This window comes from Chitinophaga varians, assembly GCF_014529945.1.
GTDB lineage: Bacteria > Bacteroidota > Bacteroidia > Chitinophagales > Chitinophagaceae > Chitinophaga > Chitinophaga varians.
In genome coordinates this window covers 1,614,804-1,730,146 of the sequence record NZ_JACVFB010000001.1, presented here as the reverse complement: position 1 = coordinate 1,730,146, position 115,343 = coordinate 1,614,804, and the positions used below count along the sequence as shown (strand labels likewise).

Sequence of the window (115,343 nt, the reverse complement as noted above, 5' to 3'; positions counted from 1 at the left end):
TGACCTATTGCATCAAATGGGTGATGCGACCAAAGGGCGACATTTGTCATAGCAAGACAACAGAAATGGCATTTAACATTCGCCGCCGGCAGGCATTTTTCAGCCGCCAGGCGATACCTGTTTGTCAGTCATTCATTACTCGTGGACCCTGAGTACCTGTCCGGTTACGACTCCTTCGATACTCCTCAGATAGGCATTCACCAGCCTACGCATAGGCATCGGGTTAAACCCTGGAAATAGATGGCCAATGGCCCCCGCCGAGTCTTCTGCAAGTCCGGGACTGACGGCGTTGATACGAATACCCCGCTGCAACTCCGTGGCCGCTGCCATGACAAAACTGTTTACCGCGCCACTGACAATAGCCCCTGCTACTGTATCCCGTGCTGCCTCGTCAGCCAATATCCCGGAGGTCAGGGTAAACGACCCGTTGTCGTTCAGATAGTGCTGCCCCTTCAGGACCACGTTCACCTGCCCCATTAACTTGGAATGAATAGCCTCCATCACATCCGCCGCCTGGAGCCGCTGGAAACTTTCCATGCCGGAGGAACCGGCTGTCACCACCACCGCATCAATATTGCCTACGGTATGATATAGCTGGTCGATGGAGGCCTCATCGGTGATGTCTACACGAACATCACCGCTATTGCGGCCGGCCGTAATGACTTCATGTCTTTCCAACAGGGCTTGCATTACTTTGGCGCCAATGGCTCCGGTAGTGCCAATCATCAGGATCTTCATACATTAAAATATTTTACATTTGATTACTAAGAGAGATGATAAACAACTATTCAAACAGCTCTTCCACATTGGCCAGTATCTCACAATCGCAATGACCTCCGTGTTCCGCCAACCAGGCCATCACTACTTCCGATTGCTCAACGCGCTCCGCAGCCAGATAACGAAGCGTCCATCCGGGAGTATGATCACAACCATGAGCGCCCAGCGCCTCATCGAGGTGGTCGAAGAGTTGATGAAATTGCTCACGGGACATGGGCAGTCCCTTTTCAAATGCTGCAGCTGCTTCCTGCTGCAAGGGCGCCAGGAGTTGTTTCCGCCTTTCTTTCCCGGCTTTTGATGGCATCTTGATAAGTACTTTAGGTTTCCGGCTGTAAAGTACAAAATATCAACTTCCCCGTGCCCTGGCAGTGCTATTCCTTTACTTTCGCCCGCTGGCCATCTATCAGCTTATAGGCTAGCTCCCGCGCGGTATCTTTCCCGCTTAATGCATCGTCGATCGTATAATTGTCCGGGTAGTCTGGCAGGGTACCCCGCCCGATAAGCCGTGGTGTACCTACCGCGTTTTTATAATAGACCAGCGGGATGGTCACCTGCATGCGGGTATGCGGAAGTAACAGCCCCACAAACTCGGCGCCATTGCCTCCGGTGTAATTACCCGCCGTTTCCTCTCCAATGAAGCGTCCTGCCTGGAGGTATTGCGCCACCGCCGTAAATTCTGCTGCCGTTGATCCCGTTCCACCATTCACCAGAAAATAGACCTGCCCTTTAAAAGGGTGAGCTGCCGGACGGACACTGTCCAGTGTTTTATTCAGCGAAAGCGGTATCCGGTAAGTGCCATCCGGCTGTTTCCGCAGACTGTCTTTTATGACCGCCAGATCTTCCTGAGATAAGGAAGAATGCGCCAGCAAGGGCGAACTATTTGTGATAGTATGCATACTGCTGTAATACAACACCGGCTCATGGATAAAGTAAGAAAGCAATACCTGCCCCTGACTGTCATAGCCTCCGGGATTATACCGCATGTCTACGATGACATCAGTGATACCGCTACGCCGGATCTTCCCGAGACAATCATCCATGAAATGCGTTAACCCCTTGCGGGCCACTTCTCCATTTTCACCGCCAAAGAACTGCCGCAGGAAGATGATGGCTACTCCTTTTTGCTTATCCAGTAATAATTCGTGGGTATAGGGTCTTTCATGCGCTACAGCCTTCAGGAACACCTGGTTGACCGGATTGGCTACCGTGTTCTCCTGCATCTCCTTCATGCCCAAAGCGGGAACAGTGGCCGTTTTAATTTCCCTGCGGGCGTTCTCATATTCAATATGAAAGGAATCGGTTCGTTCGATGAAGCAGTTGTAGTAGTAGGAAAACAGGTAGTCGTGGGTTTGTCGGTACTTCAGGGACTCATTAAACCCATCTGAGAATAGATGCCGGAAAATCTCCTGCCGGATGTCTTCCATAGTACGACCATTGATGGTCAGTAACTTATCTCCCGGATGTATATCCTGATTCGTGGACCGGTTAAACGTGAGGTAAGGACTCCCTTGTACAAAGAACACCTGAAAGGGAAAATAGAAATGGGCATTGTTCAGCGTATCAGCCCAATTGGTTTTTGGAACAATGACCGTATGCCCGCAGCGAATAGCTGACACCAGCCGGGAGAACACTGCATAGACCTCGCGCAGCGGCATATTTTCTTTTACCGCCATCCGCGCAGCCATTACAGTGCTGTCAAACTGTTCAGGGGATTGATACCGGTACAACCCCGGATGGAGTTCCCGGAGTGCTGCTGTCAACGAATCGAGGTCCTGCAAAAGGACTGTTTTGGAAAACACCGCCTCCTGGGCGGCGGCACGGCCGGTCAGTAACAACAGCCAAACGAGAAAAAAACGGCGCATTTTTTTTACTCAAAAGTCCGGATGATTTCCCATAACAATGCCCGCCCATACTGCTCAAATCCGGATTTGAGCAGTGTTTTCCGCCTACTCCGCCTTCAGCGCGTCCACCGGATTGCGTAGGGAAGCGTGAACGGTTTGTACCCCGATGGTCAGGAAGGTCACCACAAAAGTGACTGCTCCGGCCAGCATCAAAATCTCCCAGCCGAAAGGCGACCGGTAGGCAAAATGGTCAAGCCAGCGGTGCATAATATACCAGGCGAGCGGTAGCCCAATTGCAATGGCAAGACTTACGGCCCGCAACAAATCCTTTGACAACAACAAGGCAAGTTGAGCCGTCTTTGCCCCCAGTACCTTGCGGATACCTATTTCGCGGCGACGGGTTTCGGCGGTAAACGCGGCCAAACCAAAGATGCCCAGGCAGGATATCACGATAGCCAATACGGCGGCATAACCTGCCAGTTTTCCAACCCGTTTCTCTGCGGTATACAGCGCCTGATAATCTTCATCCAGGAAATGACTTTCCAGCACATACCCGGGGTTATACCTACGATAAAAATCGTCCAGGCGCTTCAGCACATCTTGTTCCATTCCCGCGCTTACTTTCAGCATAACAGTACCGCCTCTCGGTTCTATGATGCAAAAGAGCGGCTGCACACGGCTGTGCAGCGACTGAAAATTGAAGTCTTTCACCACCCCAACAATCTCCCGCATATTGCCGCCGAACCGGATGGTTTTACCAACAGGGTGCTCCAGTCCCATCGCAGCAATAGCTGCTTCATTGAAAATAATGCGGGAAGTGTCTGCTGCATAGTTACCGGAAAAGCCGGCCCCTTCTTTCAGCTGGACCCCAAGGGTTTCCAGCATGCCTTCTCCCATCTGAAATGGACGGAAGAGAATATTTTCTGTACGGCCCTGTCTTTCCCAGGCTATCGGCTGACTGCTTTCACCGAAAACATGGCCTACCATACTGGAAGCCTTCACCACGCCCGGTATTTCCCTGACAGTCGACAGGAAAGCGTCCATATGCTCCGGCACTTTTCCTGCTGCATTAAAATATACGACGTGGTCTTTCTGGTAGCCCAGGTGACGGTCCCGGATATACGATAACTGCCGTTCTACCACCATCACGGCCACTATCAGCACAACGGAAAGGCTGAACTGAAATACCACCAGTCCTTTCCTGGCCCACAGTGCACTGACGCTGTTGACCATCTTCCCCTTCAATACCAGCACCGGCTTAAACGCTGACAGGATAAAAGCCGGGTAACTACCCGCCAGTAGTCCGGTAAACAACGTGATGCCGATAAACAGTGCCGCCAGCTGCCCACTGAACTGCAACCGCAGCTGTTTCCCCGTGATCATATTAAAAGGGCCCAGCAACAGCCATACCATCACAAGCGCCAGCAGCAGCGATAACATTGACAACAACAACGATTCACCCAGAAATTGTTTCATGAGCGCCCAACGACTGGCGCCCAATGTCTTACGGACGCCGACTTCCTTCATCCGGACACTCGCGCGGGCAGTGGCCAGGTTCATAAAATTGACTGCCGCAATAAAAACAATGAACAATCCGATGAGGCCAAAGAGTTGTACATAAGCAATCCTGCCACCCGCCTGATGACCATTTTCGTAGGTGCCATACAGATAGTTGTCGGCATAAGGCACTACAAAGGAAGTCCGCGCCTTGTTACCGGTGCGGTCCTGCATGAACCCTGTCAGCTTACCATTGAAGGCAGCTATGTTTGTTCCCTTCTTCAGCAACAGCCAGGTGACAAAAGGACCACCCGGCTCCAGATTATCACCGATGCGCATCAACGATTTGAACGCGTCGAAGGGAAGAATAAAATCAAATTGTAAAGAAGATATACCCGGAACATCTTTAAAGACACCAGCCACCACCGCGGGTCTTTTGAATACGTCGATCTGCCAGTCGAGCTGCCGTCCAACGACATTATTAACGGTACCGAATAAACGCAGGGCCATTCTCTCCGAAATCACCACGCCACTATTGTCTGTCAATACCTGTTTTTTATCTCCCGCCACCAGTGGATAACTGAAGATGTTAAAGAAGTCCCTGCCCGCAAAGAGGCCTTCGCCTGTCAGATGTTTTCCGGCTGTGGTCACCGTAAAACCCGGGAACCAGCCCCTCGGCGTGCTCACCACAGCAGCTTCCACTTCCGGCATTTCCTGCTTCAACACATCTGCCAGTTGGGCGGGAGATTCCGCCGTCGTCAACAATCCCTTCGCATGCGGCTTGCTTTCCATCACCGTATACAGCCGGGAGCCGTTTTCATGGAAGCGGTCCATGCGCCATTCGTCTGTTATCCAGAGACAAATCAATAACGTACAGGCGAGGCCGGTAGACAAACCGGTTAAATTGAGCAAGGTAAACAGCCGGTGTTTCAAGAGGTTACGCCAGCCTATTATAAGATAATTGACAAACATGGCAACGTGGTTACGAATAGCGAAAAGATAAAATAAAAACGGCACCAAGGAAGGTGCCGCTTTCTATATTATTTCGTTACAAACGATAAAACATATCACATTATCTTAAAGTGTCCGCTTTAGGAAGAAGTGCGTCCGTATACGGACGTTGCGCACCTTCCGCCACATATACTTCTATCATGGCGTTCGTAGGACGTCGTGGCGCCAGGAAAGAATCTACCAGCTGATAATGCTGTTGCAGCTCGCTCCTAACGGCAAACGGGAAAAAGTTGTTTAACGTTGGCGCATACTCGTAGAGGACAATATCATAATGATGACGTTGTATTTTCCCTTTGAAGGCAGCCAGCTGGCGGTTGAACATCCCCACGCCCAGATGGTACCACAGCGGATAGTCCTGGCCGGTTTCCAGTTTGAACGGCATCGCCTCTGCCAGCGGCGTCAGCTCTGTCATATTCAGTACCCGGATACTGTCCCTTTTCTGATGCACTACCGGTAACGCCAGTACGCGATCTATACCATCCACTGTCTGTTGCGGCATATAGATCTTATGGAATACCGGTAACTTAGAGAACGTCCACTTCGATACAGGTACATCTGTGGTGTCGGTATCGATCATAAAGTTTCGGCGCGATACCACATTCTCATGCGTAGTATCATTCGGCGCATAGGCGACTTCTTTTACGGGAAACAGTCTGTCGGTATACCGGCCAATGTATTTCCACCAGGTACCGGACCACCAGAACAAAATCAGTGCAGTAGCCATGATCAGCGACTTGCCTGTGTTGAGCGGTATTGACAGCAACCGGCATAACCAGCTGGCAATGAATGCAAAAGCAAAACTGTGGAAGAAAATATTATTGTCCGGAGGTGTATAACTGGTGACCTGGAAGATAGCCGCTTCGCCTAAAATACCGAGTGTCAGCAACGCAAACAACACCTCCCGACGTTCATGTATCCAGCTGCCCCATTGTTTTACACCAGCAGCCAGACAAAGCGCCACCAGCAAGACGTATATCTTGATCCAATTGGAAGCGCCCATAATTTCATCGGTAAAATCGTTTAGGGCTAACCGTGAGCTATGAGGCGCCTGTCCATGATTAAACCAATAGGCAAAGCCCGGCATTAGCGGAACGATGAAAGCCACTGCGATCACCACAAAAAAACCGATAAATACCGGCAGGTCCAACCAGCGGCGGGTTTCCAGTGAATTGTAGGCCAACAATGCCAGGCACAACATCAGCGCCATACCACCGCCATCCTGTTTGGTAAAGAGCGATAAAAAAACGAACAGCGCTGCCAGCGCCATCAGCAGGTATCTGCGGCCGTTACCTTCTGCAAAGAAGGAACGCATCAGGAAGCTGAGTCCCACCAGTTCATATACAATGACGGTATGGTTATACCATGGCCAGAAGTTAAAGAACGAATAAGACATCACGAATACCAGCACAGATAACAGTCGCACCCCCGGCGTCACGTTCAGGCTCTTCAGGATAGACCGGAATGAGAGCCCGGCAATGATATTAATGAATACCTGCGCCTTTACCAGTGTGATCAGCTGCGGTCCGAATATTTTGAAAAACAGCGCCGGAATAATCCAGAAGCCATAACCCAGCGGGCTACCGTAGTCTTTGAAAGGCACCTGTCCGGAAGACAGCCTATAGGCCCCTTCCCACGACAGGAAGATATTCACGCGATAGGGAAAGGTGGTAAACAATGGCACCAGTGCGAGCAGCACGATGATCATAATTTCTAAAAACGCCCATCTGCGGGCATTGGGAAACGAATGAGACATACTGTATCTATTCTTTATTATCTGAATGGTTTGTATATGGGGTGTTGTGCCAGCGCCAGCATGGGCCGGTCACCGTTAGTATCGCCGTAGGCGTAAATATCCGTATAGTCATGAAGGTTAAACTGCTCCCGGATGCGGACTACTTTCTCCTGGCCATTACAATTCACGCCGGAAAGCCGGCCGGTGATCAGACCGTGCTGTACCTCCAGACCGCTGGCGATGCAGTTGATACCCAGCGTTTCGCACCAGGGCGCTACCCAGTCGCGGGCCGAAGCCGTAACCACCACCACCTGACGCCCTTCCTGCTGATGCTTACGGATAGCAGCAACCGCCTGTTCCCGTATCAGTAACGGTAACCGCTCCCGACAAAAGCGCTGGCAGTTTTCGGTGAACTGTTCTGCCGGCATCCCACCAAAAAAATGGCGCAGCACCTGCTCCTTGCTTTCCTGCGCTGTTTGTCGGCCCAGTTTAAAGCTGGCCAGTCCGGGCGCCAGCCGCAGCAACCCGGTATACAACGCAGCGCTCCCCTTCTGGAAACGGATAATCTCCCACATGGTGTCTTTGCGGGTGATGGTGCCGTCGAAATCGAAGAAAGCAATGCCGGTCACAGTTTTAATTTTTTAAAGATGGACTCAGGTATCGACTTAATAATCAACATAATATATTTCCATGGCCATTTTACGAACAATACATTTTTCTTCCGCTGCACCGCTTTGAACACAGCATTGGCCACCTGTTCCGGCTGCGCGGTCAGCAGTGGCGGCAGGGTCAGATGCTGGGTCATCCGGGTATTCACGAATCCCGGCTGCACGCTCATCACGTGCACGCCACTACGAAAAAGACGGTTGCGCAATCCACTAAGGTAGGCAGTGAAGCCAGCCTTGGCGCTACCATATATATAGTTGCTTTGGCGGCCTCTTTCACCAGCCACTGAACTGATGCCGACAATCATACCGGCTTTCTTTGCCTCATAGGCATTGGCTACCACATTTAATATAGACACGGCGCCGGTGAAATTTGAATGCAGGATACGGGAAGCCTCCTGCCAGTCGTGCTGCGCCAGCTCCTGATCTCCCAGGTATCCGAAAGCGCACACGGTGATATCCGGTTGCGCAGGCAGGGATGTATAAAAAGAGGTATGAGTATCGTAAGCGGTGGCATCGAAATGGTGTACCGTGGCACTAATGCCGTACCGTATCTGGAGGTCCTGCTGCAAAGGCTGCAGGGCAGCGGCGTGACGGCCAGCCAGTTGTACATTATATTGAGCGGCAGCAAACCGGCGCGCTATGGCAACAGCCATATCCGAGCCTGCGCCTAAAAGAAGCACTGTCATTTAGATATTTGGGTATTTAGATATTTAGGTATTTAGGTGTATTGCGTATCCGGTCATTTAGATGTTTCTGCTATTAAATAGTAAAATATCTAAATATCTAAATGGACAGTCTTTCGGATTGCAGTGATTCAAACCGTTTGCCTGGATTGTACGTCTTCACGATCTCCGCAAAACGTTCCGCGTTGGGGTAACTTTTCCAGAAGACTTCCTGTTTCATCCGGGCGTCTTTAGACAGATACAAGCGGCCGCCATACTGCAACACGATCTCATCCAGCTCATCGAGGAAGGCGAAAAGTCCTTTCCGCACCGGGAAATCCAGCGCCAGGGTGTAACCTTCCATGGGAAAAGAGATCAGTGAATCCTGCTGACCAAACACTTTCAGCACAGCGAGGAAAGATCCCCATCCTTTTTCGCTAATACGCCGGAGGATGGCGATCAACCCTTCTTTCTGGTCGAGCGATAGCACAAACTGATATTGTATGAAGCCCGCCTTACCATAACCGCGGTTCCAATGCAGGATAGCATCCAGCGGATAAAAGAACGGTTCATAGGGCACTACGTTGTTGATCTCTTTTTTAAAGTTCTTTCCGTAGTACAACCAGTTGAAAGCCTTTACCGTAAAGGTGTTCAGGATAAAAGAAGGCAGGTTGAATGGTACAGTTAATCGTGGCTTGGATGGCAGTTGCAGCGGGGCTTGTCCTTGTTTGGCATTCAGCTCTGCTTTGGTAGCATGTTCTCCCACGATCAGGATGCTGCGGCCAAAGGAGTCTCCTTTTTGCAGGCAGTCGATCCATGCCATGGAATAGGTGTAGTGTTTATACTCGTCAAACAGCCGTATTACCTCTTCGAGGTTACGGGCTTTGATCTGCTTTTGTTTGATGTAGGCCGTCTCTATTTTTTTCAACCCGAACTTTACGCGGGTGATCACCCCGGTGAGCCCCATCCCTCCACAGGTGGCCCAGTACAGATCGGTATGTTGGGCAGGAGAACAGGTGACGGTAGTGCCGTCGCCGATGATCACGTCCATTTCGGTAATATGCCCGGAGAATGCACCTTCCCTGTGATGGTTTTTCCCATGCACATCGGAGGCTACCGCGCCGCCTACCGTAATGAACTTGGTCCCCGGCGTTACCGGCAGGAACCATCCTTTGGGAACGATGATGTCCAGTATCTGGTCGAGTGTAACACCGGCCTGGGTTTCCAATACGCCTGCGGCGGTGTCGAAAGAGAGGATCTTGTCGTATTTAAGCATCGACAGACTGTGCTTTCCGAGGGAAGCATCTCCATAACAACGGCCATTGCCGCGGGCAATAAACCCATGATTAGCCGCTACGAACGACCGTAGTTGCGCTTCCTGCGTATACGCACTTTCTTCAGATGTAATAGCGGGGTAATTACCCCAGTTAGCTAACCGCTTTTGCATTATTCAAAAAAAACTTTATTAGTGGGCCAATAAATCAGCACATAAAAACTCAGCACCCACAGGAGTATGGTTAATTGAATAAAACGGTCTTTATATAGGATCTTGGTGGGAGAACCAGTGTTGTTCTCCACGTAGGTTATTTGCAAATATCGTAATAATCCGCCAATTACAAAAAGCGTTGTATAATAAAGGCGATAAGTATGGAACCGCACCTGTGTTTCAGGCGCCATGGTATACATCAGGTAACAGACGATGATCACTGCGGAAACCAGCGACAGCATTACATTGAGGAAGTCGGGATTATAGCCCTTGGCGGCCTTGCGCATTTCCTGTCCCGAGTGGAGCCGGATCAGTACATCATCGCGGCGTTTGGCGATCGCCATGAACAGTGCCAACAGGAAAATCATCACCATCAGCCATTCAGAGATGGCAATACCACCGGCGATACCACCGGCTTTCACCCTCAACACAAAACCGATGGCCAGAATGATGATGTCCAGAATGGAGATATGTTTCAGTCCAAAACTGTAAAACAGGTTCATCACAAAATAAATACCCACTACAAAGGCGAACTTGGGGCTGACCAGCCAGGCCAAACCACCACCAATAGCGATACACAGCAGAAACAAGGCCAGTCCCACAGGCCTGGATATCTCTCCGGAAGCCAGCGGCCGCTTACATTTCACAGGATGTTTCCGGTCAGCTTCAATATCCTGATAGTCATTGATGATGTAAATACTGCTGGCCGTGATACTAAAAGCGATAAAAGCCAGCAAGAGGTCCAGTACTTTGGCGACATTAAAGATTTCTCCGGCGAAAAACAGCGGGATAAACAAGAAGGCATTCTTTGCCCAGTGAGCAGGCCGGAGTAATTTGATGTACTTCATGATGGGGATCAGGGTAAAGTTGACGCGCCAAATTACAATTTTATTCCTTTTCCCGTCCTTCCCTGAGGGATAAAAAAAAATGTCCCACCATGACGGTGAGACATTTTTCTATTGTAACAGATTGATTGTACGGTGTTGATTAGGCCGCTTTTTTCATACGGGCCTGCGTTACCATGGCAGGTTTCAGTTTAATGATACCTATTACGTTCAGCACTTTCATCACCTGATAGCTGGGATCCAGCTCATACCATTTTTTGGCGAAGTTAGGGCTGTCTTTGAATTTGTGGTGATTGTTCTGGAACAGTTCGCCCAGCAGGATGATACCCCAGGGAGAAGTGTTTTTGGATTTGTCACCATTGTCAAAGTTGCTGTAACCATACTTATGACCACACCAGTTAACGATAGCACCTTGTACAGGGCCCATCAGGAAGTGGATCGGCAGCAACAGGTACAGATACCACATGCCAGCCGGAACAAACGCTACGTAGAAAGCTACGTAGATAGCCATCCAGGCGAAGCGGGTGATGTTGCTGTCACCAAATTTATCCATTGCTTCCCATTCCGGAAGTGGTTCTTCTAAAAATTTAGAGTCCACGGTGCTGGTGCGGGTCACAAAGCCATTGTAGATCTTACGGGTCTGCACCATCATCGTCCACACGTCCTTAAAGAAATGCGGAGAATGCGGATCGTGTTCAGTATCGCTGAATTCGTGGTGCATCCGGTGCATCACCCCATAAGCGCGCGGGATGAGGTAGGAAGACCCCTGGAAAAACCAGGTACAGAAATAAAAGAAACGTTCCCAGAATTTATTGGTGGTATACATCTGATGAGATGCATAACGGTGCAGATAAAACGTGTGGAAGAACAGTGACAAGAACCAGTGCACACAGAAGAATATCAGGATCGCCGTCATTAGAATACTTTAAAATTTGACAAATAATCACCAAAGGTATGCTTAAATACCGGGCTTTCACGCGATTTTACAAATTCCGATAGCTAATGAAATGTTAAAAAACTATTTCTTGCGAACGAACCTGAGTTCCAACAGGTTCATTCCATTATTATATAAACCGGACACATGGGGCTGCACCAGCCGCACCACCTGATCGTAAAAGAGCGGCACCACCGGCGCATCAGCAATGATCTGGCGGTCCATTTGCTGATAGAGCGCGTAACGGAGGCTGTCGTTGTTTTCCTCCAATGCCTGTTCATATAATTTGTCGAAGGCCGCGTTCGCATAACGCGTATAATTGGGTGGCGCAGGGTTACGGCTGTAGAACATGGCCAGATAACTCTCTGCATCCGGGTAGTCTGCAATCCAGCTGCCGCGGAAAAAGAGGGCCTGTGATTTGGCGGTCTGCTCCAGCAGCAGGCTTTTCTGTATCACTTCTACCTGTATCCTGATGCCGATTTCCTGCAACTGGTTGGCTACATAGTCAGCCATGTCTGCATAGATGGGAATAGACAGCAGCTTAATAACAGGCAACCCCTTCCCTCCGGGAAACCCGGCTTCAGCGAGCAACTGCCGGGCCTTGCCCGGGTCATAGCTGTATCCCTTCACTTTAGCCGTATCAAAAGACGGAAGCCCGGCCGGCACAAATCCGGATGATGCAGGTGTTCCCTTTCCGTTGCGCAGGTAGGTGATCATTTTCGTACGGTCAAAACCGTAGTTGATCGCTTGTCGTATTTTCCTGATCCGGGTAGGTGCATTTTTCACCAGCGCATTGTTGCTGTCTACCAGAAAACCCAGGTACTCTGTATTGAGGAAAGGCTTTTTATCGAGCACCATTTTATCTCTCCACTCCTCCTTCAGCTTCCCTTGTTTGCTGAGAATCTCATCTTTAAAGGAAGCATCGATATCATTAATAAAGTCCAGCTGTCCCTGGCGAAACAACAGAAACTCAGATGCTTTGCTATCAAGGAAACTGATTTGGACTGCATCGAGGTAAGGCAATGGCTTCCCATGAGCATCGCGCTCAAAGTAGTTCGGGTTGCGGTGAAAGACCAGCCCCTGTCCTTCGTCCCAGAAGAAAAATTTAAACGGACCTGTTCCGCAGGGATGGCTCCGGAAGTCTTTGCCGTATTTCTCCACCGCTTCATGTGGTACTATTGAGCAATACTGCATGCTCAGAATACCCAGAATGGGATGGAAAGGTCTTACCAACGTCAGCTGAAAGGTGGAGTCATTGAGTGCTTTAAAACCGCTGTCGGCTACCACGCGGCCGTTGAATATCCAGGCTCCCGGAGAGGCGGTGGCCGGGTCTACAATACGCTGCAGGCTGTAGACCACGTCCTGCGCGGTCATACGCCGTCCTTTTCCACCGGGGAAAATATCATTGTCATGAAAATATACATCCGTGCGCAGGTCGAAGGTATAGGTGCGGTGGTCGTTGGACACCTGCCACTGTTTGGCCAGGGAGGGGCCAATGGTCAGATTGGTGTCCGGCGCCACCAGTGTGTTATACAACTGGCTTACCGCCCAGATGACCGCCTGGCTTTTGGCAAAGGCCGGGTCCAGGCTGCTGATCCCTTCTGTCTGATTATACCGGAATACCTGCTGATCGTGGTTCTCCGTACCGCCACAGGAACTCAGCAACAAACTGCACAATCCCCCCAGGCAAAGAACGGATATAACCACCTGACAATAACTACTTTTCATTTGCCGGTAAATTAATATCTTTCCGTATAAAATATATCATTAATTATGCGTGGCATCACCATGTTTTGTATGGCCCTGCTGACAGCCGGTACGGTCAGCGCCCAGCAACACTTCACCAAAGCAGATACGCTACGGGGTTCCATTACCAGGGAAAGGTCCTGGTGGGACGTTACCTCCTATGACCTCCATGTACAGGTACACCTGGAAGACAGCACCTTCAGCGGATTTAACACCATCACCTATAAAGTATTGAAACCCGACTCCGTAATGCAGATAGATCTGCAGGAGCCTATGGTCATCGACAGCATATTACAGGATAAACAATCGCTGTCTTTTACCCGCGATGGCAATGCGTGGTTTGTAAAAATAAAAGCTCCTCAGGCAAAAGATAAAACCAAACGCATCACCGTATTTTATAACGGCAAGCCTCACAAAGCAAAAAACGCCCCCTGGGACGGCGGCGTGGTATGGGCCCGTGATGAACAGCAACGTCCATGGGTAGCTACTGCCGTACAAGGCTTTGGCGCCAGCGCATGGTGGCCCAACAAAGATCATCAAAGCGATGAACCGGAAAACATGACGATTAACGTAACCGTGCCTGCTGAAATGACCGATGTGTCCAACGGACGGTTAAAGAAAAAGACAGACAACCCTGACGGCACCGCTACCTATACCTGGTATGTCAGCAATCCGATCAACAACTATGATGTGGCCATTAATGTGGGCCACTATGCCGAAATAAAAGACAGCTATTCCGGAGAAGGTGGTAAGCTGGACTTAAGTTATTGGGTGCTGGATTATAATGTTGACAAGGCCACCGAACATTTCAAAGTAGTAAAGCCTATGCTCAAATGTTTTGAGTACTGGTTTGGCAAATATCCGTTCTATAAAGATTCCTACAAACTGGTGGAATCTCCCTACCTTGGAATGGAACACCAGAGCGCCGTGGCATACGGTAATAAATTCCAGATGGGTTATAAGGGCCGGGACCTTTCCGGTACCGGCTGGGGCCTCAAGTGGGACTTCCTCGTTATCCATGAAAGTGGCCACGAATGGTTTGGTAACAGCATCACCAGCAAAGACATTGCTGACATGTGGATCCATGAATCATTCACCAATTATTCTGAGACACTGTTCACCCAATGCCAGTACGGACTGAAGGCTGGGGAAGAGTATGTGGCAGGCATCCGTCATAATATCAAAAATGATGTTCCCATCATCGGGCCTTATGGCGTAAATACAGAAGGCAGCGGCGATATGTACTACAAGGGCGCCAACATGATCAACAATATCCGGCTGATCATGAACAACGATGAGGCTTTCCGCCAGATGCTGAGAGGCATGAACAAAACCTTCTATCATCAGACGGTGACTACACAGGACATAGAACGGTATATGAGCAATGCTGCCGGGATAGACCTTAGCCGTGTGTTCGACCAGTATCTGCGGGACACTATTATTCCGACGCTGGAGTATCGTATCATTGGCCAGCAGGTACAATACCGCTGGACCAACTGCATAAAAGATTTTAATATGCCCGTGCGCGTGAAGCTGAATGAAAACGGGTTTAAACTGATCTATCCTGCTACCACCTGGCGTACCGCCAGTATCAGTCTCCCTGACCCGAATAAGTTTGAGGTCGACAAAGGCTTTTACATCAACATTAAAAGAAAAGACGCTACTGATAACAAGTAAAACAGATGGTCTTCATCAACATAAAAAGCGGGTAGCATACTGTGCTACCCGCTTTTATTTTATAGTTTGATGTACACATTATTTCTTCAGCAACTTAAATGCATGCCCGCTGCTGTTATTCAGATAACCATAGGCAGTCCACAAAACGGCCAGTGGTTCTATGCTGCGGCTCATTTCTATGCTGCCCATATCCGCAACATCGTTCCAGCCGAACTCATTGAGCAGGTCAACGACTGTTTGTTTGGCTTCGGGGTTATTGCCGGCGATAAACATGGTGGGGGAACCTTCCTCAAAATTCGGGGAGAGCATATGTTTGTATCCAATGCAACTGAGGGCTTTGACGACTTTGGCATCGGGGGGTAGCCAGGCCTGGATCTGTTCACCGGCGGAGTTGGTGTGTCCGATAAGCAGGTTAAGTCGTCCTTTTTCATCTGGTCCTTTATCATCAACGGGGTTAGTGACATCCACCACTGTTTTCCCTTTGAAGTTCCAGATACCGGCGGCTTCTATGGCTTTTTTAGTACCTACCCAGCTGGTGCAGATGATGATCAGCTCTCCGAACTCGGATGCCTGGCGGAAGGTGCCGGCGGCAGCTTGTTGCCCTTGTTGTTTAATCCATTGCTGCAACCCCTCCCTGGCCGGGTTACGGGTACCAATCGTAATATGGTGGCCAGTTTGAATAAGGCCTTTGCCAAGCGTCAGTCCAACAGGACCACTACCGAGGATACCGATTCTCATGACCGCGGGAGCATTTGTTGAACTATGAATTTAGCTATTTTTTTATTTAGCTATTTGATTATTTAAAATGCAGCGAAGGTACTGTGTGCGCTTCGCTGCATTTTAAATAACCAAATAAAAAAATAACTAAATGCCTAAATCTCTGATGTAGGTCAGGAATTTCTGCATCCCCTGGCGCTTGGCCGGGGTGATGGGATAACTCAGGTTGTGCACATAGTAGGTAGTAAGGTCGTACAGATCGTACGGATTTTCCGCTACCACGGCCGGTATATTTTTAATCCCGATGCTGGTGGCATCGTTGAACTGACGGATAAATGCTTCAGGCAGTTGTTTGTTGCTGATCCAGGCCGCGAAGAGGAAAGGCAGGCTGGTAAAGCGCATCCAGTGTTCCGCGAGGTCAAAAATGAAGGGGGACACTTTTCGTTGTGCCAGGGCACGGTCGCCAATTACCAGACCCGCATCGGTCCCTTTGATTTTATCTTCATAGTCACCAGTGGTAGGTACCAGCTCCACATCCAGCTTCCAGTGTTCTTTTACCAGTATTTTAAGCAGGGCCACGGAGGTACGGCTCTGGTAGTCCAGATAGATCCGCTTCATCTCGTTCAGGGGGACATCACTGTACAGGCATACAGAGGCCACCGGGCCTTCTGCACCAATACCGTAGTCCGCTATAATATGATGTTCTTTCAGTTTTGGGATAATAGCCACCGGCACCAGGGCCACATCTACCTCTCCATCTATCAGCTGCTGGGCGATTTTAGCAGGATAATCCACTGACAATTCCATCTGTTCCATTACCGGATGATTCCTGAATCCGTATAACAAAGGCTTCGTATTCAAATAACTTACAGCCGCAACTTTTACTTTCCGTTCCAATTTCAGTAATTTTGAAGCTGCAAAAGTAACTAAATCCCGGATACCAAGTTCCAAATCCTGAATTCCCCCTGAAAACAGGAGGTAAAAAAGAACTTGTTTTTCCGGCAGGCTTTTTTGTAAAAACTGGAATACATATATATTATGCAACTACAACCATTAACTGCCATTTCCCCGCTGGATGGGCGCTATCGCAGGCAATTAGACGAGCTTGCGGGCTATTTTTCCGAATTTGCGTTGATCCGTTACCGTGTGATGGTAGAGGTGGAATATTTTATTGCGCTGGCTGAACAGAAGCTGTTTACCCTGCCTAAGGCCAAGGTCCCTGCCTTGCGCAAAATCTACCAGGAGTTCACTATCGAGAACGCACAGCTGATCAAAGACACCGAAAAAATCACCAACCACGACGTGAAAGCAGTGGAGTACTTCCTGAAGAATGAGCTGAAAAACCTCGGTCTGGAAGACAAACTGGAATGGGTACACTTTGGCCTGACCTCTCAGGACGTGAATAATACCGCTACGCCCCTGTTGTGGAAAGATGCGGTAGAACATGTGTACATGCCTACCCTGGCCAATATGATCCTGGCCCTCAGAAAGCTGGGTGAATCCTGGATGAAAGTGCCGATGCTGGCCCGTACGCACGGTCAACCGGCCTCTCCGACCATCCTCGGCAAGGAAATACTGGTGTTTGTAGAACGCCTCGAAGGACAGATCAAACTGCTGGGTGAAATTCCGTTCGCCGCCAAGTTTGGTGGCGCTACCGGTAACTTCAACGCCCACAACGTAGCTTTCCCTAAAATCAACTGGGAGAAATTCGGGGAGAAATTTGTGAACAATACCCTCGGCCTGCAAAGGATGAAGTATACCACCCAGATTGAACACTATGATAATATCGCCGCTCAGTTTGATGCCCTCAAACGAGTGAACAATATCCTGATCGACTTCTGCCGTGACGTATGGACGTACATCTCCATGGACTACTTCAAACAAAAAATCAAAAAGAATGAAGTAGGTTCTTCCGCGATGCCGCATAAAGTAAACCCGATCGACTTTGAAAATGCAGAAGGTAACCTGGGTATTGCTAACGCCATATTTGAGCACCTGAGCGCCAAACTGCCTATTTCCCGCTTACAGCGCGACCTGACCGACTCTACTGTGCTCCGTAATGTAGGCGTGCCTTTCGGTCACACCCTGCTGGCCACTAAGTCTATTCAGAAAGGTCTGGATAAACTGATCCTCAACGAGGCTAAGCTGAAAGAAGATCTGGAAAACAACTGGGCAGTAGTAGCAGAAGCTATTCAGACGGTGTTACGCCGTGAAAACTATCCGCAACCCTATGAGGCGCTGAAAGAGCTGACCCGTGGCGGAGAGCATATCACCCAGAAGAGCATGCATAAATTCATTGATGGTCTGAAAATCAGTGCCACACTGAAAAAGGAACTGAAAGCCATTACGCCGCATAACTATACCGGCCTGTGGTAAAAATGATTTAGGGATTTTCTGATTTACGATTTTTTGATTGCGGGGTAATCAAACTCCCAAAATTCAAAAATCGTAAATCAAAAAATCCCTAAATACAATATGACTCTCGAAAGCATGAAGACAGCTTTACTGTCTTATTTCGATATTTTTCTCTGCGACCCTTCCGGCCACGGTTACACGGGCAATATATTCTCCGGCTGATAATCCGGTCAAACATACCAGTTGCCCCGCTGATATGCTGTTTGGCGCAATAGGAATCATGCGCACAGGTGAGTGATGATTGTCTAATATCGTTAATACAGGGCTCTCCTCCGCCCCCACTATTTCCATCTGCACAAAGAGGCGGCCACTATACTGTTGCTCCTGAATGATCCTGCATGGTAAACTGTTGCTGTTGATCGCTACCGCTCCCATTGTCTGTTGAATAAATACCATCAAGCTCCATAAGTTCATAATAATAGATTTATATGATGAACAATACCATTCAAGGTGTTGTACGGAGTTTTTCCAGGGAGATGATTATGATAGCTAACCCGGTTTTAAACGGGTTTGTGATAACTCACAGGGGTCATTTTTTTTGCACGGCAAAGATATAAAATATCTTTTATTAAACATAGATTATAAGTGTTTATTTTGTTAAGTATTGGTTAACGCAATACGTTGCTAAAACAAGTCCAATAAGCATACCACCCTATATCCTGCTTATAGTGAACACCTTATTTTTATGCAATCGATATAAGCCCCGGCGTGCCACTGCAGCCTCATGACATCAGAACACATCCCGCAGATGCAGCAGCTCGTGACTTTCAGCGATAAACGTAATAGCAATGATATCAAACCGGACAGCTTCCGGACAGAGATGGAAACACTCCAGGTAAGCGGCTGCCGCTACCTGTATATGTTCCTGCTTCTTATGATCGACAGCTTCCTCAGGCCAGCCAAAGCGGCTACCATTGCGGGCTTTGACTTCGATAAAATAAATCGTGCCTTCATTTTCGGCCACGATATCAATTTCCTTTCTGCCGTATTTCCAATTGGTATGGCGAATCACACAAAAGCGACGTACATATTCCTGCGCGATCCTTTCGCCCTCACGGCCCGTATCCTGTCGGTTCATCCGGGAAATAGTTTAACAAACAATGGTCGCTAAGATACGTTTTTCCGGCTTCAGCCGCTTGCTTTTCAACTATTTAGCAACGGGAGGCTTAAAAATCTGAATAATTTGACAGTAATTTGCAGTGAGTTATCACTGCACGCTGATCCGGCATTGCCGCGACAGAGCGGCCTGAGAACAAACCATAAAACCATAAACCCGTAAATCGTTTTTATGAAATTATTCAGACTGGATGGAAAGATTCAGCATTATGCCTGGGGCGGATCTACGTACATCCCCTCTTTGCTGGGAATAGCCCCATCAGAAAAACCCAGTGCAGAATACTGGATGGGCGCGCATCCAAGCGCTCCGTCCACCATTACCACCAGCAATGGTCCGGTACCTATGAATGAACTGATACAGCAAGACCCGGCAGATATCGTAGGACCACAGGTATGGCAACAGTTTCAGGAACTGCCTTATCTCTTTAAAATACTGGATGTAAAAGACATGCTGTCTATACAGGTGCATCCTACCAAGGAAGAAGCAGAAAAAGGATTTGCCCGTGAAAACGCCGCCGGCATACCACTCAGCGCACCTAACCGTAACTATAAAGACGCCAACCATAAACCGGAAATCATGGTGGCCCTCAGCGAATTCTGGCTGCTGCACGGCTTCCTTCCGGAAGACAAACTGCGCCAAATCCTGCGGGACACCGCTGAGTTTACCTCACTGGTAAGCATATACGAAAATGAAGGTTATTTCGGTCTGTATAAAAGCGTGATGGAAATGCCACAGGCACTGGTCAACATTATCCTGCGCCCGCTGACCGATCGCCTCATACCCGACTACAAAGCCGGTAACCTGTCTAAATCAGACCCTGCATTCTGGGCGGCACGCGCGGTGCTCAATGATCCGAATGGCGCCGACAATCTCGACAGAGGTATCTTCTCTATCTACTTCTTCAACATTGTACACGTAACACCCGGACAAGCCGTATTTCAGGACGCGGGCATCCCACACGCTTACCTGGAAGGCCAGAACGTAGAGCTGATGGCCAATTCAGATAATGTGCTGCGCGGTGGCCTCACGCCTAAACACATCGATGTACCGGAACTGCTGAAGCACACCCGCTTTGAAGCGGTACATCCGAACGTGCTTTCCGGCGACAGTATCTCAGGCGGACTGGAAAAAATTTATCCGACGCCTGCACCTGATTTTGTGGTAAGCAAAATCAATCTCGGCGCCGGACAGGTATATACCTATACCGCGAAAGCCGCCGAAATCATGATCGTCATGAATGGTACCGCCACTATTAAAGGTTCCGATACCCTGGCCCTTCATAAAGGTCAATGCGTAATGGCGGCCTACGGCGAAACCTATGAAATCACCACTGCCGACAACGTGGAGATATTCAAGGCTACCGTACCCGTAAAATAAATACCACCTTCTTTGTAAAAGAAAAAGCAGTGTAGGATGCTACACTGCTTTTCTTTTTATGGTAACCAGTCAGAAATTACATGATAATCACGGTCTTACCTATGGCTCTCCCCTCACGGCTGGCAGCGATAGCGGCCGGCACATCTTCAAGTCTGATCTTGTTTTCCACCGGTACTTTGATCTGTCCCTGATCTATCAGGCGGGAGAGCTGGTCCAACGCTGCCGGACCTCCTTCTGTTTCAAAGTTGCCACCATGCAGTTTCTTCGCTTTCAGTACTTCTTCATCGGCTACGAACTGTGTGGTAAGGGCGCCTCCGCCTTCTTTTACCAGGTCAAGGTTCTCTTCAAATTTTTCTTTATTGCCCACCAGATCGAGTAAGCCATCGATACCCTGCGGGAACTTTGATTTCACCTGATCTGTCAGGGGCGCTTTTTTATAGTTGAGGGTCACTGCCGCCCCCAGCTGATGCATGCGTTTAGCTTCTTCATCATTACCCACCGTGGCGATTACCTTCAGACCTTTGGCTGCGGCAATCTGTGTGGCAAAGGACCCTACGCCACCGGTAGCGCCATTGATCAGTATCACATCTCCTTTCTGCAACCTGAGTTTATCTACCATCTGCAGGGCTGTCATGCCTGAAGTAGGCACTGCGGCTGCTTCTTCCGGTTGTATCCTCATAGGCGCCATGGTGAGCCCTGATTTCTCGGGAACAATGGCATATTCAGCATAAGAGCCTTCACCGATGGGCATATGAATGAACTGTCCATATACCAGGTCTCCTTTTTTAAAGCGTGTCACCCCTTCTCCTACCTCGGCTATCACGCCGGCGCCGTCTACTCCCATGATCAGCGGGAACTGATGCGGTGTTTTTCCATTATTCATAATCCCGTCTGTCATTTTCCAGTCGAACGGGTTCATACCGGCAGCCTGTACTTTAATGAGTACAGTACCGGGCCTGACGGAGGGTATGGGCAAATCCATCAAAGTCGGGATACCTTTAAATTCAGATACGGCTATGGCTTTCATATGCTTCTTTGTTTAATGTAATAGTAACACATTACAACCGGGGGTCTACCGGTTCGCTTTCGAGCGCTAAGATACCGAAAACGCACTGATGCACCATTTGCAGTGGCTCTTTACCGACAAATCTTTCCAGTCCTTCCAGTCCCAGCGCAAACTCCCGCAAAGCCAGTGAGCGTTTGGCTCCCAGCCCTCTGGAACGCAGTCGCGCCAGGTTCTCCGGCGCATCATATTCCGGCCCATAAATAATACGAAGATAATTTTTGCCCCGTACTTTAACTGCCGGCTGTATGATTCCCCTCGTGTCTGTGGTCAGGAAAGTATATGGTTTCATCACCATCCCTTCGCCTCCCGCAGCGGTGAGCTTTTCCCACCATTGTACAGCTGCCTGTTCACTCTCCGGATCTCCGATGTTCACTATCTGATACGCAGTGGCCATCAGCAGCTCCGTGTCCGCCTCACAGATTTTGCGGATGTTGGTCATATGCCATTCATGGTCTTTGTCGAAATACGTTTTGCCTTCGGTGGCCATGATATGAAAAGGCGCCAGTTTATAATCTTCCAGTTTATAGACCGGCCAGCAATACTGACGATATGCAGCCACATAATCCGTTACCTGTTGCTGACGGCGCTGGTACTTCTCCAATAACAGCTGAGCGGGTACATTGTTGCGGACCGCCTGTTCCAGTGCGGCTGTCACCGCCGGCAGCGCCTGACTGGCAGCAGTGCCTACTGCGGCATACTGTTGCTGCAGCAATGCCTGCGCTTTGGCGCTCCAGGGCATCAGCTCACTGTCCAGGCATACCCAGTCTGTCTGGAAATCGTTATAGAAACCGGACGTTTCCAGCGCCGCATTGATACGGGCAAGAAACGCCTGCTCCAGCGCTTTGTCTGCAAAGAAGCTACGGCCGGTACGGGTATATACCACGCCGATACCTTCTCCGTCTACCCCAAAACGATCGCGGGCTACTGCTTCATTACGGCACACCACGACCACTGCGCGGGAGCCCATGTGTTTTTCTTCACATACCACTTTCCCGATACCCATCTCCCGGAAATATTGCAACCCTCCTTCCGGGTGCTCCAGCAGGCCGGGCAAGGTAGATGTTTCTACCGGCGACATGGTCGGCGGCAGGTAGATCATCCATTTAGGATTGATAGCAAAACGGCTCATCACCTCCAGGGCTGCGATGCTGTTTTCTTCCCGGATAGTGATATTGCGGCTATAACGCGTGTCTACAATTTTTTTGCCAATGAAGTCCGCAATGTCCAGCACGCCATCATATTGTTGTTGCACGCTCAAACTGCTGTCGGCGTTGTAACCAATAGGCCGCGCAGGCACAGCGTACTGCTGCAATGCCGGAACGGACACCAGTTCCTTTTCAGGATAACGCAATGCGGTAAGGCTGCCACCGAAAACGCAGCCGGTATCGATATCTATTGTACGGTTCAGCCATTGTGCCTGTGGCACCGGCGTATGCCCGTACACCACCATGGCCTTGCCTTTGTATTCCAACGCCCAGTTGTAGCGGACCGGCAAACCGAATTCGTCGATTTCTCCGGTCGTTTCGCCATACATACAGAATTCCCTCACTGCACCGGAACCACGGCCCTGCATGCTTTCCTTCAAACCGGCATGGGCCACCACCAGCTTGCCATCGTCCAGTACATAGTGACTGATTAGTCCGTCGAGGAATGTTTTCACCGATTCCAGGAACTCCGGTGTCTCATGGCCGAGCTGTTCCACCGTCTTTTCCAGACCGTGTTTCAGCTGCACCTGTTTGCCATTGAGCCATTTGAGCAGCTTGGCATCGTGGTTGCCCGGCACACACAATGCGGAGCCGTTGTTGACCATATTCATCACCAGGCGCAATACCTGTGGAGACGCGGGCCCTCTGTCTACCAGGTCTCCCACAAATACGGGCTTACGCATACGCGTATAGCCATCTTCGTTAGTAGTCTGCGGGGCACTGACCAACTCCGCATGGTCACGGTCTATGCCGTAGCCCAGCTGTTCCAGCAGTGTACACAGTTCATCATAACAACCGTGTACGTCACCGATAATATCAAAAGGTCCGTGTTCGTCTTTCTTATTGTTATACAACGGCGCACGGGTAATAGTCTCCAGCATGGCCACATCTTCTTCGGAGCGTAATTCATATATCTGCCGGAAGCCTTCCTCCTTCAGATGACGCAGGTTGCGTTTCAACTGGCTGATCTGTTGCGGGATGACGTGCCCCCCGAAATTACGGTCCGGGCGGGACTGGTTTCGCTTACGGCATACGTCTTCCGGCAGGTTCAGTACCATCGCTACCGGCAAGGCGTGATACTCCCTGGCCAGCTTTATCCAGTCTTTACGGCTCTCGGATTGTACGTTGGTGGCGTCTATCACTGTCAGCAGTCCATGTTTGAGGCGTTTGGCCGCCATAAAACGGGCCAGCTCAAAAGCATCGGAGGATACCGCCTGATTGTTTTCATCATCACTGATCAACCCACGGCACACGTCCGAAGAGATGATCTCGGTGGATTTAAAATATTTCCGGGCAAAGGTAGACTTGCCGGCGCCTGACGGCCCTACCAGCAGTACCAATGACAATTCCGGAATGGATATATGGGACAGGTTATTTCTTCTTGCCATAAAATTCTTCTCTGATCTTAATTAACAGTTGCTGCGTCAGGGCCGGATCGGGGCGTTCCGGCAGGTTCGACTGCGCATACAACTCCTGTATATTGGTTAATTTTTCCGCTGCCATCTGCAGCAGTGCCTCATAGGTGAATTCTCCATGGCGGATACGCAACAGAAAATCACGATCTTCCCGAAACACCCTCACCTCCCGGTACAACGCTATCTCTTCCGCCATGCTCAGCAGCCGGAAGGTATGCATCATGTGTTTGCTGTCGTAGTCCGCTCCTAACTGCTGGTTATGCTGATACCTCGCTTCGTTGCGATGCTCCACCCATTCCCAGTAGGAGGCAAACTCCTTACAATACACCGTATAGCCGTCCTTGTTAAAATGCATCACCGCCACGGGCTCTACACCTTTGGGAATGGCGCTTAACTGCACATCGTTGGCCTGCGGACCGGAGAACAGCCCCTTCAGGCTTACCGGGCGGGGAAACTGATACCGGTGAAACAAAGCATACGCATCCCGGAAATGATCAATCCTGGAAATGCCACAGTCTTCCTGTTGCAGCTGACGCTCTTCCAGCCACCGTCTCAGCGGTACGCTCTGGCTACCTTGCACCACGTAACAAAATTCGAGGATGTCTTTTCTTGTTTCCGGGAATGACTGGTTAATCTTTTTATTGAGGCCACGCGCCTTTTTGATCTGGGCCTGAGCATATCCGGCAAAAGTGTCCATGCAGAGGCGTGAGAGAAAATCTTCCGGTTTGATCAGGTCCATCAAAGGATGACGGAACAAACAGTTCTCTTCCCGCGTATTCAGCAGCTCGAGAATATTAGGGTTGTTTTTCTCCAGCAGCTCGAGGAAACGTTTTATCTCAAAATATACTTCGTCATTGCTATCATTCGCCACCTGATCGGTAAAGCCCATCCCATACAGCTCCGACTGCGGCACTATAAAAATGCCTTTCAGGTCGGTGTCCGACGTTGGTACGTGCAGGTTATAGGCCTTACTGCCGCTGATACATTCCAGCAGCAGATATTCTCTTTGTTGTTTTAATGTATCGTAGGTCATCATGTGTCAGCAATTGTAAACAGCGCCAGTTGACTGGGAGCGCCTACGGCGTCGTCCCATTCACCCAAAGGCTTAAAGGTAACGGTATAACCGAAGCGCGCGGCCACTTCAGCGGCCCACGCTTCAAATTCCGGCCGGGTCCATTCAAAGCGATGGTCGTTGTGTCGGAAAGTACCGGCAGTAAGGGATTCATATTTAATGTTATACTCCGCGTTGACCGTTGTGATAATCACCAGGCCCGGGCGGGCGTATTCAAATACTACTTTCTCTAACGCTGCAAGCCTTGGCGGGTCCAGGTGCTCAATCACTTCCACCAGTGTGGCAGCGTCAAAACCGGACAGCCGTTTATCTTTATACAGCAGGGAGCCTTGTATCAACTCCAGTCGCTTCCGTTGTTTCTCGGGCATACGGTCCAGTTTGAGTTTTTCCCCGGCTATTTCCAGTGAGCGGTAACTCACGTCCATGCCCAGTATGCGGGTAAAGGCAGATTTCTCTGCCAGCAGCTTCAGTAGCTTTCCTTCGCCACAGCCCAGGTCCGCTACAGACGTTACCTGCTGCTCGAGCAACAGGTCGCGGACCGTTTGCAGTCGCAGATCGTGCAGGCGTATCTTTTCAACCGGTACCGGCGTATCTTCCGTCTCTTCCGGCATTGCCTCATCTTTCATGATCAGGTCCAGCGCCTGGCGGGTGAGCGGACCGAGATGTTTCATATAACGGCGTACAATCAGCTCCTTTGCCGGATGGCTTTCCAGCCAGTCGCGCCCTTTTTCCATCAGTTTTTCGATCTCATGGTTACCGATGAAATAGTGCTTATCGTTGTCACACACCGGTATCAGCACATACAACTGGGATAACAGCATCCATAGCGGGATGTTGTTTTTCAGGGTTACTTCGTAGTAACGGCTTTGTCCCCATTCGGCATATTGGGTATCTAACGGGAAAGACTGTACGTTGACTTCATAGCCGAGTGGCTCAAACAAGCTGCGTAACAGCGGCTCTCCGCCATTCACGGGCAGCACCGATAACGTCACCTCCAGCGGGAAGGCCACATCCACCAGTTCGGGCTTGTCTTTGCACCGGCCATTCATAGCCGACGAATAAGCCTGTGAAATGGCGGCGCTCATAAAGGAAGATGCCACATAGGGCCGGTCGTTGACATACAGCTCCAGCGCAAAGTCATTGCCACCGGGAGATTTACGGGTAAGTCGCACGGGATCGAGGTCCAGCAGCAAAGCCGCTGTACATTTCTCTTCGGTCGCTTCAGGATAAAAAACGTGTACATCACCGGCAGTCAGCGGAAACGTCTGTACCTTAGCCGGATGTTTGTGCAACAGATAACCAAGGTCTGTAGCGGGGTAACGGGTAGTTGTAATCGTTAATAACATAGGTTCACTAAAAACAATCTTCAAAGATCATCCGAAGATAACTGTTTATTTAATATCCACGGATTCATTTGGAAATCTAAATTAGTCTACTATATTTGTGGACTAATTTATTTGTCTACCTTTATATAAAACACCCAAGTTATGTCCAGGAAGTTACACTTTGAGACCCTGCAGGTACATGCCGGGTATAGCCCCGACCCCACCACCAAATCAGCAGCGGTGCCTATTTATCAGACCACCTCTTATACCTTTGACAGCGCGGAGCATGCGGCGGACCTGTTTGAGCTGAAGCAATTCGGTAACATCTACACCCGCATCATGAACCCCACTACCGACGTATTTGAAAAGAGAGTGGCGGCACTGGAAGGCGGCGTGGGCGCACTTGCCGTAGCATCCGGACAGGCGGCCCAGTTCATTGCACTGCACAACATCCTGCTACCGGGTGATAACTTCGTGACGTCTTCTTATCTCTATGGCGGCACCTACAACCAGTTTAAGGTAAGCTTCAAAAGAATAGGCGTGGAAGCCCGTTTCGCAGACCTCGACAATCCGGAGAGCTTCGAAAAACAGATCGATGAAAATACCAAAGCTATTTATGTGGAGACCATCGGTAACCCGGGCTTTGCTATTCCTGACTTTGAAAAGCTGGGCGCCATTGCCCGCAAACACGATCTGCCGCTGATTGTAGACAACACCTTCGGCGCCGGCGGTTACCTGTGCCGTCCGCTGGAACATGGCGCCAACGTAGTCGTGGAAGCGGCTACCAAATGGATTGGTGGCCATGGCACCAGCATTGGCGGTATCATTGTGGATGGCGGCAACTACAACTGGGGTAACGGTAAATTCAAACAATTCAGCGAGCCTGACGACGCTTACCATGGCATGAAGTTCTGGGAGGTATTCGGCTCCCACAGCCCGTTTGGTAATATTGCCTATATCATCCGTGCCCGTGTAACCGGTTTACGTAGCTGGGGACCAGCTCTGGCGCCGCAGAACGCATTTCTGTTCCTGCAGGGCCTGGAAAGCCTGTCACTGCGCGTGCAACGCACGGTCGACAATGCCCTTCAACTGGCACAATGGTTAGCGCAGCAGCCGCAGGTGGAGTATGTCAACTACCCCGGACTGCCTGGCAACAAATATCACGGGTTGGCACAGAAGTACCTGCAAAACGGCTTCGGTGGCGTGCTGAGCTTCAAGATAAAAGGTGGTAAAGAGGCCGCTGATAAATTCGTACAGTCGTTACAGTTAATATACCATCTGGCCAATGTTGGCGACAGTAAAACGCTGATCATTCATCCGGCTACGACCACCCACTCCCAACTCAGCGAAACGGAACAACGGGCTGCCGGCGTGGAGCCGGGCCTGCTGCGTATATCCCTGGGCGTAGAACATATTGACGATATCAAAGAAGATATCAGACTGGCATTTGGCGCTTAATCGCCTTTGCCCAGTTTGATCTTTACTTTCCCATCACTTCCTGAAACGGCGTGGAGATGCAGGATAATCCCTTTTCTGCTTCTGCGCCGTTTCTCGGCTTTATCTGTAATGGCCGAGTCTTTAGCCGGATTACGCAGCGGCACGTCCAGATTGATATTGGTGCCACCGGCAAGGCCATACACGCCGTTGACGTCTATGTTCACCGCGCTCGAAGCTATGCGCATAGGCGGTATCAGGATCTTATTACCCTGTATCTGAAAAGTGCTGCTGAGGTTTTCAAACGTGATGCTGTCCAGTCTCCGGCGCCGGAACAGAAAAGTACCGATGTCTTCCAGCGGCCCGAAATTCAACAATGCCCCATTCCGCAGGCTAAAGTTCACCGTACCGTACAGCGAGTTCTTCGCCAGCGTACCATTATCCAATACGTTCCCTTTTATATCGGCCTTAGCGGACACGATTCCCTGCAGGTTCTTCGATTGCAGGCCATCCAGCCCAAAGTTGTTGAATGCGTAAAACAGTTGCCCTATATGCACATTCGTGATATTGGCGTTCACTTTAAAAACATTGGAGACGCCCTGCTGATGCACCGTGCCAGACGCCTGTGCCGTGCCTCCTGCATGCTGGAACGCGATCTTGTTGAGCAACAGGTCTGATTCCGTCATGGCGATGAGTGCTTTCACATTCTGTGCCGTGAAATGTTCAAACACCACCTTGTCGAGTGCCACGTCCATTTTCACATTGCTGGAAGCCAGTACCTTGTCCAGCTGTTGGCCTACCCTTCCTGCTGTTTTGGCTTTTGTCTTGTGGCTGGCTTTCTTGCCTTTACGGGTGGTCAGGAAGCTTCTGAACTCATTGAGGTCCACCAATGCGCTTCTGATCTTCCAGTCCAGCTCTATCTTCTCTGGTGCTGTGAAATACAGGTTCATCATATTGCGGATGGTGCCTTCCATCTGAAGTGCGCTTTTCCGGGATTGTATGCGCACATTGCGCACGAGCAGGTCCTGCCCGGTGAATTGCAGCGTGGCGCTGCAATCATGGAAGGTCAGGTCACGCGGCAGATAGGTGAAGCCTCCCCGTTGTATCTGCACGGTCCCTTCCAATGCAGAAGGCGTATTATCAGTTTTCAACACCGGTCCGGTATAATACAGGTCCGCCGCAGCGGTACCTTCACTGAAAAGTAACGGCACGTCACTGGCGGCAGTATTGAGGTTTGCCAGGGGAAACTGCGATCGGAAATGCCCGCGCAGCAGGGGCTGTTTAAGGTTCACCACGCGGATCGTATCTGCCTCCAGCGGCACTTCGCCGAGGGAAGCTTTCAGGGCGAAAATATTCACGGCAGAATTTTCGTCGTTATGGCCGGCGCCCGGTACCACTTCATTATTGAACCGGCCGGAGAAACTACAATTGCTCCATTCGCCGGCGGCGGTCACCAGGGTGTTTTTCGTGGTTTTCCAGGTAACGACCACACGGGGCGTGTCCCGGAATTTCATATGTCCCTGTAAGTTAGCCTCGGCATCCAGCGGCGCGGTGAGGTGGATCGTTGATAGTTTAGAGGATATATTGGGCGACAGCCACGAAGCCGCTTCCTGTAACAGTACCTGATCGGCGTTGATCTTCAGCCTGAATGGTGGTGGTTTCTCAGAAAAATCGAATACACCGGCAATCCGCACCGGCGTCTTGTCGATCTTTATCTGCTGCTCCGGTATGATCAGTTGTCTGGTCTTCTTATTAAAAAACAGCGACAGGTCGAGCCCCAGGGTTTTGCCTTTAAGATAGCTGCCTTTGTTGGTGTTGAATGAAAAATTCCGGGCCAGTATTTTAGCGCGCATATCGAGGTGCATCCCGGAATCGGTACTTTTTAGTTTGCCATCCATCTCCTGAATATCCAGCTCAAAAAGTTTGAATTTCTGTTGGTTGTCGATGGTAAACGTAATCTGTGAAAACACAATGCTGCGGATATCGGCATCCTTAGACGGACCGTTTTTCTTTGCAGACCTGCCGGTAGAGAGCGCTGAAGTATTCGTATAACCGCTGCTGTCGGTATACAGGTAGATATTACCTTTTTCAAGGGAGATTTCTTTCACATCTACGTGCTTGCGTAACAGTGATAACGTGTTCACCCGTACGAAAATATAGTCCAGGTCCAGTAATGCATGATGGTGTTGCTGCCACAGACTGTCCTGCAGCTGCACTTTTTTCAGGGCAATGGACACATTGGGGAAACTCCTGAAGAGGGATGGTTCCATATCTTCCACAGATAACTTTCCGTTGATATTGTCATTGAGCTGGTCCGTAATCTGTTTCAGGAAAGCGGCTTTATTGCCTTTAATGTACAGGGCCAGTCCAACGGACAACAGGATAATCAGGGCGATGAGGCTACCTCCGGCAATCAACACAACTTTGAGCCATTTACGCATGTAATGGATGTTTTAAAGGGTATAACATTCGAACACGTAAACAGTTTACGAAAATTTTCGCTTTTATGGAAAATTATAACGGCGAAGATTCCGTAGAACCTTCGCCGTTATCATCTAAAAATTTATAAATTTTAAAAATTACAAATTTAGTCATCCAGCTTAAGTACGGCCAGGAAGGCTTCCTGTGGCACTTCCACGTTACCGATCTGGCGCATACGTTTTTTACCTTCTTTCTGTTTCTCCAGCAGTTTACGTTTACGGGAGATATCACCGCCATAACATTTTGCGGTAACGTCCTTACGCATGGCGCTGATGTTTTCACGGGCCAGGATTTTGGCGCCCACTGCAGCCTGAATGGCAATGAGGAACTGCTGGCGTGGCAGCAGGTCTTTTAGTTTCTCACAGAGCTTACGACCGAAGTCCTGTGCTCTGCTACGGTGGATCAATGCACTGAGGGCATCCACTTTATCGCCGTTGAGCAGGATATCCATTTTTACGATATCGCTGTCACGGAAGCCTATCGGCGTATAGTCGAAAGAGGCATACCCGCGGGTCTGGCTCTTCAGTTTATCGTAGAAGTCAAATACGATCTCCGTAAGCGGTAATTCGAACATCAGCTCCACGCGGGTAGTGGTGAGATAGCTCTGGTTGAGCAGGATACCACGTTTGCCGAGGCAGAGGGTCATGATGTTACCGATGTATTCCGGTTTGGTGATGATCTGTGCACGGATAAAAGGCTCTTCTATCCGCTCCAGTTTTGTAGGGTCCGGCATTTCGCTTGGGTTATTCACGATCACCACACCGTCTCTGGTGGTATGGGCAATGAATCCTACGTTCGGTACGGTGGTGATCACTGTTTGGTTGAACTCTCTTTCGAGACGTTCCTGAATGATCTCCATGTGAAGCATGCCCAGGAAGCCGCAACGGAAGCCGAAGCCCAACGCCTGGGATGTTTCCAGTTCGTAAGTCAGGGAGGCGTCGTTGAGCTGGAGTTTGTCCATACATTCACGCAGCTCTTCGAAGTCTTCGGTCACCACCGGGAAAATACCGGCAAATACCATGGGTTTAACCTCCTGGAAGCCTTTGATCCCTTCTTCACAGGGTCTGCTGGCCAGGGTGATGGTATCGCCCACTTTCACTTCTTTTGCGCTTTTGATACCGGTGATGATATAGCCTACGTCGCCGGCGAATACCTCTTTACGGGGCTCCAGGCCCAGTTTGAGGATACCCACTTCATCGGCTTCATATTCTTCTCCGGTATTGACAAATTTGATTTTATCTCCTTTTTTGATGGAACCGTTGTACACGCGGAAGTACGCGATGATACCGCGGAAAGAGTTGAACACGCTGTCGAAGATCAGGGCCTGTGTAGGTGTGTCCAGGCTGCCTGTTGGCCCCGGGATACGGGTTACGATAGCCTCGAGGATTTCTTCGATGCCGATACCGGTTTTACCGGATGCCAGCAGGATGTCTTCATCTTTTACGCCGATCAGTTCAATGATCTGGTCTTTCACCTCTTCGATCATCGCGCCCGGCATATCAATTTTGTTGATCACGGGGATGATTTCGAGGTCGTTTTCCAGGGCCAGATACAGGTTGGAGATCGTTTGTGCCTGGATACCCTGGGCAGCATCTACCAGCAGCAGGGCGCCTTCACAGGCAGCCAGTGCGCGGGACACTTCGTAAGAAAAGTCTACGTGGCCAGGGGTATCGATCAGGTTAAACGTATATTTTTCGCCGTTTTTGGCGGTGTAGTTCATTTGGATGGCGTGGCTCTTGATGGTGATACCTTTCTCACGTTCCAGGTCCATGTCGTCCAGCACCTGCGCCTGCATGTCTCGGTCAGAGATCGTTTTGGTAAATTCCAATAATCGGTCAGCCAGGGTACTCTTACCGTGGTCAATATGGGCAATGATACAAAAATTGCGAATATTCTTCATATGTTGATTTACTGGCCTGTGGCGGCTAAAGTGCCGCGTTAAGCCTTTTCAGGCCGCAAAGGTATTAAAATTAGTTCATTAGTCAGCGGTTTCGGGCGATTATGTTTTGATAAACATGCTATATGCGGATTGTCAATTTTTCATATATTAGATATAAATCCCCCTCCGGGGTATTATTTGATCTAAAACCTGATGATATGGACCTGACCGCACAATTTGAGCAAGCTGCTGCTGAAAGCAAAACGCTCTCTGAGAAACCATCCAATGAGATATTATTGCAATTATACAGCCTCTACAAACAAGGTTCCACCGGCGATGTGGACACCGACCCTCCGGCTAATCCCTTCGACTTTGTCGCTAAAGCCAAACACGAAGCCTGGGCTGCGCTGAAAGGTAAATCCAAAGAGGCTGCCATGCAGGAATACATCGATCTGGTGCACCGCCTGAAAGGCTGATCATATTTTGTCCCCAGGGCTCACGCCCTGGGGAACGTTGTTGTTCAGGTTATTTAGTAGGTACATCTCCCCGCTATTGGGGGGTAAGCTACTAAAGCATCACTTAAAGAGCAATCCAAAAAAGAATTTGAACAACATCGTAGCCCAGGGCGTGAGCCCTGGGTTTTCCGGATTTTTTACGGCTCCCTTATCCCCGTCCCTCTCTGCAGCAACGCGATCTTAAAACACCTTCACATTATCCGATGGATTGACATCCGCCACCCAGGTGCTGCCCAATATCACTTTACTGATTTTTTTGGAAGACGTAAAACTCAGTGTCACGGCTTTATTACCTTTTTCCCAGCATTCGATGCTTTTGTGCAGTTGCTGTGTGGTCTGATCGTCGAACAGCACCGTCACGTCTACGGGTACGGGCTTGGTGCCTTTTGACACGACCGTCACCTCGTAACGTTGTCCGTTATGGATTACCTTTTCGATGGCCAGGTCCGGATAACCATCGTCGAAGAACCAGCTTTTCCAGAACCAGTTCAGGTTTTTACCGGAACCGGTGTTCATGCAGTTGAAGAAGTCATAGGGCTGCGGATGTTTTCCGTTCCATGTACGGATATAATGATGCAGCGCTTTCAGAAAGAGGCTGTCGCCCAGCATATCTTTTACATAGAGGTAGCCCAGTGCCGGTTTCGGATAAGAGTTGGTCATATAGGCGTCTGTCAGCTGATTGGACGGCGTCATGACAGGCAGGTCCTGTGCCTTGCCGGCAATAGCGTTGTAATTAGGCATCCCGTAACTATCCACGATGGAGGAGTCGATCATGGGAGAAATCAGCCACTCCCCTATGGTAGCCCAACCTTCGTCCATCCAGGCGTAGATGGTTTCGTTGGTGCCCATATAAAACGGGAACATGGTATGGAAGATCTCATGGTCTGTCAGTTCTATCGCCCCTGCTTTGCTGGACACCGGGTTATCATTCACCATCATGGGATACTCCATCTGGTCCAGTCCGTCGAATATGGTGATATGAGGGTAAGGGAACGGCCATTTGGGGAAATGGTGGCTCATTTTATCGACGGTGGCCCGTGCGTAGTCAATCACTTCAAAGTAATCCAGGTGCGTGGGATTGAAAGCGACATCCACCCGGGTGCGACGTTTGGTGACGGGGTCCACTTCCACGCTGGCAGCTTTCCAGTAGTAGTGGTTGCTGGTGGCAAAAGCGAAATCCACCACGTTGGACGCTTCAAACCGCCAGGTATTGGTGGCATTCCGGGGAGAGATATTTCCCTTCCTGATATCTGCGCTGTCAATGATGTCGATGACCTCATGGCTCTTCTCTGCCCGGGCGATCCTTTGCAGGTAAGTATCTGTATACACCTCCTGGCTGTTTTTCAGGTCGCCGGTGGCCCATACCTGGTAATTGCCCGGTACGGTGATCGCTACGCGAAAATCGCTGAAGTCGTTATAGAATTCGGTTACACCGTTGTAAGGCACCATGTCCCATCCATTGACATCATCATATACTGCTACTCTGGGGAAGAAGTACGCAATGAAGTAAGCGCCGGTATCTACCGAGCCGGTGCGGATATGGGTATTTTCATTCAGCACGTAGGAGAAGTCGAGTGAGATTTGTGCTTTCTGGCCTGGTGCCAGATCGTCCACGTTGACCGGCATGTTCGTTCCGGTGACGGCTGAAAGATTTCTGGACACACCGTTGATCTTAAAGTTTTTGATGGCCACCCCTTTATGCAGGTCTTCTGCCGTTACCACCATATTGCGGATAGCGCCATGCTGGAACAGGTTGGCAAACAACTTGAAGTTCAGGAAACGCAGGGTATCAGGGCTGTTGTTGGTGTACACGATCGTTTCCGAGCCAGATACCAGATTAGTGGCAGGTTCAAATTTTACCTGAATATCGTAGTTGGCTTTGTTCTGCCAATAACGGGCGCCGGGGGCGCCACTTTCATTCCTTGTTTGTTTCTCATAAGCCTGACGGATGTTCCGCGGCATAAACAGGGATTGTGCTGTAACCTGTTGCCAGCCTGCCAGCAACAGTAAAAAAAGGAAACGCTTTGTCATCATACATCATTCATCATTCGTAAAGGGCCGCTGAAAACAGAAGGGCCTGTTTTTCAAAAATAGGGATTTTTCCCCCAGAGCTGAAGACCCGGGCCATGGTGTTGTTCAAATTCTTTCAGGGGTCTTCCTTTTAAGTGATGGTGGCGACTTAAACATGACCTCAAAATAACCGGAACAACAACGTAACCCTGGGCGCGAGCCGGAGTTACCCGTGTGGAATGCTGTCTGGTTGTGTACGCACACTATCTGCCGGATGTGGCAGGGAGGCTCCCGTGCTGTCTGTTGTATGCGCGGTAGAGTCTGTGGCGGTCGATTCACCGCCGCCTGATTTTTTTACCGGGGCGGTGGGAGCGGTATTTCTTCTTTTGCTGGTGTAGTCCGAGACGACGCCCTGTCGTTCCAGGTCTTTCATCGTCTTTTTATCGAAAAGATATTTGGGATGTTTTTCGGGGCGCAGCCCTTTATCAAACTGAGCTTCCGCGCCTATGGCAGGGGCGGTATAAATTTTCTGGGAGGAGTTACAAGCCCATAGCAGCGCTGAAAGCAGCCAGGCCAATCGCATGGATCGCATGAAAACCAGATAAGAAGTGAATACAGGCAGGGATAAGGGGGACAACTATTATTAAAAACGGGAATCCTGCCCTTTTAGTATCAGTGGTATTTTGTAATTCAGAGAAGCTGTATTAAATTTAACTTACATTCAGCGATTGTCATCCCCTTGTTTACTAATATTTTATATATTTAAGCCCTGTTTAGTATCATGATGAAACCCTCATCCCGGCTAAATTGAGAAAACAACCGTTATTATCAATACAACACTATGAAAGTAACTACAACCAGTTTTCCCAGCGTTTTTGAGACTGCCTTTGGGAATACCGAAAACTCGAGCAAAGATCTGCTCAACGGCTTGAAGATCAAAAAAGATGAAACCTGGTATCTGGTAGGCAATCTGGCCAAACGAGGAGGCATCAATCCCGGAAGGATTACCAATGCAGCTCCTACTGAAGAAGACTATGAAATCCTGTTCAAAGCGGCACTGCTCAATACGGCCGACAAAGTACAGCAGCCCATTGCACTGACCATGGGTTTCCCTTTTTCTACTTACAACGTCTACAAAACCGCAGCAGAACAGTTTCTGAGCAAGCGGCATTTCCTGATCGACTATGATACGCAAACGTACAACACCAAAGGGTCTTTCAAAAAAGCGATGTTCGACATCGAAAAGTATGAAGTCATCCCTGAGATCGTGGGCGGTATCATTGGCCTCAAAAAGACGATCAACGAACCGCAGTTGGACAACTTCATCGCTATCAGCTTTGGTTTTGGCACCATAGAAGGCGGCATGGCCACCGGCGACGGCCTGGTACACCGTACCTGCTTTAGCTCTCACGGTATCCGTTACGCTATCAACAACCTGACCCGTGAACTGAACCAGAAACACTATCTGGAGATGAAAAACGAGCACCAGGTAGACGACGCCTTTATGAAAGGCTCTATCTTCACCAACCGCAAACGCATTGACCTGCGCGAGATGCGCAAAGGTGTGCTGACGCAGTATTACAAAGAGGTGGTATCTCCGCTGATGCGTAGCTACTTCACCGATCTGGACTTTGAAAGCTGCGAAAAAATATACCTGATGGGTGGCGGTGCCCACTATAAAGAATTAACCGATGCTTTCCAGGAAGAGTTCCGTGATTTTATTCCGGTGGAAGTAGCGCCCGAACCTGAAAAACTCATGAGTATTGGTTATCTTTATAACAGTCTTCGGATATCAGACAATAAACCTCAACGGAGCGTTGGCCTCGACCTCGGCAACTCCAGTTCTATTATCTCTACGTTCGATGACGAGCATCAACCAGTCGTAAATAATCCCATAACCCTCTAATTTCTTTGTGTGATAAGTGTGAGACATTTTTTCCGAAACATCATTGTACCGGGAGCATTTCGTATCCCAAAAGAAGTATCCGTAAACGGCAGCATCGATGCTACCATTTCTGGGCGGATTGACGGAAACGTAAAGGGTAACGTAAAAACGACCGGCAAACTGGTAGTAAGTGAAACCGCCAGCATAAAAGGGCATATTTACGCAGCCGACCTCGTTGTACACGGAAAAGTGTATGGAGACGTGTATATCAGCAACAAAGCGCATATCAGCAATAAAGCCTTCGTTAAGGGAGACGTGAATGCCATCGTGCTGGAATTGGAAGAGGGCGCTGTGGTGGAAGGGGCCATCCGGAAAAATGTGCTTCCCACCCCTAAACCGGAAACACCTCCTGCTGTAGAACAACATCATCCTCCGGTGACAGGAGAAACCCTTCCTGTTACTGCCGCCGCTACTCCTGCTGCGTCGGCCGCCAACGAAGAAGAAGAACAAACCACCAGTTGGTTTTAACCATGTCCTGACTAAACAACGTATATACTTAAACGTTATTTGGAGAGGCTGCCCGGAAACGAGGCAGCCTCTTTATTTTCAGATATGGCTATTCATCGCTGTTTTTTCAGGGGTGTCAGCAGATGTGTGAGGCCATTCATTTTGATGACCAGCATTGTTTCCAGCATCATGCCCAGTTTACCTTTAGGGAAACCGTTACGCTGAAACCATTCCAGATAACTTACCGGCAAATCACACAGTACCACGTCCTTATATTTCCCGAAGGGCATTTTCATGGTTACCAGCTGTTGCAATATCTCCGGGTTCGGTTGTGTCATCTCCATAAAAATCAATTAAAAACAAGCAAGTTAGGCTTTTATCATACTTCTTCGTAATTTGATTTTTCTCAGCATCAAATTACCCTGCTATGAAAATGTACTGTACCATTTTATCTCTTTTTCTGGTAACAGCCTGCGTGCAGCCAGGTGGAAAAATCAGCCTGTCAAACCCTCATGTTCAGGTGGTAAAGGAAATGTTCACTGCTTTTAACGAGCATGACTGGGAGAAGATGGCAGCCTGCTACGCTGATTCAGCACAATTCCTGGACCCCGAATATGGTCCGGAAATGGTAACGCTCAGCCCTTCCTCGCTGACTAAAAAATACCAGGAACTGCATCGGTTGTTCCCCGATGTACACGATGAAATAAGGGACATCTATGGCGACAAACATCACATTATCGTTGAATTTGTCTCCAGCGCCACGGGCCAGGACGGCAAAAAATGGCACCTCCCCATCTGTGTGGTTTTTACCGTTGAAAACGGTAAGATTATTCAGGATCGGACCTATTACAACAAGCCGTCCAACTAACGGTTTATCTTTTCAAAAGTCCGTTGTTCTGCAGCGCTTCTGTTACCTTCTTAGCGTAAGCAGTGGCAAAAGACTCCAGGCTGTTAGGGTTATAGGTCTCTGACTGACCGGACCAAACCAGTTTCCCGTCTTTAGTCAGGTCGTACAGGTTGCTTTCCAGGAAATACACCTTGTCGGTGGTATAATATCCCGGTGAGTATACCGAGTTGTACATATACCCGTAATAGCCCCAGAACCGGCCATACCAGCCATAAGCGGGATAAGGCGCATACATCATGGTACCCGGAACATACCGGGTTTCAGACTCCTTGTTGATAAGGGTTACGGTGAGTACAGCCTTATAACCTGCCGCCTCGATTTTACCGGAAGCGGATTTTACTGATTCCTCCTTTTTAGGATCGAAGTTAGGCGGAAACAGATCGATGCTTTTTCCGGCCACCACGCCGTGTTGTTGTAACTGTGCAGCCAGTTTATTCTCAACTGTCCCGCGTGCTGTCTGGTTGGAGCTCAGGCCCGCCACCAGAATATTGTGATAACCACCCGGCTCGGCAGCCGGGTCTTTCCAGGTGCCGGTCATATGGACGGAAGTGCCGCAGGCGGCTATAAAAAGCGCTATCGCCAATAGGGCAATATATCCCCGGTAGCGGCGGCTGAAAGATACAAATGGAGTACACATAAGATTTTTTTTAACAAACCCCGGAAAAGAGGTCTGTGATCTATATGGATAACATCCACAAAGTCAAAATGTTCAGGCCGCAAACACTACATATAGGCGTGAGCGTGAATGAATTATATAGGATCTTGAGCATCTTTTATTAATAGAATAAACCGTACATTTATAACCTGGAGACCGCTATATGCAATACAAGGATTATGGGGAGTTAAAAACCCTGTTATTGGTGGACGATGACACAGATGACCAGGAGCTTTTTAAACTGGCGCTGGCCGAACTGAATCATCCCGTACAATGCCTCACGGCCGGTAACGGTCAGGAGGCGCTGGATAATCTTTGTACCCATACTTACCTGCCTGATCTTATTTTTCTGGACCTGAATATGCCGTTGATGAATGGGATCGTGTTTCTGGAGCGTATCAAGGACATTGAGTACCTGAAAAATATTCCGGTGATCATTTATAGTACCAGTGACGAACCCAGGGAGATTTCCGCCGCCCGTTCCATGGGTGCGGTAGATTATATCACCAAGCCGGCAAGGTTTGATGATCTGTGTAAATTATTGCAGCTTGTATTGGCCAGAGGCACTACTTCCTTACATTAACCCTGGTCTTCCGTCCGGCGGGCGAACGCTACCCGGTAAAACTCATACCCTTCTTCTTTTTCCCTTCCATTCAGATAGAGCGCCCTGTATTCATCCGCTCCGAGGTCTTTGGTGAGCATAAACCCGAAACGCTGCAGGTAGGCTGCCAAGGCAGCGGGCAGGAAACCGAAAGTCCATTTCTCTTCCAGATTAGCCACATCTTTCAGGAGTTTTTCTGCGCCGGTAAAGGCAGCAGGATTGTCCAGCACTTCCTGATGCACATAGGTGAAGATAACATGGGAACCGGCAGGGAAACGTTGCAGAAAAGCAAAGGTGCTGTCGATCGCTTCGGCGGTAAGATAGTTGGTCACCCCTTCCCAGATAATGGCGGTGGGTACCGTAAAATCGAACTGATGCTGCGCGCCCAGCTGATCGAGGCTCTGCTTGTTGAAGTCGATCTGATAATAACGGATATGCCGGGGAATATGCTGTCGGCTGAGCCTTGACAACTTGTATTTGGCTGTATTGGGATGATCTATTTCAATGACCGGCATACCATGCAGAAAAGGCAGGCGAAGACCACGGGTATCGAAGCCGGCCCCAAGGATCATTACCTGCCGGGCGCCTTTACGGACCGCTTCTTCCAGCAACTCATCTATCAACCGGGTGCGGGCAATGCCGGAAGTGTAGGCGCCCGGAATTCTTTTATGGATAATATTTTCAGCTACCTTCCGAAACGCGCGCAGATGGCTCAGCCATGCCGCTACCCTTAAACCAGGTGGCAAAAAGAGGTGAGCATATTTGTCTTTGAATACTCTTTTGTTTTCTGAACGGGTGGTTTCCATAGCACGGAACAGTGCCATATACTGCGCGGTTTTACTCGAGGCAGATTCCTTCATGGTATGTGTCTTTTTTGGAGAAAGACAATTTACACAATCGGGATGGAATTATCAATATTTTGCTGTCGTGTAATTGTAAGGAATGTAGTTCTCCCAGTACCACGGCGTATATACGTCACCGATAGCCGTTTCCAGTAATGCCCTGAAGATGTCTTCCCCATTGTCGCTATTTGTCATGATAGTGATCGCTATCTGTTTTTCCGGGAAGGCAATCGTATAATGCCCCCAGCCTTCGCTGTGGCCTTCTTTAAAGAAAGCCTGGCCGACAGGCGTTTTCAGCAGTCCAACACCCAGTCCGTAAAAGATATTGGTGGTAGCTGGTGTTTTATCATACACCCAGGCGTCAGGACCAAACTGTTTTTTAGAAAGTATCGGTATTTGTGCCTGCAGCATGGCTGCGGCGCTTTTACGGCTAAGGCCTTCGCCGGTGAGCATGGCGGTCATAAACCGGTTCCAGTCGGTGATATTGGTATAGAGCGAGCCGGCAGCATGTGCGCGTGTCCTGGCGTCAAATTCATAGGTATGCTGTGCCGTATCATGGCCTACGCAATGGTTGGCATCGAAGGTGCTTTGCCAGATATAACTGCTGTGCGCCATGCCTAAGGGTTTGAACACCTGTTCCTGTGCGATGGTTTCGTATCCTTTGCCGGTCACTTGTTCCAGCACAAACTGCAGCAGGTATATCCCTTCGCCGGAATAACCGTACAAGGTACCAGGGTCGGATTTGATCTTTAGTTTTCCGTCTTCTTCAAACCCGCGGTAGTTGGGCAGTCCGGTGGTATGGTCGAGGCACATGCGTGCTGTAATTTTCTCATAACGATGATCTTCCCGGATGTCCTGGTATCCTCTTGTTTTTTTCTCGAACACATAATCTGGTAATGATTTAGGAAGATATTTTACCAGCGGCGTGTCCAGATCGATGATGTGCTGGTCTGCCAGTTTCATTACGCAGTAGGCGAATACCGCTTTACTGTAGGAGCAGGCCCAGAAGATGGTGCTGGTGTCCATCGGGGTGCTGGTCTGTTTGTTTGCGTAACCGAAAGCACGTACATACACTGGTTTATTGTGATTAAAAACCGCTACCGTCATGCCGGTGACACGCGCGGTGTCCATCAGTTGCTGTATCCGCGTGGTCAGCGCCTGTGGCGTGATGGTAGTGTTGTTGAGGCGTTTGACAGACTGCGTGAAGCCTGTCAGGGTAAGGAGGCATAATAACAGCAGGGATAATATTGATTTCATTGGGCGTACAATTTTTCATAGGGAGAAAACAAAAACATGCCGGATAGTAGGAATATTGATTTTCAGCGAGATAGCTATCTGCAATCATAATTTGACGTCCGAAAATGGCCGTTGGTGTGCGGATATAAAACATATTCCCGGGAAAAACAGTCGGGAGAAACTTGGAATTCATATTTTTTTGCGATTATTGCAATAAAAAGCATATTTTTAGAAAATAATCTAAATCGCCCTGCGAAAATGAGCCACTCTTTAAATATTGACAAATTAGATTTACAGATCATTTCAGAAATGTCAACAGATGCCGGTATCTCTTATGCCGAATTGGGGAAAAAGCTGTTTGTTTCAGGCGGCACGATCCACGTGCGTATTAAAAAGCTGCATGAAATGGGCGTGATCAAAGGTACCCGGTTACAGGTAAATCTGCGTGCGATTGGATATGATGTACTGGCTTTCATTGGCATTTATCTGGAAAAGAGTTCCCTGTATGAAAATGTGGCCAGGCAGTTGTTAAAGATACCGCAGATTGTGCGTTTGAACTATACAACGGGCGCCTATAGCATGTTTGCAGAGATCATATGCCGGGACAGTGCGGAGCTGCGTAAAATCTTACAGGACGACCTGCAGCACATCAAAGGCATAGAGCGTACAGAAACCATTATTTCGCTGGAAGAAAGTTTCTCCCGGCCTGTCAATGTCAGTGAAATAAGTTAACGATCATAACAGGGAATGAAGGCATAACCGCCTTCATTCTTTTTTCGACCTCCTTCTTCTCCCTTGATAACCCTTTTTGTTCCTCACGGAAATTTTGTGGAATTGTTTTTTTTACTAATTTTGTACCAATTAGTACAATTTAAACCATGGCAGGAAGAAACCGCATATTTGACGAGCAGGAGGTGATCCGGAAGGCAACGGCCGTTTTTTGGGAGCGCGGCTATGAGGCTACGTCTACCGAGGATTTGCTGACAGCCATGGGTATCGGGAAGGGCAGTTTCTACAATGCATTTCCCGGCGGCAAGCAGGAGATTTTCGAAAAGACGCTGGAACAGTTCAGCACACGGGCATTTGCAGACCTGAAGGCGGCTGTTGCCATTGGCAACGATCCGGTATCGGCCGTGCTGGACTTCTTCCGGAACATTGCCAAAGAAAGCCGCCCGGTGCATATGAAGGGCTGTTATATGGGCAACACGGTAGCGGAACTGTCGCATACCGAACCGACGTTGGAACGGAAAGCGGTCCACCGGCTGCAGGAAATGGAACAGCTGTTCACCAGCATTATGGAGAAAGGCCAACAGAGCGGACGGTTAAAAACCAGGGTGCCTGCACCTACGCTGGCCAGGCATTTGGTGAACCTGTGGAATGGGCTCAATATCACCCGCCGGATGTATCCCAGTACTGATGGACTGTCAGCCCTGATCGAGCTGAATCTCTCCCCTATCTGCTAACACATTTTTTTTCATCAATTTTGTACCAAACAGTACAATTTAAAAAAGAATATATGAGCGCAACATTTTATCGCACTGCTACTGTCAACGATCTGGAGATTTTTTATCGCGAAGCAGGTAGTCCGGATGCCCCGGTAGTGCTTCTGCTGCACGGATTTCCGTCGTCCTCTCACATGTACCGCCACCTGATCCCCGCGCTGGCGGAGCACTATCACGTGATAGCACCCGACTACCCCGGTTTTGGCTATAGCAGCAAACCAGCGACCGATGCATTTACGTACACCTTCGATAACGTGGCGGCCGTCATGGAGCAGTTTATCATACAACTCGGCCTGACGAAATTCCACTTGTATATGCAGGATTATGGCGGCCCTGTTGGTTTCCGTATCATTACCCGTCACCCTGAATGGGTGGCCTCCCTGCTGATTCAAAACGCTAACGCCTATACGGAAGGACTGGGCCCGCTCGTGCAGGAAATAGGCCGCTTACAGGAGGCCGGTGATCCGGTAGCACTGGCTGCGGCGGTAGACCGTATGCTGACAAAGGAAGGTATGCGTACAGACAATCTGGTCGGCGCCACTGACCCGTCCCGCATTTCACCCGACAGCTGGACTTTCGACGCGGCCGTTATCGACAAACCCATTCAACGGGTATTGTTTGCCAACTACGGCACCAACTTTTTGTTGTACCCGGCCTGGCAGGCCTGGCTGCGCCAACACCAGCCACGTACACTGATCACATGGGGCAAAAATGACAATATTTTCCCGGGAGAAGGTGCTACCGCTTACCTGCGCGATGTGCCGAATGCGGAGCTACACCTGTTTGAAGGAGGACATTTTTTACTCGAGGAATACGGCGATGAAGTAGCCGACCTCATTAAAACATTTCTGAAGAAAGGGGAACAACAGTAGCAGCGCAAAACTGCTGGTCGGCATACGCCTACCGTATACCGACCAGCAGTTGTTATTCCTGTGCCAGTTTCCGGGCATCGCGGGTACCGGCATACAGCTCATATTCCAGCAACCGGCAATCGAGCGTACTGTTATAGAACTCTATCCGGCGTTTGGCTTTGAGGCCTATCTTCTTCGCCAGATCGAGGTTACCCGTGAAGATGTAACCGGTATACCCTCCACAGCGTTGTTTCATAAAATCACCGATACGGCTATACGTTTCTTCCAGCGCCGTGATTTCTCCCAGACGCAGGCCATATTCAGGGTTCATATATACCACGCCGCCGCCTTCAGCAGGAACGGGCGTGGCTGCAAAATCGCAGACAGAAAACGTGATCAGATCTGCCACACCAGCTGCACGGGCATTTTTCCGGGCATTCTCCACCGCTTGTGGGCTCAGGTCTGTAGCGATGATCTTCAATCCCGGCACATCCACGATCTGACTCTCCAAAATGCCTCGTTCCTGGAGATATATCTTTTCATCATATCCCAGCAGGTGCATGAAAGCGTAGTTCTCACGGAACAGGCCCGGGCGGCTGTTGGTGGCGATCAGCGCTGCTTCAATAGCCACGGTACCGGAACCGCACATCGGGTTTATAAACGGCGAGCGGCGGTCCCACCGGGTAGCCAGAATGGTGGCTGCTGCCAATCCCTCCAGCATCGGTGCTTTGCCGGGTATTTTACGATAACCGTGGCGACCCAGTGAATCGCCGGAGGTATCTATGAAAACTTCTGCCTGTTCATTTTTCCAAAACAGATGGACCACAGCGCCACTCAGCTCGGCCCCTGTAGAAGGGCGTTTGCCGGTTTTTTCGCGCATACGGTCTATCACCGCATCTTTCACCCGCAGGTTGGCGAACATGCTGTTATTGATAGTTTCATTCTGAACATTGCTGGTAATAGAGAAATACCCGTCGGCCGGGAGTAAGGTTTCCCAGGGATACGATTTCAGTTCCCTGTAAATATCATCGGCGTTAAAAGCTTCGAACTGTTGGAGGCTGTATAATACCTGGCTGGCGCAGCGCAGGTGGAGATTTAAACGGATACATTCGTTGACAGAGGCCAACAGGCGCACGCCTGTTACAAAAGTTTCCTCTACTGTAAAACCCAGGTCTTTTATTTCCTGTTCCAGGTAGGGTGTCAGCCGCTTGTGGCAGGTGACGGTCACCGGTGCTTTCTTTGTATATAAAGACATCATCCGGCAAATGTAACCATTTTGTTATTGAGTTATTTTGTTATTGCGCTATTGCAGAATTATCTCTATTGGGGACACCTTCAATAACTCCATAACAAAATAACTCAATAACCCCATGGTTAAATCTCATTATCCGCTGTGAGGATGATGGGGGCGCCATCGGTGATAACGATGGTATGTTCATGCTGTGCCACAAATCCGCCTTTATTGCCGATCAATGTCCAGCCGTCATTAGCCTGATTAGCGTAATTGGAGCGGGTGGAGATAAATGTTTCCACCGCCACTACGCTGTTTTTACGGAAACGTTCTTTATTGCGTCTTTCGTAGCAATTGAGTATATCTTCCGGTGGCTCGTGTAAGCCTCTGCCCACGCCGTGTCCGGCGAGGTTGCGGATAACGGTAAAGCCGGCTTTAGCGGCTTCCTTTTCTATCAGTTTTCCGATGTCAGCAATTTTTACACCCCCACGGATCTGGCTGAGCGCTTTATACAGGATGCTGCGGGAAGCATTGACCAGTGGCTGATGCTGATGCAGGTCGTTGCCCAATACAAAAGAACCGCCGTTGTCTGCCCAGAAGCCATCCAGCTCCGCAGACACGTCGATATTCACCAGATCGCCTTCCTGCAGGATCTTGGTAGCATGGGGAATACCATGTGCTATTTCGTTGTTGATGCTGATGCAGGTCCATCCGGGAAAGCCGTAAGTGAGCTTGGGAGCGGATTTAGCACCATATCGCTGCAGTACTTCCCCTCCGAATTCATCCACTTCTTTTGCGGACATGCCCGGTCTGGCGTAGTTGCGCATTTCCTTTAACGTAACGGCCACTACTTCGCTGATCCTTCTCATTCCTTGTAATTCCGCTTCTGATGTAATTGACATAGCTGCTGTTTTTGGTCATAATAAAGGTAGGGAAAGCATGGCAAACCGTCAAAAGTGGTGACGGGATGTCACCACTTTAAAACGCAATATATTTTACCGGCACATGGTCTGTCAGCCAAACGTTGTTGGCCGACCGGAAGAAGACGATGCCATCACGGAACATGCGACCGCTGTGGACGGTGAGTATCACCGGCTGGCCTCTGCGGGCGCCAACAGCCGTGGCGGTATCCCTTTGTTCAGAGAGGTGTACATGGTGACGGCTCATTTTGAGCAGTCCCTCCTGCCGGATCGCCTGCATGAACTTCCCCACGGTGCCATGATACAGGTATTCCGGTGGCTCAACTGCTTCCAGGTCCAGCGACACGTTCACGGAATGTCCCTGGTTAGCACGGATGCGGGTGTGGTCATCATTCAGCGCAAAACGTTGTTTCTCGCACTCCGCTACCACGATCAGCAGTTCTTCCATACTGAAGTGCTGGCCTTTGCGGGCAGCTTTGCCCATCAGTTCCTGTACATCGGCCCAGCCCTGGTCGTCCAGTTGCAGACCGATGGTTTCCGGGCTATGCCGGAGGACAAGGCTCATGAATTTGCTGATATTTTTTCTTCTTTTCTGGTCCATTATGATAATAGTTTGTCCCTAACCGCCATGAGCGCATAACCCAGCAGGTTCTGGCCTTTCCAGCGGAGAGGGTTCTCCACCTGTTCATGATCGGATTTCATACCGATGCCCCATATGGAGTCAACCGGACTGGCTTCTACCAGTACGCGGTCTTTGGTGTTTAATAAAAATGTTTTCAGGTTTGGATGCTGGGAAAACTTCAACAGGTTGCCCGCGATCACGATAGCAGATTTATGCTCGTCCCATACCACCGGATCGAAGCGCTGCACCAGTCTGCCGAGCTTTTTCGCTTCAGCAGGTGTTTTCGCTTTGAGGATGCGCTGCAAGGTAGCGTCATCCTTAAACAGCCGTGCTTTTCCCGCCATCATCCAGTGTTCTGCCGTGGGATAGGTGATACCGTTTTCCTCAAAGGGCGCTACCCACCACTGACTAAAGCAGCTCTGGGTAACCGTTCCGTCGGCCGCTGGCTGATGCCCCCAGAAAAACAGGTATTTGATTTTATCTTTACGCTGATATTTTTCGATCAGCCACTGATTGTTATACGACATGCTTCGTTAGTTGGTTTTTAAATGCCCGGATCGTGTCCTGCTTCTCTGTATTATCGTACACGGCGAACACCACTTTCGAAAAGCGGTGACGGAACGTGTCGCTGTTCAACAGTGAAGCAAACCATCCGGCCACGTCTTCTTTATCGTTGCGGAATACCCCGCAGCCCCAGGCGCCGAGTATGAGTGTTGTCTGTTGCTGTGCTACCGCTACGGACAACAGCTTCTCCATTCTGGCCAGCATCACCGGTTTGATACGGGCAGCATTCTCCGGTTCATTATCTTTCACTGCCCCTGCATTCACCGCCGGCGCGGTAATAACAGACACGGTATAATAATCCTCCAGCAGTTGATCTGCATCGTTGCGGAATACCGGTACCAGGGGAGCATAAATCATATGGTCTGTATAAAGGCAGCTACCGTTGTTCCTGTTGACCTGATACATCTCGCTTTGCTGTTGCAGACAGGTGTACAGTCCACTGGCCCTCGCCAATGCCTCTTCCTGTGCGTGGGCACCTTTGAGGAAGCCACCACCGGGATTTTTAGCCGAAGCGAAATTCAGGCAGCAGACACTGGACTGTTTTTCTTTTACCACCAGCCGATAGGCGGCGGCGTAGGTGCTCTCTCCTGTCACTTCAATATGTCCTTCGTGTTGAGCAGTTTGCCGGTCGCGTTGCTGATAAACCGTTTCAAAATCATCCGGGCGATACAGGACCGTGTTATTGGCGGCATATTGCAGGGCGGGCTGAATGTTGACTGTTTTTCCGTGGGGATTAACATAACTGCCACTGGTAAGGATATCCAGTGTTTCCCAGGCAATCCTGGCCCTTGTTTGTTTTTTCATACTATCATCATTTACACACCAGGTGATTGAAAGCGCATCAATGGGGTCCGGCTTCCTATGCTGATGTTTTGTTTACGTCATTATGACGCAAAGTAAAACAATTTTATTTTACCAGACAACATTTTTTTCTGCGGAAGATAATACCGGGCATAAAAAACCCGGCCTGATATGGGCCGGGGGCTAAAAAGGCGTATAGTCTTTTGCGTTGTTATCCGCCGGGAGCGGTCGCTGGCAGCTGAACAGGCATATCACAACCACAGTTGACGCCGACAGGCTTTAGTGCCTGTAACAGCAAAAGCAGAGAGTCTATTTGTTTCGTTTCCGGATTACTTGCAATCAGCTTTATAGCCTGTTTTCGCAACAAAGCCTCGTTCCGGCTTACATCCACAACCGGAGGGTCCTGCGTCTGCTCATCAAGATCTTTCACAGGATTCATCCCAAGTGTTTTGAGCCATTGGTTAAACACATCACGCCTGCTGATTTCCGGACTAATGGCCAACTGTTGAGCCAATTGTATACTGAAACCAGTGTTGGCAAAGAGTGTTTTACCGTCTGTTTTTCCCATGGCCACGATCCATGCCTGTCGGTTTAACGGCAGCCATATCTCGTCTTCATCACCGAAAATGTAAGTATCGGCTTTCCCGTTTAGTGGCAGGCCCTCTACAGTTACCCGCAATTCAGGTATCAACAGGAACAGTTGAACGTCTTTTCTGTAAGCACCTTTAACCACCACGGTTAAACGTGTTTTCTCCACACCGGGCATATGCTTCAATAGCATGTCGAGGTTATGCCAACCAAATGCGCTGATGACCATATCATAATAAACGGGATTATAATAGCCGGGAATATCAGGCTGCGTGTCTTCCGCTACTGATGTTTGGTTGTACACAGGTGCCTTTGATGGCGATGCCCTGCCGAATACAGATGTATCCATTATTTTGTACAGCGCCTGGTTTCTTTTAGCTAATAATGCGCCCCGGATGGCTAAGTATTTCCGGCAGGTATCTCTCGCTTTCTGCACGCGGTAATAGCCAGCGAGATCTTTTTGTTTGCTTACCTGGTCTATATAGAGACAGATGCTTTCCAGATCTTCATCCGATAACGCCGGATACTTTGTCATGGCGGTCATATTATAATCCACAAACACACAACTGGCTTCCGGATCGCCACTGGCAATGACCGCATCACTATTACGTATAAAGGCATAAAGCCATTGTTTGTCACGGCGGGCGGTAACATGCATTAAAGCAGGGCCGGTCAGCTTCCGGTCGATAGCATGACAACTATAACAATGCTGCTCCAGGATGGCATGTCCCCTATCCAACGGCTCCTGTATTTTCTGCCGTGGAAGTGGTTCGGGGTTTGTCCAGTTGATGTTACCTTCTTCATCTGTTGCCCCGGTATAATGCATCATGCCTTCCTGCCAATAAGCAGTGGGAACTTCCACCCGTATCGGTTGCAATATCAGGGCTGTTGCGTTACCAGCCGGACGGATATTGATCATGCCGCCGCTGCTGAGCAGCTGGTGGTCACTGACGGTTTGTATACCGGAGGCCAGCATCTCTCCTACATCGTATACTTCTGTTACCTCCAGTTGTACCTGGCTACCTTCCGCTTTGATGGCATTGGCGACGATGTGGATGCGGGCGCCTTTACCGGTAAGCAGGACCGTGTCTCTGTAGGTATTGACGGAAAAAAGCTGAGGCTGCGGCTTATCCGCAGGTGGCTGGTGAGGCTTGTCTGCCGTGTTACAGGCATAGCAACTCCCCAGCAGGAGCATTGAAAGGAATAGTCTGGACATAGGGCTAAGGATAAATGATGATAAAAATAACGTATTCATCTACAGAAAAAAATATTTGGAATTAAATTGTATACAATTTAATTTTACACTATTAAAATTCAGCACATGACGATTACCGAAACTATTTACACGGCACAAGCCACCGCCACAGGTGGAAGAAACGGACATGTCAGCACCTCCGACGGCGTGCTGGACCTCGAAGTAAGAATCCCTACCGCCATGGGTGGCCATGGAGGCGCTTATACCAACCCGGAACAATTGTTTGCCGCCGGTTATGCCGCCTGCTTTGACAGTGCGCTCAATCTGGTCATCCGGACACAAAGGGTACAGACCGGTACCACCAGTGTTACTGCGGAAGTTAGTCTGGGTAAGAACAATGCGGGCGGTTACGGGTTATCTGTAAAGCTGCGGGTACACATTCCGGAAGCCGACCGGCAGGTGGCGCAGGAACTGGTGGAAAAAGCGCATCAGGTATGTCCTTATTCACTGGCTACCCGTGGTAATATTTCCGTTGACCTTGAAGTGATTTAAACGTTATTTTATGAAAGTATTAATTGTGCTTACCTCCCACGATGAGCTGGGAAATACCGGGCAGAAGACCGGTTTCTGGATAGAAGAATTTGCGGCGCCTTATTATGCGCTGGCCGATGCCGGCGCGGAAGTGACCATTGCATCGCCCAAAGGCGGCCAGCCTCCTATTGATCCTAAAAGCGCGCTACCTGATTTTCAGACGCCCGCCACACAACGGTTTAACGCGGACCAGGCCTTGCAAAACAAACTGGCTCACACAGCGAAACTCAATGAAGTAGCGGCAGACGATTACGACGCCGTATTTTATCCTGGTGGTCATGGGCCGCTGTGGGACCTCGCCAACGACCCGGTGTCAGTTGCCCTGATCGAGACATTCTACAAACAAAACAAGCCGGTGGCTTTTGTTTGCCACGCGCCCGGTGTATTAAATAAAGTGAAAGCCCCCAACGGTGAGCCATTGGTAAAAGGCAAAGAAGTAACAGGATTCAGCAATACCGAAGAAGATGCCGTACAGCTGACGAAAGTAGTACCCTTCCTGGTAGAAGATGAACTGAAAAAGAATGGCGGTATTTACAGCAAGGAAAAGGACTGGCATTCCTATGCCATTCGGGACGGACTGCTGATTACAGGCCAGAACCCGGCGTCCTCCGAAGAAGTAGCCCGTATTTTACTGGAAACATTAGCGTAGTTTTGTGTTGTTAAATTGCGAACATTGAAACAGCTCAAATTCTCCAACCAACTCTGTTTTCCGATATACGCTTTATCGCGACTGATCACCTCCCATTATCAGCCATTTCTGGGTGAGCTGGACCTTACGTATCCACAATATCTGGTGATGTTGCTGCTATGGGAGCATCAGTCTATGAATGTAAAAACCCTCGGAGAAACGCTGATGCTCGATTCAGGCACCTTAACCCCCTTGCTGAAACGGCTGGAAGCCAAGAAGCTGATCAAAAGGGTGCGCAGTAAAGAAGACGAACGTGTGGTCAATATCCAGCTGACCGCACAGGGCACTGCGCTGGAGCAGCAGGCTGCTGAAACACCGCTCCGTTTGGCAGACAGTCTGGGTATCACGGCAACCGAAGTACAGGATATCAAAGACGCTATTACCCCACTGCTGTACCGGCTTAAACCGGCGCTGAAAGGATAGATTTTTTTCCTCCTCCCACGTTCATCAACATTATCTCTTGTCTTTTATAAAAATGATTATTTTAGTGTAAAATGCAATCGTTTGCATAAAACCACGATTATGATCAACTACCCTACCGGTGAAGCCTCCGGCCTAACGCGTCGTGCCTGGCTTCAAAAAATATCCATGCCTGCCCTGGCAGCCGCCGGGGCCACCGCCATCCCCGCTATTGCCCTTGCCACAGGTGATACCGCAAAAGACAAGTACTCCTTCATCTATGATGTAGTACAATACGGTGCCCGCGGTGATGGCCATACCAATGACACCCAGGCTATTCAACGCGCCATTGATGAATGCCATCAACAGCGGGGTGGCATAGTATGGGTACCTGCCGGCGATTTTTTATGTGGCACGCTGGAGCTGAAAAGTAATGTGACACTGCACCTTGCTGTGGGCGGACGTATTCTGGGAAGTCCCCGCCGGGAAGACTATCAGGCGCCTGCCAGCATACCACCCGGCAATGGCAACGTGGTATTCCTCTTTGCAGCCAATGCTGAAAACATTAGCATTGAAGGCAGCGGTACCATTGACGGTGATGGCATTCACTTCAACAACGGCAAGGGAGACGGCACGGGTCCGGGCGGACAGAAAGGCGGTAATTTCGACCGGCCCCACCTCGTGATTTTTTATCGCTGCCGTCATATCCGCATACAGGACGCTTTTTTCACCCGCAGCGCCTATCACTGCTTCCGCATCCTGGAGTGCCGGGAAGTGAATATTCGCGGAATTCGTATATACAATCGCGTTAACCGTAACAATGACGGCTTTCACTTTAACAGTAGTCAGCATGTCCATATCTCCGATTGTGACGTGGCTTGTCAGGATGACGGTTGCGCGCTGTTTGGCAGCAACCAGTTTGTTACCGTCACCAACTGCACCTTTAGCACGCGATGGTCTATCTTCCGCTTTGGCAGCGGCGAAGCGAAAAACATTACCGTATCCAACTGTATCATCTACGACACCTATGGCTGTCCGGTAAAGATTGGCGCGGGCAAATCGAAAATTGAAAACCTCCTCTTCAGCAACATCGTGATGGAGAACGTTACCGGACCTATAGGGATTGGCTTTAATGCCGGCAGTAACAGTGACACCTTCGTCCGCAATATTGCGTTCAATAACATCCGGGCATCGTTGGTCACCCAACCGAAGAACCATCCGGATATTCCATTTGACGTAAAACCTTTTGCAGGAGAGCAATACAGCTGTATCACGCTCAACGGTGTCGGCGACAGTTATCTTGAAAATATCAGTTTCACCGACGTACAGGTAACCGCCGCCGGCGGCGGTACTACCGCCATGGCCACCAAAGAGGTGCCGGCCGTTTCCGTTGAATACTTCGGCGTATGGGGCACCGCTCCCGCCGGCGCCGCCGCTTATGGGCTGTATGCCCGCAATGTGAAGGGACTTACGCTGCAAAATGTACGGCTCACTTACCGGGAACCAGACCTCCGCCCGGCATTGGTGCTGGACAATGTATCCGATGCAGCTGTTCAGGGGCTGAGCATACAGGGGCATCCGGATGCTACCGCCCTGCGGTTCATCAACAGCCGGGATATATTATGTACCGCCACCCGGTTATTGTCTGCCGCCAACACGTTTTTGCAGGTAGACGGTCATCAGAGCGCCAACATTATTATAGCAGGAGGCGACCATCATAAAGCGCAACGGGCATGTCAGGGTAATACACAGGCAGTACAAATAAAATAACATTGGGTACAGACAGTTATTTGATAATATTTTTACGTATTTTGTTGTTAATACAAATGCGTAAATCCTATTTGTCCACCTAACGCTTCCAATGAACAGATGCAACAGAAACAAGTTCCGTTGTCTGCTGCCGACGCTCAACTGCTGAAAGAACTGGAGATTATCCCGGGCACGTATGAAAAAACTGTCTGTAGCGGGCATCTGGTGAGATTGGAACTCGCCGAAAACCATACCCTTCGTTATTATTTTGAAGACGGCCAATTCGTGCAGGCCTTCCCGTTGTTGTCTGTACCTGGTACTGCTGCTCTGCCGCAGTTGACGCAGGCATCCGGATTGATTCACCAGCCGGTGAGGCTGGAAACGGTCCGTTATGGGGAACATACCTGGTTGTTGCCCGACGTGTCATATGAAGCACATCCGGCGGTGTTGCAGGAACAGGCCATCCTTACCGCGGCGCGTTCTTCCCTGCTGAAAGATACCGGCCTTGTCGCCCTGGTTTTCGCCATTATTCTTTCCGTACTGTTTTATGTGATCGGCATGCCCGACCGCTTCAGCACACCCGCCGTATTGCTGGGCTGGACGCCGCCCGCCATCGTAGTGGGCGCCGGCTTATGTTTTATGATCAGGAGATACCAGCATTATCTCAAAAGTATCACGCACCGGTCCACCATCCGGGGCATTGTAACCGAAAGGCTGCAGGGAATAATTAACGGTGAGGCCTATACGTGGTACCGCATCGGTGCACAGACATTTTGCAGTTTGCAGTCCTTGCCTGCCACACCCGGTCAATTATTGCAGGTGACCATCGTCACCGCTAAAGATGGCTCCCGGTCGTTCCGTTTTCATACGCAGCAAGATTCTGTGGCTATTTAAAAGCGACTGCTTATTTTCGCGGTATGATTAATGCGATCGATCAATCCGGCATCCTGGCGATTTCCACGCGCCTGCAGCGCCTGGGCGAGCTGTTGCGCAAAGACGGCCAACAGATTTACAAAGCCCATGGCATTGACTTCGAGCCGAAATGGTTTCCTGTAGTGTACAGTCTACATGCCAATGAAGTACTGAGCGTGGTGGAAATTGCAAATGAAATCGGTTATACCCACCCCTCCACCATCAGCCTGCTCAAAGAGCTGGAAGCCAAAAAGCTGGTCACCTCCCGGAAAGATAAGACCGACACCCGCAAACGCCTGATCAGCCTCACCGAAAAAGGCCGGCAGCTGGTAACTGAGATGAAACCCGTCTGGGAACTGATCACCGCTGCCCTCACCGATCTGACCAACAGCACCAATAATATTATGAACGCCATCAATGAAGTGGAAGCCCGTTTTCGGGAGAAAAGCTTCTTTGAAAGAGCGGAAGAAATTCATCGGCACCAGCATCCCCAGGGCTGAAGCCCTGGGCAATGATGTGTTGGCGTTGTTGTTCTGCCGCTATGTATAATGAAGTCCTTCCTCTGTTGTACCCCTTCCACTATTACGACTGACATCTCGATTAGAGTCCCCTACCATAGCGCTTCTTCATTTTTTTTTCAATATATGTAGTCAACTACATATATTTGCAGAAAAGTAATCCCATGGCAATTACCTATAGACCGATTGGCAATGATTATTCTGAAGAAGTAATCAATCTGATTCTGCCGATACAGCAGCAGGAGTTTAACGTACCGACCAATCTTTCGCAGCAGCAGGACCTGCTGGATATCGAGCAGTACTACCATCAGACCGGGGGCGGCTTTTGGGGCGCATTTGATGGCGACAGGCTGGTGGGCACCATTGCACTGATTGCTTACGCGCCAGACGGGGCCGCACTGCGTAAAATGTTTGTCCGCAAGGAATACAGAGGAAAAGAACACGGCATCGCCACAGCCCTGCTGGACACGTTGCTTCGTTATGCCGCTACCCGGGGTATCCGGGACATTTACCTCGGCACGGTGAACTTCCTCCATGCCGCCCGCCGTTTTTATGAGAAAAAAGGATTTGACCAGGTAACACCCGACCAGTTGCCGCCTGCTTTCCCAAGGATGATGGTAGATGATGTGTTTTACCATTACCACCGTTAATGTTTTCAGCAGCAGACAAAGGGGCCATTGTCTTTGTCTGCTGCTTCCTGCCGGCAAATAGCGGAAAAAAATCCCCAAACGTATAACGTTGCCCGTTACCTCTTCCTCCTGCTCCACTGCCCGTTTCCACCTGTTTATGACGCCATGGGCCTGAAAATATGTGTATTAAGTTGTGGCCGGAATAACAAAAAAGACCGTTTTTTGTAATATTATTGGGCTCTGATTTAGTTTCATGTAGTTAAAAATCGGCAAATGGATTCCAGCAACGGACAACCAGAAAAACCAGTCATATCACCCGGAGTTGATCGCTTTTTCATCAGCGTACATACCACCTTTCTTTTTGTAGCCCGGTTCTTCCGGGAACTTTTCAGGTTCCCCTTTGAAACCAGGGAATTTATACGCCAATGTTATATGGTTGGTTATAAATCGCTGGCCCTCATTAGTTTAACAGGCTTCATCACCGGATTGGTATTCACCAAACAATCAAGGCCATCCTTGTCTGAATTTGGCGCTACGTCCTGGCTTCCCTCGCTGATAGCGATTGCCGTGATCAGAGCACTGGCACCCCTGGTGACCGCCCTGATATGCGCCGGTAAAGTGGGTTCCAGTATTGGTGCGGAATTGGGATCTATGCGGGTAACGGAACAGATAGACGCGATGGAAGTATCGGCCATCAACCCGTTCAAATACCTGGTGGTGACACGCGTACTGGCCACTACCGTATGTTTGCCCATACTCATGGCCTACACGGCCCTGGTTGGTCTTTTAGGCTCTTATCTTGATGTACATGTAAACGAACAGACCAGCATCACCTTCTTTTTCCTGAAGGCCTTCAGCGATATCACTTTCCTGGACCTGTTCGCTTCCACTTTTAAGGCCATGGCCTATGGTTTTACGATTGGCATCGTTAGTTGTTACCAGGGATACAATGCCTCTCAGGGTACACAGGGCGTCGGTAAAGCCGCTAACATTTCGGTGGTGATTTCCATGTTCCTGATATTTATAGAAGAAGTAATCATTGTTCAGGTAGTAAATTCAATCAGGTAGGATGAAACAACGTAACCCGGAAATAGACATGAACGACGTCGTGATTTCGATCAGGGACCTTTACAAGTCCTTCGGTTCGAATCATGTGTTGCGCGGTATCAATTTAGACGTTCACAAAGGCGAAAACGTAGTGGTGCTCGGACGCTCCGGTACCGGCAAGTCCGTCTTGATCAAAATCATCGTAGGCCTGCTGTATCCGGATGCCGGCTCGGTTAACGTGCTGGGCAAAGATGTCAGCTCCCTTACCGAAGCAGACCTGCGCGAGTTGCGGATGCAGGTAGGTTTCTCCTTTCAGAGTGCTGCCCTCTACGATAGTATGACCGTGGGCGAAAACCTCGCTTTTCCCTTACGCCGCAATAATAAACAGATCAGCAACGATCAGGTACGCCGCATGGTAGATATAGTACTGGACGCCGTAGGCCTGTCGCAGGCCATCAACCAGCTGCCCGCAGAACTCTCCGGCGGCCAGCGTAAACGCATCGGCATCGCCCGTACGCTTATCCTGAAACCACAGATCATGTTATATGATGAGCCGACCGCCGGTCTGGACCCCATCACCTGCATAGAAATCAACAACCTCATCAACGAAGTACAACGCCGGTTCAATACCAGCTCCATTATCATTACCCATGACCTCACCTGCGCCAAGGAAACCGGCGACAGCATTGCGGTAATGCAGGAAGGGCAGTTTGTGGCCCAGGGCTCCTTCGATGACGTATTCCGGAAAGAAAATGATCTTATCCAAAGTTTTTATCAATACAATTTCATACAGTAAGCTATGATTAAAGAAAGCAACAAACGAACAGTAACAGTAGGTATCTTCATTTTTGTTGGACTGGTCATTTTTACTGTAGGGATACTATTCCTCGGCGGACAGCGCAAAGCATTTGTGTCCTCTATCCGTGTTAAAGCCATGTTTCATGACATCAACGGTCTGGCCCCGGGCAACAACGTCTGGTATTCCGGCGTGAAAGTAGGCACCGTTAAAAAGATCACGTTTGTACAACACGACGTGATTGAAGTGGTGATGAATATTGAAAGAAGCTCCCGTCAGTTTATCCATAAAGATGTGAAAGCCAAAGTTGGCTCCGACGGCCTCGTAGGCAACAAAATCGTTGTACTGTCCGGCGGTACCGAAACCGTGCCGGCCATAGACAACGGCGATGTGATCGTGGCCGAAGCGGCTTTAAGTCCCGACAACATCATGGCTACGCTGCAGGTCAATAATGAAAACCTGGTAGAGATCACCGGTAACCTGAAAACGATCACCAAAAATATTGCTGAAGGACAGGGCACTATCGGCAAACTGCTGAAAGATGATTCTGTGTACACCAATGTACAGGCTACGCTGAACAACCTGAAAACCACGGCAGCCAATACCCAGCGGCTGACCGACCGGCTGGCTGATTATGCCGCCAAGCTACAGTCCAAAGGCTCCCTGACCAATAATCTGATTACTGATACAGTAGTATTCAGCCGCCTTCGTTCTACCGTCACCGAGATGGAGGCAGCGGCACAGAAAGCCAACGGCATGGTGGCCGACCTGAAGAAAGCCAGCGAGTCTGTGAGTGAAAACCTGACCAGCGATCAATCGCCTGCCGGTGTGCTGTTACACGATCAGGAATCAGCTGCAGCACTGAAGAAAATCATTACTAATCTCGAATCCAGTTCATCCAAACTGGACCAGAATATGGAAGCGTTGAAACACAACTTCCTGCTGAGAGGATACTTTAGAAAACAGGCCAAGCGTGAGAAAAAAGAGCAGGCCGAAAAAGAGAAAGCATTAGACAAAGTGCAGGGCCAATAAGCCCCTGCACTTTGCTTTTATTTTTCCTCCACCGTTTTGAGCAGCGGAGAATTGAACATACTTACCGGAGAAATGATTTGTTCCGTTAGTGGAATATTATTGCCATAGATCTGTTTCATCTGTTCTTTTACCGCGGGGCTGTTCAGGTCAAAGTCTTTCAGCTGCTCCAGTTTCCCCAGTTCCAGCCCTGTTGACTCTTTATAAATCTTCCAGACCAGTTCAGAACAATAGATCCGTTCATCTGACCAGCCGAAGTAAAAATCATAGTTCTTCCCGTCATATTTTTTACCCGCGTCCACCATCTTTTGCACCGTCGTTTGTGTGATCACGCTGTCCGCGTTTTTCAGCCGCTTGATAACATAATGTCCTTTGCGGCCACGGCTAATCCATTTCTGCAGCGGTGTATAGCGCACCGGTTGCAGCGCTTCGTATACATATAGTTCCCCGTCTTTCGGCAGGACGATACCACAGTGACTATACTTTGAATGGGTGGCCAGTTTAATGGCTGTACTGAGATCTGACATTGACTCCTGAAAGATCACATCTCCGGCCCTGGCGGCCGGCGGTTGCTGCAAAGGTTTCTTCACCGGCATTCCGGTGAGGTACAGTGCACCACCGATCAGTGCTGCGAGCGGCAGTGTGGTGAACAAGGCTATTTTCTTCAAGCTGGCCATCTGTTTGGGATTAATGGTAATCGATTATTTTGTAATGATAAAACTTTTATGGCAATAATAGCCGTTGTATTTTTAGTGCATGAAAGCAAAGAAGCGTTGGCTGTATTTTGTACTGATCATGTTGAATATACCCCTTGGATTAGCCACCAGATGGGCCCCACAGTACTTCCCTACCCTTGTTCGTATTTATGGCGGTGATGTTTTTTCCGCTACCTGTATTTTCTTCGGTATTCGTTTTTTGTATCCGTTGAAGTCGATCGCAAAAGTTTCCCTGATCAGTTTTCTGGTCTGTATCGCCATTGAAGTGCAACAGCTCTATCAGGCAGCATGGGCTGTGAAGCTGCGTAATACGCCACTGGGCATTCTGTTGGGGCATGGCTTTTTGTGGAGTGATTGTGTATGTTATGCAGTGGGAACGTTGATGGCTGCGGGGGTAGCGCTTTTGCTGGAACGGCTGCCCTATTTCCGGATTTTTTGATTTACGATTTTTTGATTTTGTAGATTGATAAATTAGCGAAGACCAAAGCGGGTACCTGATCAGGCTTTGGTCTTCGTATTTATTCGCAAAATCAAAAAATCGTAAATCAAAAAATTCCTAAATAGCTAATTTGATCACAACTTTCTTTACCGCTGCCGGCTGGTCAATCCGGAGATTGGGCATGTGCAGGTCTGTTGGAAAAAAGATGGCAAAGTGTTGTTGATCGAGGCGGGTGAAGAAGGCTGGCTTTTCAGCGAACAGCATATAATCTTCCGTGTCGCTGTATGCTTTGGAAGGCGTTTGCTGGTGCAGAAAATCATGCCCGATCAGTTCAGCGCCTTTCACGATATATTGTATATCGATGTATTTTTTATGCGCTTCCATTTGTTCACCGGAAGGGTCTACGGTATCATATTCGTTCACGATGGCAAAGAGGTTGGTACCGTCGATTTCATATTTTCCTTTTTCCAGTGTCTGGAAATCTGTCTGTGCGAGGTATTCGAAAGCCTTGACAAATCCGGGGCCCAGGCAGTGATAGCGGTGGGCGTTGCTGATGGTGTCGAGAATCATGTGCAGATAAAATAAAGATAGATGAGCCGTAAAGATATTTAAAAACGCGAAAGTGTTTACACAATCGTTACTTTAATGCCCATGTCTTCCATGGTTTTCACCAGGTGCGGGGAAATACCGGTGTCTGTGATGACTTCATCCACGTCTTCCAGGCCACAGATACGGCCGAAGCCTCTTTTTCCGAATTTAGTGGAGTCTGCCAGCACGATGATTTTCTGTACCGTGGCAATCATCTTCTGATTAAGATGTGCTTCCATGATATTAGAAGTAGTGAGACCGAATTCGAGATCAATCCCATCTACCCCGAGAAACAATTTACTACAGGAGAAGTCTTCCAGTATTTTTTCCGCATAGGGACCGGTTACCGAGGAGGAGCTGGTACGGAGCTGGCCGCCGAGTTGTATCACCTCCACATCAGGGATGCGGATGAGTTCCAGCGCTACGTTCAGGGCCCCGGTGATGACGGTCAGATGCCCTTTGGGATGGATATTTTTAGCCAGTGCCAGTACGGAGGTACCGGAGGCGATGATGATGGCGTCGTTGGGCGCAATAAGCGCTGCGGCTGCCAGGCCGATGTTATTTTTCTCTTCGCTGCGCAGCTTCTCCTTTTCATTCACCGGTTTATCGTTGGTGTAAGGATTATTCACAGAAGCGCCGCCATGCGAGCGAAATAGCAGGGCTTTATCTTCCAGCAGTTTCAGGTCTTTACGTATAGTCACTCCCGATACATCGAGCTCCTTACAGAGATCTACCACGTTCACATATCCTTTTTCTGCCAGTTTATCCAGTATAAACTTATGACGTTCAGCTATATTGATCATAGACATATCACATAAAAATAACGTATTAAAACTTTTTCACGCAAAGAATTTAGAGGGAGCCAAGAAAGAAATAGGGCGAATAAAACAGGGAGATCGACCTAATTATTTCGATCTATTTTCTATTGTTACGTTTTTATCCAGTGTATCCTTTCATTTGAAACACCCAAAATATCCCGCCATTGCTCACAGCCATTTTCCCTTTCATCCAAAAAATATTTCACTTTCTCGTTTATTTTTCTATTTTGGTTTCGAATTGTTTTATTTTCTTTTATTTTACACTCAAATATAACAATTTGAAAGTAATTAAAAGGAACATTATAATCATATGAACAGACCGGAATCAATCAAAAGCCTGCGATCCATGCCCGCCCGTACCTGGGACATGATCATTATAGGAGGAGGAGCCACAGGCCTGGGAATAGCCATGGACGCAGCTTCCAGAGGGTATAAAACCCTGCTGCTGGAACAGGCGGACTTCGCCAAAGGGACATCCAGCCGCGCTACCAAACTGGTACATGGCGGCGTAAGATACCTCGCACAAGGCGATGTGGCACTGGTAAGAGAAGCATTATATGAAAGGGGGTTACTACTCCACAATGCCCCTCACCTCGCCCATAACCAGCAGTTTATCATTCCTCACTACTCCTGGTGGCAGGGCCCTTTTTATACCATCGGTCTTAAAATATATGACCTGCTCTCCGGCAAGTTGAGTTTGGGCAAGTCCAAACACATTGGTAAAAACGAGGTGACCCACCGTCTGCCTAACATACAGGCCGAAGGCCTGAAAGGCGGCATCGTGTACCACGACGGACAGTTCGACGACGCCCGCCTGGCGGTCAACATCGCACAAACGGCCGCTGAAAACGGCGCCGTGTTACTCAACTACTGCAAAGTAGATGGTCTCCTGAAAGAGCATGGTAAAGTGAGCGGTGTCACCGCTACCGATCTGGAAAGCGGCGAATCGTTCCGACTGGCGGCCCGCACCGTTATCAACGCCACCGGCGTATTTGTAGATGAGATCCTGCAACTGGACAATCCAGGCGCCCGCCCGATGGTACGCCCGAGTCAGGGCGTGCACCTGGTGCTCGACGCCTCTTTCCTGCAAAGCAGCAGCGCCATTATGATCCCTAAAACATCCGATGGGCGTGTGCTCTTTGCCGTGCCCTGGCACAATAAAGTACTGCTGGGCACTACTGACACGCCACTGGAATCACACAGCATGGAGCCGGTAGCATTGGAACAGGAAATAGATTTCATTCTTGCCACCGCCGCACAATACCTCACGCGTACGCCTACACGTGCAGATGTGCTGAGCGTATTCGCAGGCTTACGCCCGCTGGCAGCACCGCAGAAAGACACCAACAGCACCAAGGAAATTTCCCGCAGCCATAAGATCATTGTAGCGCCTTCCGGCCTGATCACCATCACCGGCGGCAAATGGACCACCTTCCGCAAAATGGCTGAAGACACGGTAGACGAAGCTATCCGTCAGGGCAATATCACACCGGCCAAATGCAATACCAAAGGTTTACGTATCCACGGTTATCAGAAACAGCCGATGGCACAGGTGCCGCTGGACGTATACGGCAGCGACGCCGCCCAGGTACAGGCACTGGCCGCCATGCGACCGGCATTCGCGAAAACGCTGCATCCGCGACTACCTTACATCAAAGCACAGGTAATATGGGCCGTAAGACAGGAAATGGCACGCACCGTTGAGGACACCCTCGCCAGAAGGACCAGGGCACTGTTCCTCGATGCGCAGGCCGCCATTGACATGGCCCCTGAAGTAGCCGAACTGATGGCCGCAGAACTGGGCAGAGACGAAGCATGGCAGCAACAACAGGTAAAAGCCTTCACCGCCGTGGCACAGAATTACCTGCTGAAGAATGTCCGTACACGGGAACAGCTGCCGGTGGGCGCCTAACAAAGACAACGTTATTCCACCATCAACTATAGCGAATAAATTATCCACGCAGAAAAAGAAAAACATGACCAAATACGTAATGGCGCTGGATCAGGGTACTACCAGCTCACGAGCCATCATCTTTGACAAAGCAGGCGCTATTATTTCAGTAGCACAGAAAGAATTCACGCAGCTGTTTCCCGCACCGGGATGGGTAGAACACGACCCTGCTGAAATATGGAGCAGCCAGATAGGCGTTGCCACCGAAGCGATGGCCAAAGTAGGCCTCGAAGGCGGTAACATCGCTGCCATCGGTATTACCAACCAGCGGGAGACGACGATCGTATGGGACCGTGAAACGGGCAAACCGGTACACAACGCCATTGTATGGCAGGACCGCCGTACCGCGTCTTTCTGCGACAGCCTCAAAGCCAGTGGTAAAGAAGAACTGATCAGAGCCAAAACAGGTCTCGTAATAGACGCCTATTTCTCCGGCACCAAAGTGAAATGGATACTCGACAATGTAAGCGGTGCCCGTGAAAGAGCAGCGCAAGGCAAACTGGCCTTTGGCACCGTAGATGCCTGGCTGGTATGGAACCTTACCCATGGCGCCGTACATGCCACCGATATCACCAATGCCTCCCGCACCATGCTGTTCAATATCCACACCCAGACGTGGGATGAAGAACTGCTGGCGCTCCTGGACATCCCGGCCTCCATGTTGCCGGAAGTAAAAGAGTCCAGCGAAGTATGCGGCCTCACCGCCCCCGGTGTTTTCGCTGAACAGATACCTATTTCCGGTATTGCCGGCGATCAGCATGCCGCCTTGTTTGGCCAGATGTGCACCGAGCCCGGCATGGTGAAAAACACCTATGGCACCGGCTGTTTCATGCTGATGAACATCGGCACCAAACCTATCCTCAGCAAAAACAATCTGCTGACCACCGTTGCCTGGAAAGTGAATGGCGAGACCCACTATGCGCTCGAAGGCAGCATCTTCATTGCCGGCGCTATCGTGCAGTGGCTGCGTGATGGCCTGGGCATCATCCGTTCGTCTTCAGAAGTAGAAGAACTGGCAGCCAAAGCCGCGCAAAATGACGGCGTATACCTGGTGCCTGCTTTCGCCGGTCTGGGCGCCCCTTATTGGGACCAGCACGCCCGCGGTACGCTCGTAGGCATGACGCGTGGCACCAACGCTTCCCACATAGCCCGTGCAGCGCTGGAAAGTATCGCCTATCAAACTATGGACGTACTCAAAGCCATGGAAGCCGACGCCGGTATCAGCATACAGGAACTGCGTGTAGATGGCGGCGCCACCGGCAACAACCTGCTCATGCAGTTCCAGGCCGATATCCTGCAGGCTAAAGTAGTACGCCCGGGCATCACAGAAACCACCGCTCTCGGAGCCGCCTATCTGGCAGGCCTGGCCACCGGTTACTGGCAAAACCTGGAAGACATCCGCAGCCAGTGGCAGATGGAGAAAACCTTTACGCCTGATCCCGCACAGCAACAACGGGAAATATGGATCAGTGGCTGGCACAAGGCCGTAGATGCCGCCAGACACTGGGCACAACAGTCATGATCAACCAAAACATACAACCAACAAACCACCAATCTCTATGTCTCCGATTTTAGCAGAATTTATAGGTACCGCATTATTGCTCCTGCTGGGCAACGGCGTAGTAGCCAATGTGGTGCTCAACAAAACAAAGGGCAACAGCGGCGGATGGATCGTTATCACCACCGGATGGGCTTTGGCCGTATATGTAGGCGTGGTCGTTGCCGGCCCTTACAGCGGCGCGCATCTCAATCCCGCTGTATCCGTAGCGCTGGCCGCTGCCGGCAAATTCAGCTGGGCCGAAGTGCCCATGTTTGTCCTCGCGCAACTGGCAGGCGCCATGCTGGGCACTTCCCTCGTATGGTACAACTACAAAGACCATCTGGATGCCACGCCCGACAATGGCCTGCAACGCGCCTGCTTCTGCACGGAGCCGGCTATACGTAAACCGCTGCGCAACTTGATCTGCGAAGTGACCGGTACGTTCGTACTGTTGTTTACCATCTTCTATTTTACCGGCGCTGAACTGGGCACCGAGAAAACACCTGTGGGACTGGGTTCCCTCGGCGCCGTACCGGTAGCGTTTCTGGTATGGGCCATCGGCCTGTCCCTTGGCGGTACCACCGGTTATGCCATCAACCCGGCCAGAGACCTTGGCCCGCGTATTATGCACGCCATCTTGCCGATGAACGGCAAAGGACACAGCGACTGGTCCTACGCCTGGATACCCGTTGCCGGTCCGCTGGCAGGCGGCGTACTGGCCGCGGCCTTATATCTGCTGCTGAAATAACGATCACCTGTAGTAACCATCATGAATATATGCGAACAGCACGTTAGAAAAAATGACTACAACCTGTAACAATTCATCAACAATGAAAAAACAAATGAATGTCCGGCTGATGGCCTGTGCCATGGCAGCTGCCGCCACTGTTTTTGCCGCTTGTAAAACATCAAAGTCCACCACCGCCGTACAGCACAAGGACCTGCCTTCTTTCTTTAAAGTAGGCCACCGCGGTACCCGTGGACTAATGCCGGAAAACACCATTCCGGCCATGTATAAGGGTATGGAGACCGGCGCCAATACCATTGAATTTGATGTACACATCACCAAAGACGGTCAGGTAGTGGTATACCACGACGCCTCCTTTACACCATCCTACACCACTATGCCGGATGGTAAAGACATCGCCGCCGCAGAACGCAGCAAGTACATTTTCTACCAGATGAACTACGCCGATATCCGTCGTTTTATCATCGGCGAGAAACCGTACCCCGCTTTCCCGGAGCAGGAGCATCTCCGCTCCTACGCGCCACTGCTGGGTGAAATGATCGACTCCGTGGAGGCCTATACGAAAAAGCACCACCTGCCTCCGGTGTACTACCTGCTGGAAGTAAAGTCTTCCGAAAAAACAGATGGCAAAGAACAACCTGCTCCGGAAGAATACATGAAGATCATGATGGCCGTAAAACAACTGAAGCCATTAGGCAACCGCCTGCTGATCCAATCGTTTGACATGCGCCCGCTGCAGGTACTGCATAAGACGCACCCACATATCAGACTGGGCTTTCTCACCGGCGACAAAAACGTAACGTTCGAACAGAATATGCAACAGCTGGGCTTTACACCAACGTTCTACAATCCGGCCTACCAGCTGGTTACACCGGAACTGATTAAAAAATGTCATGACCAACAGATGCTGATTGTTCCCTGGACAGTACAGGAGCCAGCAGAAATGAAACAATTAAAAGCCATGGGCGTAGACGGTATCATTACAGATTATCCCAACAGGCTGGAACAAGCGATCAAATAATATCAACCAAAAAAACACAAAACAGCTATGAAATTGCGAACACGATTCCGGGCATTACGTCCGGCTGGTATGCTATTGCTATGCCTCGGAATCATCCTTATCTCTGTCACTTCCCTGTATGCACAGGATGTACACCTTACCGGTAAAGTTACCGGGACGGGCGGCACACCACTGCCCGGTGTAAGCATTCAGGTGGCCGGCACCACCAAAGGCGCCAGCACCAGCGCTGATGGCCAGTTCAAACTGAACGCGCCCACAGGTTCTACGTTAAAAATTTCTTTTATTGGTTACATCTCCAAAGAAATCAAAGTAACCAATGCCAATCCGCTGCATATCACACTGGAAGAGGATGTACAGAAACTCAACGATGTGGTGGTGGTAGGTTATGGCACCCAGAAAAAAGCCACCCTCACCGGCGCCATCACCACCGTATCCATGGCTGAACAGGAAGGCCGCCCGATCACCAATGCCAGTAACGCATTACAGGGTGTTCCGGGCGTATTCGCCAACCTGAGCAACAGCCAGCCCGGCGTAGACCGCAGCACCATCCGCATCCGCGGTGTTGGTACGCTGAGCAGCGCCTCTCCGCTGGTCATGGTGGACGGTATTGAGTACTCCCTGGATGAACTGAATCCGAATGACATCGAGACCATCACCGTGCTGAAAGATGCTGCCGCGGCCATTTACGGTTCCCGTGCAGCCAACGGCGTTATCCTCGTTACCACCAAAAAAGGAAAAGGCGCCGCTAAAATCAACTACAGCTATTACCGCGGCGCACAGAAAGCCACGTATCTGCCGGATATCATCGATAATCCGATTGCGTACATGAAGCTGAAAAACCAGGCCAACCTGAACACCGGTGTTACCCAGCTCGACTACTCCGACGCAGAGATCGCAGAATATGAAAAAGGCATGGCCACAGATCCGATCCTCTACCCTGCCAACAACTGGTACAAGATCGCACTGAAGAACGGCCTTATCCAGAAACATGATCTGAGTGTAGCCGGCAGCGGTGACAAATATCAATACCGCCTGTCTCTCGGTTACCTGGACCGCAACGGTATCCTCTTCGGGCCCGGCAACCACGAGAAAAAATATTCCGTAGGCCTGAATACTTCCATGCAGGTAACCAATCGCTTAAAAGCCGGTATTACGCTGGATGGTTATTACCGTAACTATACGCAGCCATTCTACAACTCCACCTGGGAATACCTGGCCAGAGCGCTTCCTATTCTGACCGATACCCTGGCAGATGGCCGCTATGGCAACTCCTGGCTGAGAACAGCAGGCCGTAACAACTGGGAGCATCCCCGTATGTTGTCCTACAACGGTTTACAGACCAAGATTGTACAACGTTTCCTGGCGACTGTTTTCGCAGAATATAAACTGCCTTTTGATATTACTTACAACATCAAATTTGGGGTAGATAAATACGATGGCCAGCTGACACAGTTCACGCCTCGGATGTCTACTTTTGACCCAAAGACCAACAAGGTCACCAACTGGAACAACCAGACTACCGCTCCGCGTTCGTACAAGACGGATTACAATGATATGAACATTCACTTCTACAACACGCTGGACTGGAAACGGACTTTTGCCGGCAAACACAATATCAGCGCGATGGTTGGCGCCAGCTACGATGCCTTCGACAGTGATCAGTTTGATGCCAGCATGTATGGTTATCTGGATGCCACCCTCGACGCATTGTCTGCCGGTACCGTATGGAACGCTACTTCCGGTAATACCACCCGCGACGTGCTGGAGTCTTATTTCGGTCGCGCCAACTACGACTATGACGGCAAATACCTGCTGGAAGCCACTTTCCGCTACGATGGTTCTTCCCGTTTCGGCAATGGCCACCGCTGGGGCTTCTTCCCGTCTGTATCTGCCGGCTGGCGTATTGACAGGGAATCTTTCTTCCGGTCCAAATTCATCGATCTCCTGAAGCTGCGCATATCTGCCGGCCAGATGGGTAACCAGGCTGTAGCCCTTTATAGCTATACGCCGTCTGTTGTGTTAAAAGAAGACTACAGCTTTGGCGGTGTGCTGAGCTCCGGCGGCGCCACCAAAGACTATGCTGATCCATCTATCAGCTGGGAAACCACCACCACCTACAACGCCGGGGCAGACATCAACGTGTGGAAAAGCCGTATAGCCCTGACCGTAGACGCGTATAAAAAACGTACCACCGGTATCCTGCGTACTGTCGCTATTCCTTCACAGGTGGGTAATCTGAACGGTCCCAAACAAAACGTGGGCACTGTGGACAATACCGGTATAGAAGTCGTGCTGCAATACCGCAACAACATCGGCAACCTGGACTATGGCGTATTTGGTAACGTAGCGTACAACAAGAATATGGTCGTAGATCTGAAAGGGGAAAAAATCTACAGCGGTAATACCATTACCCAGAAAGGCTCTCCTATCGATGCCTACTACGTATTGCTGTCTGACGGCATTTTCCAGAGTGATGAAGAAGTGGCCAAGAGTCCGTTCCAGAACACCAAAACCAGAGCCGGTTATATCAAGTACAAGGATGTTAATGGCGACGGTATTATCAACGGAGATGACCGTGTAGTGCTGAACAGTTCTTCCTCTGTGCCTAAATGGACTTTCGGCTTCGGTTTCAATCTCGGTTACAAAGGCATTACCCTGAATGCCTCCTTCCAGGGCATTGGCGGCGTAAAAGCTTATCCTACCGGCAACCTGGCCATTCCTTTCAATAACGGCGCCAATGCTACCAAAGAATGGTTAACAGATGCCTGGACACCGGAGAACACCAATGCCCGCCTGCCTATTGTTACCACCGGCGGCAGCGATAACTTCCGTGGTTCCGATTTCTGGCTGCGTAATAATTCTTACATCCGTATGAAAAACATCCAGCTGGGTTATTCCCTGCCGGAAAGATGGTTGTCCAAAGTGAAAATCAGCAAGGTGAATGTATTCGTGAATGGCGAAAACCTGTTGACATTCTCCCGGTACAAAGACTTCGATCCGGAATCTATCCTGGACCAAACATCGCTGTACCGTTACCCGATGCTGAAAACATTTAACGGCGGCTTAAACGTGACCTTCTAATGCACCAAACCATGACATCAATGAAAACAAGATATATTGCATTGGCCTTTGCCGGAATGATGGCAGCCTCCTGCAACAAAAGTCTGCTGGACACCGCTCCGCACGACAAATACACAGAAGAAACCTTCTGGACCACTCCGGAAGCCGCTAACGCCGGTCTTACCGGTTGTTATTCCGTACTGCGCAATGATGGTATCTATGGCGGTAAGGGCTCCAACAACGCGACCGCTTTATGGGACGAAACGCTTTCGCCCAATGCCTGGACGCAGACGGACGTGATGAAGTTCAACGCCATCGCCTCCGGCTCACAAATGGCCAGCTCCGGCGGCATCATCAGCTCCCGCTACAGCGATTGCTACAGTGGCATCGGACGCTGCAACACCTTTATCAAAAAGGTAGACGAAGTGCCAGGCATGGACGACAAACAGAAACAGGTGATGAAAGGCCAGGCCTATTTCCTGCGCGCCTTGTATTACTTCCAGCTGCAAAACTACTACGGTGGCGTGCCGCTGATTCTTGATCCGCCCAACAAGGAAACACAAAGTCTCCTTCCGCGTAACAAGCGGGAAGAGGTAGTAGCGCAGGTATTGAAAGACCTCGATGAAGCTACCGCCCTGTTGCCGTTGACCTATGGCGCCTCCGACAAAGGCAGGGCCACCAAAGGCGCGGCTATGTCCCTCAAAGCACGTGTATTGCTGTTTGAAGCCAGTCCGCTGCTGAACGTTGCCAATGACGCCAACAAATGGGCAGCCGCTGCCGCCGCCGCCAAAGCGGTGATGGACCTGGGTGGCACCGGTTATGGTTTGTTCGACAACTACCGCAACCTGTTCCTGAAACAGAACGAGAACAACAAAGAAGTGATCTTCGACGTACAGTATCTGTTCCCCAACCAGGGCAACTCATTTGATCTGATCTGTTCTCAATACAACTCCAATGCGCCTTTGCTGGGCCTGGCGCAGGCTTATTACATGAAAAACGGTTTGCCTATCACCGATCCCGCTTCCGGTTATGACCCTCAGAAACCGTATCTGAACCGTGATCCGCGCTTACAGGGCACCATCACTTTCCCGACAGACATCTACCAGGGAAAAGTGGTAGACACCAAACGTTTTGCCATTACCGGTTATGGTGTGAAGAAATTCAGTGTGTATGACAGCATCGTCCCTGCCGCTATTGACGCAGACCTGAAAGGTGGCCAGTCAGAGATCAACTTCATCGTGTTGCGCTATGCTGATATTCTGATGATGTACGCAGAAGCACAGAACGAAGCTGTTGGTCCGGATGCCACTGTGTATGCAGCGCTGAACCTGATCCGTGACCGTGTACGCATGCCTCATATTACGCCGAATCTCTCCAAAGATGATATGCGTAAAGAAATAAGACATGAAAGACGTGTGGAATTTGCCTGCGAAGGGTTATATTACAATGATATCCGTCGCTGGAAAACAGCCGAGACAGAGCTTAACGGCCCTATCTATAACTACGCCGGCAAAGAGATGGAGAAAAGGGTATTTAACTCCAAACGTGACTACTGGTGGCCTATCCCGCAAGGAGAGAAAGACCTGAACCCTAATCTGGAGCAGAATCCGGGATACTAGTATTCATCCAGCTATTTGTCCGTTCATACAAAAAAAAGCAGCTTAATTGCTGAAACGGAATAAACTTAGCGGTTCTGGCCGGAGGGGCCAGGACCGCTAACTATTTACAGCTATATAGAAATCTAAAAGAACATGACCAGACTAAAACTCTCCGCCCTGCTGATGATGGGCACCCTAGCCATTGGGCAGGGGCCATCGGCAATGGCACAAGCTCCGGAAAGGCCCAAACTAGTAGTGGGAATTGTGGTGGACCAGATGCGTTGGGATTACCTGTACCGTTATGCTGACCGTTATGAATCCGGCGGCTTCAAAAGAATGCTGAGTGAAGGTTTCTCCTGTGAGAACACCACCATCAGCCATCTCCCATCTTTTACTGCTGTAGGACACAGCACCGTATATACCGGGTCAGTGCCCGCCATCCACGGCATCACCGGCAATGACTGGACCGATCAGCTGACCGGTAGAAAATGGTATTGTACCGAAGATACCGTGGCACAATCCGTCGGCAGCACCTCCAAAGCCGGACAGATGTCGCCACGCAACCTGCTGGCCTCTACCATCACTGATGAACTGCGTTTTGCCACCAACTTCCGCTCTAAGGTAGTCGGCGTGTCGCTGAAAGACCGTGCATCCATCCTGCCTGCCGGACATACGCCCAACGGCGCTTTCTGGTTTGATGATGCCAATGGCAGTTTCATCACCAGCACCTACTATATGAAAGAATTGCCGGAATGGGTAAAACGCTTCAACGGCCGGAAACTGCCGGAGCAGCTCATGTCCAGGCCCTGGGAGCCGCTGTATCCGATCAACAGCTACGTGCAGAGCAGTGCGGACAATGTGTCCTGGGAAGGTACTTTCGGTGGTGAAAAAGCACCTGTGTTCCCGCACAACATGAAAGAGATCTACAAAAAAAATCCCGGTAGCCTGCGCTCCACACCGTCCGGCAATACCCTTACGCTGGAATTCGCGATGGCAGCCGTTGACGGCTACAGCCTCGGCAGCGGCGAAGCCACCGACTTCCTCACCATCAACTGCGCTTCTACCGACTATGTAGGGCACCAATACGGCCCGAACTCTATTGAAGTGGAAGACACCTATCTCCGCCTCGATAAAGACCTCGCCGGCTTCTTCAGCTACCTCGACAAAAAAGTAGGCAAAGGCAACTACCTCGTGTTCCTCACCGCAGACCACGGCGCCGCTCACTCCGTAGGTTTTATGAACGAATACAATGTGCCTGCCGGTTTCGTGAAAGACAAACCTATGATGGCCAGTCTCGATAGCCTGCTGGCCGTTCGTTTCGGCGTGAAAGGCCTCGTACGCTCCGGTATGAACTACCACGTAAACTATGACGTCAATAAAATAGAAGCCAATAAACTGGACTACGACGCCATCAAAAAAGAAACGGTGAAGTTCCTCCAGCGCCAGCCGGGCATACAGTTCGCAGCAGATATCGACAATCTGGGCGACAGCCCGATACCACAGCCGATCAAAAGCATGATCGCCAACGGCTACAATCCTAAACGCACCGGTTCGGTGATGATCATCCCCGAACCAGGATGGTATCAGGGCTTCGAGAAAGGTACCACGCATGGCAACTGGAACCTGTATGACATCCACATCCCACTCGTATTCATGGGATGGCATGTTCAACATGGCGCCAGCAATGAAATCACCCATATGACAGACATTGCCGCCACATTGGCTGCCATGCTGCATATCCAGATGCCAAACGGCTGCGTAGGCCGCCCTATTGAAAGCGTTATCAGCCGAAAATAATCCAGGGCTGAAGCCCGGTGCTACGATATGGGCTCACATAGGAACCCGTGTTGCCGCCGATGGAAAACAGTTTATACAGCAACGTATCCTTGTTTTTCACCGGCCCGGCAACACGGGTTTTTTATTTTAGTTTATAACATGGGTGTAATAGATCAATTAGCAACGTCTCCCGGACGAAGGGATGAAGTCCCTAATCAGGAATTGGCGGCTGGTATGGTGGACAGGAAAGACAAGGAGGTCTAATTCTGCTCCGGCGTTACTTTCTCCCCCAGGCGCAGGTTCTTACGGATAACACGGTAGATGTCCATTTCCCGGAAAGGTTTCATCAACCAGTCGTTGAAGCCGGCGCGTTTGAAATCGCGCACATCTTGTTCGGTGATGTCCGCCGTGAGTGCCAATACTACTACACCGGCCTTTTTCGGATCTGCATGCCTGCGTATCCGTTCCACGACCTCCAGTCCACTTAGTTTAGGCATATGCAGATCGAGCAACACAAGATCGTACTGTTGCTGTTCAAACATGCGCATGGCCACTTCCCCGTCACGGGCCATATCAAAACGGCATTTCCACCGTGTCAGCATCATCTTCATCAGTAAGAGGTTCATCTCCTGATCTTCCGCTACCAAAACATAACGGCCTTCCATAAACGCTCCGATAGGCTGTTCCGCTTCTTCTTCCATCATACCATGTTCCGTAACCGCGGCCAGCTCATAGGGTATGCGGCAAATAAACTCTGAGCCTTGTCCCACCTCGCTGGTAAAGGAAATACTACCGCCATGCATTTCCACCAGTTTCTTCGTGATGGCCAGACCAAGACCGGTACCTTTGACGGTTACCCGGGCCGGGGCAGCCTGGTAAAAGCGTTCAAACAGATTAGCCTGTGCCTCTTTGCTGATGCCTTCTCCGGTATCTTTCACCGTAAACGTAAACAGGCCGTGGGTATCAGAGAGTACCTCCAGTGTGCCCGTCACCGTTACACTACCGCTCGGCGTGTATTTAACGGCGTTACTGATCAGGTTGAGCAGTACCTGTTTCAGACGGAAGGCATCCCCCTTTACTTCCCGCCGTTGTTCTCCTTTAAAATCGGCCGTGAACGCCAGATTCTTCTGTATGGCCAGAATACGGGTGGTGTTGATCACCTCTTCAAAAGTAGCATACAGCGAGAAAGGTTCATGCAGGATAGAGATGTATTCTTTTTCCAGTTTGGAGAAGTCCAGCACATCGTTGACCACCTGCATCAGCATGTCCGCGGATGTTTCCACAGAACGCAGCAGGTCGCGCTGATTGGCCGAGAGTTCCGAATACGACAGTTGTTCGCTGAAGCCTACCACGGCGTTGAGCGGTGTCCGTATTTCATGGCTCATATTGGCCAGGAATTCCGTCCGCACCCGGGCCTGTTCCCGTGCAGCGCCTTCACTGGCTTCCAGCTGCAATTCTTTTTTACGCAGCAACCAATAAGTGCCTAACGCCGTGGCAACGGCCAGCACCAGTGAAACGAATCCCCATACCGCTATGTTGCGCATGGTACTGGCATCTGCGTATACCGACTGTTTGGCCTGTTGTTTCTGTTGCGCCAATGCGGTGGCAGCATTCTCTCTCAATGCCACAATCAGGGTATCCAGTTCTCCCAGCATGGAAATATTGGTGCCCGCCAGCGACTGCTCATCAGCATCTATTTTCAGGCGGTTGGCCAATTGCGTGCGTAGTATCTTTTTATAGTATCCGTTTACGTCCGTGATGATGTCTTTCATTCGCTGGGCGTCGTAAGCTGCCTTGTCGATTACTTTTCCGCTTTTGGTTTTCACCAGCACGGCCATCTGGGCCTTTACCGTATCTCCCTTGTTTTTATTGGAGATGGCGCTTCCCAGTCGTTTGAAGAACCCTTTCTTTTTCTCCGGCGCCGCCTGTACGTTGCTGACCGTGTCCATGGTCACTTCATCTTTCTTGATTTGCGTGACCTTATAGTTGGGGATGCTGCTCAGCAGTTTATCGATACGGTCGTCCGTGAGCGAAGTCGACAGCATAGAGTCCGTTGTTTTTTTCATCTGGGCAATACGTTCGGAGACTTCCGTCTTTTTAGCCACGAGTCCGTCGAACTGCCGATGATCAGGTGTTTTAGCGAGCATACCAGCCACCATGTCTACAGATGACAACACTTCCCCCAATTGCACCGAGAATTGCTGTAGGTAGTTCCTTTTGTAGGTGATGGTGAACATACGGAAGTTATTTTCCGCGCGGCTGAGGGTCAACAGGGCCTTGTCCATAAGGTGTATGCCGGGATTATCGCGGGACAGGGTGTCCGCTGATGCCAGCAGCTTTCCTGCGCTGCGCTGGTGAACATCATACCCGAAAAAAAACAGTACGCCAATGGTAAAGGCGGCCAGGGCTAATACAACAAAGAATACTTTAAGTGATCGACGCATGTTAACGTATAGTTGGTTATTAATAAACGAGATGGTATAGTAAACAGAGGGTTTACAGTACTGATGGTTACTGATACGATTAAAACAATACGATTAAACTGATACGAGAAAAAAGGAAATGATTAAGGATATGGTCAGCGCTTTCAGCTGCTTCTAAGGGGAAGGTAAATAAAAAATGGGAATTAACAGTACGGGCCGCCAGTATTTAACACCTGACGGCCCCGGTCCTTTCATTTATCTTATCAGGATCAGAGATACCAGACTTCGTCGGGGTGAACAGAGAGGAACACCGTATCCCCTTTTTTCACTTCCGATTTGGCGGTCCTGACCAGGATGGTGTCTTTAGCGATAGTTACCGCCGTTTCATAGAAACTGCCATAGAAACGTACATGTTTTACTTTCCCTTTGACGGCTGATTCGCTTTCCGGTACCAGCATCAGGCTCTCCGGGCGGAGGAAAAGGTTTTTGTTGCTGGTTTCCACTCCCGGCAGTCCGGCAAATTTCTTTGCTTTAGCAGGACTGAAGAGATTATAGGTACCCAGCAAACCCGCCACATATTCGTTTACCGGCTGGCCGTACACCTGTTTGGGCGCGCCTTTCTGAACAATTTCACCGTCTTTCATGATCAACACCTCATCTGCCCAGGACAGGATATCCAGCGGGTCGTGAGAGATGAGCATGCAGGTGATGTTCAGGTTCTCCGAGATATCGTGAATGACTTCCTTCAGTTTGTTTTTATGAATAAGGTCGAGGTTGGAGAACGGCTCGTCCAGCAATAAGAGACGGGGCGCAGTCACCAGCAGCCTCGCCAGGGCAATTCGTTGTTTTTCGCCGCCGGACAACTGATCTGTTTTTCTCTTCAGCAGGTGAGAAATCTGGCACAGGTCATACAGCTCTGTCGCCGATTCTTCTGTGAGCTTATTGTTGTACGACAGGATTTCCTCCACGCGGTAGTTGTTGCGTAGTTCAAAGTGTTGCGACAGATAGGCGATACCGGGCTGTCCGGGGATCAGCACCTCCAGGGGGCCTTCCACCCTTACGTCTTCAAAAGAAACCTTGCCGGCATCGGCCTGCGCAAACCCACCGATCATTTTGAGCAATGTGCTTTTACCGGAACCTGTTTCTCCCGCGATGGCCACTTTTTGAAGTTTTTCCACCGTGAAGCTGATATCCTTCACAACCGGGGCACCCAGTTGATTTTTGCTGATGTTGGAGACCGTTAAAAAGCTCATAATTCCCGCCGATATTTCGTCATTTAGTATCAGGTTAAGCAGATATTTATTTAACCCATTAATGGACAAATATAACAGAAAATGGTAAAATGCAACCCCGTGACAATCATTTAACCACCCTGGTCCATACTGGCAGTGGATTACGCCCGCGTAAAGAAAATAGTTAATATATCATTCCCAGGGGGTGTAATTACGCCAAACGGAGGGGTTGATCCCGACAAATACCCCATTTACCTTTACCCTATGAAGCACATATCTATCCTGGTTCCCAGAGGAGCCGTACTAGGCAGTATTGAAGGGCCCCGTCAGGTGTTTACCGAGGTAAACAAGATGTTGAAAAACAATGGCGACTCCCCCCTGTTTAGGGTGCAGCTGGTAGGGCTGACCCAAGAAGTACCCGCATGCGGGGGGATGTACACTGTTTTTGCGGATGCCACCATCAAGGACATTCCTAAAACAGACCTGATCATTATTCCGGCGCTGGATGGTGATATGCCCAAAATCATTGAACAAAACAGGGAGTTCCTCCCCTGGATTGTGCAACAATACAAAGGCGGCGCAGAAGTGGGCAGTCTCTGTGTAGGCGCATTCCTGTTGGCTGCCACCGGGCTGGTGAACGGTCGCCGATGTGCCACCCATTGGATGGCCGCCAACGATTTCCGGAAGATGTACCCACAGGTAGAGCTGGTGGAAGATAAAATCCTCACCGACGAATATGGTATCTATTCCAGCGGCGGTGCTTTCTCCTATCTCAATCTTATTCTTTATCTGATAGAAAAATATTGCGACCGGCAGATCGCTGTTTTCTGTTCCAAAGCTTTCCAGATAGATATTCAGCGCGACAGCCAGTCGCCATTTATGGTGTTCCGCGGCCAGAAAGACCACGAAGATGAGCCTATCCGCAAAGCACAGGAATTCATCGAGAAAAATTTCACCGAAAAAATCACCGTCGATCAGCTGGCCTACATGTTTACCCTTGGCCGGAGAAACCTGGAGCGGCGGTTTAAAAAAGCAACATCCAACACGGTGGTGGAGTATATCCAGCGGGTGAAAATCGAAGCGGCTAAAAAGAGCCTCGAATCATCGCGCGAGAATGTCAACGAAGTGATGTACAATGTGGGGTATACCGATCCTAAAGCTTTCAGAATTACTTTTAAGAAGATCACGGGTATGTCGCCGGTACAGTACCGGAACCGGTACAATAAAGAAATAGAAGTAGAATAATCAATTACGAATTACAAATTACGAATTACGAATTACGAATGAAGGGCTTTCTTATGGAGAGGATACTAAGTAACTTCCCATAAAAAGGCCCTTCATTCGTAATTCCTAATTCCTAATTCGTAATTAGCTTTGGGTTGGTTCCATGAACACATATTCCCAGAGATGGCCGTCGAGGTCCTGGAAACCATGGCCATACATAAACCCATGGTCCTGCGGCGCCCGGGGCGTGGTAGCGCCGCCGGCTACTGCTTTAGCCACGATAGCGTCCACTTCCTCCCTGCTGTTAACAGAAAGGCAGTTGATACATTCCGTTTGTTTGCTCGCATCGCAGATGTCCTTATCAATAAAAGTTTTGAAGAAAGGCTCTGTGAGCAGCATCGCATAGATGGTATCGGAAATCACCATGCATCCTGCTTTATCATCTGTAAACTGGGGATTAAAACTGTAACCCAGCTGTGTAAAGAACTGAATGCTCTTTTGAAGGTCTTTAACCGGCAGGTTGACGAAAATAGCTGTTGCCATAGATGAATTTTTTTTTGTTTGATGTTGATGCAAACTTATGTCGAATTTCCTGTTGGCACCGCGTGTAAAAGCGACAATAATGGTGGGAAAATACGACCGTCGTCTGCTTTTCGGTACAGATTGTATATTTGCAATAAATAAACAGTACAGATTTGGCTATCAAAACTTACCGGCATGAAATATTTACCCGTGATATAGAGAAGAATATCCGGGAAGGTCTTTGGCAGCCTGGCTATAAGCTGCCTTCGGTACGGTCCCTGAAAGAAAAATATGGCGCCAGCATGAGTACTATCCAGCGTGGTTATGAGGACCTGCTGATGCGTGGGCTGGTGGAGAGCCTGCCACGCTCCGGTTATTTCGTCAGCCGCCAACAGGTGGCCGAAAAGTCCGCAAAAGCAGGCAGATCACCGGTTGTAAGGGATGCTGTTTTCCAACATCGGCTGGCGCTTACGACTGCTCAGCCAGCAGGGCGTCATAGCCTGTCGGCTTTTCACGTGACTGCGCCAGGCGATCTGATGATCCCACAGAAGCTGCTGCTGCGTACGCTGCAACAGGTGGTCCGTACGGAAGGCGCTGGTTTACTACGCTACTACCCTGCCGGTGGCTCACCGGCGTTGAAAAAACAGATCATACAACGGGCGGCAGGTTATGGCACTGCTTTCCGCGCAGAAGAGCTATTGATAACAGATGGCGCGTTGCAGGCATTATTCATTGCCTTGTCGGCCGTATGCGTACCCGGTGATGTGGTGGCGGTAGAAAGCCCTTGCGTGTTCTCTGTGCTGGAAGTCATTTCCGTTCTACGGCTACGGGTAGTGGAAATACCGGTCGGCCCGGATGGTTTTGATGTGGAAGTGCTTCGCAAAGTATGCCACCGCACTAAAGTGCGGGCAATCGTGGTGACACCTCACTTCCATAACCCCACCGGCACCAGCCTGTCGCCCACGCAGCAACAGACCTTGCTGGAAGTGGCGCAGCTGCACAATATTCCGCTAATAGAGAATGATATTTATGGCGACCTGCATTTCAGCGGTGCACGTCCAGCGCCGCTGAAGGCGCTGGACGACAGCGGTCTGGTGATGACATTTTCCTCTTATTCCAAAACACTGGCGCCCGGCATCCGGCTGGGATGGCTATCGGCCGGCCGCTACCTGTCTCAGGCCGAACAGGTACGGTTTGCCCTGGGCAGTACCGTATCGCCGATATTTCAGGAAACAGTCACTCAGTTGTTGCGCAGTAACAGCTACGACCGGCATCTGCGTTCGTTCCGGACACAGCTGGCCAAAAATGCGTGGCTCACCTTGCACCTTATCAGCTCGTCGTTTCCGGAGGGCACCACCATGAGCAGGCCCACCGGCGGATATAACAGTTGGATACAGCTGCCTGCCCATACCGATATGGGTGCCTTTTATCAGGCCTGCCAGCGTATAGGCGTACAGTTCACCCCGGGCGACACCTTTTCTTTTTCCGGCGCGTTCCGGCACTGTTTCCGGCTGGTTTTTGCCGATACCTATACGGCAGCCAGAAAACGGGCTATTAAGAAAGCCGGTGCAGCACTGCTGTAAACAACTGTACCGTTTCTTTATACAGGATGTGTACCGCAGTGAACACGGATAGCCGGGTTACCTTTACCGTGAAACAATGCTTAAAGAAATGGAGACTGCACTGAATATCACCACCCGGTTTGTGGTTGTCAACGAAGCCAGCATACAGGCCCTGCTTTCCCTGATAGCAAAACTGGCAAAAGAGAAATACGGACAACAGTTATCCGACGCGCAGCTTGACAATTATCTCAACAGATATACCCCACAACAACTTACATCGGACATCAACAATTTCTCCAACCAATGGCTCATGGTATATGCCGGCAACGAGCCGGCAGGATACGCCCTGATCACTTCTGCGGGTAAACGGCCGGACCATCTCCCCGAAAAAAAGGCAAAAAGGTTGACTGGTTTTGGCGTGCTGCAACAATATACAGACAGTGGCTGCATAGAAGCGCTGCTGAAAAAGTGCCTGCAGGTGGGTCAGTCCTATGACGCACTGTGGATGCATGAATACACTGGTAGTCCGTTGCTGCCTTACTTTGAGGCCAACAATTTCCGGCAGACAGGTCAACAAGATGCGTTGGAAGATTTGCCATTACCAGGCATATACCTGATCAGGCGAAAATGATTAAATTACCGGGAGGCCGGTCGGGCTGATAGTACTTTTACACGGTCAGGCCGACTTCCCTGTATCATCATTTTATGCACTAACAGTTATGCTTATACGCAAATCCCTCCGGCCATTGATACTGGCCTTCGCCTTCTACAGTCAGACAGCCGCCGCACAGGCGCCCAACATTCCGAACGTTGCAGAGATCCGGTCTATTGACCCTTCGGATGACCGTTATGCAGACCTGGAGCCATTCCGCGCCGCCATCGGCCGTTCCAGGATAGTGATGCTCGGAGAACAAACGCACGGGGAAGCCACTACGTTTCTCGCTAAAACACGGCTCATTAAATTCCTGCATGAAAAGATGGGCTTTGAAGTCCTTGCTTTTGAAAGCGGCCTGTATGACTGCGCACGCATCTGGGACAACACCATCAAAGGCGGGCAGTACTCCAAAGAGATCGTCGGCAGCCTTTTCTTCATGTGGGCCACCAGTAAACAGATGCAGCCCCTGCACGATTACGTTCAGGCGAATGTAAAAAGCGCTAAGCCGCTCATCGTTACCGGTTTTGAAAGTCAACACTCCGGCGAGTTTGCGAAGACGAAACTGTTTCCGGACTTTGAACAGTTTCTGCAACAAAAACATATTTCCCTGCCGGACAGCAGCTGGCAGCTGTTCCGGCGTGTAGCCGTGGCAACGTTCGCCTCCAACCAATACCGGCCTACCGCAGCTGAGCAGGAAACTTTCTTTACAGTGCTGAACAAACTCAAAGCGACGTTGTCTAAAGAGCAGGATAAACCGGTGCACTTCACCGCCTCCCCTGGTTTCTGGTTGAAAGTGACCGAAAGTATCGAGTCGCAGGCACTGCGTTACTGGGGCCTGGTTACCGGCAATGAGTTGAGTGTGCGTGATAAGCAGATGGCAGAAAACTTTATCTGGCTGGCGGAGAAAGTATTTCCCGGCAAAAAAATCATCGTGTGGGCGCATAACATCCACATCGCTAAAAATACCAGCATGTTGGAAGACGCCAACGGCAAGCCTGTTCCTTTCCTGCAAACATATGTACCCATGGGCGTTACCGTGAGCAAACATTTCGGTAAGGCGGCTTATGCAGTCGGTTTCTCCGGAACCACCGGTACCTACATTGACTTCAACAATGGCCAAACCGCCAACGTACCGCCGGCAGTACCGGCCAGTGTAGAGGGGCAACTCGACGCTACCGGCTATGCGCAGGCATTTACAGACTACCGCACCGCAAAAGGCTGGTTGCAGCAAAAACAACGGGGTACCCTGTTTGATTTCATTCCCCTGAAAGGCATCTGGCCGAATGTTTTCGACGGTCTCTTTTATATCCACACATCTACTCCGGTGGACCGATGAAACATTTACGAATTTTTTGATGTACGATTTTTTGATTTTGGGGATCGCTTATATGTATCCCCAAAAATCAAAAAATCGTACATCAAAAAATTCGTAAATTAGAGTGATTCCTCGTCGCAGCAACCAATAATCAATTTAACCATATGGCGTCATTACAGTTCGAGAACGTATCCGCGATCCTTGCAGAAAATCCCGGGGTATTCAGTAAGCCCGCCGCAGAAGAGTTGTCCCGTCTGACCCACGGCGACACCGTTTGTCTGTTTTTTGTTTATGGTTTCAGTACTTCCGGCCGTAAAGCAGAGCGGCTGCTGGCAAAAGTCACGGCCGTGGAAGCCCATCAGTACAAGGGTATATTACTCTCTCCTATGCAACACGTCAAAGCGATACAGCAGGGAGATGAGATTACTTTTTCCAGCGAGCACATTGCTGCTATCTCCCAGGGCTGAAGCCCTGGACTAATATATTAATAGTTCTTTCCAACATAAAGCTGCTAAGGACACAGCACCAGCCTTTTTAAGTCGCTCCTTTTTTTATTCGCCGCAAACACCCCCCAAGAATGTCGGATTTACACAACATTCGTTATCACAATTGACAGTACTTTTGTATCAGTCAATCACCACAAGGTTTTCCGGAAGCGTTTGAGGGTTATTGACAACAATGATTCACTATCTATTTAAAACCTAAACTAAACAATTACACTCATGACAACGATAACTGCTCCTTCAAAACCTGTTCGCATCACGGGCAAAGTAATCAGCATTCTGGTGATTCTGTTTTCACTGTTTGATGCTATTATGAAAATTATCCAGAATAAATATTCCATGGAAGGCTCTGTGGCACTGGGCTGGCCCGCTTCGCAGGTACAATTCATTGGCTTCGTCCTGCTGATCGCCACCATTTTGTACGCTATTCCCCGTACTGCGGTGCTGGGCGCCATTCTGATCACCGCCTATCTTGGTGGCGCCGTGGCCATCATGATCCGCGCAGCACAACCTTTCTGGTTCGCCGTGCTCTTTGGCATACTCACCTGGGCTGGATTGTATTTGCAGGACAACCGTATCCGCAATCTGATCCCCCTGAGCAAAGATTAACCATCGCTTCATCATACAGGATATCCGGAGAAATTGGTATGTCGCCAGTTTCTCCGGATTTTTTTATCCCGATACCGCAGACGCTTCTCCGGTGGTTGGTTTGAGATATACGTCCGGCCGATGCACTTCCATCATCGATGCCGCGTTGCCCAGGTTTTTGAAACCGTAGCCACGGTACAATTCATGCGCATCCAAAGTACTCAGCATCAACCGGCGCAGTTTTCCTACCCATGGCAGATCTGTGAGAAAACGCATCATCGCTTTGGAAATGCCCCTGCCGCGATAAGCCGGCAAAACGAATACATCTGCCAGCCAGCCGAAAGTAGTATAGTCAGTGATGACACGGGCAAAACCAATTTGCTGGTTGTCCAGAAACACACCGATACAAAAAGAGTTTTCCAGCGATGCTTTTACTAATTCAAAATCGATCCCTTTCGCCCAGTAGGAATCGTTTTGCAGAAACTGATGTATGGCAGCGAGGTCCATATGCCCGATGCCCGTCTTAATCTCCCATTGATTGGTCATCTGAAAAATGTTTCCACAAAAATGATCAAAAACAACATATGGACACAGTTACAATTTTTGTATTTTTGACAGATACAGTTAATTAATCCGGGATGTATGAAGAAGGACTATATCTACCAACAGATAGCGCAGAAGATCACACAATTGATCCGCAACGGCGTACTGAAGCCGGGCGATAAGCTTCCTTCTATCCGTACCATCTGCCAGGAGCAGGGCATCAGCATGAATACCGCCAAACGGATTTATCTGGAATTGGAAAGCAAAGCGTTGATCACCTCCAAGCCGCAGTCCGGTTACTTTGTAACGGCAGCTCCCCGTCAGTTGCCCCTGCCGGCTGCCAGCAAACCGTCGGGGAAAGACAGCCGTTCCATACCGGACCAGCTGATCAGTAAAATATATGGCGGCACGGAGCGCAAAGGTGTGACGTTCTTTTCCGTTGGTGTACCGGCCCCCGAAATGTTGCCTGTGGCCAAGCTCAACAAATGCCTGCTGAAAGCTTCGAGAGAACTAAAAGACAGCAGCACCGGCTATGAGCCGCTACCGGGTAATGAAAACCTGCGACGTGCCGTCGCCAGGCGTAGTTTTATGTGGGGTGGCAGTCTATCTCCGGACGATATCATCACCACCAGCGGCGGCATGAATGCCGTCAGCCTCTGTATGCTGGCGCTCACCAAACCGGGTGACACCATCGCCACCGAAAGCCCGCTGTTTTCCGGCATCCTGCAACTGGCGCAGAGCATGGGTTTACGGGTGTTGGAGCTGCCTACGCATCCGCAAACAGGTATCGACTTAAAGGCACTAAAAGCTGTCGTGAAGGATATCGATCTGTGTCTGCTCGTGCCCAATTTCAGTACGCCGCTGGGCTGTTGTATGCCGGACGAGCACAAAAAAACGGTGGTGCAGCTGTTGGAGCAGCACCAGGTGCCATTGATAGAAGACGATCTGTATAGTGATTTGTATTTCGGGGCCTCACGACCTTCTTCCTGTAAGGCATTTGATAAAACCGGAAATGTATTGTGGTGCAGTTCTGTTTCCAAAACACTGGCGCCGGGCTATCGCGTGGGATGGGTTTCTCCCGGTCGCTATAAAGAGCAGCTGCTCCGAATGAAATATGTGCATATGTTATCCACCTCCCCGCTTACACAGGAGGCCATCGCCACATTCCTGGAAAACGGCGGTTATGATCTGCATCTGCGAAAACTACGGGACACCTTGCATACCAACTGTATCCACTATACGAATGCCATCACAGCCCATTTCCCTGAGGGAACACGTATAGCGCGGCCACAAGGCGGGCTGTCGCTCTGGGTGGAGCTACATAAAGACATCGATACCACGGAGCTTTACGAACAGGCCATCCGGCAAAAGATCAGCATCTCACCCGGACGGATGTTTACGCTGCAACAACAATTTGATAACTGTATGCGGCTGTCGCTGGGTCTTCCGTGGTCAGAACAGTTGCAGCGCAAACTTCAGCAGCTGGGCAAAATTGCGGGCAACCTATAATGCTTTAAAAGCATAACGGTCTTCCATGTCATCGTACGCTTCTTCCGTACGACTGCTGGCGAACAACGATTCACTGACGCCTCCTTCCTGATCGGGGCAATACCATATTAAGGTATCCTGGCGCCAGTAGACCACGAGCCCCCCTGGTTGGTCTACTACTTTCTCCCAGTGCTCTGCATCTTCCAATACACCTGCAATTTCCTGATCGTCCATGCCGGTATAGAGCGCGCCCACCCATTCGTAGCCGCCCTGTGCAAACTGATAGTACAGGACGCCTTCGAGAAAAGTAGTCAACGTATCATCTTCTGCATACCATTTATCATCCGGATACGGGCATTGATACACCGTAGCCTGATCGTTATTAATTTCATTCCGTGCGATCCCCCATACACACACGCCTTGATTTTCTTCCAGAAAAACCAGTTTATCATCTTCCATAAAAAGTTCTTCTACCGGCGTAAAATGCTGGAAAACATCCATCACGGTTTCTTCTTTTCCGGCCAACCGATAAAATGTTTGCAGTACCGGTGGCAGTTCAATGCCCAATCGTTGCGTTGCTGCCGTTATCTCCGCTGTACTGACACCGTCTTCCGGCTGCAGCTTACGGCCCAACAATCTCTCTATGATAAATTCCAGCTTATTTTCCATGACTGCAAAAGTGCGGGAAATAGCAGTATAAAAAAATGTTTTTCACGCTGGACAATTTGACGATGACACGGCACAGATGTTGTTTTAAACAACCTGCTTATAAAACATTTCCTATGTCCGGAAAATTAATGGTAACCTGCTTATGCGCACTGAGCGTACTCTATGCCAGTGCCCAGCCCTCCCCTCAAATCATCGCACAAAGTCAATCCTTTGAGGAACCGGAAAATGGCGCCAGCCGCCTCCTGCTTATGCAAAACGGCCATACGCTTTTCTTTCATTTCACGCCCGGCCGTGGCATAGACGTCACGGTATACGGCCCTGATCATCGACAGCGTGTTGTTACACATGCTAACGTTGCCTCGTGGAAGAACCGGCGCATGCGCTTTTCCGAACTGCGCGGGATATACGAAATCAATGGTCAGGCCGTCGTATTCCTCGAAAACCAAATCAACTGGCAGCCACGATTGTACCGTTTTATTTTTGACAGTAACAACGGCGCGCTGCTATCGGAAAAGCTGATCGCCAGTCTCCCGGGAACAGCCCTGTTCACTCGCACCCCGGCGGTGCATGACAACGAGCACTCCCCTGAATTCATGGTCCGGAAAGATCCTTCCAGCGATTACTATGCGGTGGCCATGAATGATCTGCGTACGCGAAAAACCGGTCAACAACTGAGAATCCGCCACTACAGTCCGCAACACGAGCTGCTGAGCGATGCTCCGTTTGACCTGACCGGCAGTCCTTATAAGTACATCGATTTCGCCGACATGTATGTACAGGGCGATACCAGTGTGCTTGTAGCCGCCTTCGCATACAACAGAAATGTATTTCAGAACGGAGACTCCCGCCTGGTTATCGGCACCCTTCCCCGCGGCGGACAAACATTTCAAACCTCGCTGCTGGAACATACCGCCCGGCTGCAGATCAGAGACGTAGCCATGAAGTACCATCCGCAAAGCGGCATGCTGTATTTATTGACCAGCGTGCGGGAAAGACTGCTTAAAAGCAGCGAGGAGTTCATTATGCGCAGGAGCTTCTATGAAGATTACGCGTTGCTGATGAACATCATAGATCCGCGAAATCTGTCCGTAAAACAACATTATTACGTAGCGCATCCACAGCTCAACCGTTATGCGAAGGAGCACCTGCAATACCGTCATCCTTATCGCGGCGTTATCCAGGACTTTCACCTTAACGCCGACGGTACTACGCAGTTATTGTTTGAAGAACTGGAGGTATCAGAAGAACCCTACTCTACCACCACCCATACCGACAGCACCGGCGTGGTGCACACCACCACTTCCGCCAATAAGCGTTATTCCAGCCGCCTGGGCGAAATTGGTATCGCTACATTGGATACCTCCGGTAAAGAGATCAACGGTTATGCTATTGCCAAAGACCAACAGGCCGAAGCCAACATCGACATCTTCCATATCCATCACCGCAATCAATCCGGATGGACATTTCGTGATAACGGCGACTGGATGAACTTATCCGGCTTTGGCTCCTACGATTTCTTCCATGCCAATGGGAAGGATTATATTTTATATAACGATGTAGCGGCCAATACAACAGATACCCGGGAAGATTATCGCACCAAAAAGCAGGTGTCGTGGTTCAGCCGGACCAACACGGTATGTGCTGTTTATGAGAACGGACAGATCACCAAAACTTATCTGTATGGTGCTCCCGAAGCGCGCACTGCCCGGTTTTCACAACTGGAAATGATCACCCGGAGCAAAGACGGAAAATCATTTGCCACGATGATGATTGAAAAAACCGGTAAAAAGAAAGAAGCCCGTGTGGTGTGGGTATCGCTCTGATTTGGGCAACTGGCCAAAAGCGATTAACTTACTGTATATAAAACCATCACCATGAACGAACTCCGGCAACTGAAAGTGATTGTTACCGGTGCCAGCGGTATGGTGGGTGAAGGGGTGCTTAACGAATGCCTGCATCACCCGCAGGTAGCGCGCGTGCTGATCATCAGCCGCAAGCCATGTGGCATCAGTCATCCCAAATTAACAGAGCTTATCCATCAGGATTTCCTGGAGCTGTCTCCCATTGCGGAGCAGCTCCGGGGTTATGACGCCTGCTACTTCTGCCTTGGCGTATCTTCTCTCGGCATCAGTCAGGATGCCTATTACCATCTCACCTATACCCTCACCATGCGGGTGGCGGGCGTGCTGAGCGAGCAGAACAACGAGATGGTTTTCTGTTATGTGTCCGGCGCCGGCACCGACAGTACCGAGAAAGGCCGTCGCGCGTGGGCCCGCGTAAAAGGGAAGACTGAAAACGATCTGATGAAGCTGCCTTTTGGGAAAGTATATGCCTTCCGGCCTGGTTTCATCAGGCCTACCAAAGGACTCAAAAATACCCATACTTTTTACCGGTTTATCAACTGGCTGTACCCTGTCGGCAGGATGATCCGGCCCAACTACTTCTGTACCCTGCAGGAGCTGGGGCAGGCCATGGTAAATGTCACCCTGTTGGACTATCCCCAACAGATCATCAGCGGAAAAGACATCATCCGGCTGGCAAAAAGCAGGTGCGAATAATTCCCGTAATTTTCCATTAATTTTACGCCATGACAACTTATGAGCTTCCATCCTGGTATCAGCGGCTGATGAAAAAATATCCGGTAGTGACGCCGGAAGAATGGCAACTGCTGGACACGATAGCCGTAGTAAAGCATATCCGCAAGGGAGAATCTTTTCTGCGTTATGGTAAAGTGGCCCGTTATTCCGCTTTTGTCCTTTCCGGTATGTTCAAGTTTTCCATCCTGGACGATGAAGGCAATGAAAAAATAGTGCGCTTCGGTTTCGCGGATGATTTTCTGGCCAACTGCGAGAGCTATCATAAAAAAGCGCCGTCTGCTGTCAGTATTACGGCCATCGAAGACGCGGTCATATTACGAATCAATATCAGGAAATTACAACCGTTGTATGACCTGCATATGAACCTGCTGCATGTCAACCTGCAGTTGTTTCAGGAGTTGTCGGAGCAACAGTCAGAACACCAGTATATCCTTTCCCTGAAAACGCCTTTACAGCGATACCGTTTCCTGCTGGAAAGGCGACCGGCCATTATTCAGAAAATATCCCTCACCAATATTGCCCGCTACCTCTATACCAGCCGTGAAGCCTTGAGCAGAGCACGTTTATACCTGCTGGACCAGTCCCGCAACTTTTGTGATTGAGATCACGGATGCTGAAAATACGAACCAATAATTTTGCTTCAAAAAAGATAATCTATGAAGCAAAGCATGATTTTATTACACGGACTTTTCGGCGGGCTTAGCAATTGGGAAGGCGTTATACAACATTTTGGATCACGCTATGACATTCACATCCCGTTACTTCCTATTTATGATCAGCACAACGAGGATAATCTTGACTACCTCGTTCGTTTTCTGGAACGATATATCCAACAGCATACACTGGAAAAGCCTGTATTGATCGGCAATTCCCTGGGAGGCCATGTGGCCATTCTCTATACGCACCGGCATCCGGACAAAGTATCCCGGCTGGTGCTTACCGGCAGTTCCGGTTTATATGAAAACAACATCATGGGCAATTATCCCAAACGGGGCAATTATGAATATATCCGGGAGCGGGTAGCCTATACTTTTTATGATCCGGCCGTTGCCACCGACGCGCTGGTAAACGAAGTACTTCAGATCACCCGGAACCGTATTAAATGTCTCCGCATTGTACAAACCGCCAAATCGGCCCAGCGTAATCATGTAGCGGCTATTTTACCGGAGATCCCTACCCCTACCTTGTTAATTTGGGGAGAAGAAGACCGGGTGAGCCCTCCCGATGTAGCCTACGAGTTTCAGCAACTGCTGCCGGATGTACAACTGGTCATGTTATCCGCGTGTGGCCATGCCCCGATGATGGAGCATCCCGGGCAATTCAACCGCATATTGGAAGACTTTCTGGGAAAGTAATTCAAACGTTTGCATAATGCATCGGTTTTTCTTACATTAGAGCATTCATCAACCAATCTTGCTTCTTTAAGGGGATGTTTAATGCGTATGAAAGAGCTGGGGGATTCCGTATTACTCGACAAACTAAAACAGAACGATGAAGCTGCCTTTACCGAGTTGTACAACCGGTATTGGGATAAAATGTACGTGATAGCCGCTAACCGCCTGAACAATGCGGCTGAAGCGGAAGAAGCCGTACAGGAAGTCTTTTATAATATCTGGAAGCGAAGGGCTGATATCTCCGTCACCCTTTCGCTTCCTGCATATCTGGCCACTGCGGTGAAATACGAAGTATTGAATACCCTGGCGCGTCAGAAGCGTTTCCTGCGTTATGAAAAATACACCGTCTATACCGGCCCCACTGCCGATGAATCGGCCGGAGAGCAGCTACAGGTAGCCGATATGCAACGCCAGCTGCAGCAAACCATCAAAGCCCTGCCCGAGCAATGCCGGCTTGTATATCGGCTGAGCCGCGAAGGTGGTTACTCCCGCAAAGAGATCGCATCTACCCTTGACATTTCAGAAAAAACTGTCGCCAATCATCTCACCCGGGCGTTAAAGAGCCTCCGGGGCTCGTTCACAGAACTTTTCAGAATAATTATAATTTTTTTGCTGACCCGCTAGGACATCTGTCTCTCTTATTTGTCATTATATATAAATCCACCAATGCAACATCCACCACCAAGGGTCCGTGAGTTGGCGCAGAAATGGTTGCAAGGCAATATTTCTGCTGCGGAACTCGAAGAATTCAACGACTGGTACAACCAGTTCGACGATGAAAAATTGATACTACCGGCAAACAGTGATGCACCGGCCGTTATACGGGAACGCATCCTGCAGCAGCTTACAGCACGCATGCAGGGAGAACGGCCTTTACCAACGTCCGCGCCTAAACGATATACCTGGTACGGTATTGCTGCGGCAGCCTGTCTCGGCGCTGTGCTGGTACTGACAGGGCCACGTTATCACTGGTGGTCGGACACCACCACGGTCCACGAAGTGAACAGCGGCATCGCCATGCAAAAAGTCATCCTGCCGGATAGCAGCATCGTATGGCTGAAGCCCAACAGTCACCTGCAATACCCGGCCCATTTCCGGCAGGAGGTGCGGCAGGTACAGCTGACAGGCGAAGCGTTATTTGAGGTGACCCAAAGGCCGCACCAGCCCTTTGTGGTAGACGCCGGCGGCTATACTGCCAAAGTACTGGGCACCAGTTTTAACCTGCGGGTACTGCCCGCCATCAGGGGAGTGGAACTGAGTGTGCTGACCGGCAAAGTAGCAGTGGCCGGCCATACCAACGGACAACCCAAACAAACCACCGTACTGGCGGCAAAACAAAAACTGGTGGCCGACAGCAGCCAGTTTACCGTAGAAGCCGTAGTACCCCGGGAGCAGTCACTCCTGGAGGAAGGTACACAGTACAACATGAATTTTCACCGTACGTCTTTCCCGGAAGTCATACACCGGCTGGAAGAGAAGTTTAACATCAGCTGTCAGATAAACGGCCAGGGACTTCAGTTTTGCAGTCTTACCGTAGACCTGACAGACCAGTCATTACAGCAATCGCTGGACCTCATTGCCGCCACCAGCAACGGCAGGTACCAGCTACAGAACGGAACAATCACCTGGAGCGGAGAAGGCTGCCGGTAAAAAAATTATCAACCTAATATAAGATCAGCGTCAACATGTAACAAAACAAAAACAGGGATGCGTCAACATCCCTGCAAAAAGGCTTAGTCACTACATTTTATTAACCAAACCATTACGAAGTTATGCAATTAAATGATTGTATAAGTAAGCTATTGCTTATAATTATGCGTACTACCATTCTACCTTTACTGATCGTGATGCTGGGGGCAGGCCTGTTGTATGGCAGGGATGCCCGTGCGCAGAAATCGCTGAACGCGCGCATCACCATCACGCTGCATCACGAGCCGGTAGAACAGGCGCTGGAACACATCACCGACCTTACCGGCCTTCGTTTTTCCTATACTACCCATCTCTTTCAGTCGTATCCCGAGCTGAACGGCACTTTCGTCAATGAAAAAATCAGCACGGTACTGGAAAACGTGCTGGCCCCCGCCGGCGTGGTATTTGAACCACTCGGTAAACAATACCTTATCCTGAAAGCCAAACCCAAAATCACCGGCCTGGAACAGCTGCCTGCCGGGGAACTGGAAGCGCTTTCCAAAGAGATACCGCTGGCCATCGATACGGGCATTACGGTGTCCGGCAAAATCACCGATGCTGCCGGCAACCCCCTGCCCGGCGTAGCTGTACACGTACAAGGCACCTCCAAAGGTATCACCTCCGCCGCTAACGGACAGTTTAAAATAATCGCCCCCAAAGGAGAAGTACTGGTATTTTCGTTGATGGGTTACCGTAAGATGCACCTCACCATTACCGATAACGCACCGGTGAACATGGTATTACAGGAAGATGTGAAAGGGCTGGACGAAGTGGTGGTGGTAGGCTACGGCACCGTTAAGCGCCGCGACCTTACCGGCTCCATCGCTTCTGTAAAAGGCAGCGACCTGGCGAAGGTGCCGGTACAGAACGTGGCACAAGCCCTCGCCGGCCGCGCCGCGGGCGTACAGGTGTCTGCCGCAGAAGGATCTCCCGGCGCAGGCATCTCTATTAAAATAAGAGGTGGCGGCTCCATCACCCAAAGCAATGAGCCGCTTTATGTGATTGATGGCTTCCCACAGACAGATGGCCTCAGCTTCCTCGATCCTACTGACATTGAAAATATAGAAGTCCTCAAAGACGCCTCCGCTACTGCTATCTATGGCGCCCGCGGCGCCAACGGCGTAGTTCTGGTGACCACCAAAAAAGGCGTCACCGGCCGTACACAGGTATCGTACGATATGTACTACGGCGGCAAACAGGTGACCAGCAAGATCGATATGATGACACCCTATGATTATGTGGTGATGGACTACGAAAGAAGCATGGGTGATGCCGACCTGCTACAGAAATTCACCACCCGCTACGGCGCTTTCAGCGAGCTGAAAAACCTGTATGAAGGCAGACCCGGCATCGACTGGCAGCAACAAATGTATGGTGGCAACGCTACCACACAATACCATAAAATCGGCGCCAGTGGCGGCAATAAAAACACCCGGTTCAATATGTTCTATTCGTTCAATAACGAACAGGGTGTTATGGTTAACAGCGGCGCTAAAAAGAACGTGGCCAAACTCAGTGTGGACCACAGTGACAACGACAGGCTGAAAGCTTCCGCCAGCGTAACTTACACCACCCAAAACATCTATGGCAGCGGCACCTCCGAAGGCGAAAACCGGTTCAACAAACTGATGAACATCCTGCAATACCGCCCTACTATTGGTAAAACCGGTAGTGACCAGGACCTGGTTAATTCCGACGAAGACCCCGCCCTGCAGGACGACAACGGCAACGTGATGCAGAACCCGCGTACCAACGCCTTCGCTGAATACCGGAGCACCGATCTTAAAGCACTCTACCTCAATGGCGCACTGGAATACAAACTGCTGAAAAACCTGACCTATAAAGGCGTGGTAGGCCTGAAGACCAACAACCGCGACGCCAATTTATTCAACGGTGACCGCTCCGTAAATGCCCGCCGTACCGGTGGTCCTAATGGTTCCATCGGCCTCACACAAGGCAGCAGCTGGAACTACTCCAACACACTGACTTTCGACAAGACCATCCATAAAAAACATAAACTAAACGTACTGATAGGACAGGAACAGTTATATGCCACCTCCCGCTTCGTGGAAGCCAGCGCCGCTAAATTCCCTAATGGCGACCTTGGACTGGACGACCTCTCCCAAGGCGCACTGGCCGGCATTCCCCGCTCCTTCCGCGAAGAAGAAAAACTGATCTCCTTCTTCGGCAGGGCCAATTACAGTTACAAAGACCGCTACCTCGTTACCGCCAGCATGCGTGCCGACGGCTCTTCCAAATTCGGTTCGGGTAACAAGTTTGGTTACTTCCCCTCCCTGGCCCTCGCCTGGCGCGCTATTGAAGAGCATTTCATGAAACAGCAACACGTGCTGTCTGACCTGAAATTCCGACTGACGTACGGCCAGTCTGGCAACAACCGTATCAATAACTACCTGTCCTTGTCGCTGCTAGGCACCAACTACTATCCGTTAAATGATCAACCCGTAATTGGCGTAGGCTCTACTACCCTTCCCAACCCGGCGCTGAAATGGGAAACCACGGTCTCCCAAAACATCGGTGCAGATGTTGGCTTCCTCGATCAACGCATACAGCTGACAGCAGATTATTATCGCAACAATACCCGCGACCTGCTGCTGAATGCACAGGTGCCTTATATTTCCGGTTACACCTCCGTGTTAAAAAACATCGGCGAAACCAGCAACCAGGGTCTGGAGCTGACATTAAATACCGTCAACATCAGCAAAAAACAATTTGAATGGCGGACCATCTTCAATATCTCCTTTAACAAAAACAAAGTGAAAGCGCTGGCCGGCCCCAGTTTCTTCTATGGTGAATCCGGCTACGGCGCGCTGAAGGAAGGCGACTATCTGGTAAAGGTAGGCTCTCCCGTAGGACTGATGTATGGTTACAAATCCGACGGCGTATATCAGGTCAGCGATTTCGATTATAATCCGGCCACCCAAAAATATACGCTGAAGCCCGGCATTCCCTATAACCCCAACGACTATCCCAAACCGGGTTATCTGAAGCTGGTGGACGTCTCCGGTCCTGATGGCAAAGCTGACGGACTGATCACCTCCGACGACCGTACCGTCATCGGCGACGCTACGCCGAAACATTACGGCGGCCTTACCAATACGTTTTCCTATAAAGGATTTGACCTTAGCATCTTCATCAACTGGATGTATGGCAATAAAATTTACAATGCCAACAAACTGGTGAACAGTCAGACTTATCTGGCCTATCGTAACGCTTACGCCTATATTAAAGACCGCTGGACCACCATTGATGCCAGCGGTAATAGGATCACCGATCCCGCGCAGCTGGCGGATGTGAACAAAGGCAAGACCGTTCCTTCACTTGAAGGCAGCGGGCGTGATCTGAAATTCTACGATCAGATGGTAGAAGACGGCTCTTTCCTGCGCATCAACAATATCAGTCTGGGATATAACCTTCCTAAAAGCTTGTTGGGCCGTGTGAAAGTGAACAGCTGTCGCCTCTACTTCACGGCTTACAACATCTATACTTTCACGTCCTACAGCGGTTATGACCCGGAAGTAAGCACCCGCAATCAGGGAGGTATTACGCCTGGTGTTGACTTCGGTGCTTATCCAAGAAGCCGGTCTTACACCCTGGGCGCCAATGTTGCATTTTAAACCCATTAAACACCCGTCCGATGACTTACCATAAACTGACTGCCATGGGCAGTGCCATATGCCGGAAACTGACGCCGTTTGCGGCCGCCGGTCTGATGATGATGTCTGTTGCCTGTGAAAAGCAACTGGAAGAAGATCCCTCCTCCTACTACGCCGCCAATACTTTCTTTAAGAATGTGAATCAGGCTACCATGGCTACCATGGGAGTGTACGACATTCTGGGGGAACAAAGCACCTATGGTTTCTATCTGTCGCTCGCCTATGCGATCGATACGGATATTGCACAGGTGCAGGGCAACGTTTTGAACGATGAAAAACGTATACTGGCGCACTACGGCGTATCACCCACGCATCCGTGGCTACGGGAAACATGGCGTAGTTTGTACATCGGTATTGACCGCGCCAACCTGGTCATCCTGAGAATACCGGAGATGGACCTTTACAAAACAGGAACAGAAGATCAGAAAAAAGCACTGGACCGTTTACTCGGTGAAGCCAAATTCCTGCGGGGTCTGTATTACTTTGATCTGGTAAGACTATGGGGAGATGTACCACTGAAAACCACGCCTACCCAATCACCTTCCGAGCAACTGCAATTGCCCAGAACAGACCGGGAGAAAGTATATGACCAGATCATCACCGACCTGAAAGAAGCTGCTGCCACCGTGCCCTGGAACTCCGCCAAAGCACAGGATGAGCGGGTGAGCAAAGGCGCAGTGAAAGGTATTCTGGCCCGTGTGTATCTTTACCGCGGCGGCTACTTCCTGCGACAGGATGCGACCATGAAGCGTCCGGACAATTACCGTCAGTATTACGACAGCTCGCTGACACAGACGAAGGAGGTGATCGCCTCCGGCGAACATTCCCTGAACCCCAGCTATGAGCAGGTGTTCCGCAACTATTGTTCGCTGAAGCTGGAACCCAAAGAAAGCATGTTTGAAGTGGCGCTCTTTAATCCGCTCGGACAGGCACCCAACAGCGGCGTGATAGGTACCTGGAATAGCCCGTTGTGCGACGCTGCCAGCCCTTATGGCCGTGCCAACTCCTTCTATGTGACCCATCCCCTGTTTCAGAAGACCTTTGAGAAAAACGATCTCCGTAGAGACGTGGCCGTAGCCACTTTCCAGATTGATAAAACTGGTGCCATTGTACAACAGACCGGTGCCAATGATGCCAAATGGTCGCCCGGAAAATGGCGCCGCAACTGGCAGGGCACCGCTCCCAAAGACCCCAATAATACAGATATCAACTGGGTGTTGCTACGATACGCCGATGTACTGCTGATGCAGGCCGAAGCGGAAAACGAAGTGAATGGCCCTACGCAGATAGCCTACAACGCCGTCAACGAAGTACGTCGCCGTGCCGGGCTACCCGATTTAACACCTGGTTTGTCCCAGACCGCTTTCTTTAATGCGCTTGTTGATGAAAGGGCGCACGAATTATGTTTTGAAGGCTTCCGCAAGTGGGACCTGATCCGCTGGAACATGCTCGGCTCCAAATTACGCGCCACACAGGCCGCACTCAAAGCATACCGGGCTGCGTTTCCATATGTGGCAGGCGACAACTTCCAGGATAACAAACACGAACTGTTCCCGATCCCGCAACGCGAGCGTGATGAAAACCCTTCCCTCACCCAAAATCCAAAATATTAAATCATGGTACGTTTCATAAAGGAACTCTTTCCACTGCTGCCTGTCCTGCTACTGGCTGGACAGCAGCGCCTGATGGCCCAATCAGATACCAGCGTGTTCTCCAAACTGGACCTCGACCGGAAAGGAATGGAAAATGTGAAGGCCTCCTGGCTGAAAAAAGACTATCATCAGGCGGCAGCACAATTATTAGCGTACTACCGTCAGCGTAAGGACGTACACCACCCGGAGGTAGAGGCCACCGGTACCGTACCGATGCCTAATGCGGAAGAACGCAAAAAAGCGGAAGATGGCTTACGCCATGTTTTCTTTGCCCATAAAGGTTATACCCCCTATTTTTATGGAGATGATATCAACTGGCAACTGTGGCCGGTGAAAGACAATGAACTGCGCTGGCAGCTGCACCGCATGTACTGGTGGGAACCCATGGGCCAGATGTACCGCGCCACAGGAGAAGAACAATACGCCAAAGCATGGGCCAGCCAGTATCTCGACTGGATCACCAAAAACCCGCTGGGCCTTTCCGAAGACAACGACCGCTTTGCCTGGAGACCTTTGGAAATCAGTCACCGGGTAGAAAGCCAGACGGCACAGTTCCAGTATTTTCTGCATTCACCTGCTTTTACGCCTGACTTCCTGCTGGCGTTCCTCCGTAACTATTACACGCATGCCGATTATATCGTACATCATTATTCCGAAAAAGGTAATCACCTGTTGTTTGAAGCACAGCGCATCGTAACCGCCGGCACCTTCTTTCCGGAGTTCCGGGATGCAGCAGCATGGCGGGCTTCCGGCATCAGTATCCTCAATAAGGAAATAGGCGTGCAGGTATATCCCGACGGGCTTCAGTTTGAATTGTCTTTCAATTATCATATTGCCGCCATTCAGATATTCTGCCGCGCCCTGGAAGTATTGCAGATCAACGGCATTGAAGATCAGTTTCCCGCGTCGTACAAAGCTACCGTGGAAAATATGATCATGGCAGTGACTGAGTTCTCTTTCCCTGATTATACCTACCCCATGTTCAGCGATGCCAAACTGGAGAAAAAATCGGGGCTGCTGAGGAGTTTCCGCGGATGGGCGAAAGTGTTTCCCAACAATGAAGTGATCCGTTATTTCGCTTCAGATTTCAAAAAAGGTCATCCGCCTGCACATCTCTCTCATGCCTTAAAAGATGGTGGTATCTATGTCTTCCGCAACAGCTGGACGCCTGATGCTACCATGATGGTGCTCAAAGCCAGTCCGCCGGCCTTCTGGCACAGCCAGCCGGACAATGGCACCTTTGAGTTGTATATCAACGGCCGCAACTTCTTCCCTGACGCCGGTTGTTATGTTTACGGCGGTGACGAAGCTGTGATGAAAGAACGTAACTGGTTCCGGCAGACAAGAGTACACAATACCCTGACGCTGAACAATGCCGATATGGAAGTCAACGCCAAACGGCTTCAGTGGAGCACTTCGCCCCGGCTGGACCTGCTGGTGTATGAAAACCCGAGCTATAAAGGGCTTACCCATCGCCGTTCTGTTTACTTTGTAGACAACCGTTTCTTTGTGATCATCGATGAAGCAATAGGTGACGCCACCGGAGACGTAGCGCTGCACTATGGTTTTAAAGAAGGACAGATTACCGCCGACCTGAAAACGTTCAAAGCCTCCACCGGATTCGCGGACCATAACAATGTGCTGCTGCAGTGCTTCCCGGCCCAAGCCGCTACCATGGCCAGAGAAGACAGTTATGTATCTTATCAGTACCGGCAGAAAGAACCGCGGGATGCCTATGCTTTTCAGTCCGTTAAGCGCGACAGTAAACCGCTGCGCTTTATTACCGTCATATATCCGGTGAGCGATAAAGCACCTGTTATCAAGGCTACCATAAAAGCTGCTGACGAAAACCGTGTAAGCGCTACCGTTACGATAGATCAACAATCATACGAACTGGGATATCACCTGAAACCATAAACGAATACTATGCGATCAACGCTCTTTCGCAACGCCCTCTGGTGTTGTGCCGGGCTGGCCATGCCAGGCTGCTGTGCGCCGAAGAAGTTGGAGAAGCGGCCCAATATCATCTTCATTATGACAGATGACCACACCACCCGCGCCATGAGTTGCTACGACACCTCACTGATCCGCACGCCCAACCTCGACCGGCTGGCACGTGAAGGGATGTTGTTCCGCAACTGTTTTGTCACCAATGCCGTATGTGGTCCTTCCCGGGCTACTATCCTCACGGGGAAATACAATCATATCAATGGGCTGACAGATAACGCCAAAAGTTTCGACAGCAGTCAGGTGATCTATCCCCAGCTATTGCACCAGGCAGGTTATCAGACAGCGATGATCGGCAAATGGCACCTGGGCTCTCTGCCGGTAGGGTTCGACTATTACAGCATCTTACCCAATCAGGGAGAATACTACCAGCCGGGCTTTATTGAAAATGGTGATACCATCCAGGAGCAAGGGTATGTCACCGATGTCATTACGGACAAGGCCATCCGATTTCTGGAGCATCGTAACAAACAGCAACCCTATCTGCTGATCTATCAGCATAAAGCGCCCCATCGTAACTGGATGCCGGCCATCAGAGACCTCGGGATATTCGACAGCGTTACTTTTCCTGAGCCACCCAATCTGCTCGACGATTTCAGTAACCGTGGAAGGGCATCCAAAGAGCAGCTGATGAATATCGGCACTAACATGTGGGAAGCCTGGGACCTGAAAATTGCTGCTGCCGACACGCTACAGGCCATGGAACAACGTCCTGTACGCCGTACGTTCAAAGATTCTAAAGGCGATGATTATAAACAAGCCAATAACAAAGCAGAAGACCTGCACCGGTTCTTTCAGGTATACAATCGGCTGACGCCGGCCGAAAAAGCGCAGTGGAACAGGGCCTACGCCGGCCGCGTGGCCGAATACAACCGGCTGAAGCCCAAAGGCGCAGACCTCGTGCGTTGGAAGTACCAGCAATATATGCGGGACTATCTGGCCTGTGTAAAGGCCGTGGATGACAACGTAGGCCGCCTGTTGAAATATCTTGAGGAGACCGGAGAGCTGGACAACACCATCATCGTGTATACTTCCGATCAGGGCTTTTTTCTGGGCGAGCATGGATTCTTTGACAAGCGGATGATGTATGAAGAATGCTACCGGATGCCGCTGCTGGTGCGTTATCCGCCAGGTGTCCGTCCAGGCAGCACCAGCGATGCCTTCGCTATGAACGTAGATTTCGCGCCCACGCTGCTCGATTACGCAGGCGTTCCCGTGCCTGCCAACATGCAGGGCAAATCACTGAAGCCGATATTAACCGGCAATGGCCAGGCGCCCGCCGGCTGGCGTACCGCTACCTATTATCACTACTACGAATATCCGTCGTGGCATATGGTCAAACGGCATTACGGCATCCGTACGGCGCGTTACAAGCTGATTCATTTCTATAACGACATTAATGAATGGGAGCTATACGATCTTCAGCAGGACCCGCATGAAATGAAAAACCAATATGGCAATCCGGCTTACGCCGTGGTAACAGACAGCCTGAAACAACAGCTGCTGGCCTTACAGCAGCAATACAAAGACACTAATCCCTCAGAAAAATGAACAGGAACTTGCGAACATGGTTATGGTGCCTCGGGGCCTTCTGGAGCTTACAGGCCACCGCACAAACGGTGACGCCTGCACGCCCTAATATCCTGTGGATCATCACCGATCAACAAACTGCGCAGGCCATGAGCATGGCCGGCAACAAGGAACTGCATACACCGGCCATGGACCGTCTCGCCGCCAGAGGCGTGCGTTTTACCCGGGCATATTGTGCGCAGCCACTTTGTACGCCGTCGCGCATCAGTATGTTCAGTGGACGTATGCCGCACCAGATGCAGATCACCACCAATGCGTCCGACAGGGAAAACCGTTGGCCCGATACCGTGATGATGGCCGGGCGACTGATGAAAGCCGCCGGTTATCGTACCGGCTATGTCGGCAAGTGGCATATCCCGCTGTTGACTACCGATAGCGCCCGCCACGGTTTCCAGTATATGAAAAACATACAGATGCGCGACTGGATGGATGCCGCCACGCCTGCAGACTGTGCCGCCTTCATCAAACAAAACAGCGGGCAGCCTTTCTTCCTGATAGCGTCGTTCGTGAATCCGCATGATATCTGTGAATGGGCCCGGGGCGACGACATGAAAATGGACGTATTGCCGCCTTTGCCCGACAGCAGCCACTGGCCTGCCCTGCCGGCCAATTTTGACATCCCCGCCCAGGAACCGCCGGTAGTGCGCGAACAGCAACATTCCAACTACCGCACCTATCCCACCCTGCAATGGCAGCCAGACCAATGGCGCGCCTACCGCTGGGCCTATAACAGATTGACCGAACAGGTAGATCAATATGTGGGCATGGTGCTGGAAACACTCCGCAAATACAAACTGGAAGACAATACCATCGTGATTTTCACCAGTGACCACGGTGACGGCTATGCGGCGCATCGATGGAACCAGAAACAGGTACTCTATGAAGAATCAGCCAGCGTGCCGCTGATCATTGCCGGACCAGGTGTCCGGGCCGGCGCCATCAGCGAGCAGCTGGTGTGCAATGGTACCGATATCATCCCGACGCTTTGTGATTATGCCGGCGCCGACAAGCCGTCATATCTCGCCGGACGCAGCCTGCAGCCATTGCTGCACGATTCTGCACAGCCCTGGCGCGACACCCTGGTGATAGCTACCACCTTCGCCGACAATGAAAAGTCGCTCGACATTGACGGCAGGGCCGTCATCACCGCCCGTTACAAATACATCGTGTATGATAAAGGCCCTATCCGGGAGCAGCTGTTTGATCTGCAACAAGATCCCGGTGAGATGCACAGTTTGGCCACCGATAAACGTTTCCGGCCTATACAACAACAATTCCGGCATTACCTGCAGCAGTGGTGCCTTTCCTCAAATGATCACTTCACCTTTTTAAAACCGTAAGATGCGACCTGTTTATCACTGGCCGGCCTGTTTGGGTATGATGCTCTCGCTAAGCGCCACCGCACAGCAGTTGCCCGATGCCAATCAGTACATCACCACACCATCCCTGCATATGCGGGAGCGTAGCTGGCCTTTTCCAGCCAATGGCGCTACCGATCCGCAGGCACTGTTGTGGCCCGGCGTGGCCGGTAAAAACGTTCGCTACCTGGTCCGCTACAGCCAGGACAGCCTCTTTCCTGCCGGTCGCACCCAACAAAGCGATACCCTGCCATGGGCCATGTATGCGCTGCACGCCCCGCTATCAACCGGTAAATGGTACTGGCAATACGCGTCCCGTGCGCAAAACAAAGATGCCTGGGTATGGTCATCTCCGCGTTACTTTTATACGTCGGCCCCCACGGTAACGCCTACACTGCCGCAAATGATGGAAAAAGCCCGCAAGCCGCATCCCCGTTTATGGAACATGCAGGCACAGCTGAAGAGCTTCCGCCAGGCCAACCGCAACGACGCAGAAGCCGCCACCCTGCTACGTTCTACCGACAAATTGCTCAACGCGCCATTGGCGGAAGAAAAGCCTACACGCCCCCGTGACACCACCGGCATGACAGCACAGCAGCAGGAAAAAATGATCGAGTTCATGTATCATGGCTTCGGTGAAAAGGTAGCGCAGCCTATCCGCCAGCTATGTACCGCCTACTGGCTCAGTGGTGACGACCGCTATGCTAAAGAGGCTGTCCGCCGTGCGCTGCACCTGGCCAGTCTTGACCCTGCCGGCTACGGCTCCCGCGACGATTTCAACAATGGCAATGTCATGGAGGGCATGGCCTGGGCTTACGATATGGCCTACGACCGGCTTAGCGTCGCGCAACGCGACATCTTGCAGCAGGCCATCCTTCGCCGCGGAAGCGGTATCTATCGCAACCTCACCAATCGTTTTGAGCTGCAGCTATGCGATAACCACGTATGGCAACATATCCTGCGTAATTTTTCCATTGCGGCCGTAGCGCTGGCCCATGATGCACCACCCGCCAATCAATGGCTCCAATACGTCTACGAAGTATGGAGCGCAAGGTTTCCGGTGCTCGGTTCCACCGATGGCGGCTGGCACGAAGGCAACGGCTATTTCCGCGTTCACTTTGTGTCGCTGGCCTACCTGTCACTTCTGTTCGGCGACCTGAGCGGGGTGGATTATTTCGCTACCCCATGGATGCAAAACCTTCCTTATTATCTGCTTTACTCTTATCCTCCGGGGTCCGCCTCCGTGGCCATGGGAGATATGCATGAGAACCTGTCCACCACCACCCGCACACAGGCCGTATTTGCAGAGGCGCTGTCCCGCAAGGTAAACAACCCGTATTTTAACTGGTACGTATATACGATACAACAGCAGTTTCCCGACTACTTCCAAAGAGACAAAGATTTTGTGTTGTTCCGGTTGCTCGTAAAAAAGACAGGACAGCCGAAGGTTGTTTCCCCTCTGACTTTGCCCGCTTCCCATACGTTCCCGGACATAGGGCTTACCATGATGCACTCCCACCTGGATGACACCCGCAAAGACCTGATGGCCTCTCTGAGCGCCAATCCGTTTGGGTCTTCCGGTCATGGTCACGCCAGTCAGAATGCCTTCAACATCAACTATGGCGGCAAACTGATCTTTGGTGGCAGCGGCTTCTACAGCAATTTCAGCGATGCCCACAACCTGCTGCACTACCGTAGCTCCCGTGCTTACTGCACCATACTGGCCGACAGTCTGGGGCAGCGCATCGGGGAAAATGGCTACGGCTGGATGCCCCGCCACATCGCCGGCAAACGGATACAATACACGCTGGGCGATGCTTCCAATGCCTATGGTCCCGTGACCGCTCCGTTCTGGTTAGGGCATTTTGAACTCAATCACCTGCAGCCTGACCGTCAAAATGGCTTCGGCGATCTGGGCGTTACCCGCTACCGCCGGCATATGCTGATGCTCGACAGCAATATCATCGTACTGTATGATGAACTGGCTGCCAAACAACCCATCAAATGGACGTGGCAGGCGCATAGCCCTTATGCCATCCGGCAGGGCGATGGCAATACCTTCACCATCCATGAGCCGGGCGTAAAAGCCGGGGTATACGTATACGCCCATACGAAAACAAATACGGTCGTGCACCAACGTTTTAATTCACCAGCCATCAACTGGAAAGGTAAAACAGATGACGAAGGCAATATTGTGCCCTTCGCCGAACAATGGCATTGCGGCGTAACCACCATGCCACAGCAACAGGCCCGTCTGCTGACTGTGATGCAGATAGGCGCACCTCATGCCGCCACCCTCCCGGTGACCCAACAAAACGGAGAATGGCGCATCGGTGCGTGGCACATTGTCGCCGAACTGGACGACCGTAAAGCACCGCTGCTTTATATCTTCAACGACGACCAGACCACCGCCCTTCATTATGGCAGCGGCAATTTCCGGCAGGGACAGCACCGGTACCAGCACAGTACGGTGCTCATCGAAAACAGTCAATCTACCGAAGCCATCGATATCCTGCCCTCCATCATCAAAACCCGATAATATGACCATAAACACATTCCGTCATCTGGCCGCCGCCTTGCTGTTATGTCTGTTCGGCGCCGCCTGTTCTCCCAAGAAAAAAAGGCCCAACATCCTGATGATCATGTCAGACAACCAGTCGTGGAACCACGCCGGTTGTTATGGCGATAAAACCGTCAGAACCCCCAACATGGATTTGATAGCCCGACAGGGGGTGCGGTTTACCAACGCCTTCTGCAGTTCTCCCTCCTGTTCACCTGCCAGAGCGGCCATGCTCACCGGCCAGGATATATGGCGTATCGAAGAAGGCGCCAATCTGTGGGGCGTTCTTCCCACAAAATTTAAACTCTATACCGACCTGCTGGAGTCTTCCGGCTATGAAATCGGCTTTCAGGGCAAAGGCTGGGGCCCCGGCAGCTTTACCGCCAACCAACGCAAGCGCAACCCCGCCGGTAACGAATTCAAAAACTTCGGTGATTTCCTCACCGCCCGTAAAGGGGCACCCTGGTGCTATTGGGTGAGTAGCCATGAACCCCACCGGCCCTATGAAGTAGGCAGCGGAGAACGGGCAGGCATACACGCCGACAGCGTTCATGTGCCAGGTTATCTCCCCGACCGTAAAGATGTACGTACCGATATCGCAGACTACTATGCCGCCGTGGAAACCTTTGACCGCGAGCTGGGAGGCATCCTCCAACAGCTCCGGGAAAGCGGTGATCTGGAAAATACCGTCATCATTGTCTGCAGTGACAACGGCTGGCAGATGCCACGCGGTCTGGCCAACCTTTATGACTTCGGCACACACGTGCCACTCATCATTTCATGGCCTGGTAAATTCAGGGAGAATGAAACCACCGATCATCTGGTCACTCTGAACGATCTCGCCCCTACGTTCCTCGAACTTGGACAGGTAGCTGTTCCTAAAGAGATGACAGGCAAAAGCCTGCTGCCCATCGTTACCAAAGGACAGACAGCGCCTGCACGCGACTACGTAGTATTGGGCAGGGAGCGGCATGCGTTTGTACGGCAGCATGGACTGGGTTACCCAGGCAGGGCTATACGTACCACAGACTATCTCTACATCCGCAACTATGAGCCGGACAGATGGCCTGCCGGCGACCCACCACTGTATGGCGACATCGATCCTTATATGCTGCATTACCCCGGACTGGCCAAATGCTACATCATGGCCCATAAGGACAGCGCAGTCATCAAACCCTTCTTTGAACTGGGCTTCGCGAAAAGACCGGCAGAAGAATTATTTGATATCAAAAACGATCCCGATGAACTGCATAACCTCGCGGGAGATCAGCGTTATGCGCGACTGAAAGACTCGCTGGCCGGCAAAATGCAAGGACATCTTATAGCCACCGGCGATCCGCGCGTTACTAACCAAAAGCTCATCTGGGACCACACCGATTATTTCTCCGAGATCGATAAAACACCACGGCCCAGCCCTGCATCGCAAAAACAATTTAAACTGGACTCAGTATACAACTACCTGAAATAACAACGACATGAATATGGGAAAAATGAGCTGCTACCTATTGATCTGTTGTATGGTGATGACCTATAACAGTGAGGCGCAAACGAAAACGCGGAAGATGACACCTGCCATGAAACAAATCGTGGAAGATGCGCTGTCCTTTTCTGTGCGACAGTACAAACATATGGCCGCCATATTGCCTGATGGCAGATTACCCCGTACCACTACTAAAGACGGTACATTGATGACCGCTGAGTCCCGCTGGTGGACCAGCGGCTTCTATCCAGGCACCCTGTGGTACCTTTACGAATACAGCAAAGATCCGCAGATACTGGCCGAAGCCAACAAACGCATGCAGCTGCTGGAAAAAGAACAGTTCAACCGGCAGACCCATGACCTCGGATTTATGATGTACAACAGCTATGGCAACGCGCTGCGTATAGCCCCACAGGCAGCCTACCGAGATATATTGCTGAACAGCGCCCGTTCACTGGCATCACGCTTTCATAACAAAGTGAACTGCATCCGTTCGTGGGACCATGGCAACTGGCAATTTCCCGTTATCATCGACAATATGATGAACCTGGAATTACTCACATGGGCCACCCGGGAAAGTGGTGACTCTTCTTATTACCACATCGCCGTAAAACATGCCAACACCACGCTGCAGCATCATTTCCGCAAAGACTTCAGCACCTGGCATGTTATTGACTACGACACGCTCACCGGTCAACCGGTAGCTAAAAAAACCTTTCAGGGCGCCGCAGATTCGTCAGCCTGGGCCAGAGGACAAACCTGGGCACTGTACGGTTACACCATGATGTACCGGGAAACCCGCAACCCGCGGTATTTGCAGCAGGCAGTAGCCGTAGCAGGCTTGCTGCTACATCATCCTGCCATGCCGAAGGACCATATCCCTTACTGGGATTTTAACGCGCCGGACATCCCCCATGCATACCGCGACGCTTCCGCCGCCGCCATCATGGCCTCCGCACTGCTGGAACTCAGCACACTGGTAAAAGGTAAACAAGCAGATACTTACTGGAAAACAGCAGAACAAATTATCACCGGCCTGTCATCCAATACCTACCGCGCCAAAGAAGGTGAGAACAACAATTTTATCCTCATGAAGAGCGTAGGTTCCCTGCCCCATGGAGTGGAGATCAATGTACCCTTGTCGTATGCAGATTATTATTACGTAGAGGCGTTAATGAGATATCGTCAATATTCCCGATCGGATTCGTAATTCGATTCGCATTCGATTCCCAGGGCTGAAGCCCTGGGCTACGTTGTTGTTCAATTTCTTTCGGATTAAGATTTCAAATGTTTATGTTGAGTGCTATAGATGTTGTAATACTTAATTAGTAGTACCCAAATTCAAAAAAATCAGACAACAACGTAGCACAGCGTTGCATTGGGTTTATGATATATCAAATGCCATTGATGTTCCAATGCCTAAATAACAGCTCCCAAATCCAAAGAACCTGAACAACAATATAGCCCAGAGCTTCAGCCCTGGGAACCTGGGTTTTATGGGTTTTATGGGTTTTATTCGGTTCACGATATATCAAATGCCATTGATGTTCCAATGCCTAAATAACAACCCCAAAATCCAAAAGAACCTGAACAACAATATAGCCCAGGGCTTCAGCCCTGGGAACCTGGGAATATTAATCCGTTACAGAAACGTAATATCCATCCGGGTCTCTGAGGGAGAATTCATTTCTGCCGGAGTTGGCATTAACATGAGGTGGTTCTTCGATGATGGCATTCAGTTGCCGGGCTTTCTTCCAGGCTTCTTCGAAAGCGGTGACGCGGAAAAAGAGGATCAATCCGTTGCCGGGTGTTATGGTTGGATCTGTCATGGTAGGATGTCCGTGTGCGGCCCATTTGTGCAGGCATAATACCACTGTGTCGTCTTCAGGGTCGGCGAGGATTTCGAAGGTGTTGCCGCCATGGCGGCTTTCACAACCCAGTAGTTGCTGGTACCAGCCGGAGCTTTTCTCGACGTCTTTTACGGCGATAATAATTTCAGGTCTTATCATAGTTACTTTTTTCCGGTCAGATTTCCCGGTTCCGTATTTTTTGTTTGTGGTCCATTCCCCATTGCACGAGTTCATGCATCACGCTGCGCAGCGAGTCTGCATAAGCATTGCGGACGTAGAGGATGGTGCCGTTATCCAGTATTTTCCGGCTGACAAGGCCATTCAGTTCCAGGTCTTTCAGCTCGTTGGACAATACTCTGGCGGAGATCCCTGATAATGCCCGTTGCAGTTCGTTAAAACGTTTGTCTCCTCCGGCCAGCGTGATGAGGATACGCATTTTCCATTTGCCGGCAATAATATACAATGCATCTTCTGCGGCGGGGACCACCTGGCTGCATTTTTCTGTGCATGTTGCTGTTTCCATATATCAGGTTTACTAACCCATAGGTTACTGCTAACCTATGGGTTATCTTGACAGTATCGCTTTTAAAGGCAGGTATTTTTGTACCCTTTGATTTCATCTTCAAAACAAAAATATCTAAAAAAACAGATCATGGGAAACATCTTGCATATCATATCCAGTGCACGGGGGGAAGCTTCCAATAGTATACTGCTGGGCAACCGCATCGTGGAAAGGCTACAGCGGCGGTATCCAGATAAGAAAGTTGTTGTTAACGACGTAACGGGGCAATCCTGGCAATGGTTGCATAACGAACTTGTAGATGCGTACCGGACGCCTTTGGCAGCGCTTACCACAGAACAGCAGGTGTTACTGGAAACATCCGACGCCACTGTCACCCAAATGCAGGAGGCTGATGTGATTGTGATTGGCGTACCGCTTTATAACTTTAATCTGCCAGCCCCTCTCAAAGCGTGGGTAGACCATATCGTTCGGCCCGGCAAAACCGTAAACTATCAGGACGGAGGATTTGCCGGACAGCTGACCGGTAAAAAGGTGTACCTCGCCATTGCCTCTAATGGTATCTATTCAGAAGGCCCGATGCAGCCCTTTGACTTCGCAGAGCCCTATCTACGGTATGTGTTGGGATTTGTAGGCATTACAGATATTACCACCTACCGCATAGAAGGCGCCGGGATGTCAGCTACCAGGGAAACCGCTGTGGAAAAGGGATTGGCCAGTGTAGAGAGCATCTGATCATATGCTACCGGAAAAATAAAGTTGGTTCTTTATTTGGAGAACCAACTTTATTTTTCCACCTTTGGGATGACAAAAACAGCAGCATTGGAGAAATACAGAGACCGGATAGAGAAACTGAGCGTTGCCATGGAAGGCCTTGGCCTTACCCCGGTGGCAGCGAGAGCGTATATTTACCTGCTATTATGCGAGGGCCATGAGGCTACGTTTGAACAGATCGTGGAATATTTTGGAGTGAGCAAAAGTGCGGTATCCAATGCCATCAAGATGTTGGAATCTGCCAAGATGATTTCCTCCAAAACCGTGGGTGGACAAAGGAAACGCTACTTCTCCCCCAATGTGACCACCATGTTCAATGAAGACACGCTCACCGCGAGGATTAAGATGTTTTTTGAGATACTGGACGAAGTCAGGTCCATCCGTCAAACTGATGATGAACTAAACCAGGAATTGGGAGATGTCTCCCTGCTCTATAAAATGATGCTGGTGGAACTGCCACTCATACTGGAGAGGTGGAAACGGACCATCGCACTCAACAAGGCCCAATCATAGCGGCTTTTTTTTGTCGCGTCTGGTTCTCTAAGTTCAGAACTAAAAGAATAATAATCGTTTAAGATGAAAACAGGTATCATTTTACTGTTGCTGGCTATCCCTTTCCGGATGGCAGACGGACAGACCATGCCTGAAAAAGACACCGGTCAACCTACGACTATCCTGAGTCTGCAACAGTGCCTCGACTATGCCGGCACCCACAATCAGGAATTGCTAAGCAAAGCGCAATCCGCCGCAGCCGCGGTACAGGAACGCAAAGCTGCCACCGCCAAACTACTCCCGGACATTTCGGTCACCGCCGCCGTAAACAATTACTGGAAGATACCTGTGCAGGTATTTCCCGGAGAACTGGTAAATCAGCCAGCAGGCACCTTTGTGCCCGTACGCATGGGTACCCCGTGGATGGGCAATTACGGCGCGGAAGCCAGCCTCCCGCTGGTAGATGTTAAAACATGGCAAAGCATCAAACTGGCCAGGTTACAACAACAGGCCGGCGCCAGCGAATACCGGTCCTTACAACGCTCCCTCCGGAAAAACGTATGCATGGCCTATTACAGCGCTCAGCTACAGCTGGACTACCTGACGGTAGCCCAACAACTGTACAGCAATTATCAGCAGATCCACGACCTGATCAAACTACAGTTTGATAAAGGGCTGACAGATAAAATTGCGTTTAACCAGTCTGCCGCCCTGCTGAAAAACAGGCAACAGGCGGTGCAACAGGCCGGCGTGTCTTTACAGGAAGCCTACCTCGATCTGAAATTCTGGATGGGGTTCCCGCTGGATAGCCAGCTGACCACCCAACCTACGGAGCCGTTACCTCCGCTGGAGATCAATCACTACCGCACTTCACAGTTGCCCGATTATGAAGCAGAGCAGCTCAGGGTAGCGGTGGCCGCACAGGAATATCATAACACACGGGCCAACTACTATCCCAGCCTGCATTTTAAAGGTTCTTACCAACAGCTGGGGTTTGGCGACAGGATGAATTTTATCACCCGTTCGCCATGGTTCACCGTGGGCTTCGCCGGAGTGGAGCTGCGCTTTCCGCTGTCCTGGTCTAATTTTTCCGCCAAACCACGCAGCATGAAAGCCCAGTGGCTGGCTGCTTCCAGCCGTTTCAAACAGTACGGGTCCGAACAGGAAAAGAGATACCGTCAGGAAAGATTATTACTGGAAAAAGCTTCCGGCGACATACAGCTGCAAAAGGAAAACATCGCGCTGGCACAGGAGAATGAAACCCTCAGCACACAGAAGATCAACAAGGGCATCATCGACATGATACAACTGAAAGAGATACAACAGGACCTCTACGACGCACAGGCCAAACTCAACGATGCGCGCACCGACTTTTACAAACACTACACTGAACTCAACTATCTGCAACATCAATAAAGATCTGCATGAAAACATTGCTCTCCATCGCAGGGGTGGCCATATTGCTCACTGCCTGCAAATCCAAAACCGCTACCTATACGGTGCAGTCCCGCACGTTGAATGAAGCGGTGTATGCTTCCGGAGAAATCATGCCTGAAGCCTATTACTTCCTCAAAGCCAATTCTGCCGACCTGCTACTGAAAGTGCTGGTGAAAGAAGGTGATACCGTGCATCAAAACGAAGTACTGGCCGTACTGGGCACGCCAGGACAGCTGGAGCAGGTAGACATCCTGCAACGCCAGGTGGCGCTGGCCGGCAGCAATGCACAGGAACATTCCGCCGCGCTGACTGAATTGAAAAGCCGCATCGCCCTGGCACAAACAAAAAAGGAACAGGACGCACTTAACGCCGACAGATATACGGAGCTGGCACAAAGCAAGGCCGTATCTGAAAAAGATGCCGAACAGGCCCGTGTACAGGCTGCCAGCAGCGCTACAGAATACAAAACGCTGCAAGACCAATACAAGGCATTACAAAATGACCTGTCCGGCAAACTGCTGCAGGCCCAACAACAGCTGACCGCCACCACCCAAAGCCGGGAAGGGAAAGTACTGAAAAGCCCGGTCAACGGCCGGGTGTACAAAGTGTATCTGAAAACAGGCGAACTCGCCCAACTCAACGATCCTGTGGTGATGGTAGGACTACCCGGACAATTTAAACTCGAACTGCTCGTCGATGAGCGCGACATCAGCAAGATACGCACCGGCCAGAAAGTGTACTTCGAGACCGATGTGTACAAAGGCAAACAGTTCGCCGGCACCATCAACAAGATCATTCCACTGCTGCAAAAGGAAAGCCGCAGCTTCCAGGTAGAGGCAGCCGTGCAGGACACTGCCCTCTTTTATCCGCAGTCATCCGTAGAAGCCAATATCCTTATACGGGAACGCATCAACGCGCTGGTAGTGCCCTCCGATTATCTGATGAAAGGCGATAGCGTATATCTGCAACAGGGCAAAGAACTCCGTAAAACCGCTATTGTGACCGGTATCCGCAATGGCGACTGGGTGGAAGTAAAATCCGGGCTGAAAGCAGGCGATGTGATCGCCATAAAAGAAGGACGATGAAAATATTCACCAATATCAAACTGGCAGCGACCATAGCCTTCACGCATATGCGTGCCCGGTTGAAACAAACGGTGATAGCTACCGCAGGCGTCACCTTTGGTATCACGGTGTTCATCTTTATGGTCAGCTTCATACAGGGTTCTAATGATTTCGTACAGGCGGTAGCGTTTGAGCAATCGCCGCACCTACGGTTATACAACGAGATACAGACCGCTTCTTCCAACGTACTGGACCGGGCGCAACCCGGTACCATCAATATGGTCAGTCATGTAAAACCCAAAGACATCCTGTTAAGTCTGAAAGACGGACCGCAGATTGTGCAGGCACTGCAACAAGACCCGCGGGTAGCGGCTGTTTCAGGCTCCGTCAGCTCGCAGGTGTTCTACCGCCTGGGCTCCAGCAGCATCAACGGCACCATCAATGGTATCCGTTTCGAACAGGAGAATGCGCTGTTCAACTTACAGGCTAAACTGGTCGACGGCAGCTTCCGAGAACTATCTACCCTGCCTAACAGCATCGTGGTAGGCGTAGGGCTGGCCAAACGGCTCAATGTAAAAACCGGCGACCATCTGGAAGTGACGACCGAAAAAGGCAACAACTTTTCCGTGAAAGTAGTCGGCATCTTTAAAACCGGCCTCACTGACATCGATAAACAGCAGAGTTATGCCAGTCTCAATACCGTACAACGTTTCCTGGAGGTGCCTGTTTCCTATATCACCGACATCAAAATAAAGCTGCATGATATGGAGCTGGCGCCGGCCATGTCGAAGGAATTGCAGGCGAAATACAGCTTTCATGGCTCCGACTGGAAGCAGGACAACTCCGCGTTACTGGAAGGCGACGCATTGCGTAAAATGATCGTATATGGCGTAGCCGTTACCATACTATTGGTAGCGGGATTTGGGATCTTCAACATCCTCACCATGATGATTTATGAGAAGATGAAAGACATTGCCATTCTGAAAGCGATGGGCTTTTCCGATGCAGATATCCGTTGGATATTTCTCATACAGGCGCTGATCATTGGTATTACAGGTGCACTAATGGGACTGGTGTTTGGTTTTCTGGCCGCATATGGCATTTCCAAAATGCCTTATAAAAGTGACGTGATGATTACGCTGGACCATCTACCCGTAAGCTTCAGTGCCGTATACTATGTTACCGGCTTCACTTTCGGTATTCTCACCACTACCCTTGCCGGTTACCTGCCTTCCCGCAAGGCCGCCGGCGTAGATCCTATCACTATTTTAAGAGGATAACCATGAACCTGATTGAAGTAAGAAATATCAATAAATATTTTTACCAGCCCACTAAAATGCAGGTGCTGACCGATGTCAGTCTGGATATAGAGAAAGGTCATTTTGTGTCCATCACCGGAAAATCAGGAAGTGGCAAATCTACCTTGTTATACCTCTTGTCTACTATGGACACCGCTTCTGAAGGCAGCATCCGAATCAATGGCGAAGAGATGCAGGGGAAACGTAACCGGTGGCTGGCGGATTTCCGCAATCATCATATAGGCTTTGTGTTTCAGTTCCACTACCTGTTGCCTGAATTCAGCGTGCTCCGTAACGTGATGCTGCCTGCGCTGAAGCTGGCCCGTTATGCACCTGAGGAGATAGAACATCGGGCCATGGACCTGTTAAAACTACTGGGGGTAGATGTGCAGGCCTCCAAACGGGCGTCCCTGCTCTCCGGAGGCCAGCAGCAAAGGGTGGCCATTGCCCGCGCACTGATCAACGAACCGCTCATTATCATGGGTGATGAACCGACGGGGAATCTGGACAGCCAGAATGCCGCCATTGTGTTCGATCTCTTCCGGCAGCTGTCTTCCGAACGGGGACAAACCATTCTTACCGTCACCCATGATGATGATTTTGCCCAACGGTCCGATAAGGTGATCCATCTGGTAGATGGCAAGATTGCCAATTGACGCTTGTCAGGCTACCTTCCTTTGTGGCTGTTGCGCATCATGGCCGACCACCGTGCGAGCTAACACCCGGTCGCGCATTTTGAGCGCCGGTTTCTCCACCAGGATGCGGAGCAGCCACGCTGCCAGTATACAGGTGATGGTACAGACCAGCATCATCCAGCCGCTGTCTTTGGCGAGGCCGAGGGAACTTACCAGGTCCTGCGTTACATGGATCACGCCTTTATGGCTCAGGTAAATAGCATAGGAAAGCGTGGCGATCAGGGTGGTGAAACGGGATTTGATCCGGTACAACCAGCAACGCGGACATACTGCCGCGGCTACGACCAGTCCATACCCTGCGGATACTAACGGGAAGCCATATACGGTGGCCACGAGGGAATAACTATCCTGCGTTACAAACCAGTCAACGGTGAGCAACGCCACTCCGACGAAAAAAATCAGATTGGCATAACGGTTGACCCACTCCTTCGCATGCGGTCTGAACTGGAACAGTGCTGCGATGGCCACACCGGCCAATAGGCCGTCCAGCCGGTTATATACCGGATAATAAATGGCGCGGTACCATGCCACCCAAAAAGTGGGACTTTCATTCAGCGGCGCCACCTGTTGTGTGTAAATCCACCAACGACAAAGGAATCCTCCCGCAAAAAGCACAGGCATCAGCCAGAAGGCTTTGCGGCCCGCTTTTACATATAACAACAGTGCCAGCAGACAGGGAAACACGATATAAAACTGTTCCTCCACACACAACGACCAGGCATGGGAGAAAGTACCGTGCGTTTTGAGGTTCAGCCCGAAGTTCTGCGTGAAAGTGAGGAACTTCCACAACGGCGGCAGCATTTCTTTCTCCCGGAAAACCGGTAGTAATACATACAATGCCAGCACCAGCAGGTATGGCGGGATAATCCGGAAAAAACGTTTGATATAAAACGGTTTCAGTTGAACCGTTCCGGTAGCTGCCACTTCTTTGAATAACTGTCCTGCTATGAGGTAGCCGCTGAGCACAAAAAACAGGTCAACGCCCGTCCACCCAAACCGGGCCGGTTGCTCCAGCCATTCCGGATGCGGAAAGATGCGGTAATGAAAATAAAAGACGAAGAAAATGGCGAATGCGCGCAGATGATCGAGCGATGCCAGTTTCTGTTGCAATGCATGCACAGCGTTCCGGGGATGGGTGGACATAAAATTAGTTGGGAAATTTTTTTGTGTTTTTCAAAAGTAGTAAACGTTTTATTTTTTTTATTTTTTTTCTGCGGCAACTAATCCTGTAAATTGTTATTCCAAACACAGCCCTCAATTCGTCATTCGTAATTTGTAATTAGTTATGCTTTCTACCCACCATCAGGTTTTTATTGAAGTGGCCCGGGAGAAAAGTTTCTCCAAGGCCAGCCAGACGCTGTTTATCTCCCAGCCAGCCATCAGCAAGCATGTGAAGTATCTGGAAGAATATTACAGAACGCGCTTGTTTGAGCGTAAGGGTATCCAGATATCGTTGACCGATGCGGGCAGTTTTTTACTGAAGCGTTTATTGCAGGTCGCCAACATACAGGCGGAGACGGAGTTTGAGATGGCCGCCTTCAGCGACAAGCACCAGGCCAAAGGACTGCTGAAACTGGGTGCCAGCACGACCGTAGCATTGTACATCCTGCCCAAGGTGCTTTCTGCTTTTCAGCAGGAATATCCGCAGGTAGAGATCAATCTGCTGAACCGTAACGCCGAGATTGTATTGGAGGCGTTACTCAATCAGGAGATCAATCTGGGCATCATTGAAGGGAGGGGCAAACTCACCAACGTAGTATATCATCCTTTTATCAATGACCAGGTGATCGCCGTATGTGGCAGAAAGAGCGGTTTTTCCAAAACGCGGCATTATCCGTTGAAAGAAGTGCTGCGCATGCCTGTTGCCCTGCGGGAACGCGGCAGTGGAACACTGGAGGCCTTAAAAGACGCTCTGCAAAAACATAAGACCGGTATTGATGAATTACAGATCAAAGCGCGGCTGGGTGGCACTGAAGCCTTGAAGAACTTCCTGATAGAATCCGACTGTATCGGTTTTCTGCCCAAACGCTCTGTATTCAAGGAGTTGAAGCAGGGCGACCTGAC

The 115,343-nt window shown here is 50.3% G+C and carries 102 protein-coding genes (1 of these 102 only partly in view); 58 read left to right on the top strand and 44 right to left on the bottom strand.

The window, feature by feature from the left end:
* Window positions 1–135 precede the first annotated feature (135 nt).
* The 11 genes from ICL55_RS06605 to ICL55_RS06555 form a co-directional block, all read right to left on the bottom strand.
* Window positions 136–738 (bottom strand): short chain dehydrogenase, encoded by a 603-nt coding sequence (locus ICL55_RS06605; RefSeq protein WP_188095231.1) that lies wholly within the window; start codon window positions 736–738, stop codon window positions 136–138.
* A 46-nt stretch (window positions 739–784) separates the two neighbouring features.
* A complete protein-coding gene (locus ICL55_RS06600; RefSeq protein ID WP_188095230.1) occupies window positions 785–1,081 on the bottom strand; it encodes a DUF2695 domain-containing protein in 297 nt (98 codons plus the stop codon).
* 67 nt (window positions 1,082–1,148) lie between these two features.
* A complete protein-coding gene (locus ICL55_RS06595; RefSeq protein WP_188095229.1) occupies window positions 1,149–2,639 on the bottom strand; it encodes a S41 family peptidase in 1,491 nt (496 codons plus the stop codon).
* An 84-nt stretch (window positions 2,640–2,723) separates the two neighbouring features.
* A complete protein-coding gene (locus ICL55_RS06590) occupies window positions 2,724–5,087 on the bottom strand; it encodes an ABC transporter permease (RefSeq protein ID WP_188095228.1) in 2,364 nt (787 codons plus the stop codon).
* Window positions 5,088–5,187: 100 nt separating this feature from the next.
* Window positions 5,188–6,879, bottom strand: coding sequence for a hypothetical protein (locus tag ICL55_RS06585; protein WP_188095227.1), 1,692 nt, complete (start codon window positions 6,877–6,879; stop codon window positions 5,188–5,190).
* A gap of 17 nt (window positions 6,880–6,896) precedes the next feature.
* On the bottom strand, window positions 6,897–7,487 hold the full coding sequence (locus ICL55_RS06580) for an HAD-IB family hydrolase (RefSeq protein ID WP_188095226.1): 591 nt from the start codon (window positions 7,485–7,487) through the stop codon (window positions 6,897–6,899).
* Window positions 7,484–8,212 (bottom strand): SDR family oxidoreductase, encoded by a 729-nt coding sequence (locus ICL55_RS06575; protein ID WP_188095225.1) that lies wholly within the window; start codon window positions 8,210–8,212, stop codon window positions 7,484–7,486. Before ICL55_RS06575 ends, ICL55_RS06580 begins: the two co-directional genes overlap by 4 nt.
* Before the next feature lie 97 nt (window positions 8,213–8,309).
* Window positions 8,310–9,635: an FAD-binding oxidoreductase gene (locus ICL55_RS06570; RefSeq protein ID WP_188095224.1), complete on the bottom strand. Its 1,326-nt coding sequence runs from the start codon at window positions 9,633–9,635 to the stop codon at window positions 8,310–8,312.
* Window positions 9,635–10,522, bottom strand: coding sequence for a decaprenyl-phosphate phosphoribosyltransferase (locus ICL55_RS06565; RefSeq protein WP_188095223.1), 888 nt, complete (start codon window positions 10,520–10,522; stop codon window positions 9,635–9,637). Before ICL55_RS06565 ends, ICL55_RS06570 begins: the two co-directional genes overlap by 1 nt.
* A 139-nt stretch (window positions 10,523–10,661) precedes the next feature.
* Window positions 10,662–11,435 (bottom strand): acyl-CoA desaturase, encoded by a 774-nt coding sequence (locus ICL55_RS06560; RefSeq protein ID WP_188095222.1) that lies wholly within the window; start codon window positions 11,433–11,435, stop codon window positions 10,662–10,664.
* Window positions 11,436–11,537: 102 nt separating this feature from the next.
* Window positions 11,538–13,181, bottom strand: a complete 1,644-nt coding sequence (locus ICL55_RS06555) for an ABC transporter substrate-binding protein (protein WP_188095221.1) — start codon at window positions 13,179–13,181, stop codon at window positions 11,538–11,540.
* A gap of 45 nt (window positions 13,182–13,226) precedes the next feature.
* On the opposite strand from ICL55_RS06555, the gene ICL55_RS06550 reads away from it, so the two are divergent.
* The gene (locus ICL55_RS06550; RefSeq protein WP_188095220.1) at window positions 13,227–14,876 is read left to right on the top strand and encodes a M1 family metallopeptidase; all 1,650 of its coding nucleotides are present in this window, start codon (window positions 13,227–13,229) and stop codon (window positions 14,874–14,876) included.
* A gap of 78 nt (window positions 14,877–14,954) precedes the next feature.
* Here the strand turns inward: ICL55_RS06550 and ICL55_RS06545 are convergent, their stop codons facing one another.
* Both ICL55_RS06545 and ICL55_RS06540 read right to left on the bottom strand, forming a co-directional pair.
* Window positions 14,955–15,614 carry an NADPH-dependent F420 reductase gene (locus ICL55_RS06545; RefSeq protein WP_188095219.1) on the bottom strand — a complete coding sequence of 220 codons (660 nt, stop codon included), beginning with the start codon at window positions 15,612–15,614 and terminating at the stop codon, window positions 14,955–14,957.
* A gap of 126 nt (window positions 15,615–15,740) precedes the next feature.
* The gene (locus ICL55_RS06540; RefSeq protein WP_188095218.1) at window positions 15,741–16,490 is read right to left on the bottom strand and encodes a menaquinone biosynthetic enzyme MqnA/MqnD family protein; all 750 of its coding nucleotides are present in this window, start codon (window positions 16,488–16,490) and stop codon (window positions 15,741–15,743) included.
* 141 nt (window positions 16,491–16,631) lie between these two features.
* Between ICL55_RS06540 and purB the strand changes: the two genes are divergently transcribed.
* Window positions 16,632–17,969: an adenylosuccinate lyase gene (gene purB, locus ICL55_RS06535; protein ID WP_188095217.1), complete on the top strand. Its 1,338-nt coding sequence runs from the start codon at window positions 16,632–16,634 to the stop codon at window positions 17,967–17,969.
* A gap of 126 nt (window positions 17,970–18,095) precedes the next feature.
* On the opposite strand, the gene ICL55_RS06530 is transcribed toward purB, so the two are convergent.
* Both ICL55_RS06530 and ICL55_RS06525 read right to left on the bottom strand, forming a co-directional pair.
* A complete protein-coding gene (locus ICL55_RS06530; RefSeq protein ID WP_188095216.1) occupies window positions 18,096–18,422 on the bottom strand; it encodes a hypothetical protein in 327 nt (108 codons plus the stop codon).
* 316 nt (window positions 18,423–18,738) lie between these two features.
* Window positions 18,739–19,086: a YraN family protein gene (locus tag ICL55_RS06525; RefSeq protein ID WP_188095215.1), complete on the bottom strand. Its 348-nt coding sequence runs from the start codon at window positions 19,084–19,086 to the stop codon at window positions 18,739–18,741.
* 210 nt (window positions 19,087–19,296) lie between these two features.
* Between ICL55_RS06525 and manA the strand changes: the two genes are divergently transcribed.
* The gene (manA, locus tag ICL55_RS06520) at window positions 19,297–20,502 is read left to right on the top strand and encodes a mannose-6-phosphate isomerase, class I (protein WP_223151341.1); all 1,206 of its coding nucleotides are present in this window, start codon (window positions 19,297–19,299) and stop codon (window positions 20,500–20,502) included.
* 76 nt (window positions 20,503–20,578) lie between these two features.
* On the opposite strand, the gene ICL55_RS06515 is transcribed toward manA, so the two are convergent.
* The 4 genes from ICL55_RS06515 to ICL55_RS06500 are packed head-to-tail and all read right to left on the bottom strand — an operon-like array spanning window position 20,579 to window position 26,606.
* Window positions 20,579–21,529, bottom strand: a complete 951-nt coding sequence (locus ICL55_RS06515; protein ID WP_188095214.1) for an NADP-dependent oxidoreductase — start codon at window positions 21,527–21,529, stop codon at window positions 20,579–20,581.
* A gap of 31 nt (window positions 21,530–21,560) precedes the next feature.
* Complete coding sequence (locus ICL55_RS06510; RefSeq protein ID WP_188095213.1) at window positions 21,561–24,161, bottom strand: polynucleotide kinase-phosphatase; 2,601 nt, start codon at window positions 24,159–24,161, stop codon at window positions 21,561–21,563.
* Window positions 24,145–25,224, bottom strand: coding sequence for a DNA polymerase beta superfamily protein (locus tag ICL55_RS06505; protein WP_246496159.1), 1,080 nt, complete (start codon window positions 25,222–25,224; stop codon window positions 24,145–24,147). The genes ICL55_RS06510 and ICL55_RS06505 overlap by 17 nt, the downstream gene beginning before the upstream one ends.
* Window positions 25,221–26,606: a 3' terminal RNA ribose 2'-O-methyltransferase Hen1 gene (locus ICL55_RS06500; RefSeq protein ID WP_188095212.1), complete on the bottom strand. Its 1,386-nt coding sequence runs from the start codon at window positions 26,604–26,606 to the stop codon at window positions 25,221–25,223. Before ICL55_RS06500 ends, ICL55_RS06505 begins: the two co-directional genes overlap by 4 nt.
* A gap of 141 nt (window positions 26,607–26,747) precedes the next feature.
* Between ICL55_RS06500 and ICL55_RS06495 the strand changes: the two genes are divergently transcribed.
* Window positions 26,748–28,043 (top strand): O-acetylhomoserine aminocarboxypropyltransferase/cysteine synthase family protein, encoded by a 1,296-nt coding sequence (locus ICL55_RS06495; protein ID WP_188095211.1) that lies wholly within the window; start codon window positions 26,748–26,750, stop codon window positions 28,041–28,043.
* Here ICL55_RS06495 and ICL55_RS06490 read toward each other — a convergent pair.
* Together ICL55_RS06490 and lepA are read right to left on the bottom strand one after the other, a co-directional pair.
* Entirely contained in the window at window positions 28,040–30,460 is a 2,421-nt protein-coding gene (locus ICL55_RS06490; RefSeq protein WP_188095210.1) for an AsmA family protein, read from the bottom strand. The two genes, ICL55_RS06495 and ICL55_RS06490, sit on opposite strands and share 4 nt — an antisense overlap.
* 146 nt (window positions 30,461–30,606) lie before the next feature.
* Complete coding sequence (gene lepA / locus ICL55_RS06485) at window positions 30,607–32,400, bottom strand: translation elongation factor 4 (RefSeq protein WP_188095209.1); 1,794 nt, start codon at window positions 32,398–32,400, stop codon at window positions 30,607–30,609.
* A 197-nt stretch (window positions 32,401–32,597) separates the two neighbouring features.
* On the opposite strand from lepA, the gene ICL55_RS06480 reads away from it, so the two are divergent.
* Window positions 32,598–32,855, top strand: coding sequence for an acyl-CoA-binding protein (locus ICL55_RS06480; RefSeq protein ID WP_188095208.1), 258 nt, complete (start codon window positions 32,598–32,600; stop codon window positions 32,853–32,855).
* A 219-nt stretch (window positions 32,856–33,074) separates the two neighbouring features.
* On the opposite strand, the gene ICL55_RS06475 is transcribed toward ICL55_RS06480, so the two are convergent.
* Window positions 33,075–34,925 (bottom strand): M1 family metallopeptidase, encoded by a 1,851-nt coding sequence (locus ICL55_RS06475; protein ID WP_246496158.1) that lies wholly within the window; start codon window positions 34,923–34,925, stop codon window positions 33,075–33,077.
* A 205-nt stretch (window positions 34,926–35,130) separates the two neighbouring features.
* Window positions 35,131–35,496 carry a hypothetical protein gene (locus ICL55_RS06470; RefSeq protein ID WP_188095206.1) on the bottom strand — a complete coding sequence of 122 codons (366 nt, stop codon included), beginning with the start codon at window positions 35,494–35,496 and terminating at the stop codon, window positions 35,131–35,133.
* A gap of 249 nt (window positions 35,497–35,745) precedes the next feature.
* On the opposite strand from ICL55_RS06470, the gene ICL55_RS06465 reads away from it, so the two are divergent.
* Together ICL55_RS06465 and ICL55_RS06460 are read left to right on the top strand one after the other, a co-directional pair.
* Entirely contained in the window at window positions 35,746–36,810 is a 1,065-nt protein-coding gene (locus ICL55_RS06465) for a ParM/StbA family protein (RefSeq protein WP_188095205.1), read from the top strand.
* Between the two features lie 18 nt (window positions 36,811–36,828).
* Window positions 36,829–37,317, top strand: coding sequence for a bactofilin family protein (locus tag ICL55_RS06460; RefSeq protein ID WP_223151339.1), 489 nt, complete (start codon window positions 36,829–36,831; stop codon window positions 37,315–37,317).
* A 92-nt stretch (window positions 37,318–37,409) separates the two neighbouring features.
* Here ICL55_RS06460 and ICL55_RS06455 read toward each other — a convergent pair whose 3' ends face one another.
* Window positions 37,410–37,640, bottom strand: coding sequence for a DUF3820 family protein (locus tag ICL55_RS06455; protein ID WP_223151338.1), 231 nt, complete (start codon window positions 37,638–37,640; stop codon window positions 37,410–37,412).
* An 83-nt stretch (window positions 37,641–37,723) separates the two neighbouring features.
* Between ICL55_RS06455 and ICL55_RS06450 the strand changes: the two genes are divergently transcribed.
* A complete protein-coding gene (locus ICL55_RS06450; RefSeq protein ID WP_188095203.1) occupies window positions 37,724–38,164 on the top strand; it encodes a nuclear transport factor 2 family protein in 441 nt (146 codons plus the stop codon).
* Window positions 38,165–38,168: 4 nt separating this feature from the next.
* Here the strand turns inward: ICL55_RS06450 and ICL55_RS06445 are convergent, their stop codons facing one another.
* Window positions 38,169–38,840, bottom strand: a complete 672-nt coding sequence (locus tag ICL55_RS06445; protein WP_188095202.1) for a DUF4136 domain-containing protein — start codon at window positions 38,838–38,840, stop codon at window positions 38,169–38,171.
* A 181-nt stretch (window positions 38,841–39,021) separates the two neighbouring features.
* Here ICL55_RS06445 and ICL55_RS06440 point away from each other — a divergent pair, with 181 nt between their 5' ends.
* On the top strand, window positions 39,022–39,441 hold the full coding sequence (locus tag ICL55_RS06440) for a response regulator (RefSeq protein WP_188095201.1): 420 nt from the start codon (window positions 39,022–39,024) through the stop codon (window positions 39,439–39,441).
* Here ICL55_RS06440 and ICL55_RS06435 read toward each other — a convergent pair.
* Window positions 39,438–40,319, bottom strand: coding sequence for a class I SAM-dependent methyltransferase (locus ICL55_RS06435; protein ID WP_188095200.1), 882 nt, complete (start codon window positions 40,317–40,319; stop codon window positions 39,438–39,440). The two genes, ICL55_RS06440 and ICL55_RS06435, sit on opposite strands and share 4 nt — an antisense overlap.
* 51 nt (window positions 40,320–40,370) lie before the next feature.
* A complete protein-coding gene (locus tag ICL55_RS06430) occupies window positions 40,371–41,558 on the bottom strand; it encodes a serine hydrolase domain-containing protein (protein ID WP_188095199.1) in 1,188 nt (395 codons plus the stop codon).
* A gap of 237 nt (window positions 41,559–41,795) precedes the next feature.
* On the opposite strand from ICL55_RS06430, the gene ICL55_RS06425 reads away from it, so the two are divergent.
* The 3 genes from ICL55_RS06425 (at window position 41,796) to ICL55_RS06415 (ending at window position 43,911) form a co-directional block, all read left to right on the top strand.
* A complete protein-coding gene (locus tag ICL55_RS06425) occupies window positions 41,796–42,269 on the top strand; it encodes an Lrp/AsnC ligand binding domain-containing protein (protein WP_078672604.1) in 474 nt (157 codons plus the stop codon).
* A 146-nt stretch (window positions 42,270–42,415) separates the two neighbouring features.
* Window positions 42,416–43,000: a TetR/AcrR family transcriptional regulator gene (locus tag ICL55_RS06420; RefSeq protein WP_188095198.1), complete on the top strand. Its 585-nt coding sequence runs from the start codon at window positions 42,416–42,418 to the stop codon at window positions 42,998–43,000.
* Window positions 43,001–43,053: 53 nt separating this feature from the next.
* Window positions 43,054–43,911 (top strand): alpha/beta fold hydrolase, encoded by an 858-nt coding sequence (locus tag ICL55_RS06415; protein WP_188095197.1) that lies wholly within the window; start codon window positions 43,054–43,056, stop codon window positions 43,909–43,911.
* Between the two features lie 52 nt (window positions 43,912–43,963).
* Here ICL55_RS06415 and ICL55_RS06410 read toward each other — a convergent pair whose 3' ends face one another.
* The 6 genes from ICL55_RS06410 to ICL55_RS06385 all read right to left on the bottom strand — a co-directional run bounded on the left by ICL55_RS06410 (window position 43,964) and on the right by ICL55_RS06385 (window position 49,832).
* Window positions 43,964–45,148 carry a THUMP domain-containing class I SAM-dependent RNA methyltransferase gene (locus ICL55_RS06410; protein WP_246496157.1) on the bottom strand — a complete coding sequence of 395 codons (1,185 nt, stop codon included), beginning with the start codon at window positions 45,146–45,148 and terminating at the stop codon, window positions 43,964–43,966.
* A 116-nt stretch (window positions 45,149–45,264) separates the two neighbouring features.
* Complete coding sequence (gene map, locus ICL55_RS06405; RefSeq protein ID WP_188095196.1) at window positions 45,265–46,023, bottom strand: type I methionyl aminopeptidase; 759 nt, start codon at window positions 46,021–46,023, stop codon at window positions 45,265–45,267.
* 76 nt (window positions 46,024–46,099) lie between these two features.
* A complete protein-coding gene (locus ICL55_RS06400) occupies window positions 46,100–46,642 on the bottom strand; it encodes an RNA 2'-phosphotransferase (protein ID WP_188095195.1) in 543 nt (180 codons plus the stop codon).
* Complete coding sequence (gene ybiA, locus ICL55_RS06395; protein WP_188095194.1) at window positions 46,642–47,190, bottom strand: riboflavin biosynthesis intermediates N-glycosidase; 549 nt, start codon at window positions 47,188–47,190, stop codon at window positions 46,642–46,644. Before ybiA ends, ICL55_RS06400 begins: the two co-directional genes overlap by 1 nt.
* Window positions 47,180–48,031: a TIGR02452 family protein gene (locus tag ICL55_RS06390; RefSeq protein ID WP_188095193.1), complete on the bottom strand. Its 852-nt coding sequence runs from the start codon at window positions 48,029–48,031 to the stop codon at window positions 47,180–47,182. Before ICL55_RS06390 ends, ybiA begins: the two co-directional genes overlap by 11 nt.
* Window positions 48,032–48,239: 208 nt before the next feature.
* The gene (locus tag ICL55_RS06385) at window positions 48,240–49,832 is read right to left on the bottom strand and encodes a c-type cytochrome (protein WP_188095192.1); all 1,593 of its coding nucleotides are present in this window, start codon (window positions 49,830–49,832) and stop codon (window positions 48,240–48,242) included.
* 105 nt (window positions 49,833–49,937) lie between these two features.
* Here ICL55_RS06385 and ICL55_RS06380 point away from each other — a divergent pair, with 105 nt between their 5' ends.
* From ICL55_RS06380 to ICL55_RS06335, 10 genes are all read left to right on the top strand, one after another.
* Window positions 49,938–50,363, top strand: coding sequence for an organic hydroperoxide resistance protein (locus ICL55_RS06380; protein ID WP_188095191.1), 426 nt, complete (start codon window positions 49,938–49,940; stop codon window positions 50,361–50,363).
* Between the two features lie 10 nt (window positions 50,364–50,373).
* Entirely contained in the window at window positions 50,374–51,051 is a 678-nt protein-coding gene (locus tag ICL55_RS06375) for a type 1 glutamine amidotransferase domain-containing protein (protein ID WP_188095190.1), read from the top strand.
* Window positions 51,052–51,075: 24 nt separating this feature from the next.
* Window positions 51,076–51,513 carry a MarR family winged helix-turn-helix transcriptional regulator gene (locus tag ICL55_RS06370; RefSeq protein ID WP_281392448.1) on the top strand — a complete coding sequence of 146 codons (438 nt, stop codon included), beginning with the start codon at window positions 51,076–51,078 and terminating at the stop codon, window positions 51,511–51,513.
* Window positions 51,514–51,612: 99 nt separating this feature from the next.
* Complete coding sequence (locus ICL55_RS06365) at window positions 51,613–53,259, top strand: glycoside hydrolase family 28 protein (RefSeq protein ID WP_188095188.1); 1,647 nt, start codon at window positions 51,613–51,615, stop codon at window positions 53,257–53,259.
* Window positions 53,260–53,358: 99 nt separating this feature from the next.
* Window positions 53,359–54,132 carry a hypothetical protein gene (locus ICL55_RS06360; RefSeq protein ID WP_188095187.1) on the top strand — a complete coding sequence of 258 codons (774 nt, stop codon included), beginning with the start codon at window positions 53,359–53,361 and terminating at the stop codon, window positions 54,130–54,132.
* A 23-nt stretch (window positions 54,133–54,155) separates the two neighbouring features.
* Window positions 54,156–54,650, top strand: coding sequence for a MarR family winged helix-turn-helix transcriptional regulator (locus ICL55_RS06355; protein WP_223151337.1), 495 nt, complete (start codon window positions 54,156–54,158; stop codon window positions 54,648–54,650).
* Window positions 54,651–54,832: 182 nt separating this feature from the next.
* Window positions 54,833–55,318, top strand: coding sequence for a GNAT family N-acetyltransferase (locus ICL55_RS06350; protein ID WP_188095186.1), 486 nt, complete (start codon window positions 54,833–54,835; stop codon window positions 55,316–55,318).
* A 252-nt stretch (window positions 55,319–55,570) separates the two neighbouring features.
* Complete coding sequence (locus tag ICL55_RS06345) at window positions 55,571–56,365, top strand: MlaE family ABC transporter permease (RefSeq protein ID WP_188095185.1); 795 nt, start codon at window positions 55,571–55,573, stop codon at window positions 56,363–56,365.
* A gap of 1 nt (window position 56,366) precedes the next feature.
* On the top strand, window positions 56,367–57,140 hold the full coding sequence (locus tag ICL55_RS06340; RefSeq protein WP_246496156.1) for an ABC transporter ATP-binding protein: 774 nt from the start codon (window positions 56,367–56,369) through the stop codon (window positions 57,138–57,140).
* 3 nt (window positions 57,141–57,143) lie between these two features.
* Window positions 57,144–58,172: an MlaD family protein gene (locus ICL55_RS06335; protein ID WP_188095184.1), complete on the top strand. Its 1,029-nt coding sequence runs from the start codon at window positions 57,144–57,146 to the stop codon at window positions 58,170–58,172.
* Between the two features lie 17 nt (window positions 58,173–58,189).
* On the opposite strand, the gene ICL55_RS06330 is transcribed toward ICL55_RS06335, so the two are convergent.
* Window positions 58,190–58,846: a YiiX family permuted papain-like enzyme gene (locus ICL55_RS06330; protein WP_188095183.1), complete on the bottom strand. Its 657-nt coding sequence runs from the start codon at window positions 58,844–58,846 to the stop codon at window positions 58,190–58,192.
* A gap of 79 nt (window positions 58,847–58,925) precedes the next feature.
* On the opposite strand from ICL55_RS06330, the gene ICL55_RS06325 reads away from it, so the two are divergent.
* The gene (locus tag ICL55_RS06325) at window positions 58,926–59,324 is read left to right on the top strand and encodes a ribosomal maturation YjgA family protein (protein WP_188095182.1); all 399 of its coding nucleotides are present in this window, start codon (window positions 58,926–58,928) and stop codon (window positions 59,322–59,324) included.
* Between the two features lie 117 nt (window positions 59,325–59,441).
* Here the strand turns inward: ICL55_RS06325 and ICL55_RS06320 are convergent, their stop codons facing one another.
* Window positions 59,442–59,894: a NanQ anomerase/TabA/YiaL family protein gene (locus ICL55_RS06320; RefSeq protein WP_188095181.1), complete on the bottom strand. Its 453-nt coding sequence runs from the start codon at window positions 59,892–59,894 to the stop codon at window positions 59,442–59,444.
* Window positions 59,895–59,950: 56 nt separating this feature from the next.
* Complete coding sequence (locus tag ICL55_RS06315; RefSeq protein ID WP_343067707.1) at window positions 59,951–60,721, bottom strand: DeoR/GlpR family DNA-binding transcription regulator; 771 nt, start codon at window positions 60,719–60,721, stop codon at window positions 59,951–59,953.
* A 319-nt stretch (window positions 60,722–61,040) separates the two neighbouring features.
* Here ICL55_RS06315 and ICL55_RS06310 point away from each other — a divergent pair, with 319 nt between their 5' ends.
* The 7 genes from ICL55_RS06310 (at window position 61,041) to pafA (ending at window position 72,445) form a co-directional block, all read left to right on the top strand.
* Entirely contained in the window at window positions 61,041–62,642 is a 1,602-nt protein-coding gene (locus ICL55_RS06310) for a glycerol-3-phosphate dehydrogenase/oxidase (RefSeq protein WP_188095180.1), read from the top strand.
* A gap of 64 nt (window positions 62,643–62,706) precedes the next feature.
* Entirely contained in the window at window positions 62,707–64,203 is a 1,497-nt protein-coding gene (gene glpK / locus ICL55_RS06305; RefSeq protein ID WP_188095179.1) for a glycerol kinase GlpK, read from the top strand.
* A gap of 37 nt (window positions 64,204–64,240) precedes the next feature.
* On the top strand, window positions 64,241–64,969 hold the full coding sequence (locus ICL55_RS06300) for an MIP/aquaporin family protein (RefSeq protein WP_188095178.1): 729 nt from the start codon (window positions 64,241–64,243) through the stop codon (window positions 64,967–64,969).
* A gap of 82 nt (window positions 64,970–65,051) precedes the next feature.
* Window positions 65,052–65,990, top strand: coding sequence for a glycerophosphodiester phosphodiesterase family protein (locus tag ICL55_RS06295; RefSeq protein ID WP_223151335.1), 939 nt, complete (start codon window positions 65,052–65,054; stop codon window positions 65,988–65,990).
* 27 nt (window positions 65,991–66,017) lie between these two features.
* On the top strand, window positions 66,018–69,071 hold the full coding sequence (locus tag ICL55_RS06290; protein WP_188095177.1) for a SusC/RagA family TonB-linked outer membrane protein: 3,054 nt from the start codon (window positions 66,018–66,020) through the stop codon (window positions 69,069–69,071).
* A 20-nt stretch (window positions 69,072–69,091) separates the two neighbouring features.
* Window positions 69,092–70,669, top strand: a complete 1,578-nt coding sequence (locus ICL55_RS06285; RefSeq protein ID WP_188095176.1) for a RagB/SusD family nutrient uptake outer membrane protein — start codon at window positions 69,092–69,094, stop codon at window positions 70,667–70,669.
* Window positions 70,670–70,801: 132 nt separating this feature from the next.
* Window positions 70,802–72,445, top strand: coding sequence for an alkaline phosphatase PafA (gene pafA / locus ICL55_RS06280; RefSeq protein ID WP_188095175.1), 1,644 nt, complete (start codon window positions 70,802–70,804; stop codon window positions 72,443–72,445).
* 239 nt (window positions 72,446–72,684) lie between these two features.
* Here the strand turns inward: pafA and ICL55_RS06275 are convergent, their stop codons facing one another.
* On the bottom strand, window positions 72,685–74,868 hold the full coding sequence (locus tag ICL55_RS06275; protein ID WP_188095174.1) for an ATP-binding response regulator: 2,184 nt from the start codon (window positions 74,866–74,868) through the stop codon (window positions 72,685–72,687).
* 248 nt (window positions 74,869–75,116) lie between these two features.
* Entirely contained in the window at window positions 75,117–76,100 is a 984-nt protein-coding gene (locus tag ICL55_RS06270) for an ABC transporter ATP-binding protein (protein ID WP_188095173.1), read from the bottom strand.
* A 243-nt stretch (window positions 76,101–76,343) separates the two neighbouring features.
* On the opposite strand from ICL55_RS06270, the gene ICL55_RS06265 reads away from it, so the two are divergent.
* Window positions 76,344–77,324 carry a GlxA family transcriptional regulator gene (locus ICL55_RS06265; RefSeq protein ID WP_188095172.1) on the top strand — a complete coding sequence of 327 codons (981 nt, stop codon included), beginning with the start codon at window positions 76,344–76,346 and terminating at the stop codon, window positions 77,322–77,324.
* A 123-nt stretch (window positions 77,325–77,447) separates the two neighbouring features.
* On the opposite strand, the gene ICL55_RS06260 is transcribed toward ICL55_RS06265, so the two are convergent.
* A complete protein-coding gene (locus tag ICL55_RS06260; protein ID WP_188095171.1) occupies window positions 77,448–77,846 on the bottom strand; it encodes a VOC family protein in 399 nt (132 codons plus the stop codon).
* Between the two features lie 152 nt (window positions 77,847–77,998).
* On the opposite strand from ICL55_RS06260, the gene ICL55_RS06255 reads away from it, so the two are divergent.
* From ICL55_RS06255 to ICL55_RS06235, 5 genes are all read left to right on the top strand, one after another.
* Window positions 77,999–79,408 carry an aminotransferase-like domain-containing protein gene (locus ICL55_RS06255; protein WP_223151334.1) on the top strand — a complete coding sequence of 470 codons (1,410 nt, stop codon included), beginning with the start codon at window positions 77,999–78,001 and terminating at the stop codon, window positions 79,406–79,408.
* An 88-nt stretch (window positions 79,409–79,496) separates the two neighbouring features.
* A complete protein-coding gene (locus tag ICL55_RS06250; RefSeq protein WP_188095170.1) occupies window positions 79,497–80,018 on the top strand; it encodes an N-acetyltransferase in 522 nt (173 codons plus the stop codon).
* A gap of 88 nt (window positions 80,019–80,106) precedes the next feature.
* Window positions 80,107–81,378 (top strand): erythromycin esterase family protein, encoded by a 1,272-nt coding sequence (locus tag ICL55_RS06245; RefSeq protein WP_188095169.1) that lies wholly within the window; start codon window positions 80,107–80,109, stop codon window positions 81,376–81,378.
* A gap of 143 nt (window positions 81,379–81,521) precedes the next feature.
* Window positions 81,522–81,824 (top strand): hypothetical protein, encoded by a 303-nt coding sequence (locus ICL55_RS06240; RefSeq protein WP_188095168.1) that lies wholly within the window; start codon window positions 81,522–81,524, stop codon window positions 81,822–81,824.
* A 255-nt stretch (window positions 81,825–82,079) separates the two neighbouring features.
* Window positions 82,080–82,469: a DoxX family protein gene (locus ICL55_RS06235; protein WP_188095167.1), complete on the top strand. Its 390-nt coding sequence runs from the start codon at window positions 82,080–82,082 to the stop codon at window positions 82,467–82,469.
* Window positions 82,470–82,532: 63 nt separating this feature from the next.
* Here the strand turns inward: ICL55_RS06235 and ICL55_RS06230 are convergent, their stop codons facing one another.
* Entirely contained in the window at window positions 82,533–82,994 is a 462-nt protein-coding gene (locus ICL55_RS06230; protein ID WP_188095166.1) for a GNAT family N-acetyltransferase, read from the bottom strand.
* 96 nt (window positions 82,995–83,090) lie between these two features.
* Between ICL55_RS06230 and ICL55_RS06225 the strand changes: the two genes are divergently transcribed.
* Window positions 83,091–84,500: an aminotransferase-like domain-containing protein gene (locus ICL55_RS06225; protein ID WP_188095165.1), complete on the top strand. Its 1,410-nt coding sequence runs from the start codon at window positions 83,091–83,093 to the stop codon at window positions 84,498–84,500.
* Here the strand turns inward: ICL55_RS06225 and ICL55_RS06220 are convergent.
* Window positions 84,495–85,148, bottom strand: a complete 654-nt coding sequence (locus ICL55_RS06220) for a hypothetical protein (RefSeq protein ID WP_188095164.1) — start codon at window positions 85,146–85,148, stop codon at window positions 84,495–84,497. The genes ICL55_RS06225 and ICL55_RS06220 overlap by 6 nt on opposite strands.
* A gap of 113 nt (window positions 85,149–85,261) precedes the next feature.
* Here ICL55_RS06220 and ICL55_RS06215 point away from each other — a divergent pair, with 113 nt between their 5' ends.
* The 14 genes from ICL55_RS06215 (at window position 85,262) to ICL55_RS06150 (ending at window position 106,359) form a co-directional block, all read left to right on the top strand.
* Complete coding sequence (locus tag ICL55_RS06215) at window positions 85,262–86,971, top strand: hypothetical protein (protein WP_188095163.1); 1,710 nt, start codon at window positions 85,262–85,264, stop codon at window positions 86,969–86,971.
* A gap of 51 nt (window positions 86,972–87,022) precedes the next feature.
* The gene (locus ICL55_RS06210; protein WP_188095162.1) at window positions 87,023–87,706 is read left to right on the top strand and encodes an NAD-dependent epimerase/dehydratase family protein; all 684 of its coding nucleotides are present in this window, start codon (window positions 87,023–87,025) and stop codon (window positions 87,704–87,706) included.
* Between the two features lie 29 nt (window positions 87,707–87,735).
* Window positions 87,736–88,347, top strand: coding sequence for a Crp/Fnr family transcriptional regulator (locus ICL55_RS06205; RefSeq protein ID WP_188095161.1), 612 nt, complete (start codon window positions 87,736–87,738; stop codon window positions 88,345–88,347).
* Window positions 88,348–88,401: 54 nt separating this feature from the next.
* The gene (locus ICL55_RS06200) at window positions 88,402–89,100 is read left to right on the top strand and encodes an alpha/beta fold hydrolase (protein ID WP_188095160.1); all 699 of its coding nucleotides are present in this window, start codon (window positions 88,402–88,404) and stop codon (window positions 89,098–89,100) included.
* Between the two features lie 81 nt (window positions 89,101–89,181).
* The gene (locus tag ICL55_RS06195) at window positions 89,182–89,763 is read left to right on the top strand and encodes an RNA polymerase sigma factor (protein WP_188095159.1); all 582 of its coding nucleotides are present in this window, start codon (window positions 89,182–89,184) and stop codon (window positions 89,761–89,763) included.
* Window positions 89,764–89,805: 42 nt separating this feature from the next.
* Window positions 89,806–90,789, top strand: a complete 984-nt coding sequence (locus ICL55_RS06190) for a FecR family protein (protein ID WP_188095158.1) — start codon at window positions 89,806–89,808, stop codon at window positions 90,787–90,789.
* A gap of 164 nt (window positions 90,790–90,953) precedes the next feature.
* Window positions 90,954–94,463, top strand: a complete 3,510-nt coding sequence (locus ICL55_RS06185) for a SusC/RagA family TonB-linked outer membrane protein (protein WP_246496155.1) — start codon at window positions 90,954–90,956, stop codon at window positions 94,461–94,463.
* A gap of 20 nt (window positions 94,464–94,483) precedes the next feature.
* A complete protein-coding gene (locus ICL55_RS06180) occupies window positions 94,484–96,115 on the top strand; it encodes a RagB/SusD family nutrient uptake outer membrane protein (RefSeq protein ID WP_223151332.1) in 1,632 nt (543 codons plus the stop codon).
* A 3-nt stretch (window positions 96,116–96,118) separates the two neighbouring features.
* The gene (gene hepC, locus ICL55_RS06175) at window positions 96,119–98,071 is read left to right on the top strand and encodes a heparin-sulfate lyase HepC (RefSeq protein ID WP_188095157.1); all 1,953 of its coding nucleotides are present in this window, start codon (window positions 96,119–96,121) and stop codon (window positions 98,069–98,071) included.
* A gap of 9 nt (window positions 98,072–98,080) precedes the next feature.
* On the top strand, window positions 98,081–99,712 hold the full coding sequence (locus ICL55_RS06170; protein WP_188095156.1) for a sulfatase family protein: 1,632 nt from the start codon (window positions 98,081–98,083) through the stop codon (window positions 99,710–99,712).
* Between the two features lie 8 nt (window positions 99,713–99,720).
* Window positions 99,721–101,091, top strand: a complete 1,371-nt coding sequence (locus ICL55_RS06165) for a sulfatase family protein (RefSeq protein ID WP_223151330.1) — start codon at window positions 99,721–99,723, stop codon at window positions 101,089–101,091.
* 1 nt (window position 101,092) lies between these two features.
* Window positions 101,093–103,648: a DUF4962 domain-containing protein gene (locus tag ICL55_RS06160; RefSeq protein WP_188095154.1), complete on the top strand. Its 2,556-nt coding sequence runs from the start codon at window positions 101,093–101,095 to the stop codon at window positions 103,646–103,648.
* Window position 103,649: 1 nt separating this feature from the next.
* Window positions 103,650–105,137: a sulfatase family protein gene (locus ICL55_RS06155; RefSeq protein ID WP_188095153.1), complete on the top strand. Its 1,488-nt coding sequence runs from the start codon at window positions 103,650–103,652 to the stop codon at window positions 105,135–105,137.
* A gap of 7 nt (window positions 105,138–105,144) precedes the next feature.
* Window positions 105,145–106,359 carry a glycoside hydrolase family 88 protein gene (locus tag ICL55_RS06150; RefSeq protein ID WP_246496154.1) on the top strand — a complete coding sequence of 405 codons (1,215 nt, stop codon included), beginning with the start codon at window positions 105,145–105,147 and terminating at the stop codon, window positions 106,357–106,359.
* A gap of 424 nt (window positions 106,360–106,783) precedes the next feature.
* Here ICL55_RS06150 and ICL55_RS06145 read toward each other — a convergent pair whose 3' ends face one another.
* Window positions 106,784–107,158, bottom strand: coding sequence for a VOC family protein (locus tag ICL55_RS06145; RefSeq protein WP_188095152.1), 375 nt, complete (start codon window positions 107,156–107,158; stop codon window positions 106,784–106,786).
* 16 nt (window positions 107,159–107,174) lie between these two features.
* The gene (locus ICL55_RS06140; RefSeq protein WP_188095151.1) at window positions 107,175–107,522 is read right to left on the bottom strand and encodes a winged helix-turn-helix transcriptional regulator; all 348 of its coding nucleotides are present in this window, start codon (window positions 107,520–107,522) and stop codon (window positions 107,175–107,177) included.
* 129 nt (window positions 107,523–107,651) lie between these two features.
* On the opposite strand from ICL55_RS06140, the gene ICL55_RS06135 reads away from it, so the two are divergent.
* The 6 genes from ICL55_RS06135 to ICL55_RS06110 all read left to right on the top strand — a co-directional run bounded on the left by ICL55_RS06135 (window position 107,652) and on the right by ICL55_RS06110 (window position 113,240).
* Entirely contained in the window at window positions 107,652–108,254 is a 603-nt protein-coding gene (locus ICL55_RS06135) for an FMN-dependent NADH-azoreductase (RefSeq protein ID WP_188095150.1), read from the top strand.
* 69 nt (window positions 108,255–108,323) lie between these two features.
* A complete protein-coding gene (locus ICL55_RS06130) occupies window positions 108,324–108,806 on the top strand; it encodes a GbsR/MarR family transcriptional regulator (protein WP_188095149.1) in 483 nt (160 codons plus the stop codon).
* Window positions 108,807–108,869: 63 nt separating this feature from the next.
* Window positions 108,870–110,201: a TolC family protein gene (locus ICL55_RS06125; protein WP_188095148.1), complete on the top strand. Its 1,332-nt coding sequence runs from the start codon at window positions 108,870–108,872 to the stop codon at window positions 110,199–110,201.
* Between the two features lie 8 nt (window positions 110,202–110,209).
* Window positions 110,210–111,307, top strand: a complete 1,098-nt coding sequence (locus tag ICL55_RS06120; protein WP_188095147.1) for an efflux RND transporter periplasmic adaptor subunit — start codon at window positions 110,210–110,212, stop codon at window positions 111,305–111,307.
* Window positions 111,304–112,566 carry an ABC transporter permease gene (locus ICL55_RS06115; RefSeq protein WP_223151328.1) on the top strand — a complete coding sequence of 421 codons (1,263 nt, stop codon included), beginning with the start codon at window positions 111,304–111,306 and terminating at the stop codon, window positions 112,564–112,566. The genes ICL55_RS06120 and ICL55_RS06115 overlap by 4 nt, the downstream gene beginning before the upstream one ends.
* Window positions 112,567–112,568: 2 nt before the next feature.
* The gene (locus ICL55_RS06110) at window positions 112,569–113,240 is read left to right on the top strand and encodes an ABC transporter ATP-binding protein (RefSeq protein WP_188095146.1); all 672 of its coding nucleotides are present in this window, start codon (window positions 112,569–112,571) and stop codon (window positions 113,238–113,240) included.
* A 6-nt stretch (window positions 113,241–113,246) separates the two neighbouring features.
* On the opposite strand, the gene ICL55_RS06105 is transcribed toward ICL55_RS06110, so the two are convergent.
* Complete coding sequence (locus ICL55_RS06105; protein ID WP_188095145.1) at window positions 113,247–114,422, bottom strand: acyltransferase family protein; 1,176 nt, start codon at window positions 114,420–114,422, stop codon at window positions 113,247–113,249.
* Between the two features lie 142 nt (window positions 114,423–114,564).
* Here ICL55_RS06105 and ICL55_RS06100 point away from each other — a divergent pair, with 142 nt between their 5' ends.
* A protein-coding gene (locus ICL55_RS06100) for a LysR family transcriptional regulator (protein ID WP_188095144.1) crosses the window boundary here: on the top strand, window positions 114,565–115,343 show its 5' portion. Its footprint extends 121 nt past the window's final position; only the first 779 of its 900 coding nucleotides appear in the window; it begins with the start codon at window positions 114,565–114,567; the stop codon falls past the right edge of the window.

Coding starts and splice junctions, on each gene's coding strand:
- ICL55_RS06215 (WP_188095163.1), top strand. CDS start 85,262: ATGTCCGGAAAATTAATGGTAACCTGCTTATGCGCACTGAGCGTACTC.
- ICL55_RS06205 (WP_188095161.1), top strand. CDS start 87,736: ATGACAACTTATGAGCTTCCATCCTGGTATCAGCGGCTGATGAAAAAA.
- ICL55_RS06310 (WP_188095180.1), top strand. CDS start 61,041: ATGAACAGACCGGAATCAATCAAAAGCCTGCGATCCATGCCCGCCCGT.
- ICL55_RS06295 (WP_223151335.1), top strand. CDS start 65,052: ATGAAAAAACAAATGAATGTCCGGCTGATGGCCTGTGCCATGGCAGCT.
- ICL55_RS06585 (WP_188095227.1), bottom strand. CDS start 6,879: ATGTCTCATTCGTTTCCCAATGCCCGCAGATGGGCGTTTTTAGAAATT.
- ICL55_RS06430 (WP_188095199.1), bottom strand. CDS start 41,558: ATGAAATCAATATTATCCCTGCTGTTATTATGCCTCCTTACCCTGACA.
- ICL55_RS06435 (WP_188095200.1), bottom strand. CDS start 40,319: ATGAAGGAATCTGCCTCGAGTAAAACCGCGCAGTATATGGCACTGTTC.
- ICL55_RS06515 (WP_188095214.1), bottom strand. CDS start 21,529: ATGAAAGCCATAGCCGTATCTGAATTTAAAGGTATCCCGACTTTGATG.
- ICL55_RS06270 (WP_188095173.1), bottom strand. CDS start 76,100: ATGAGCTTTTTAACGGTCTCCAACATCAGCAAAAATCAACTGGGTGCC.
- ICL55_RS06605 (WP_188095231.1), bottom strand. CDS start 738: ATGAAGATCCTGATGATTGGCACTACCGGAGCCATTGGCGCCAAAGTA.
- ICL55_RS06300 (WP_188095178.1), top strand. CDS start 64,241: ATGTCTCCGATTTTAGCAGAATTTATAGGTACCGCATTATTGCTCCTG.
- ICL55_RS06180 (WP_223151332.1), top strand. CDS start 94,484: ATGACTTACCATAAACTGACTGCCATGGGCAGTGCCATATGCCGGAAA.
- ICL55_RS06105 (WP_188095145.1), bottom strand. CDS start 114,422: ATGTCCACCCATCCCCGGAACGCTGTGCATGCATTGCAACAGAAACTG.
- ICL55_RS06480 (WP_188095208.1), top strand. CDS start 32,598: ATGGACCTGACCGCACAATTTGAGCAAGCTGCTGCTGAAAGCAAAACG.
- ICL55_RS06130 (WP_188095149.1), top strand. CDS start 108,324: ATGACAAAAACAGCAGCATTGGAGAAATACAGAGACCGGATAGAGAAA.
- ICL55_RS06155 (WP_188095153.1), top strand. CDS start 103,650: ATGACCATAAACACATTCCGTCATCTGGCCGCCGCCTTGCTGTTATGT.
- ICL55_RS06565 (WP_188095223.1), bottom strand. CDS start 10,522: ATGAAGTACATCAAATTACTCCGGCCTGCTCACTGGGCAAAGAATGCC.
- ICL55_RS06420 (WP_188095198.1), top strand. CDS start 42,416: ATGGCAGGAAGAAACCGCATATTTGACGAGCAGGAGGTGATCCGGAAG.
- ICL55_RS06140 (WP_188095151.1), bottom strand. CDS start 107,522: ATGGAAACAGCAACATGCACAGAAAAATGCAGCCAGGTGGTCCCCGCC.
- ICL55_RS06375 (WP_188095190.1), top strand. CDS start 50,374: ATGAAAGTATTAATTGTGCTTACCTCCCACGATGAGCTGGGAAATACC.
- ICL55_RS06365 (WP_188095188.1), top strand. CDS start 51,613: ATGATCAACTACCCTACCGGTGAAGCCTCCGGCCTAACGCGTCGTGCC.
- ICL55_RS06495 (WP_188095211.1), top strand. CDS start 26,748: ATGTCCAGGAAGTTACACTTTGAGACCCTGCAGGTACATGCCGGGTAT.
- ICL55_RS06385 (WP_188095192.1), bottom strand. CDS start 49,832: ATGTCCAGACTATTCCTTTCAATGCTCCTGCTGGGGAGTTGCTATGCC.
- ICL55_RS06265 (WP_188095172.1), top strand. CDS start 76,344: ATGAAGCACATATCTATCCTGGTTCCCAGAGGAGCCGTACTAGGCAGT.
- ybiA (WP_188095194.1), bottom strand. CDS start 47,190: ATGTCGTATAACAATCAGTGGCTGATCGAAAAATATCAGCGTAAAGAT.
- ICL55_RS06425 (WP_078672604.1), top strand. CDS start 41,796: ATGAGCCACTCTTTAAATATTGACAAATTAGATTTACAGATCATTTCA.
- ICL55_RS06195 (WP_188095159.1), top strand. CDS start 89,182: ATGCGTATGAAAGAGCTGGGGGATTCCGTATTACTCGACAAACTAAAA.
- hepC (WP_188095157.1), top strand. CDS start 96,119: ATGGTACGTTTCATAAAGGAACTCTTTCCACTGCTGCCTGTCCTGCTA.
- ICL55_RS06210 (WP_188095162.1), top strand. CDS start 87,023: ATGAACGAACTCCGGCAACTGAAAGTGATTGTTACCGGTGCCAGCGGT.
- ICL55_RS06500 (WP_188095212.1), bottom strand. CDS start 26,606: ATGTTATTAACGATTACAACTACCCGTTACCCCGCTACAGACCTTGGT.
- ICL55_RS06555 (WP_188095221.1), bottom strand. CDS start 13,181: ATGAAAAGTAGTTATTGTCAGGTGGTTATATCCGTTCTTTGCCTGGGG.
- ICL55_RS06315 (WP_343067707.1), bottom strand. CDS start 60,721: ATGTCTATGATCAATATAGCTGAACGTCATAAGTTTATACTGGATAAA.
- ICL55_RS06445 (WP_188095202.1), bottom strand. CDS start 38,840: ATGTGTACTCCATTTGTATCTTTCAGCCGCCGCTACCGGGGATATATT.
- ICL55_RS06260 (WP_188095171.1), bottom strand. CDS start 77,846: ATGGCAACAGCTATTTTCGTCAACCTGCCGGTTAAAGACCTTCAAAAG.
- ICL55_RS06350 (WP_188095186.1), top strand. CDS start 54,833: ATGGCAATTACCTATAGACCGATTGGCAATGATTATTCTGAAGAAGTA.
- ICL55_RS06545 (WP_188095219.1), bottom strand. CDS start 15,614: ATGAGAATCGGTATCCTCGGTAGTGGTCCTGTTGGACTGACGCTTGGC.
- ICL55_RS06170 (WP_188095156.1), top strand. CDS start 98,081: ATGCGATCAACGCTCTTTCGCAACGCCCTCTGGTGTTGTGCCGGGCTG.
- ICL55_RS06415 (WP_188095197.1), top strand. CDS start 43,054: ATGAGCGCAACATTTTATCGCACTGCTACTGTCAACGATCTGGAGATT.
- ICL55_RS06575 (WP_188095225.1), bottom strand. CDS start 8,212: ATGACAGTGCTTCTTTTAGGCGCAGGCTCGGATATGGCTGTTGCCATA.
- ICL55_RS06340 (WP_246496156.1), top strand. CDS start 56,367: ATGAAACAACGTAACCCGGAAATAGACATGAACGACGTCGTGATTTCG.
- ICL55_RS06410 (WP_246496157.1), bottom strand. CDS start 45,148: ATGATGTCTTTATATACAAAGAAAGCACCGGTGACCGTCACCTGCCAC.
- ICL55_RS06465 (WP_188095205.1), top strand. CDS start 35,746: ATGAAAGTAACTACAACCAGTTTTCCCAGCGTTTTTGAGACTGCCTTT.
- ICL55_RS06320 (WP_188095181.1), bottom strand. CDS start 59,894: ATGATTCTCGACACCATCAGCAACGCCCACCGCTATCACTGCCTGGGC.
- map (WP_188095196.1), bottom strand. CDS start 46,023: ATGTCAATTACATCAGAAGCGGAATTACAAGGAATGAGAAGGATCAGC.
- ICL55_RS06475 (WP_246496158.1), bottom strand. CDS start 34,925: ATGACAAAGCGTTTCCTTTTTTTACTGTTGCTGGCAGGCTGGCAACAG.
- ICL55_RS06285 (WP_188095176.1), top strand. CDS start 69,092: ATGAAAACAAGATATATTGCATTGGCCTTTGCCGGAATGATGGCAGCC.
- ICL55_RS06560 (WP_188095222.1), bottom strand. CDS start 11,435: ATGACGGCGATCCTGATATTCTTCTGTGTGCACTGGTTCTTGTCACTG.
- ICL55_RS06160 (WP_188095154.1), top strand. CDS start 101,093: ATGCGACCTGTTTATCACTGGCCGGCCTGTTTGGGTATGATGCTCTCG.
- glpK (WP_188095179.1), top strand. CDS start 62,707: ATGACCAAATACGTAATGGCGCTGGATCAGGGTACTACCAGCTCACGA.
- ICL55_RS06250 (WP_188095170.1), top strand. CDS start 79,497: ATGGAGACTGCACTGAATATCACCACCCGGTTTGTGGTTGTCAACGAA.
- ICL55_RS06275 (WP_188095174.1), bottom strand. CDS start 74,868: ATGCGTCGATCACTTAAAGTATTCTTTGTTGTATTAGCCCTGGCCGCC.
- ICL55_RS06345 (WP_188095185.1), top strand. CDS start 55,571: ATGGATTCCAGCAACGGACAACCAGAAAAACCAGTCATATCACCCGGA.
- ICL55_RS06245 (WP_188095169.1), top strand. CDS start 80,107: ATGCTTATACGCAAATCCCTCCGGCCATTGATACTGGCCTTCGCCTTC.
- ICL55_RS06400 (WP_188095195.1), bottom strand. CDS start 46,642: ATGGACCAGAAAAGAAGAAAAAATATCAGCAAATTCATGAGCCTTGTC.
- ICL55_RS06595 (WP_188095229.1), bottom strand. CDS start 2,639: ATGCGCCGTTTTTTTCTCGTTTGGCTGTTGTTACTGACCGGCCGTGCC.
- ICL55_RS06235 (WP_188095167.1), top strand. CDS start 82,080: ATGACAACGATAACTGCTCCTTCAAAACCTGTTCGCATCACGGGCAAA.
- ICL55_RS06530 (WP_188095216.1), bottom strand. CDS start 18,422: ATGAACTTATGGAGCTTGATGGTATTTATTCAACAGACAATGGGAGCG.
- ICL55_RS06570 (WP_188095224.1), bottom strand. CDS start 9,635: ATGCAAAAGCGGTTAGCTAACTGGGGTAATTACCCCGCTATTACATCT.
- ICL55_RS06335 (WP_188095184.1), top strand. CDS start 57,144: ATGATTAAAGAAAGCAACAAACGAACAGTAACAGTAGGTATCTTCATT.
- ICL55_RS06390 (WP_188095193.1), bottom strand. CDS start 48,031: ATGAAAAAACAAACAAGGGCCAGGATTGCCTGGGAAACACTGGATATC.
- ICL55_RS06185 (WP_246496155.1), top strand. CDS start 90,954: ATGCGTACTACCATTCTACCTTTACTGATCGTGATGCTGGGGGCAGGC.
- ICL55_RS06220 (WP_188095164.1), bottom strand. CDS start 85,148: ATGGAAAATAAGCTGGAATTTATCATAGAGAGATTGTTGGGCCGTAAG.
- ICL55_RS06325 (WP_188095182.1), top strand. CDS start 58,926: ATGAAAGCAAAGAAGCGTTGGCTGTATTTTGTACTGATCATGTTGAAT.
- ICL55_RS06240 (WP_188095168.1), top strand. CDS start 81,522: ATGGCGTCATTACAGTTCGAGAACGTATCCGCGATCCTTGCAGAAAAT.
- ICL55_RS06505 (WP_246496159.1), bottom strand. CDS start 25,224: ATGATGACCTACGATACATTAAAACAACAAAGAGAATATCTGCTGCTG.
- ICL55_RS06450 (WP_188095203.1), top strand. CDS start 37,724: ATGAAAATGTACTGTACCATTTTATCTCTTTTTCTGGTAACAGCCTGC.
- ICL55_RS06190 (WP_188095158.1), top strand. CDS start 89,806: ATGCAACATCCACCACCAAGGGTCCGTGAGTTGGCGCAGAAATGGTTG.
- purB (WP_188095217.1), top strand. CDS start 16,632: ATGCAACTACAACCATTAACTGCCATTTCCCCGCTGGATGGGCGCTAT.
- ICL55_RS06330 (WP_188095183.1), bottom strand. CDS start 58,846: ATGGCCAGCTTGAAGAAAATAGCCTTGTTCACCACACTGCCGCTCGCA.
- ICL55_RS06125 (WP_188095148.1), top strand. CDS start 108,870: ATGAAAACAGGTATCATTTTACTGTTGCTGGCTATCCCTTTCCGGATG.
- ICL55_RS06230 (WP_188095166.1), bottom strand. CDS start 82,994: ATGACCAATCAATGGGAGATTAAGACGGGCATCGGGCATATGGACCTC.
- ICL55_RS06490 (WP_188095210.1), bottom strand. CDS start 30,460: ATGCGTAAATGGCTCAAAGTTGTGTTGATTGCCGGAGGTAGCCTCATC.
- ICL55_RS06115 (WP_223151328.1), top strand. CDS start 111,304: ATGAAAATATTCACCAATATCAAACTGGCAGCGACCATAGCCTTCACG.
- ICL55_RS06590 (WP_188095228.1), bottom strand. CDS start 5,087: ATGTTTGTCAATTATCTTATAATAGGCTGGCGTAACCTCTTGAAACAC.
- ICL55_RS06200 (WP_188095160.1), top strand. CDS start 88,402: ATGAAGCAAAGCATGATTTTATTACACGGACTTTTCGGCGGGCTTAGC.
- ICL55_RS06290 (WP_188095177.1), top strand. CDS start 66,018: ATGAAATTGCGAACACGATTCCGGGCATTACGTCCGGCTGGTATGCTA.
- ICL55_RS06440 (WP_188095201.1), top strand. CDS start 39,022: ATGCAATACAAGGATTATGGGGAGTTAAAAACCCTGTTATTGGTGGAC.
- ICL55_RS06455 (WP_223151338.1), bottom strand. CDS start 37,640: ATGGAGATGACACAACCGAACCCGGAGATATTGCAACAGCTGGTAACC.
- ICL55_RS06525 (WP_188095215.1), bottom strand. CDS start 19,086: ATGAACCGACAGGATACGGGCCGTGAGGGCGAAAGGATCGCGCAGGAA.
- ICL55_RS06150 (WP_246496154.1), top strand. CDS start 105,145: ATGAATATGGGAAAAATGAGCTGCTACCTATTGATCTGTTGTATGGTG.
- ICL55_RS06600 (WP_188095230.1), bottom strand. CDS start 1,081: ATGCCATCAAAAGCCGGGAAAGAAAGGCGGAAACAACTCCTGGCGCCC.
- ICL55_RS06135 (WP_188095150.1), top strand. CDS start 107,652: ATGGGAAACATCTTGCATATCATATCCAGTGCACGGGGGGAAGCTTCC.
- pafA (WP_188095175.1), top strand. CDS start 70,802: ATGACCAGACTAAAACTCTCCGCCCTGCTGATGATGGGCACCCTAGCC.
- lepA (WP_188095209.1), bottom strand. CDS start 32,400: ATGAAGAATATTCGCAATTTTTGTATCATTGCCCATATTGACCACGGT.
- ICL55_RS06360 (WP_188095187.1), top strand. CDS start 53,359: ATGCAACAGAAACAAGTTCCGTTGTCTGCTGCCGACGCTCAACTGCTG.
- ICL55_RS06470 (WP_188095206.1), bottom strand. CDS start 35,496: ATGCGATCCATGCGATTGGCCTGGCTGCTTTCAGCGCTGCTATGGGCT.
- ICL55_RS06355 (WP_223151337.1), top strand. CDS start 54,156: ATGATTAATGCGATCGATCAATCCGGCATCCTGGCGATTTCCACGCGC.
- ICL55_RS06145 (WP_188095152.1), bottom strand. CDS start 107,158: ATGATAAGACCTGAAATTATTATCGCCGTAAAAGACGTCGAGAAAAGC.
- ICL55_RS06225 (WP_188095165.1), top strand. CDS start 83,091: ATGAAGAAGGACTATATCTACCAACAGATAGCGCAGAAGATCACACAA.
- ICL55_RS06550 (WP_188095220.1), top strand. CDS start 13,227: ATGCGTGGCATCACCATGTTTTGTATGGCCCTGCTGACAGCCGGTACG.
- manA (WP_223151341.1), top strand. CDS start 19,297: ATGAAATTATTCAGACTGGATGGAAAGATTCAGCATTATGCCTGGGGC.
- ICL55_RS06380 (WP_188095191.1), top strand. CDS start 49,938: ATGACGATTACCGAAACTATTTACACGGCACAAGCCACCGCCACAGGT.
- ICL55_RS06110 (WP_188095146.1), top strand. CDS start 112,569: ATGAACCTGATTGAAGTAAGAAATATCAATAAATATTTTTACCAGCCC.
- ICL55_RS06120 (WP_188095147.1), top strand. CDS start 110,210: ATGAAAACATTGCTCTCCATCGCAGGGGTGGCCATATTGCTCACTGCC.
- ICL55_RS06510 (WP_188095213.1), bottom strand. CDS start 24,161: ATGGCAAGAAGAAATAACCTGTCCCATATATCCATTCCGGAATTGTCA.